General features: G+C 71.8%; 105 protein-coding genes. 47 read left to right on the top strand and 58 right to left on the bottom strand.

From position 1 onward, the window contains the following. Nucleotides 1-73: 73 nt before the first annotated feature. Together ACIBQ1_RS25190 and ACIBQ1_RS25185 are read left to right on the top strand one after the other, a co-directional pair. Nucleotides 74-865 (top strand): Scr1 family TA system antitoxin-like transcriptional regulator, encoded by a 792-nt coding sequence (locus ACIBQ1_RS25190; RefSeq protein WP_397281161.1) that lies wholly within the window; start codon nt 74-76, stop codon nt 863-865. Continuing rightward, nucleotides 852-1,076, top strand: a complete 225-nt coding sequence (locus ACIBQ1_RS25185; RefSeq protein WP_397281159.1) for a DUF397 domain-containing protein — start codon at nt 852-854, stop codon at nt 1,074-1,076. Before ACIBQ1_RS25190 ends, ACIBQ1_RS25185 begins: the two co-directional genes overlap by 14 nt. Nucleotides 1,077-1,126: 50 nt before the next feature. Here ACIBQ1_RS25185 and ACIBQ1_RS25180 read toward each other — a convergent pair whose 3' ends face one another. Beyond that, entirely contained in the window at nt 1,127-1,798 is a 672-nt protein-coding gene (locus ACIBQ1_RS25180; RefSeq protein ID WP_397281157.1) for a TetR/AcrR family transcriptional regulator, read from the bottom strand. A 103-nt stretch (nt 1,799-1,901) separates the two neighbouring features. Between ACIBQ1_RS25180 and ACIBQ1_RS25175 the strand changes: the two genes are divergently transcribed. Next, nucleotides 1,902-3,002, top strand: a complete 1,101-nt coding sequence (locus ACIBQ1_RS25175; protein ID WP_397281155.1) for a serine hydrolase domain-containing protein — start codon at nt 1,902-1,904, stop codon at nt 3,000-3,002. Nucleotides 3,003-3,040: 38 nt separating this feature from the next. Here the strand turns inward: ACIBQ1_RS25175 and ACIBQ1_RS25170 are convergent, their stop codons facing one another. Continuing rightward, on the bottom strand, nt 3,041-3,226 hold the full coding sequence (locus ACIBQ1_RS25170) for a hypothetical protein (protein WP_394497995.1): 186 nt from the start codon (nt 3,224-3,226) through the stop codon (nt 3,041-3,043). Nucleotides 3,227-3,388: 162 nt separating this feature from the next. Here ACIBQ1_RS25170 and ACIBQ1_RS25165 point away from each other — a divergent pair, with 162 nt between their 5' ends. Then, nucleotides 3,389-4,333, top strand: coding sequence for an NAD(P)H-dependent flavin oxidoreductase (locus ACIBQ1_RS25165; protein WP_397281152.1), 945 nt, complete (start codon nt 3,389-3,391; stop codon nt 4,331-4,333). A gap of 125 nt (nt 4,334-4,458) precedes the next feature. Next, entirely contained in the window at nt 4,459-5,277 is an 819-nt protein-coding gene (locus ACIBQ1_RS25160) for an SAM-dependent methyltransferase (RefSeq protein ID WP_397281150.1), read from the top strand. Here the strand turns inward: ACIBQ1_RS25160 and ACIBQ1_RS25155 are convergent. The 3 genes from ACIBQ1_RS25155 to ACIBQ1_RS25145 all read right to left on the bottom strand — a co-directional run bounded on the left by ACIBQ1_RS25155 (nt 5,267) and on the right by ACIBQ1_RS25145 (nt 10,339). After that, nucleotides 5,267-5,839 carry a hypothetical protein gene (locus ACIBQ1_RS25155; protein WP_397281148.1) on the bottom strand — a complete coding sequence of 191 codons (573 nt, stop codon included), beginning with the start codon at nt 5,837-5,839 and terminating at the stop codon, nt 5,267-5,269. The two genes, ACIBQ1_RS25160 and ACIBQ1_RS25155, sit on opposite strands and share 11 nt — an antisense overlap. Before the next feature lie 33 nt (nt 5,840-5,872). Next, the gene (locus ACIBQ1_RS25150; protein WP_397281146.1) at nt 5,873-7,015 is read right to left on the bottom strand and encodes an FAD-dependent monooxygenase; all 1,143 of its coding nucleotides are present in this window, start codon (nt 7,013-7,015) and stop codon (nt 5,873-5,875) included. Nucleotides 7,016-7,129: 114 nt separating this feature from the next. After that, a complete protein-coding gene (locus ACIBQ1_RS25145; protein ID WP_397281144.1) occupies nt 7,130-10,339 on the bottom strand; it encodes a BTAD domain-containing putative transcriptional regulator in 3,210 nt (1,069 codons plus the stop codon). A 230-nt stretch (nt 10,340-10,569) separates the two neighbouring features. Between ACIBQ1_RS25145 and ACIBQ1_RS25140 the strand changes: the two genes are divergently transcribed. Next, nucleotides 10,570-13,116: a M4 family metallopeptidase gene (locus ACIBQ1_RS25140; RefSeq protein ID WP_397281142.1), complete on the top strand. Its 2,547-nt coding sequence runs from the start codon at nt 10,570-10,572 to the stop codon at nt 13,114-13,116. Here the strand turns inward: ACIBQ1_RS25140 and ACIBQ1_RS25135 are convergent. The 3 genes from ACIBQ1_RS25135 to ACIBQ1_RS25125 form a co-directional block, all read right to left on the bottom strand. Then, nucleotides 13,113-15,989, bottom strand: a complete 2,877-nt coding sequence (locus ACIBQ1_RS25135; RefSeq protein ID WP_397281140.1) for an ATP-binding protein — start codon at nt 15,987-15,989, stop codon at nt 13,113-13,115. The two genes, ACIBQ1_RS25140 and ACIBQ1_RS25135, sit on opposite strands and share 4 nt — an antisense overlap. Before the next feature lie 337 nt (nt 15,990-16,326). Next, nucleotides 16,327-17,517, bottom strand: coding sequence for a tetratricopeptide repeat protein (locus tag ACIBQ1_RS25130; RefSeq protein ID WP_397281138.1), 1,191 nt, complete (start codon nt 17,515-17,517; stop codon nt 16,327-16,329). Continuing rightward, nucleotides 17,514-18,899: an AAA family ATPase gene (locus ACIBQ1_RS25125; RefSeq protein ID WP_397281136.1), complete on the bottom strand. Its 1,386-nt coding sequence runs from the start codon at nt 18,897-18,899 to the stop codon at nt 17,514-17,516. Before ACIBQ1_RS25125 ends, ACIBQ1_RS25130 begins: the two co-directional genes overlap by 4 nt. A gap of 146 nt (nt 18,900-19,045) precedes the next feature. On the opposite strand from ACIBQ1_RS25125, the gene ACIBQ1_RS25120 reads away from it, so the two are divergent. Continuing rightward, nucleotides 19,046-19,747 carry a hypothetical protein gene (locus tag ACIBQ1_RS25120; RefSeq protein ID WP_397281134.1) on the top strand — a complete coding sequence of 234 codons (702 nt, stop codon included), beginning with the start codon at nt 19,046-19,048 and terminating at the stop codon, nt 19,745-19,747. A gap of 53 nt (nt 19,748-19,800) precedes the next feature. On the opposite strand, the gene ACIBQ1_RS25115 is transcribed toward ACIBQ1_RS25120, so the two are convergent. The 7 genes from ACIBQ1_RS25115 to ACIBQ1_RS25085 all read right to left on the bottom strand — a co-directional run bounded on the left by ACIBQ1_RS25115 (nt 19,801) and on the right by ACIBQ1_RS25085 (nt 27,118). Next, nucleotides 19,801-21,336, bottom strand: a complete 1,536-nt coding sequence (locus tag ACIBQ1_RS25115) for an OmpA family protein (protein ID WP_397281132.1) — start codon at nt 21,334-21,336, stop codon at nt 19,801-19,803. A 38-nt stretch (nt 21,337-21,374) separates the two neighbouring features. Next, nucleotides 21,375-22,127 carry a sulfite exporter TauE/SafE family protein gene (locus tag ACIBQ1_RS25110; protein WP_397281130.1) on the bottom strand — a complete coding sequence of 251 codons (753 nt, stop codon included), beginning with the start codon at nt 22,125-22,127 and terminating at the stop codon, nt 21,375-21,377. A 45-nt stretch (nt 22,128-22,172) separates the two neighbouring features. Beyond that, entirely contained in the window at nt 22,173-23,222 is a 1,050-nt protein-coding gene (locus tag ACIBQ1_RS25105; protein ID WP_397281128.1) for a protein kinase family protein, read from the bottom strand. Between the two features lie 12 nt (nt 23,223-23,234). Next, entirely contained in the window at nt 23,235-24,218 is a 984-nt protein-coding gene (locus ACIBQ1_RS25100; RefSeq protein WP_397281126.1) for an NAD(P)-dependent alcohol dehydrogenase, read from the bottom strand. 100 nt (nt 24,219-24,318) lie between these two features. Then, complete coding sequence (locus tag ACIBQ1_RS25095; RefSeq protein ID WP_397281505.1) at nt 24,319-24,963, bottom strand: response regulator; 645 nt, start codon at nt 24,961-24,963, stop codon at nt 24,319-24,321. 93 nt (nt 24,964-25,056) lie between these two features. Beyond that, a complete protein-coding gene (locus ACIBQ1_RS25090) occupies nt 25,057-26,181 on the bottom strand; it encodes a sensor histidine kinase (protein ID WP_397281124.1) in 1,125 nt (374 codons plus the stop codon). Nucleotides 26,182-26,194: 13 nt separating this feature from the next. Further along, the gene (locus tag ACIBQ1_RS25085; protein WP_397281123.1) at nt 26,195-27,118 is read right to left on the bottom strand and encodes an AEC family transporter; all 924 of its coding nucleotides are present in this window, start codon (nt 27,116-27,118) and stop codon (nt 26,195-26,197) included. A gap of 78 nt (nt 27,119-27,196) precedes the next feature. On the opposite strand from ACIBQ1_RS25085, the gene ACIBQ1_RS25080 reads away from it, so the two are divergent. Further along, entirely contained in the window at nt 27,197-28,150 is a 954-nt protein-coding gene (locus tag ACIBQ1_RS25080) for an NAD-dependent epimerase/dehydratase family protein (RefSeq protein ID WP_397281121.1), read from the top strand. Here ACIBQ1_RS25080 and ACIBQ1_RS25075 read toward each other — a convergent pair. The 5 genes from ACIBQ1_RS25075 to ACIBQ1_RS25055 are packed head-to-tail and all read right to left on the bottom strand — an operon-like array spanning nt 28,140 to nt 32,852. After that, a complete protein-coding gene (locus ACIBQ1_RS25075) occupies nt 28,140-29,405 on the bottom strand; it encodes an ABC transporter substrate-binding protein (protein WP_397281119.1) in 1,266 nt (421 codons plus the stop codon). The two genes, ACIBQ1_RS25080 and ACIBQ1_RS25075, sit on opposite strands and share 11 nt — an antisense overlap. A gap of 5 nt (nt 29,406-29,410) precedes the next feature. Continuing rightward, nucleotides 29,411-30,502, bottom strand: a complete 1,092-nt coding sequence (locus ACIBQ1_RS25070) for a branched-chain amino acid ABC transporter permease (RefSeq protein ID WP_397281117.1) — start codon at nt 30,500-30,502, stop codon at nt 29,411-29,413. After that, nucleotides 30,499-31,380, bottom strand: a complete 882-nt coding sequence (locus ACIBQ1_RS25065) for a branched-chain amino acid ABC transporter permease (protein ID WP_397281115.1) — start codon at nt 31,378-31,380, stop codon at nt 30,499-30,501. Before ACIBQ1_RS25065 ends, ACIBQ1_RS25070 begins: the two co-directional genes overlap by 4 nt. Before the next feature lie 3 nt (nt 31,381-31,383). Further along, nucleotides 31,384-32,097 (bottom strand): ABC transporter ATP-binding protein, encoded by a 714-nt coding sequence (locus tag ACIBQ1_RS25060; protein WP_397281113.1) that lies wholly within the window; start codon nt 32,095-32,097, stop codon nt 31,384-31,386. Further along, nucleotides 32,094-32,852, bottom strand: coding sequence for an ABC transporter ATP-binding protein (locus ACIBQ1_RS25055; RefSeq protein WP_397281111.1), 759 nt, complete (start codon nt 32,850-32,852; stop codon nt 32,094-32,096). The genes ACIBQ1_RS25060 and ACIBQ1_RS25055 overlap by 4 nt, the downstream gene beginning before the upstream one ends. Nucleotides 32,853-33,031: 179 nt before the next feature. On the opposite strand from ACIBQ1_RS25055, the gene ACIBQ1_RS25050 reads away from it, so the two are divergent. Then, nucleotides 33,032-34,417 (top strand): PucR family transcriptional regulator, encoded by a 1,386-nt coding sequence (locus tag ACIBQ1_RS25050; RefSeq protein WP_397281109.1) that lies wholly within the window; start codon nt 33,032-33,034, stop codon nt 34,415-34,417. Beyond that, nucleotides 34,404-35,873 carry a long-chain fatty acid--CoA ligase gene (locus ACIBQ1_RS25045; RefSeq protein ID WP_397281108.1) on the top strand — a complete coding sequence of 490 codons (1,470 nt, stop codon included), beginning with the start codon at nt 34,404-34,406 and terminating at the stop codon, nt 35,871-35,873. The genes ACIBQ1_RS25050 and ACIBQ1_RS25045 overlap by 14 nt, the downstream gene beginning before the upstream one ends. Here the strand turns inward: ACIBQ1_RS25045 and ACIBQ1_RS25040 are convergent. The 11 genes from ACIBQ1_RS25040 to ACIBQ1_RS24990 form a co-directional block, all read right to left on the bottom strand. Further along, nucleotides 35,860-38,178, bottom strand: a complete 2,319-nt coding sequence (locus ACIBQ1_RS25040) for a M28 family peptidase (RefSeq protein WP_397281107.1) — start codon at nt 38,176-38,178, stop codon at nt 35,860-35,862. The genes ACIBQ1_RS25045 and ACIBQ1_RS25040 overlap by 14 nt on opposite strands. An 82-nt stretch (nt 38,179-38,260) precedes the next feature. Next, nucleotides 38,261-41,437, bottom strand: coding sequence for an ATP-binding protein (locus tag ACIBQ1_RS25035; protein ID WP_397281105.1), 3,177 nt, complete (start codon nt 41,435-41,437; stop codon nt 38,261-38,263). A gap of 39 nt (nt 41,438-41,476) precedes the next feature. Further along, nucleotides 41,477-42,670 carry a cytochrome P450 gene (locus ACIBQ1_RS25030; RefSeq protein WP_397281103.1) on the bottom strand — a complete coding sequence of 398 codons (1,194 nt, stop codon included), beginning with the start codon at nt 42,668-42,670 and terminating at the stop codon, nt 41,477-41,479. 102 nt (nt 42,671-42,772) lie between these two features. Further along, the gene (locus ACIBQ1_RS25025; protein ID WP_397281101.1) at nt 42,773-43,054 is read right to left on the bottom strand and encodes a hypothetical protein; all 282 of its coding nucleotides are present in this window, start codon (nt 43,052-43,054) and stop codon (nt 42,773-42,775) included. Continuing rightward, the gene (locus tag ACIBQ1_RS25020) at nt 43,051-43,410 is read right to left on the bottom strand and encodes a hypothetical protein (RefSeq protein ID WP_397281099.1); all 360 of its coding nucleotides are present in this window, start codon (nt 43,408-43,410) and stop codon (nt 43,051-43,053) included. The genes ACIBQ1_RS25025 and ACIBQ1_RS25020 overlap by 4 nt, the downstream gene beginning before the upstream one ends. Before the next feature lie 154 nt (nt 43,411-43,564). Further along, nucleotides 43,565-44,404: an ABC transporter permease gene (locus ACIBQ1_RS25015; protein WP_397281098.1), complete on the bottom strand. Its 840-nt coding sequence runs from the start codon at nt 44,402-44,404 to the stop codon at nt 43,565-43,567. Beyond that, nucleotides 44,401-45,369 carry an ATP-binding cassette domain-containing protein gene (locus ACIBQ1_RS25010; protein ID WP_397281095.1) on the bottom strand — a complete coding sequence of 323 codons (969 nt, stop codon included), beginning with the start codon at nt 45,367-45,369 and terminating at the stop codon, nt 44,401-44,403. Before ACIBQ1_RS25010 ends, ACIBQ1_RS25015 begins: the two co-directional genes overlap by 4 nt. A gap of 10 nt (nt 45,370-45,379) precedes the next feature. Continuing rightward, a complete protein-coding gene (locus tag ACIBQ1_RS25005; protein ID WP_397281094.1) occupies nt 45,380-45,946 on the bottom strand; it encodes an NADPH-dependent FMN reductase in 567 nt (188 codons plus the stop codon). A 48-nt stretch (nt 45,947-45,994) separates the two neighbouring features. Next, on the bottom strand, nt 45,995-47,422 hold the full coding sequence (locus ACIBQ1_RS25000) for a sensor histidine kinase (RefSeq protein WP_397281092.1): 1,428 nt from the start codon (nt 47,420-47,422) through the stop codon (nt 45,995-45,997). Further along, entirely contained in the window at nt 47,419-48,159 is a 741-nt protein-coding gene (locus ACIBQ1_RS24995; RefSeq protein ID WP_355365790.1) for a response regulator transcription factor, read from the bottom strand. The genes ACIBQ1_RS25000 and ACIBQ1_RS24995 overlap by 4 nt, the downstream gene beginning before the upstream one ends. A gap of 177 nt (nt 48,160-48,336) precedes the next feature. Beyond that, complete coding sequence (locus tag ACIBQ1_RS24990; protein ID WP_397281090.1) at nt 48,337-49,512, bottom strand: trypsin-like serine peptidase; 1,176 nt, start codon at nt 49,510-49,512, stop codon at nt 48,337-48,339. Nucleotides 49,513-49,946: 434 nt separating this feature from the next. On the opposite strand from ACIBQ1_RS24990, the gene ACIBQ1_RS24985 reads away from it, so the two are divergent. After that, the gene (locus ACIBQ1_RS24985) at nt 49,947-50,423 is read left to right on the top strand and encodes a hypothetical protein (RefSeq protein WP_397281088.1); all 477 of its coding nucleotides are present in this window, start codon (nt 49,947-49,949) and stop codon (nt 50,421-50,423) included. Nucleotides 50,424-50,894: 471 nt separating this feature from the next. Here the strand turns inward: ACIBQ1_RS24985 and ACIBQ1_RS24980 are convergent, their stop codons facing one another. The 4 genes from ACIBQ1_RS24980 to ACIBQ1_RS24965 all read right to left on the bottom strand — a co-directional run bounded on the left by ACIBQ1_RS24980 (nt 50,895) and on the right by ACIBQ1_RS24965 (nt 52,931). Beyond that, nucleotides 50,895-51,194 carry a helix-turn-helix domain-containing protein gene (locus tag ACIBQ1_RS24980; RefSeq protein WP_103956704.1) on the bottom strand — a complete coding sequence of 100 codons (300 nt, stop codon included), beginning with the start codon at nt 51,192-51,194 and terminating at the stop codon, nt 50,895-50,897. Continuing rightward, nucleotides 51,194-51,541, bottom strand: a complete 348-nt coding sequence (locus tag ACIBQ1_RS24975) for a type II toxin-antitoxin system RelE/ParE family toxin (protein ID WP_397281086.1) — start codon at nt 51,539-51,541, stop codon at nt 51,194-51,196. Before ACIBQ1_RS24975 ends, ACIBQ1_RS24980 begins: the two co-directional genes overlap by 1 nt. 156 nt (nt 51,542-51,697) lie before the next feature. Beyond that, nucleotides 51,698-52,165, bottom strand: a complete 468-nt coding sequence (locus tag ACIBQ1_RS24970; RefSeq protein WP_397281085.1) for an NUDIX domain-containing protein — start codon at nt 52,163-52,165, stop codon at nt 51,698-51,700. Nucleotides 52,166-52,175: 10 nt separating this feature from the next. Next, entirely contained in the window at nt 52,176-52,931 is a 756-nt protein-coding gene (locus ACIBQ1_RS24965; protein WP_397281083.1) for an XRE family transcriptional regulator, read from the bottom strand. Nucleotides 52,932-53,589: 658 nt separating this feature from the next. On the opposite strand from ACIBQ1_RS24965, the gene ACIBQ1_RS24960 reads away from it, so the two are divergent. After that, on the top strand, nt 53,590-53,895 hold the full coding sequence (locus tag ACIBQ1_RS24960) for a hypothetical protein (protein ID WP_397281081.1): 306 nt from the start codon (nt 53,590-53,592) through the stop codon (nt 53,893-53,895). Here the strand turns inward: ACIBQ1_RS24960 and ACIBQ1_RS24955 are convergent. Continuing rightward, nucleotides 53,858-54,880, bottom strand: a complete 1,023-nt coding sequence (locus tag ACIBQ1_RS24955) for a LacI family DNA-binding transcriptional regulator (RefSeq protein WP_397281079.1) — start codon at nt 54,878-54,880, stop codon at nt 53,858-53,860. The two genes, ACIBQ1_RS24960 and ACIBQ1_RS24955, sit on opposite strands and share 38 nt — an antisense overlap. Before the next feature lie 178 nt (nt 54,881-55,058). Between ACIBQ1_RS24955 and ACIBQ1_RS24950 the strand changes: the two genes are divergently transcribed. Both ACIBQ1_RS24950 and ACIBQ1_RS24945 read left to right on the top strand, forming a co-directional pair. Further along, entirely contained in the window at nt 55,059-56,480 is a 1,422-nt protein-coding gene (locus ACIBQ1_RS24950) for a glycoside hydrolase 43 family protein (RefSeq protein WP_397281077.1), read from the top strand. 102 nt (nt 56,481-56,582) lie between these two features. Further along, nucleotides 56,583-57,971: a hypothetical protein gene (locus ACIBQ1_RS24945; protein ID WP_397281075.1), complete on the top strand. Its 1,389-nt coding sequence runs from the start codon at nt 56,583-56,585 to the stop codon at nt 57,969-57,971. A 46-nt stretch (nt 57,972-58,017) separates the two neighbouring features. On the opposite strand, the gene ACIBQ1_RS24940 is transcribed toward ACIBQ1_RS24945, so the two are convergent. Both ACIBQ1_RS24940 and ACIBQ1_RS24935 read right to left on the bottom strand, forming a co-directional pair. After that, nucleotides 58,018-59,343 (bottom strand): hypothetical protein, encoded by a 1,326-nt coding sequence (locus ACIBQ1_RS24940; protein WP_397281073.1) that lies wholly within the window; start codon nt 59,341-59,343, stop codon nt 58,018-58,020. Between the two features lie 117 nt (nt 59,344-59,460). After that, nucleotides 59,461-60,489, bottom strand: coding sequence for a CapA family protein (locus ACIBQ1_RS24935; RefSeq protein ID WP_397281070.1), 1,029 nt, complete (start codon nt 60,487-60,489; stop codon nt 59,461-59,463). A 175-nt stretch (nt 60,490-60,664) separates the two neighbouring features. Between ACIBQ1_RS24935 and ACIBQ1_RS24930 the strand changes: the two genes are divergently transcribed. Genes ACIBQ1_RS24930 through ACIBQ1_RS24915 form a run of 4 tightly spaced genes read left to right on the top strand, consistent with a single transcriptional unit; the run spans nt 60,665 to nt 62,322 of the window. Beyond that, a complete protein-coding gene (locus tag ACIBQ1_RS24930; protein ID WP_397281069.1) occupies nt 60,665-61,090 on the top strand; it encodes an Hsp20/alpha crystallin family protein in 426 nt (141 codons plus the stop codon). Between the two features lie 15 nt (nt 61,091-61,105). Continuing rightward, nucleotides 61,106-61,690: a hypothetical protein gene (locus ACIBQ1_RS24925; protein ID WP_397281067.1), complete on the top strand. Its 585-nt coding sequence runs from the start codon at nt 61,106-61,108 to the stop codon at nt 61,688-61,690. Nucleotides 61,691-61,696: 6 nt separating this feature from the next. Next, the gene (locus ACIBQ1_RS24920; protein WP_397281065.1) at nt 61,697-62,059 is read left to right on the top strand and encodes a hypothetical protein; all 363 of its coding nucleotides are present in this window, start codon (nt 61,697-61,699) and stop codon (nt 62,057-62,059) included. A 14-nt stretch (nt 62,060-62,073) separates the two neighbouring features. After that, nucleotides 62,074-62,322: a hypothetical protein gene (locus ACIBQ1_RS24915; RefSeq protein ID WP_397281063.1), complete on the top strand. Its 249-nt coding sequence runs from the start codon at nt 62,074-62,076 to the stop codon at nt 62,320-62,322. A gap of 3 nt (nt 62,323-62,325) precedes the next feature. On the opposite strand, the gene ACIBQ1_RS24910 is transcribed toward ACIBQ1_RS24915, so the two are convergent. Both ACIBQ1_RS24910 and ACIBQ1_RS24905 read right to left on the bottom strand, forming a co-directional pair. Further along, nucleotides 62,326-62,976 (bottom strand): response regulator, encoded by a 651-nt coding sequence (locus tag ACIBQ1_RS24910; RefSeq protein WP_397281061.1) that lies wholly within the window; start codon nt 62,974-62,976, stop codon nt 62,326-62,328. Next, nucleotides 62,964-64,226, bottom strand: a complete 1,263-nt coding sequence (locus ACIBQ1_RS24905; protein WP_397281059.1) for a sensor histidine kinase — start codon at nt 64,224-64,226, stop codon at nt 62,964-62,966. The genes ACIBQ1_RS24910 and ACIBQ1_RS24905 overlap by 13 nt, the downstream gene beginning before the upstream one ends. 154 nt (nt 64,227-64,380) lie before the next feature. On the opposite strand from ACIBQ1_RS24905, the gene ACIBQ1_RS24900 reads away from it, so the two are divergent. The 5 genes from ACIBQ1_RS24900 (at nt 64,381) to ACIBQ1_RS24880 (ending at nt 67,898) form a co-directional block, all read left to right on the top strand. Next, the gene (locus ACIBQ1_RS24900) at nt 64,381-64,560 is read left to right on the top strand and encodes a hypothetical protein (RefSeq protein WP_397281057.1); all 180 of its coding nucleotides are present in this window, start codon (nt 64,381-64,383) and stop codon (nt 64,558-64,560) included. A gap of 95 nt (nt 64,561-64,655) precedes the next feature. Next, nucleotides 64,656-65,240, top strand: coding sequence for a hypothetical protein (locus tag ACIBQ1_RS24895; RefSeq protein WP_397281055.1), 585 nt, complete (start codon nt 64,656-64,658; stop codon nt 65,238-65,240). Nucleotides 65,241-65,263: 23 nt separating this feature from the next. Continuing rightward, nucleotides 65,264-66,436, top strand: a complete 1,173-nt coding sequence (locus tag ACIBQ1_RS24890) for a sensor histidine kinase (RefSeq protein WP_397281053.1) — start codon at nt 65,264-65,266, stop codon at nt 66,434-66,436. Continuing rightward, a complete protein-coding gene (locus tag ACIBQ1_RS24885) occupies nt 66,433-67,101 on the top strand; it encodes a response regulator (RefSeq protein ID WP_397281051.1) in 669 nt (222 codons plus the stop codon). The genes ACIBQ1_RS24890 and ACIBQ1_RS24885 overlap by 4 nt, the downstream gene beginning before the upstream one ends. 59 nt (nt 67,102-67,160) lie before the next feature. Continuing rightward, nucleotides 67,161-67,898, top strand: coding sequence for a GNAT family N-acetyltransferase (locus tag ACIBQ1_RS24880; RefSeq protein ID WP_397281049.1), 738 nt, complete (start codon nt 67,161-67,163; stop codon nt 67,896-67,898). A gap of 208 nt (nt 67,899-68,106) precedes the next feature. Here ACIBQ1_RS24880 and ACIBQ1_RS24875 read toward each other — a convergent pair whose 3' ends face one another. Both ACIBQ1_RS24875 and ACIBQ1_RS24870 read right to left on the bottom strand, forming a co-directional pair. After that, nucleotides 68,107-69,333, bottom strand: a complete 1,227-nt coding sequence (locus ACIBQ1_RS24875; RefSeq protein WP_397281047.1) for a S1C family serine protease — start codon at nt 69,331-69,333, stop codon at nt 68,107-68,109. A 150-nt stretch (nt 69,334-69,483) separates the two neighbouring features. Beyond that, a complete protein-coding gene (locus ACIBQ1_RS24870; RefSeq protein ID WP_397281045.1) occupies nt 69,484-70,155 on the bottom strand; it encodes a TetR/AcrR family transcriptional regulator in 672 nt (223 codons plus the stop codon). Nucleotides 70,156-70,251: 96 nt separating this feature from the next. Between ACIBQ1_RS24870 and ACIBQ1_RS24865 the strand changes: the two genes are divergently transcribed. From ACIBQ1_RS24865 to ACIBQ1_RS24845, 5 genes are all read left to right on the top strand, one after another. Then, complete coding sequence (locus tag ACIBQ1_RS24865) at nt 70,252-70,776, top strand: hypothetical protein (protein ID WP_397281043.1); 525 nt, start codon at nt 70,252-70,254, stop codon at nt 70,774-70,776. A 237-nt stretch (nt 70,777-71,013) separates the two neighbouring features. Continuing rightward, nucleotides 71,014-71,670, top strand: a complete 657-nt coding sequence (locus ACIBQ1_RS24860; RefSeq protein ID WP_397281041.1) for an L-2-amino-thiazoline-4-carboxylic acid hydrolase — start codon at nt 71,014-71,016, stop codon at nt 71,668-71,670. Nucleotides 71,671-71,749: 79 nt separating this feature from the next. Further along, nucleotides 71,750-73,216, top strand: a complete 1,467-nt coding sequence (locus tag ACIBQ1_RS24855) for an MFS transporter (RefSeq protein WP_397281039.1) — start codon at nt 71,750-71,752, stop codon at nt 73,214-73,216. A gap of 26 nt (nt 73,217-73,242) precedes the next feature. Further along, a complete protein-coding gene (locus ACIBQ1_RS24850; RefSeq protein WP_397281037.1) occupies nt 73,243-74,664 on the top strand; it encodes a serine hydrolase domain-containing protein in 1,422 nt (473 codons plus the stop codon). Nucleotides 74,665-74,736: 72 nt separating this feature from the next. After that, nucleotides 74,737-75,363, top strand: coding sequence for a dihydrofolate reductase family protein (locus ACIBQ1_RS24845; RefSeq protein WP_397281035.1), 627 nt, complete (start codon nt 74,737-74,739; stop codon nt 75,361-75,363). Nucleotides 75,364-75,422: 59 nt separating this feature from the next. Here the strand turns inward: ACIBQ1_RS24845 and ACIBQ1_RS24840 are convergent, their stop codons facing one another. From ACIBQ1_RS24840 to ACIBQ1_RS24830, 3 genes are all read right to left on the bottom strand, one after another. Further along, nucleotides 75,423-76,229: an N-acetylmuramoyl-L-alanine amidase gene (locus tag ACIBQ1_RS24840; RefSeq protein ID WP_397281033.1), complete on the bottom strand. Its 807-nt coding sequence runs from the start codon at nt 76,227-76,229 to the stop codon at nt 75,423-75,425. Between the two features lie 443 nt (nt 76,230-76,672). Then, nucleotides 76,673-77,113, bottom strand: coding sequence for a hypothetical protein (locus ACIBQ1_RS24835; protein ID WP_397281031.1), 441 nt, complete (start codon nt 77,111-77,113; stop codon nt 76,673-76,675). Between the two features lie 99 nt (nt 77,114-77,212). Continuing rightward, entirely contained in the window at nt 77,213-78,619 is a 1,407-nt protein-coding gene (locus tag ACIBQ1_RS24830; RefSeq protein ID WP_397281029.1) for a PLP-dependent aminotransferase family protein, read from the bottom strand. 120 nt (nt 78,620-78,739) lie between these two features. Between ACIBQ1_RS24830 and ACIBQ1_RS24825 the strand changes: the two genes are divergently transcribed. The 6 genes from ACIBQ1_RS24825 (at nt 78,740) to ACIBQ1_RS24800 (ending at nt 84,245) form a co-directional block, all read left to right on the top strand. Continuing rightward, nucleotides 78,740-79,618 carry an NAD-dependent epimerase/dehydratase family protein gene (locus ACIBQ1_RS24825; protein ID WP_397281027.1) on the top strand — a complete coding sequence of 293 codons (879 nt, stop codon included), beginning with the start codon at nt 78,740-78,742 and terminating at the stop codon, nt 79,616-79,618. A gap of 232 nt (nt 79,619-79,850) precedes the next feature. Beyond that, on the top strand, nt 79,851-81,509 hold the full coding sequence (locus ACIBQ1_RS24820) for a sensor histidine kinase (protein WP_397281025.1): 1,659 nt from the start codon (nt 79,851-79,853) through the stop codon (nt 81,507-81,509). A gap of 97 nt (nt 81,510-81,606) precedes the next feature. Beyond that, nucleotides 81,607-82,041, top strand: coding sequence for a roadblock/LC7 domain-containing protein (locus ACIBQ1_RS24815; protein ID WP_397281024.1), 435 nt, complete (start codon nt 81,607-81,609; stop codon nt 82,039-82,041). Then, entirely contained in the window at nt 82,038-82,394 is a 357-nt protein-coding gene (locus ACIBQ1_RS24810) for a DUF742 domain-containing protein (protein ID WP_397281023.1), read from the top strand. Before ACIBQ1_RS24815 ends, ACIBQ1_RS24810 begins: the two co-directional genes overlap by 4 nt. Beyond that, a complete protein-coding gene (locus ACIBQ1_RS24805; RefSeq protein ID WP_397281021.1) occupies nt 82,375-82,983 on the top strand; it encodes a GTP-binding protein in 609 nt (202 codons plus the stop codon). The genes ACIBQ1_RS24810 and ACIBQ1_RS24805 overlap by 20 nt, the downstream gene beginning before the upstream one ends. Then, a complete protein-coding gene (locus ACIBQ1_RS24800) occupies nt 82,980-84,245 on the top strand; it encodes a cytochrome P450 (RefSeq protein ID WP_397281019.1) in 1,266 nt (421 codons plus the stop codon). Before ACIBQ1_RS24805 ends, ACIBQ1_RS24800 begins: the two co-directional genes overlap by 4 nt. On the opposite strand, the gene ACIBQ1_RS24795 is transcribed toward ACIBQ1_RS24800, so the two are convergent. Continuing rightward, a complete protein-coding gene (locus ACIBQ1_RS24795) occupies nt 84,246-85,595 on the bottom strand; it encodes an MFS transporter (protein ID WP_397281017.1) in 1,350 nt (449 codons plus the stop codon). It abuts the gene before it with no gap. Between the two features lie 178 nt (nt 85,596-85,773). Between ACIBQ1_RS24795 and ACIBQ1_RS24790 the strand changes: the two genes are divergently transcribed. The 5 genes from ACIBQ1_RS24790 (at nt 85,774) to ACIBQ1_RS24770 (ending at nt 91,335) form a co-directional block, all read left to right on the top strand. Further along, the gene (locus tag ACIBQ1_RS24790) at nt 85,774-86,451 is read left to right on the top strand and encodes a GntR family transcriptional regulator (RefSeq protein WP_397281015.1); all 678 of its coding nucleotides are present in this window, start codon (nt 85,774-85,776) and stop codon (nt 86,449-86,451) included. A 178-nt stretch (nt 86,452-86,629) separates the two neighbouring features. Beyond that, nucleotides 86,630-87,508: a dihydrodipicolinate synthase family protein gene (locus tag ACIBQ1_RS24785; protein ID WP_397281012.1), complete on the top strand. Its 879-nt coding sequence runs from the start codon at nt 86,630-86,632 to the stop codon at nt 87,506-87,508. A gap of 19 nt (nt 87,509-87,527) precedes the next feature. Continuing rightward, nucleotides 87,528-88,682: an exo-alpha-sialidase gene (locus ACIBQ1_RS24780; RefSeq protein ID WP_397281010.1), complete on the top strand. Its 1,155-nt coding sequence runs from the start codon at nt 87,528-87,530 to the stop codon at nt 88,680-88,682. Between the two features lie 14 nt (nt 88,683-88,696). Further along, nucleotides 88,697-90,319, top strand: coding sequence for a hypothetical protein (locus tag ACIBQ1_RS24775; RefSeq protein ID WP_397281008.1), 1,623 nt, complete (start codon nt 88,697-88,699; stop codon nt 90,317-90,319). Between the two features lie 110 nt (nt 90,320-90,429). Further along, a complete protein-coding gene (locus ACIBQ1_RS24770; protein ID WP_397281007.1) occupies nt 90,430-91,335 on the top strand; it encodes a helix-turn-helix domain-containing protein in 906 nt (301 codons plus the stop codon). 3 nt (nt 91,336-91,338) lie between these two features. Here ACIBQ1_RS24770 and ACIBQ1_RS24765 read toward each other — a convergent pair whose 3' ends face one another. Next, on the bottom strand, nt 91,339-92,157 hold the full coding sequence (locus tag ACIBQ1_RS24765; RefSeq protein WP_397281005.1) for an SAM-dependent methyltransferase: 819 nt from the start codon (nt 92,155-92,157) through the stop codon (nt 91,339-91,341). A 141-nt stretch (nt 92,158-92,298) separates the two neighbouring features. On the opposite strand from ACIBQ1_RS24765, the gene ACIBQ1_RS24760 reads away from it, so the two are divergent. Then, on the top strand, nt 92,299-93,090 hold the full coding sequence (locus tag ACIBQ1_RS24760; protein ID WP_397281002.1) for a lytic polysaccharide monooxygenase: 792 nt from the start codon (nt 92,299-92,301) through the stop codon (nt 93,088-93,090). On the opposite strand, the gene ACIBQ1_RS24755 is transcribed toward ACIBQ1_RS24760, so the two are convergent. The 7 genes from ACIBQ1_RS24755 to ACIBQ1_RS24725 form a co-directional block, all read right to left on the bottom strand. Continuing rightward, on the bottom strand, nt 93,091-93,777 hold the full coding sequence (locus ACIBQ1_RS24755) for a TetR/AcrR family transcriptional regulator (protein ID WP_397281001.1): 687 nt from the start codon (nt 93,775-93,777) through the stop codon (nt 93,091-93,093). 116 nt (nt 93,778-93,893) lie between these two features. Next, nucleotides 93,894-95,117 carry a cytochrome P450 gene (locus ACIBQ1_RS24750; RefSeq protein WP_397280999.1) on the bottom strand — a complete coding sequence of 408 codons (1,224 nt, stop codon included), beginning with the start codon at nt 95,115-95,117 and terminating at the stop codon, nt 93,894-93,896. Nucleotides 95,118-95,239: 122 nt separating this feature from the next. Further along, nucleotides 95,240-96,313 (bottom strand): trypsin-like serine peptidase, encoded by a 1,074-nt coding sequence (locus ACIBQ1_RS24745; protein WP_397280997.1) that lies wholly within the window; start codon nt 96,311-96,313, stop codon nt 95,240-95,242. A gap of 348 nt (nt 96,314-96,661) precedes the next feature. After that, a complete protein-coding gene (locus ACIBQ1_RS24740; protein ID WP_397280995.1) occupies nt 96,662-97,432 on the bottom strand; it encodes a hypothetical protein in 771 nt (256 codons plus the stop codon). Between the two features lie 94 nt (nt 97,433-97,526). Continuing rightward, nucleotides 97,527-98,660 carry a hypothetical protein gene (locus ACIBQ1_RS24735; protein ID WP_397280994.1) on the bottom strand — a complete coding sequence of 378 codons (1,134 nt, stop codon included), beginning with the start codon at nt 98,658-98,660 and terminating at the stop codon, nt 97,527-97,529. A gap of 307 nt (nt 98,661-98,967) precedes the next feature. Next, nucleotides 98,968-99,351, bottom strand: coding sequence for a hypothetical protein (locus ACIBQ1_RS24730; RefSeq protein ID WP_397280993.1), 384 nt, complete (start codon nt 99,349-99,351; stop codon nt 98,968-98,970). Nucleotides 99,352-99,372: 21 nt separating this feature from the next. Next, nucleotides 99,373-99,762: a hypothetical protein gene (locus tag ACIBQ1_RS24725; RefSeq protein WP_397280991.1), complete on the bottom strand. Its 390-nt coding sequence runs from the start codon at nt 99,760-99,762 to the stop codon at nt 99,373-99,375. Nucleotides 99,763-100,348: 586 nt separating this feature from the next. Between ACIBQ1_RS24725 and ACIBQ1_RS24720 the strand changes: the two genes are divergently transcribed. Then, a complete protein-coding gene (locus ACIBQ1_RS24720; protein ID WP_397280989.1) occupies nt 100,349-100,987 on the top strand; it encodes an RNA polymerase sigma factor in 639 nt (212 codons plus the stop codon). Between the two features lie 78 nt (nt 100,988-101,065). Further along, nucleotides 101,066-101,305, top strand: a complete 240-nt coding sequence (locus ACIBQ1_RS24715; RefSeq protein WP_397280987.1) for an anti-sigma factor family protein — start codon at nt 101,066-101,068, stop codon at nt 101,303-101,305. 84 nt (nt 101,306-101,389) lie between these two features. On the opposite strand, the gene ACIBQ1_RS24710 is transcribed toward ACIBQ1_RS24715, so the two are convergent. Continuing rightward, a complete protein-coding gene (locus ACIBQ1_RS24710) occupies nt 101,390-101,593 on the bottom strand; it encodes a zf-HC2 domain-containing protein (protein ID WP_397280985.1) in 204 nt (67 codons plus the stop codon). A 141-nt stretch (nt 101,594-101,734) separates the two neighbouring features. On the opposite strand from ACIBQ1_RS24710, the gene egtA reads away from it, so the two are divergent. From egtA to egtE, 5 genes are read left to right on the top strand one after another with little or no spacing between them, the layout of a single operon-like run. Further along, nucleotides 101,735-103,009: an ergothioneine biosynthesis glutamate--cysteine ligase EgtA gene (gene egtA / locus ACIBQ1_RS24705; RefSeq protein WP_397280983.1), complete on the top strand. Its 1,275-nt coding sequence runs from the start codon at nt 101,735-101,737 to the stop codon at nt 103,007-103,009. Beyond that, nucleotides 103,006-104,298, top strand: coding sequence for an ergothioneine biosynthesis protein EgtB (gene egtB, locus ACIBQ1_RS24700; protein ID WP_397280981.1), 1,293 nt, complete (start codon nt 103,006-103,008; stop codon nt 104,296-104,298). Before egtA ends, egtB begins: the two co-directional genes overlap by 4 nt. 1 nt (nt 104,299) lies before the next feature. Beyond that, the gene (egtC, locus tag ACIBQ1_RS24695; RefSeq protein ID WP_397280979.1) at nt 104,300-105,019 is read left to right on the top strand and encodes an ergothioneine biosynthesis protein EgtC; all 720 of its coding nucleotides are present in this window, start codon (nt 104,300-104,302) and stop codon (nt 105,017-105,019) included. Between the two features lie 20 nt (nt 105,020-105,039). Next, nucleotides 105,040-106,020 carry an L-histidine N(alpha)-methyltransferase gene (egtD, locus tag ACIBQ1_RS24690; RefSeq protein ID WP_397280977.1) on the top strand — a complete coding sequence of 327 codons (981 nt, stop codon included), beginning with the start codon at nt 105,040-105,042 and terminating at the stop codon, nt 106,018-106,020. After that, the gene (egtE, locus tag ACIBQ1_RS24685) at nt 106,017-107,363 is read left to right on the top strand and encodes an ergothioneine biosynthesis PLP-dependent enzyme EgtE (protein WP_397280975.1); all 1,347 of its coding nucleotides are present in this window, start codon (nt 106,017-106,019) and stop codon (nt 107,361-107,363) included. Before egtD ends, egtE begins: the two co-directional genes overlap by 4 nt. A gap of 141 nt (nt 107,364-107,504) precedes the next feature. On the opposite strand, the gene ACIBQ1_RS24680 is transcribed toward egtE, so the two are convergent. The 3 genes from ACIBQ1_RS24680 to ACIBQ1_RS24670 all read right to left on the bottom strand — a co-directional run bounded on the left by ACIBQ1_RS24680 (nt 107,505) and on the right by ACIBQ1_RS24670 (nt 110,307). Further along, nucleotides 107,505-107,921, bottom strand: a complete 417-nt coding sequence (locus ACIBQ1_RS24680) for an ATP-binding protein (RefSeq protein ID WP_397280973.1) — start codon at nt 107,919-107,921, stop codon at nt 107,505-107,507. A gap of 98 nt (nt 107,922-108,019) precedes the next feature. Continuing rightward, nucleotides 108,020-108,853 carry an SAM-dependent methyltransferase gene (locus ACIBQ1_RS24675; RefSeq protein ID WP_397280971.1) on the bottom strand — a complete coding sequence of 278 codons (834 nt, stop codon included), beginning with the start codon at nt 108,851-108,853 and terminating at the stop codon, nt 108,020-108,022. Nucleotides 108,854-109,038: 185 nt separating this feature from the next. Further along, on the bottom strand, nt 109,039-110,307 hold the full coding sequence (locus tag ACIBQ1_RS24670; RefSeq protein WP_397280970.1) for a cryptochrome/photolyase family protein: 1,269 nt from the start codon (nt 110,305-110,307) through the stop codon (nt 109,039-109,041). Nucleotides 110,308-110,515 lie beyond the last annotated feature (208 nt).

Genomic DNA, 110,515 nt, shown 5'->3' with positions numbered 1-110,515 from the left:
TAATCGGTACGTCACGGTCCGTGGTCGGACAGACGCGCTGGCGCTTGTCCGGGGTCCTGCAAAGGGGCGTGGCATGGCAGAGGTGTACGGCGAGACACTGAAGAAGGCCCGGAACGCGGCGGGCCTGTCGCAAACGGCGCTCGGCGAGCTGCTCTGTTGCAGCGAGAGCCTGGTCGGGCTGATCGAGCGGGGTAAGCGGAGGCCGAGCAAGAAGTTCACCCTGGCGGCCGAGGCGGTCCTGGGGCTGAACGGGGAACTCTTCGGGCTCCTGCCCAACACAACCGTCATGTCCACTCCGAAGTGGTTCAGCGAGTGGCCGAAGGTGGAGGAAAGGGCACACACCATCCGAACCTGGCAACCGCTCGTGGTCCCAGGGCTCCTCCAGACGGCTCGCTACGCGCGGGCCATGCTTTCTGTCGCACCAAGGGCCACCGAGCAGTGGGTCGAAGAAGCCGTCGAGACGCGGCTTCGGCGACAGTCGGTGTTCGAGCGCGAGGATCCACCCATGTACTGGGCCCTGCTCGACGAATGCGTGCTCCTTCGGCCGGTTGGCGGAAAGGACGTGATGCGCGAGCAGTTGGAGCATTTGCTGAAAATGGCCGAGCGGCCCAACATCTCGTTCCAGATCGTGCCCCTGGAAGTGGGCGCCACGGCAGGTGTGCTCGGAGGCTTCGCCCTCGCCCAGGGGTGCGACATGCAGGACCACGTCTACCTCGAAGACGCCGTGCAGGGTGCCGTATCCGCTCGCGAGGAGATGGTAAGGGGCGTTAACGTCATATACGACGCAATCCACAAATGGGCACATCCCATGCACGTGAGCCAGCGACTAGTACGTGAGGTGGCAGCGAAGTATGAAGATCAGTGACGAGTTGCGCGCCGAGTTGGAGGCCGCGCAGTGGACAAAGTCCACGCTCTCCGGCCCGAACGGAGGGGACTGCCTCTATGCCGCCAAGCTCAGCGGCGACCGATACGCGATCCGGGATTCCGAGCAGCCCGACGTCCCTCCAGTGATCGTACGCGGAGGTGTCTTCCGCGCCTTCGTGGGCGGCGCGAAACTCGGAGAATTCGACTTCTGACCAACCCGCGCAAAGAGACCTCTGCGGTCGCAGAGGTCTCTTTTGGTTGGTTACGCCTGCGCGGCTGACCGGCGGGCTCGGGAAGTACCTGAGCTGGCAGCCCCGTACGCACGCAGGAACGCCGCGACGGCGGCCTCGGAGAGCCGTTCGAGGTCGGCCTCCGTGTAGTGGTCGCCGCCGCCCCAGAACATGACCTTGTTCACCGGGATCCACAGCAGCAGGCCCACGAAGTGCTGGGCGGCCAGCTCGGGGTCGTCCAGGCGGAGCAGGCCGCGGTCGGCGAGACGCCCGAAGGCGGCGGCCAGGGTCTCCAGCGAGCGCTCGAAGCCCTGCTGGTACCAGGTGCGGCCGAGGTCGGGGAAGCGGTCGGCCTCGGCTATCACCAGCCGGCGCAGGCGGAGCACGTCGGGCCGCATGAGCGCGCCGAGGAACTGCCGGGCCAGCTCGCCGAGGTCCTTCTCCAGGTCCTCGCTGTCGTCGAGCGCCGCGGTGATGAGCCTGGCCAGCCCCTCGACCTGGGTCGTCGTGTCGAGGATGATGCTCGTGAACAGCTGCTCCTTGTCGGTGAAGTGCTTGTAGACGGTCTGCTTCGAGACCGCCGCCAGCGCCGCCACCTCGTCCATGCTCGCGCCCACGTAGCCGTTGCGCAGGAACACCGGCCGGGCCGCCTCCATGATCTGCCTGCGCTTGCGTGCCGTGCGGCCGTCCTCTTCCGGTGCCATGACCATCCCTTCGCCTTCCGACGGAATCAGAGTACTAGACAGTTCCGTACTTAGGCGAGTACGGTACCGTCTAGTTCTTACGACGAAAAGGGATAAACTGATCATGGGTGATCTTCAGCAGCGGGTGCAGGAAGCCGCCGACAGGCTCGTCGAGTCGGGCGAGGAGCGCGGGCTCCAGGTGGCCGTCTACCGGGACGGCGTTCAGATCGTGGATGTGGTGGCAGGCGTGGCCGACCCGGCGACCGGGCGGGCCGTCACGTCCGACACGCCCTTCTACAACTACTCGATCGGCAAGGGCGCCACCGCGACCGTCGCTCATGTGCTGGCCGAGCGGGGCCTGTTCGGTTATGACACGCCGGTGGCGGAGCTGTGGCCGGAGTTCGGGCGGCATGGCAAGCAGGGGGTGACCGTGCGCCACGTGCTGTCGCACACGGCGGGCGTGCCGGGGGTGCCGCTCGACACCACGCCGGAGGACGTCTGCGACTGGGACAAGATGGTCGCCGCGCTGGAGGACGCCGAGCTGTGGTGGGAGCCGGGCACGAAGGTGGGCTACCACGCGTACACGTTCGGGTTCCTGGTCGGCGAGATCGTCCGGCGGGTCACCGGCAAGCCCATCTCGCAGGTGCTGCTGGAGGACGTGGCGGGCCCGCTGGGCGTGGCCGGCGAGCTCTACTTCGGGATGCCGGCGACGGAGCACCACCGGCTGGCCAGGCTGGAGGACGCGCCGGCGGACCCGTCGGCGTGGGGCGAGCTGCCGGCGGACCTGCCGATGTTCAAGGCGGGGCCGATGACGCTGATGCCGACCGCCGAGCTGGGCAACCGCGGCGACTACCTGTCCTCCGACATCCCCGCGGGCGGCAAGACCTCGGCCCGGGCCATCGCGCGGATGTACGCCGCGCTGCTCGGCGAGGTGGACGGGACGCGGCTGATCTCGCCCGACCGGCTGCGCGAGGTGACGGCGGTGGCCTCCAGCGGGGTCGACGAGGTGTTCGGCATGCCGACGACCTGGGGGCTCGGGTACGGCATCGGGGGTCCGGGCTCGACCGCCGAGGCGAGCCCGACGGTGTTCGGGGTGCCGGGGGCTGGCGGCAGCGCGGCCTGGGCCGACACGGCGACCGGCACCGCGTTCGCGCTCACCAAGAACCGCCTGACCAACGACTTTGCGGCCGTGAGCCTGATCGGCAGCATCGTGACCGACGCCTAGCGCGCCTGGTGCGCCTCGCCCGGCGTGCTCGGCCCCGGTCAGCCGTCGCGGCAGAGGGGCTTGCCTCCGACCACGCAGGCGATGTCGTCGAGCTGGCAGCTGAGCAGGGTGCCGTCCATGCCGAGCACGAGCACGAGGTCGCGCCTGGACGGATGAGCCAGCATGATCCTGCCGACGACGCCATTATCCAAGATCACGGTCGGGCGGCCTGCCGCGTTGTCCATGCCCTCGTGACTCCTCTCCGCTGCGGAACGAAAGCCGTTCCCCACCAGGATGCACAGGTGTGTGCCGTGAGCGCATCGGTCATCCGGTTGTATTTCCGGAACGAAGGTCGCAATGGCCGTGTAAGACTGGTCCCAACAGGGGTTTTCCAGGGGGAGATGACCTTGCGCACATGGCTTACTGAACGGTTCGGCCTGGGGGTGCCCGTGGTGGGCGCGCCGATGGCGGGGGTGGGCGGGGGCCGGCTGGCCGCCGCCGTCTCCGAGGCGGGCGCGCTCGGCATGATCGGGGTCGCCGCCGCGGCCACGGGGGAGTGGATCGCCAAGGAGGCCGCCGTCGCGGGCGGCGGTCCGTACGGGGTCGGGCTCATGGCCTGGGCGCTGCCCGGCAATCCGGCCCAGTTCGACGCCGTGCTGGAGCTCCGGCCCACGATCGTCTCCGTGAGCTTCGGGCCGTACGAGCGGTATGTGGAGCAGCTCCGGCGGGCGGGCATCACGGTCGTCACCCAGGCGGGCACCACCGACGAGGCCCGCGCCGCCGAGCAGGCCGGGGTGGACGCGGTCGTGGCGCGCGGATCTGAGGCCGGCGGTCACGGGCGCGACGCGGTCGGCACGCTGCCGCTGCTGGAGAGTGTGCTCGACGCGGTGAGCGTCCCGGTGCTCGCGGCGGGCGGCATCTCGACCGCGCGCGGGCTCGCCGCCGTGCTGGCCGCCGGCGCCGCCGGGGCCTGGGTGGGCACGGCCTTCATGGGGTGCGCGGAGACGTCCCTCTCGGAGGCGGCCAAGGAGCGGTTGCTGGCGGCCGGGGAGACGGGCACCGCGTACGGGCGGGTCTTCGACATCGCCCAGCGGCTGGACTGGCCGGCCGAGTTCGGCGGGCGGGCCCTGCGCAACGCGTTCTTCGACGAGTGGGCCGGGCGGGAGGACGAGCTGGCCGCCGACGACGACGCCCCTGCCCGGCAGGCGGCGGCGCGTTCCGAAGGGGACTTCGACACGGCCTGCATCTACGCGGGGCAGGCCGTGGGGATGGTGCGCGAGCGGCGCGCGGCGGCCGACGTGGTCGCCGGCTTCGCCGCCGCCGAGGGGCTCCTGGCCCGCTTCGGCAGGTAGGCGAGAACCTGTTCTGTTCGGTTTGCCGATCTTGTTGAAGGGGGCTGGTCAATCTTCCGTGTGACGTGCGGGAGCGCCGAGTAGTATGGCGTTCGAGTCGTACGCGCGGAAGGAGACGGCCCCCGGTGTCCGAGCTAGAACGCGTTCCGCCCGGAGTGGACCCGACGGTTCCCAGCTCGGCGCGGATATACGACTATCTGCTCGGAGGCAAGGACCACGTCGCGATCGACCGGGCGGTGGCGGACAAGCTCCTCGCGGTCGCCCCGGACACCCGTCTGGTGGCCAGGGCAAACCGCAGGTTCCAGATCGAGGCCGTCCGCCATCTGGCGGAGCGGGGCCTGCGGCAGTTCCTCGACCTGGGCACCGGCATCCCGACCTCGCCCAGCATCCACGAGACCGCCCGCTCGGTGAGCCCGGCCTGCCGCGTGGTCTATGTGGACTACGACCCGGTGGTGCGGCTGCACGCCCAGGTGCTGCTCGCCGACTCGCCGGGCGTCGCCAGCATCCAGGCCGATCTGCGCCGCCCCTACGACGTGCTCGCCGACCCCAGCGTCACCGGCCTGATCGACTTCGACCAGCCGGTGTGCGTGCTGATGGTCGGGGTGCTGCACTACGTGATGGACGAGGAGGACCCGTCCGGCATCGTGGCCGCCTTCAGGAAGCGCATGGTGCCGGGCAGTTACCTGGTGGCCTCCCACGCGATGATGGAGAGCGCCCCCGAGGCCATCGCGCAGCTCATGATGGCGACGGCCGGCACCCCCGCGCAGGCGCAGTTCAGGACGCGGGATGAGGTGCTGCGGTTGTTCGACGGGTTCGAGCTGATCGGGCCGGGCCTGGTGCCCGTTCAGGACTGGCGCATCGGCGACGACGAGCCCGACATTCCCCTTCTGGACGGCACCCCGCAGCTGCGCATCGAGGGCGGGGTCGGCCTGTTCAGAGCTTGATGCCCTGGATGATCTTCGACAGTTCGGGGACGAGGGGCGTGCTGGCCATCACGGTGACGACGACGCCCTTGCGCTCGACCCAGCCCGCGTAGCGACCGGCGCCCAGCGCGCCGTCGCCCTCCTGGGTGAGCACCTGACGGCCGCCGATCTTCACGGTCTCGGTGTCGCCGGAGAACGTCCCCATGTTGAACGGCCCGTTCTTGAGCTGCGCCAACTTGCTCGCCTTCGGCCAGCACACGACCCTGACCCACAGCGACCGCTGCTTGTCGTCCGCGTTGGCGCGGTCGTCCCCCCACTGGTAGCCGTACTCGGTGATGCCGTTGTGCTTGTTGACGACGACGCCGCCGTACGTGAAGCCCTTGGGGATGTGGTTGACGCGGACCCCCTTGATGGCGGTGGCGCCCCGGGCCGGCTTGTCGACCTTGCTGTCGTTCGACCGCTTCACCTCCGCCTTGGTCGGGACGGGGCAGGCGGGGCCCTGCGCGGCCTGGGCGGGAAGCGCGATCAGGGCCGCGGCGACGGGCAGCACGGACAGGGCGGCAAACCGGTGAATGTTCTTCATGTCGGGGTTGGATGACGCTGGTGTGAAAAAGGTTCAGTACTCCTTCAGCGTGATGTTGGTCGCGAACTTGTCGGTCATCTTCATCATCAAACCGAGCAGCAAGCTGGACTTGAACAGCCGGTTCCGCATCCGGATCCCTCTCGGGGTGCGGGGGGCGAGGAAGGGGCCCGAGTTGCCGTTCTTGGCGATCTTGGCATATCCGCGCATCTGCTCCTCGTACTGCGCGAAGGCCACACGGTGATCGCCGCCGGCCCGCTTGAGCTCGCCCGCGAGCACGTACGCGCCGACCACGGCCAGGCCGGTGCCGAAGCCGGCCAGCGTGTTGCCGTACGCGGCGTCGCCGAGCAGCACCACGCGGCCCTGGCTGTAGCGGTCGATGAGGACCTGGCTGATCGAGTCGAGATAGACGTCCTCGGAGCGGCGCATCGCCTCCATGAGCGCCGGGCCCTGCCAGCCCATGCCCGCATAGGCGCGGGCCAGGAGCTCCTTCTGCTGCCGCATGTCGTACCGGTCGTAGTCGAGGCGGTCGGAGGCGAAGACGAAGAACGCGGGCGCCTTCGGCCCGCCGACGGCGGCCATCCTGCCGGGCTCGTTGTACATCTTCGCGACCGGGCCGAAGTCGCCCTCGACGTCGACCAGGGCGTAGTGGTAGCCGAGGTGTTTCACGTGGTCGGCCTCGGGGCCGAAGGCGAGGCGGCGGACGTTGGAGTGGATGCCGTCCGCCCCCACTACCAGGTCGAACGTGCGCGGGGCGGAGCGTTCGAAGGTGACGTGGACGCCGCTGGGGGTCTCGGTGAGCGAGGTGATCGAGTCGCCGAAGACGTACTCGCAGCTCGCGGCGGTCTTCTCGTAGAAGACCCGGGACAGGTCGCCGCGCCTGATCTCGATCTCGCCGCCGGTGAACTCGCCGGGTATGACCGTCAGCTTGTGGCCGTCCGCGTCGACGATCACCTGGTCGGTGCCGCCGGTCTGGAGCGCCTGGATGTCCTTGAGCACCCCCATGCGGGTCAGGACGGTGCGGTGGGTCTCGCCCTTGAAGTCGACGGCCTGGCCGCCGAGGCGGAGCGAGGGGGCCTTCTCGACGACGGTGACGTTGAAGCCGTAGCGGGCGAGCTGGAGGGCGAGGGCGGGGCCGCCGATGCTGGCGCCGGAGATGAGGACGTTGGTGTTCTTCATGTCCGTCAGCTTCGTGAGCGCCGCTGACAGCCGGGCGACCACCGGCTGACAGCCAGGGCGGGCCCCGTCAGCGGCTGCGGCCCGGGGCGGGCTCGGCGGCCGGGGCGCGCCTCGTCAGCGGCTGGGGTGCGCGGTCGCGGTGAGCGTGGCGAGCGCGTCGTCCCGGCTCATCGACGCCCCCTTGGCGAACGCCGCAGCGAACCCCTCGGGCCCGAGCACTTCCGTGGCGGCGGCGGCGACCCTGGCGACGTCCCGATCCCCGGCGACGGCCATGCCCCGCAGCGCCACCCCCACACCGAGCAGCACCGCCGCCAGCTCCGCCGGACTCCGGCCCACCGCCCGTTCCGCCGGACTCCCGCCTGCCTCCGCCGGCTTCGCCGGACTCCCGACTTCTGCCGTCGCGCTGCCCGGACGCCGGCTCGTCGTGGTGTCCGGGCCGTTCAGGAGGCACTGGCCCGCCAGCCCTTCCGCGGCGTCGGCGAGGTCGATGGCCAGCGGTGACTTCAGCGTCATGGCCAGGGCCTCCGCGTGCCTGCGCGCGGCCCCGGCGGCGTCGCCGGTCGCCTCGGCCAGGCGGCCGAGCGCCGTCAGCACGTGCGACCTGGCCCCGTGAGCCGGGAAGAGCCCGGTCTCGGAGGCGGCGAGCGCCGCGTCCAGGCAGCGGGACGCCTCCGCCAGGTCACCCTCAAGGCGGGCCATCTCGCCAAGACGCAGGCTCACCCGCGCCGTCAGCTCCGGCCGCCCCAGCCGGCGCGCCAGCTCCCCGGCCCGCTCGCAGTCGGCACGGGCGGCCTGGGCGTCCCCGGCCCGCCAGCGCGCCTCGGCGCGCCGGTGCAGCACGTCCGCCAGTTCCTCCATCGCCCCGAGCTCTTCGAGCAGGTGGACCGCCTCCTGCCACAGCCCCATGGCGCGTCCCCACTCGCCGCGCCAGCTCGCGATCAACCCGAGCCAGTCGAGCCCCTGCGTCTTCCCCCAGCGCTCGCCCAGGGCGCCGAACTCCGCGAGCATCGACTCCAGCTCCCGCTCCGCGCCTCCGACGCCTCCGCTCAGCAGCCTCAGCAGCGCGCTGCTGAGGCGTTCGAGCGCCTTGCTCCACGGATCGGACCCGATCACGCGTACGGCCGGCGTCTCCCCGGGGGCGGGCGGCCCCGCGAGCATCCCCCACAGGGCAGGGCCGAACCGGGACCGCATCGGCCGGTCGAGCGAGCCGATGACCGTCCGGGCCCGCTCCCAGTGCGGGGACCCGGCGTCGGGTACGGCGTGCAGCACCACCAGCGCGTACTCCTCCCCGAGCTCGGGGCCGATCGCGTCGAGGAGCCGCACGGCGTGCCGGGTCGCCTGGCCCCGCCGCCCGCTGAGCCACCAGTACATGGCCAGCGCCTCCACCAGCAGCGCCGCCGCCGGCGGGTCGTGCTCGACGCTCCACCGCAGCGCCGCCCGCAGGTTCGCGTCGTCGGCCGAGAGCAGGGCCAGCCACTGGAGCTGTTCGGCGCTGTAGAGGTGGCCGTCGGCGCGGTACGCGAACTCCAGGAACCAGGCGGCATGGGCCGCCCTCAGCCGTTCCTCCTCGCCCGCCTCCGCCAGCCGCTCCGCGCAGAACAGGCGGATGGTGTCGAGCATGTGGTAGCGCTCGCCGTCGGTCTCGACCAGCGACTTGTCCACGAGGTCGGCGAGCAGGTCGGCGCTGTCCGCGCCGCAGACGCGCTCCACCGCCTCCAGGCTCGCGCCGCCGGCGAACACGGAGAACTGCCTGGCCAGCGCCTGCTCCTCGGCGTCGAGCAGGCTCCAGCTCCACTCCACGACCGCGCGCAGCGTCTGGTGCCGCGTAGGGGCGGTCCGGTCGCCGCGCGACAGCAGCCGGAACCTGTCGTGCTCGGCCAGCCGGGTGGCGATCTCTTCCACGCCGAACGTACGTATCCGGGCCGCCGCCAGCTCGATGGCCAGTGGCAGGCCGTCCAGCGCCGCGCAGATCCGCAGCACGGCGTCCAGGTTGCCGGGCCCGACCGCGAACTCCTGCCGCACGGCCGCCGCCCGTTCGGCGAACAGCGTGACGGCCGGGTCGGTGGGCAGGGGCGCCAGCGGGACCAGGTGCTCGCCGGTGATGCCCAGCGGCTCCCGGCTCGTGGCCATGATCATCAAGCCGGGGGAGGCGGCGAGGAGGCGGCGGGCCAGCGTGGCGACCTCGGAGAGCACGTGCTCGCAGTTGTCCAGGACGAGGAGGAGGTCCTGCTCGGCCAGCGCCGCCACCAGGCGTTCGGTGGGGTCGGGGAGCCCGCGCAGCGCCGGCTCGCGCAGCCCGAGCACCGCCAGCACCGCCCCCGCCACCTGCCCGGCCCCGTCCACCAGCGACAGGTCCACGAAGCACGCCTCCCCGGCACGACGCGCCCCGGCGCGGCGGAGCTCCCCGGCGGTGGCGCTTCCCGGGTGGAGGAGGCGGGTGGCGGCTTCGACGGCCAGGCGGGTCTTGCCGATGCCGCCGGGGCCGACGAGCGTGACCAGGCGGGCGCCACGCAGGGCGGCCAGCCGCGCGAGCTCCTCCTCCCGCCCGACGAGCCGGTTCAGCTGCGCCGGCGGCGCGACCCGCCGGACCTGGTGCCGCTCGGCGCGCAGGATCGCCAGGTGCAGGGCCGCCAGCTCGGGTGAAGGGTCGGTGCCGAGCTCGTCGGCGAGCAGGCGGCGCGTCTCGTCGAAGACCGTCAGGGCCTCGGACGGCCGCCCCGCCGCCTCCAGCGCGCGCATCAGCAGCCCGCGCGGCCGCTCGCGCAGCGGATGGGCGGCCACCAGGTCCTGCAGCGCGGCCACCGGGCTGCCCTCGGGCAGGCCCAGCTCGGCCTCCATCAGGTCCTCGACGGCGGACAGGCGGAGCTCCTCCAGCCGGAGCGCCTGCGGCCCCGCGAAGGGCGCGTCTGCCACGTCCGCGAGCGCCGGCCCTCGCCACAGCTCCAGAGCCTCCCTGAACGAGGAGGCGGCCGCAGGGAGCCGACCGGCCGCCAGCAGCCTGCGTCCCTCGCGGAACAGCCGCTCGAACAGGTGCGCGTCCACGTCGTCCGGCGAGACCGCCAGCCGGTAGCCCGCCCCGTGGAACTCGATCAGGCCGGCCGGCAGGCTCCTCCTGAGCCGGGAGACCTGCGCCTGGATGGCGTTGGCGGCCTCCGCGGGCGGCCGGTCGCCGTACTGGCCGTCGACGAGCCGATCGACGCTCACCGTCCGCCCGGCGTCGAGCAGCAGCAGCGCGAGCAGGGCACGCGGGCGCGGACCCCCGATCACCAGGGGCTCGCCGCTGGGGGAACGCACCAGGAGCGGGCCCAGGATGCCGAATCGCACGCCCCGATCCTAGGGAATTATCGGTATACCTACCGATGCCTATACGTATTTCCCAGTCGGGAGTGACCGTTTAGCGTCGCGACATCAAGGCGCAACAGCACTGCTAGCTTCCCACCCCCCAATCTCCCTGCAATCCCGCCGCCGAGGCGATCCCCGTGCGGCGAGCGGGCCGTCGTGCGCTCACGAAGCGCGCCGATCCCGTGGGAGAACGTCGAAAGGAGCAGCACAGCGTGAAACGCAAAGCCTTACTCGCGACGGTCGTCGGCGTGGCCACGGCCACGACTCTGGCGTTACAGACGCCGCCCGCGAACGCCGCCCCTCCGGGAGCCGCACCGCAGCAGCAGCAGACGGCGCGCGCGGGTGACCCCGCCTCGCTCGCCGCGCAGGTCGCCGACAAGGCGATCTCCAGCCAGCTCGACGAGCTGACCCGTGGCCCCGACGAGGCCTACAGCCGCGTGGCGGTCACCCCGGGCGCGGCCGACATGTACTACGTGTCGTACGAGCGCACATACAAGGGCCTGCCGGTGGTCGGCGGCGACGCCGTCGTGGTCACCGACGCGGCGGGCAACGTCAGGGACACGGCCGCGGCGTCGGGACCGAGCCCGAGCGACGTGCCGACCAGGGCGACGGTCAGCGCCGAGCGGGCCACCGAGGTGGCCAGGACCAAGCTCTCGCGCGTGGACGACACCGCGGCGCCCCGCCTGGTCGTGCTGACCTGGGGCGAGAAGCCGAGGCTGACCTGGGACGCCATGGTCAGCGGCATCGCCGAGGGCAAGCCGAGCATCCAGCACGTGTTCGTGGACGCGCGCACCGGCGAGATCGCCGACTCGTACGACCTCGTACGCGCCGGCACCGGCAACGGCTACTACTACGGCCAGGTCACCATCCAGACGAGCGGCTCCGGCAGCTCGTACTCGATGACCGACGGGACCAGGCCCGGCATCCAGTGCGGCGGCCAGAACGGCAGCGCGTACACCGGCACCGACGACGCGTGGGGCAACGCCTCCGGCACCAACCTGGAGACCGCCTGCGTGGACGCGCTCTACGGCGTGCAGCGCGAGTGGGACATGCTGCGTGACTGGCTGGGCCGCAACGGCATCAACGGCAGCGGCCGCGGCTTCCCCGTGCGGGTCGGGCTCGCCGACGTGAACGCCTACTGGAACGGCAGCTACACCAACTTCGGCCACAACCAGGCCAACACTCGGCAGGCGACCCCGATCGACGTCGTGGCGCACGAGTTCGGGCACGCGATCTTCCAGACCACCCCGGGTGGCGCCGGCTCCGGCAACGAGAACGGCGGGCTCAACGAGGCCACCGGCGACATCTTCGGCGCCCTGACCGAGGCGTACGCCGCCAACCCCAACGACCCGGCCGACTACCTGGTGGGCGAGGAGGTCGACCTGGTCGGCGACGGGCCGATCCGGAACATGTACAACCCGAGCGCGCTCGGCGACCCGAACTGCTACTCCTCCTCGATCCCGGGCACCGAGGTGCACGCGGCGGCAGGCCCGCTGAACCACTGGTTCTACCTGCTGGCCGAGGGCAACAACCCGGGTGGCGGCAAGCCGTCCAGCCCGATCTGCTCCGGCGGCCCCTCGTCGGTCACCGGCGTCGGCGTCCAGGACGCGGGCAAGATCTTCATGGGCGCGCTGGCCCGCAAGACCTCGTCCTGGCGGTACACCAACGTCCGCGCCGCCTCGGTCGCGGCCGCGATCGAGCTGTTCGGGGCCAACAGCGCCCAGTGCAACACCACCAAGGCGGCGTGGAGCGCGATCAGCGTGGCGGCGGCGTCGGGCGAGCCCGCGTGCGGCACGTCGACCAGCGACTTCTCGATCTCGCTCAGCCCGACCTCCGGCAGCGCGGCGCCCGGCGGCCAGGCGACGGCCACGGTCGGCACGCAGACCACCTCCGGCAGCGCCCAGACCGTGAGCCTGAGCGCGTCCGGGCTGCCCAGCGGCACCACGGCGAGCTTCAGCCCCTCGTCGGTGACCTCGGGCGGCTCCTCGACGCTGACGCTCTCGGTCGGCTCGTCGACGGCGGCGGGCACGTACGGCATCACGGTCACGGGAACCGGCACGACGACCCACACCGCGACGTACTCGCTCACCGTCAGCTCGACCCCGCCGACGCGTGACTTCTCGATCTCGCTCAGCCCGACGTCGGGCACGGTGCAGGCGGGCTCGGCGGCCACGTCCACGGTCGGCACGGCCACCACGGCGGGCACGGCGCAGACGGTGAACCTGTCGGCGAGCGGCCTCCCGACCGGCGCCACGGCGAGCTTCAGCCCGGCGTCGGTGACCTCGGGCAGCTCGTCCACGCTGACGATCTCGACCGCGCCCACCACCCCGGCCGGCAGCTACACGGTCACGGTGACGGGCACCGGCGTGACGGCCACGCACACGGCGACGTACGCGCTGACCGTCCAGAGCACCTCGGGCGGCCGGACGTTCACCAACGGCACCAACTACTCGATCACCGACTTCAACAACACCCAGAGCTCGATCACCTCCACGGCGACGGGCACCGCGACCTCACCGGTCCGGATCTCGATCACGATCAGCCACACGTGCGCCGAGGACCTCGACATCTGGGTACGCGGGCCGAGCGGCACCTGGTACGCGGTCGACAGGTACGGCGGCACGACCTGCACGCAGTACGGCACCAGGACGTTCTCCGTCCCGGTGAGCCAGCAGGCGGCGGGCACCTGGGTGCTCGACATCGAGGACGTCTACGCCGGTGACACCGGCTTCCTGGACTCCTGGAGCATCACCGTCTAGCTCTCCACGAGCCCCGGCCGGTCGTCCGGCCGGGGCTCCCGCACGTCCGCCCGCGTCCGGACGCCGAGCTTCTGCAGCACCCTGGCCACGTGGGTGTCCACCGTGCGGCGCGACAGGAACAGCACTTCCGCGATCTCCCTGTTCGTCCGGCCGAGCGCGACCAGCCTGGCCACCTCGCTCTCCCTCGGTGACAGCACCCCGCTGCGGCCCCGCCGGCCCCTGCGCCGCGCCCCGGTCGGGTCGATCTCGCGCAGCAGGTGGCGGCAGCGGGCCGCGTCGTGGGTGGCGCCGAGCGCCGCGTACCGCTCGCCCGCGCCGGCGACGAGGTCGGCGGCCCGTTCCCGGTCGCCGAGCCTGAACCGCGCGCCTCCCTCGGACTCGGCCGCCCGCGCCGCGTCGTACGGCCGCGGCATCGCCTCGTAGGCGCCGTGAGCCCTGGCGAAGTGGTGGGCCGCCTCCTCCGCGTCCAGGGCCAGCGCCCCTCGGGCGGCGTCCAGCCCGGCCTCCGCGGACGGCGCGTTCCTGCCCTCGATCCCCGCCCCGAACTCGGCCACCAGGTCGGCCGCCGCGCCGCGCTTGCCCGCCTTGAGCAGCGCGAGGACTGCGGCCGGCACGAGCTGGTCGCCCCACACCCACACGCCCTTGCGCCGGAGCCTGCCCACCGCCAGATCGGCCTCGCGCAGCGCCGACTCCGGCGAGTCGCGGGTCAGGTGCAGCTCCACCAGCCCCCCGGAGGCCGCCGCGGCGACGGGCAGGAAGCCCGAGTCCAGGTCACGTACGCCGGCCGCCTCCAGGTGCTCGCCGGCCTCGTCCCACTCGCCCCTGGCCAGGGCCAGCATGCCGAGGGTCAGCCGCGCGTCCACCGCCAGCAGCGGCGCCTCGAAGGTCATCTCCACGGCGGCGACGGCCCGCTCGCGCAGGCCCTGCCAGCGGCCGGTCAGCAGGTCGAGCCGGATCGACGACATCTCCACCAGGAACTCCGGGTAGAGCGCGCCGGTCTCCTCGGCGATGCGCCTGCTCTGGTCCGCGAACCGTTCGGCCGCCGCGTAGTGCCCGAGCGCCACCGCGGCGTCGTACAGGTTGGAGTAGCCGCGCGCCACCTGCCGCCGCACGGCCGGGGCCGGGTCGTTCACCGGCAGCGCGTCCACCAGCTCGAACGCGTCCGGCGCGCCGACCATCATGGCGAGGCTGACCTTGTTGGCCAGCACGGCGGCGGTCAGCTCGGGGTCGTGGTCGTCGAGGAGCTTCTCCGCCTGGACCATCCACTCCCGGTGCAGGGACAGCGGCTCGTCGCCCCACGCGGGCATCGCCAGCAGCGCCAGCCCGCGGGCGGCCAGGTTGGGGCTGTCGTGCAGGTCGGGGAGCGCGGCCAGGATCTCCTGGCGTCCGGCGGCGACCGCGCCCGCCTGGTTGGACAGGAGCACGCCCAGGTTGAGCCGGGCCTGGCCGCGTACGTGCGGGGACAGGAAGTCGTCCGACAGCAGGCGGCGCAGGATGCGGACGACGCGGCGGTGGGACAGGCCGATGGCGGCGACCCTGCTGAGCCTGAGCGCCAGCGGGCCCCGGGCGTCGCGGGGAAGCTTGGGGTCGGCGAGCAGCCCTTCGAGCACCTCGACGGCGAGCGGGATGTCGCCGAGCGCGGCGGCGTGGTCGGCGGCGGCGCCGCCGTGGCGCTGCCAGGCCGCGTAGTCGCCGGCGCGGCGGGCGTGGTGGGCGAGCTGGACGAGGGGCGGCAGGTCGAGCCCGGACAGCGCGACCATGGCCCGCTGGTGGATCTGCCGGCGCTCGGGGCCGGGGATCGTGTCGTAGACGGCCTGCTGGGCGAGGGCGTGGCGGAAGCCGTACTGGCCGTCCTTGTGTTCGAGCAGCACGCCGGCCTCCAGCGCCTGGCCCAGTCCGGGCTCGGACAGGGCGGAGGCGGAGACGGCGGCGATCAGGGGCTCGTCGGCGGGCAGGCCCAGGACGGCGGCGGCGCGCACGACGCGCAGCGCGGCCGGCGACAGGCCGCCGAGCCGCTCGGCCATCGCCTCGCGCAGCAGCAGCGGCACGGCCATGCGGTCGAGCTCGTCCGGCTCGGGCAGGCGGCCCTCGTCGTCGAGTAGCGAGCGCACCACCTCCTCGATCACGAACGGCACCCCCGCGGTGCGTTCGTGCAGCTTGGCGGCGAACTCGGCGGTCGGCGCCGGCCCGCCCAGCAGCGCGCCCGTGAGGCTGCGCACGCCCTCGACGTCGAGCGGGGTCAGCGCGATCACCTCGCCGCGCACCCCGGGAGTCCGCCGGTACGCGTGCCCGAACGGCAGCCCGGGCACCGGCAGCTCCTCCCTCCGGAACGTCACCACCAGCGCCAGCCCGTCGGGCGGCTGGTCGGTGAGGAAGCGCAGCAGGTCACGCGTGCCGTCGTCGGCCCAGTGCAGGTCCTCGACCACGAGGACCACGGGACCGGCCGCGGCCAGCAGCGCGTGGACCGCCCGGAACAGCCGGTGCCGCTCGGCCCGCGGATCGTCGAACGCCGGAGGCGACGGGGCGGGCGGGAGGTGGCCGGCCAGCTCGGGCAGGTGGCCGCGCAGGACGCCGGTGAGCGGGCTGAGCCGGTCCTGGGGCGGCAGGGCCGGGGCGACGCTGCGGAGCGCGTCGAGCACCGGGCCGTACGGGAGCGGCTCGCGGATCTGGTGGCAGTGGCCGAGCAGCACGGTCCGCTCGCCGTCGCGGGCGGCCTCCCGGAGCGGGTCGATGGCCGCCCTGACGAGCCTGGTCTTGCCGATGCCCGCCTCGCCCTGCACCTGGATGACGGAGGGCGGCTCCGTGAGGGCGCCGTTGAGCAGCCGCAACTGTGTGTCGCGCCCGACCAGTGCGGGAGAAGCCGCGGTTGCCATCGGGTCTCCGTAACAGTGGAGGTTTACTCCCTTTGTCGGAATCCGTTATCCACTACGTGCGAGCCGGGGTCAACCCTCCTTCGCGCCGTAGGGGGTGCTGACCTTTGGGATGGCATGGGTGTGAGGAAGGGCGGGATAGGAAGGCGAGCGCTCGCCCCGCGGTGCTCGGTCGTGGATCGCAGGGCAGGCGCTCGTTCGAGGGCCGCGGGCGGGAGCGCGTCCGCCCGCGACGATGGGAAGGGTCAGGAGCAGGCGGCGTTGGCGGGCCGGCTCGCCGGGCCGTCGGCGGTGAAGCCGACGGCCACCGACGCGCCGGGGGCGAGGTTCACTGGGGAGGCTACCGCTGGGGAGCGGGGAACAACCGGCGTACGCCCGCGGCCGGCCAGATCGTGCCGAGCCCGGCGTACACGGCCAGCAGTGCGCCGCCCGGCGAGCCGAGGATCACGGAAGCGACGATCGCGACCGCGAGCAGCCCCGCCCAGCCGTACAGCACGCGGCGCCCGCGGGCCGAGCCCGTGTGCGTGGCCTCCTGTACCGGAGTGACCAGCGCCATGACCGCGGCACCCGCCGTGCTGAGCGCGTCGTGGCCGAGCGCGATGCCCAGCGCGAGCACGCCCACCCCGGCGGCCAGCAGCGCGCAGCTCGCGATGGCCACGCGGGCCTCGACGCCCTCGAACAGCAGCTTGGTCGCCTTCGCGCGGGCCAGCCGCAGCACGGTCACCGCCTCGGCCACCCACGCCGCCCAGTGCAGCACCGCGATGAGGACGAACACGGCGATGAGCGGCGGCACCGCGGGCAGCAGGAAGACCATCCGCCAGCCGCCCAGGAACCGGCCGCGCAGGTTCGACAGGATCCGGTAGAGCGGGTTGCGCTGCTTGAGCGCCGTGACGAGCAGGTCCCTGGCCGGGTCGAAGCCGGGGTCGAGGCGGAGCACCTCGCGGAAGGCCGCGGCGGCAGTCTTCGCGTCGCCGGAGACCAGCGCCGCGTGCCCGTACGCCAGGTGCGCGGTGGAGCTCTCCGGATCGAGCCGTACGGCGTCCGCGGCGGCGGCCCTGGCCGGCTCCACCTCCCTGAGCTCGACGTGCGCCAGGGCGAGGAGGCTCACCAGGTCCGAGTCCTGCGGATCGATGGCCAGCCCGCGGTGGGCCGCCCCGACGGCCTCGCGGTGCTGGCCCAGCCGCAGGTGGGCGCGGGTCAGCAGCTCCCAGGTCGACGCCGACTCGGGGTTGTGCGACAGCGACGTCCTGGCGGCGGTGACGGCCAGGTCCGGCCGCTGGATGCGGAGGTAGACCTGCCCGGCGATGTAGTGCGGGTACGACTGGTCGGGCGCCAGCCGTACCCCCTCCTCCGCCTCGGACACGCCCTCGGCGGTCCTGCCCTGCTGGACGAGGGCCAGGCCGAGCAGCGAGTGCGCGGTGAAGTGGTCGGGCTGTTCGGCGAGCACGCCGCGCAGCTCCCGTTCCGCGTCGGCGGGGCGGCGCATCTGCAGCAGCGTGGCCGCCCGCTGGATCGAGTCGTGCGTGTTCACCACTTGCCCTTGATCCAGGGCATGAGCTCGTCCCACGCGCCGGACTCGTTGGCGTGCAGCACGTAGTTGCGCGCGGTGGCCAGCCACTCGCGCACCGCCGTGGGCCTGGTGCCCTGGGCGACGGTCAGCAGGTCGTTCGTGGTCATCGGGATGGGCCGGCCGGCGCTGATCGACTGATGGAGCTTGGCCTCGACCGCGCGGTCCACCACGCCCTTCAGGTCCGCGCCGACGAAGTGGTCGGTGATCCGCGCCACCGCGTCGAAGTCCATCTCGGCCAGCGGCTTGTCGCGGCAGAGGAGGCGCAGGATGGCCGCGCGCGCCGACGCGTCGGGCGGCGGCACGAAGACGAGCTGGTCGAACCGCCCGGGGCGGCGGAAGGCCACGTCGATGTACCAGGGCGCGTTCGTGGCGGCCAGCACCAGGACGCCCTCGTTGGCGTCCTGGTCGACGCCGTCGAGCTCGGCCAGGAACTGGTTGACCAACTGCCGGGTGTGGGCCTGGCGCATGTCGGAGCGGCGCGCGGCCAGCGCGTCCACCTCGTCGAAGAACAGCACGCACGGGCGGTTGCGGCGGGCCAGGTCGAACGTGGCGCGCAGGTTGCGCTCGCTCGACCCGATGTACATGTCGAGGATGTCGGACAGGCCGACGTTGACGAACGCCGCGCCGAGCTCGCCCGCCGCGGCCCTGGCCAGGTGGGTCTTGCCCGCTCCCGGCGGGCCGTACATGAGGACGCCGCCGCCGGCGCGCTTGCCGAACGCGGCGAACAGCTCGGGCTGCTGGAGCGGCAGCAGCAGCTTCACCCGCAGCGCCTCCTTGACCGCGTCCATCCCGGCCACGTCGGCGAAGGTGACCTTCGACCTCTCCACCTCCGCACTGGCGGGCGAGTCCACCGGCGGCGCGTGGTGCGCGGGCGGCGCGGGCACGGACGAGGCAGGCACGGACGGGGCAGGCATGGATGAGGCGGGCACGGACGGGGCGGGCGGGGTGCTCAGGCGGGCCGCCAGCTCGGGGTCGGCCACGGACTGGTCGCGGGAGACCGCCTCGTGGTAGCGGTAGGCCGCCCGGCCGAAGTCGCCCTCGCCGAGCAGCGCCCTGGCCGCGAGCACGCCCATCCGCGGCGGGTAGCCGGGCGAGGCCAGGAACGGCTCCAGCGCCGAGAGCGCCGCGCCGTGGGCGCTCTGCCGGACGAACGCCTCCGCCAGCCCGGTCGAGATGTCCGGGTCCTTGGGCGCGAGCAGGAGCGCGGAGCGGAACTCGGCCTCGGCGTCGGCCAGGTAGCCCTTGGCCAGGAGCTGCTCGGCGAGATGCCGACGGAGCGGGAGGTTGTCCGGAGACAGGCGCGCCGCTTCGCGCAGTGCCTGGAGGCCGGCATCGTCGAGCACGGGCCTGGTCCCTTCTGTCGCAGGATTCGGTCGTACTAAAACTACGCAGACTACCCCTCTCGGGAGCCGGGGTAGTCCTGGCTCTACCTCCGGTTCTCGCGGCAGCGCCCGTGTGCGCGGGCGCGCCCGCCGCTTGGATCGGTGGCATGACGATCACGCACACGACTCCCGGGCGCTGGGTCGAGGGCGCCGGGCTGGTGCTCGGCCCGTCGCTGCTGCTCGCCGGGGTGCTCATCCGGGCCGGCGCGGGCGACTTCTTCCCCGACCAGCTCGCCGCCTACGCCGCCCGGCCGGAGCGGATGGTCCTGTCCTACAGCCTGTACGCGGCCGGGATCGTGCTCCTGTGGCCCGCCGTGACCTCGCTGGCCCGCCTGATCGGCAGGTCGCACCCCGGCTGGGCGCAATGGGGCGCGACGCTGGTGATCCTCGGCCTGTTCGGACGGGTCTTCCACGCCGGGGTGAGCCACCTGGCCTTCCACCTGGTGGACACCCTCGGCCTGGCATCGGCCCAAAAGGCGGTCAGCGCGACCTACGGCGCCTTCCACGTGTTCAAGGCGGTCAACGTCTGCATCATGGCCGGCTGGGTCGTGCTCGCCGTCGGCGCCTACCGCGCCAGGGCGCTGGGCGTGATCCGGTGCGTCTGCCTGGCGCTGGCGGCCGGGCTGCCGCTGGGGGTGCTCAAGGGCAGCAGCGACCCGATCTCGCTGGTCGCGCTGGCCGGGCTGGCGGTCGCGTTCGTGCCGCTCGGCGTCGCCGTGCTGCGCGACGGCCCCGCTCCCCGGTGGTGGGCCGCCGCCCTGGTCGTGGCGATGGTCCCGGTCGCCTTCTTCTTGGGGCTGTCCGGTTGAGCGCGGCTACCGGAATCGTCGGCAGTGCTCCGGCCTTCAGGCCGGGGAGCGCGTCAATGCACAGGAACCTGGAGGTCGCGGAAGCTCCCGATCTTGACACTCATCGTCGTGGCGCCGTCCGGCAGCTCGAACAGCCCCCAGAACTCCTTCTCCGCCCCCGGCCCGAACTTCGTGGTGCTGAGCCGCACTCCGGACACGTCCGTGCAGGCGCAGTACGCGTCCACGCCGCCGCCCTCCGCCGGCACCTGGAGGCGGCCGGGCAGGTACCGCCTCCTGGCGGCAGCGTCAGTCAGCCGCACGTTGAAGGCCGCACGATATTTGAACGACATCCAGTCCTGCGCCCGGTGCAACTCGTTGAACCAGGCCTCGGAGGACCCGTCGTTCTTGATCCGGTAGGACAGCAGCCCGAGGCCGCCGGTGAGCCGGCGCAGCCCCGTCACCTTCATGGAGATCGGCTGGCCGTCCGCCTTCCCCGTGCCTGTCAGCCCGGTCGCGCCCGGGGCGTCGGTCGCGGCCGGAGTGGCCGGCTGCTCGGCCGCGGCGGCCTGCGGCCTGGCGAACGTCACCGTGACCCGCCGGTTGCGCCGCCTGCCCTCGTCGGTGTCGTTGCCGTAGAGCGGGCGGCGGGAGCCGAACCCCTTGGCCTGGAAGCCGACGCCCTGCCTGGTGACGAGCGCGGACAGCGCCTTGCGCACGGCCTCGGCGCGACGCGTCGAGAGCGGGTCGTTGATGGCGTCGTTGCCGGAGGAGTCCGCGTGCCCCTCCACCCGTACGGACGAGCCGGACGAAGCGTCGACCAGCTTGGCGGTGCGCGCGAGCACGGCCCTGGCCTTGGCGGTGAGCGTCGCCTTGTTCAGCGCGAAGAGCACGTCCGCGGAGAGGCTGATCTGCAGATCCTTGCCGTCGTCGGCCGTCTCCTCCGATCCGTCCAGCGACTCCGACGGGGTCACGAGCGGGCGGACGACGGTGGTGACGGGCTCGGCGTCCGGATCGGGGATCGTCATGCCGGGCGGCGTGACCGGCGACTCGTCGCTGATCGGCACGTCGGGCATCGGGGGGCCCACCGGGGTGACGACCGTGGCGGCGGCGGGGTTGCCGGAGGGGGCGGGCATGACGGCGTACACGTTGATCGACTCGCCGGGATCGATGAAGTATCCGAGGCCGTCGCGGTCCTGGTCGCTGCACAGGCAGGGGAAGTCGGCCGGTTTGTACGGCAGGATCCAGGCCCGGGCCGGCGCGTCGAGCACGCCGATGCCCGACGCCCAGCGGATCTGCCCCAGCGGGCGCGTGTTGTCGCCCATCTCGCCCGTCCACGGCAGGTCCTTGTCCGCTCCCGTGTTGGTGAGCCTGAGCTGAGCCACCAGATGCTTGGCCTTGACCCGGTTCAGCCCGACGACCTCGACCTTGAGGTCGGGGGTCATGGTACTGCGCGTCTCCGCCAGCGCCGGGCGGGTGTCCTCGGGCGTCCCGCTCGGGCTCGCGGCGGCGGCGGTCGAAGGGGGAGTGCTGGGTGCGGGGGCCGGTGCCTGCTGCGCGCAGGCCGAAACCATGAGCAAAGCGACGAACGGGGGGATAATCCGATAACTCACCGGATGATCCTGTCGTACTTTCCGTCCGAATATCGACATTACGGTTGAGCGAGAAGCTTGACGATCGCGACGACGCCGATACAGACGATCGCGCCGCGCAGGATCGTCGCGGGCAGCTTGCGCCCCACGCGTGCGCCGAGGAAGCCGCCCATCGTGGAGCCCAGCGCCACCAGCAGCACGGCCTGCCAGTCGACGTCCGCGACGAGGGCGTACAGGACGGCGGCGGTGAAGTTGACCAGCAGGACGAGCACGTTCTTGGCCGCGTTGATGCGCTGCAGCTTCTCGTCCAGCATGATGCCCATCAGCCCGATGACCAGGATGCCCTGGCCCGCGCCGAAGTAGCCGCCGTAGGCGCCGGCGGCGAGCGTGCCCAGCCACAGCCACGGCCCGCCGTGCTCGCGCCCGGGACGGGCGGCCAGCAGGCTGCTGAGCTTGGGCTGGATGAGGACCAGCGCGCAGGACATCGCGATCAGCACGCTCACGATCACGTTGAAGCTGCTCTCGGGCAGGGTGAGCAGCAGCAGCCCGCCGGCCAGCGACCCGACGACGGAGGCCGGGGCCAGCCTGAGCAGTCGCTCCCGCTGCCCCTTCAGCTCGGGCCGGTAGCCCATGACGCCGGTGATGCCGCCCGGGACCAGGCCGATGTTGTTGGAGACGTTCGCCGTGATGGGTGGCAGGCCGACGGCCAGCAGCGTGGGGAACGTGATCAGCGACCCGTTGCCGACGACGGCGTTGATGCCCCCGCCCGCGACCCCGGCCGCGAGCACCGCGACCATCTCCAAAGGTGTCATGCATGGAGACTTTAGGCCATATCTTATTTTCTAAGACAAATCATTCTACGATGTGAGATTTTCGACAAGAGGCTTGATCTTCTCCAGCGGGTACGGGGTCTGCCGGCTCTCCCGCTGGAGGACGCGGTAGAAGTCCCCCATCACGGAGGCGAGCGGGCTGTGGCGGGCGAGGATCGCGGCGGCGGCCTCCGGTACGCCGGTCGGCGGCTCGCCCTCGGCCCACGAGCGCACCAGCTCGTCCCGTTCGTCCCCGCCGCGGTCGTAGAAGGCCGCGGCCAGCCAGTGCACCAGATGCGTACGCGTGCAGGCCCGGTCGTACGTGCGGTGCCGGTCGAAGAAGTCGCTCTCCTCCGGTGACAGGTCGAAGCGGGAAGAGAGCGCGAGCCCGAAGTCGGCGAAGTACAGGCGCCGCCCGTCGGTCAGGACGTTCAGGGCGTGCGCGTCGAAATGCAGCAGGTCGTGGGCGTTCATGAAGGACACGCCCGCCTCCAGCTCCCGCGCCACCAGCTCGCACGCCAGGTTCGCGGAGTCGTCGCCGGCCCGCACCTGCGCGTCCAGCCACTCGTGCAGGTTGTACGGGAAGTGTTCGAGGAACAGCACGAGACTGGCCGACGACTGCTGGAGCCCGTCGAGGCGGTCGCGCACCTCCTGGCCGCCGCCCCAGTAGGCGACGGTCCGCTCCACGTCCGACAGCAGCTCGGGCATGGGCGGCGCGGTGTCGGGCAGCACCCGCCAGTGGTACATGAGGGGGAAGCCGGGATACTGCCCGGCCAGCACCCAGTTCGTGGTCATGACGTGCGCCGCCAGCTCGCGCCACGGCCCGAGGCCGGGGCTGCCGATGCCGTAGTTGAAGTAGGCGGGGAGCCCGAAGAGGTTGGCGGTGGACCGGAGGTTCTCCGGCAGGAGCTCCCTGTCGGAGAGGGGGACCCGCTTCACGAACACCCGAGTCCCGTCCACCTCCAGCAGCGCGGATCTCCCGCCGATGCCCAGGCCGAGCGGCTCGGCCCGGGCGACCAGCCTGCCCATCTCCAGGTCGCTGCGCAGGGCCAGGGAGGTGGAGACGGTGCTGTAGGCCGTCAGGCGCGACGTGTCCATTCGGTCATGATTTCAGATGGAGATCACGACCTTCCCCGATGCGTGACCCTCCTCCTGGTAGCTGACGGCCGCCGGAAGATCGGCGAACGGGTAGGTCCGGTCGATCACCGGGTGGATCTCGCCGCTCTCGATCAGCTCGGCCAGCGTGATGAGGTTCCGCTTGGTCTCCGGGTAGGGCACCACCTCTGTCACCACGACCCGCTGGGACACGAACAGCCCCGCCGCGAGCGTGGCGAAGACGTGGCTCGCGGGCTGGAACCAGCGGCCGGGCGGGCCGCCGACGAGAACGTGGGTCGCCTTGCGGGTCAGCACCCGGCGGCAGGCGGAGCCGGAGCGGCTGCCCGCGATGTCCAGCAGCAGGTCGTAGCGCCGCCCGCTCCGGGTGAAGTCCTCTTTGGTGTAGTCGATGACCTCGTCCGCGCCCAGCGACCGGACCAGGCCCACGTTCCTGGAGCCGCACACGCCGGTGACGTGCGCGCCGAACGCCTTGGCGAGCTGGATCGCGAACGTGCCCACGCCTCCCGAGGCCCCGTTGACGAGGACGCGGTCTCCCGGCTGGACGCGGCCGTCGTCGCGCAGGGCCAGCAGGGCGGTGCCGGCCGCCATCGGCACCGCCGCCGCCTCCTCGAACGAGATGTTCTTCGGCTTGGGCGCCAGCTCGCTCTCCGGCACGCACACGTACTCGGCGAAGCCGCCCTGCTTGGGCATCGCGTACACCTCGTCGCCGGGGCTGAACCCGGTCACGTTCCTGCCGACCGCCTCCACCTGCCCGGCCACGTCGGCTCCCAGGACGCGGAACCGCGGCCGGCGCAGCCCGGGGCCGCCGCCGCCCATCACGCGCGCGACGTACGGCTCGCCGCGCAGGAAGTGCCAGTCGTAGGGCTGGACGGAGGTGGCGCGCACCCGGACCAGCACCTCGCCGTCGCCGGGAACGGGCTGGTCGAGGTCCGTCAGGACGAGGGGTGAGCCGTACGAGGGTAGGACGAACGCCTTCATCGCTTTCTCCTTGTGAGGGGACTCGCGACCAGTGTCGCCAGGCCCGCCACGCCCGCTCTACAGCCGAAAGTACGACGTCTTCCCTGGCCGATCGGCCCGATCAGAGCTTCACGCGCTTGGTCTCATACGCCCACATGGCGATCTCGACGCGGTTGCGGACGCCGAGCTTGAGCATGAGGCTCGCGATGTGGCTCTTGACCGTGCTGAGGGAGATGTGCAGCTCGTCGGCGATCTCGTTGTTGGTCCGCCCGCGGGCCACGGTGGCCAGGATCTCCTCCTCCCGGGTGGTCAGCGTCTCGCGGGGCTGCGCCGGCGGCGTGGCGCGCCCGGAGAAGGCGAAGGTCTGCAGCAGCCGGGCCGTGATGTTCGGGGCGATGAGCGCGTCGCCGTCGGCCGCGGCGCGGACGGCCTGGGCGAGCAGGTCCGGGCCGGCGTCCTTGAGCAGGAAGCCGCGGGCGCCCGCCCTGAGGGCGGCGTAGACGTACTCGTCGAGGTCGAAGGTGGTGATGACGACGACCGCGAGCGGATCGGCGACGCCCGGCCCGGCCAGGCGGCGGGTGGCCTCGATGCCGTCGAGGCGGGGCATGCGGATGTCGAACAGGCACACGTCGGGGCGCAGCCGCTGCGCGAGCTCGACGGCCCGCCGCCCGTCGCCGGCCTCGCCGATGACCTCGATGCCGGGCTGCGCGTCAAGGATCATCCTGAGCCCGGTGCGGGCGATCTCCTGGTCGTCCGCGACGATCACCTGGATGTCCCGGTCCTGGCCGCTCACGTCGCCGCCCCGGCGCGGGGAAGCACGGTGGTCATGTCGCCGCCTCCGTACGGGGGAGTGCCGCGGTCATGTCCCCGCTCCCGTGCGCGGGAGCACGGCGGTCACGGTCCAACCGCGGTCGGGGTCGGGGCCGGCCTCGCAGGTGCCGCCGAGCAGGTCGGCGCGCTCGATCATCCCCAGGAGCCCATAGCCGGGCATCGAGTGCGCGGAGCCGGTCTCGCCGTCGTCGCTGACGCGCAGGCGCACCGACGTGTCGTCGGCGGCCACGCGGATCTGGATGCGGGTGGCGTGCCGGGCGTGCCGCCGGGCGTTGGTGACCGACTCCTGCGCGATGCGGTAGATCGCGGCGCCGACCGCCGGGGGCAGGTCGTCGAGGTCGCCCGACATGTCCACCTCCACGGACGGGCCCACGCGGGCGCGCCCGGCGAGCTGTTCGAGATCGGTGATCCGCCGCCCGGGCGCCAGCTCCGCCGGCTCGTGGCGGCGCAGGACGCGGACCATGGCGCGCATCTCGGCAAGAGTACGCGACGCCTCGGCCTCGATCACGCGGAGCGCCTCGATGGCGGCCTCCGGCCGCGAGGGCGCCGTCGCCAGGCCCGCCTGCGCCCGGATCGCCATGGCGGAGACGTGGTGGGCGACGATGTCGTGCAGGTCGCGGGCCAGGTGCTCGCGTTCGAGCAGCTTGACCTGGTCGAGCTCGCGCATCCGCGCCCTGGCCCGGAACCGGAACGCCGCCCCCAGCGCGATGGCCGAGAACATGACGCCGAACGCGGCGATAGCGTCGGCCGGGGCGAGGTCGTAGAAGGACGCCGAGACGCCGACGGACACGAGCATGATCGCGAAGCCGATGACGATCTCGCGCCCCGACCCCCACCGGTACAGCGCGTACACGATGATCAGTAGGAACGCCATCGTGTACGTCTCGGCGCGGTGACCGCCCGTCACCAGCGGGGCCAGGGCCGTCGTGACGAACGGGATCGCGAGCATCAGCAGCGGCCTGGTGCGCCGCCACAGCAGCGTGAACACCAGCCCGACCGTGACGGTCACGGAGACGGCCCGCCACGGCAGGTCGGGGCGGACGACCCCTTCGAGCAGCGCGAGCGGCACGAGCACCCCTACGAGCGCCCAGTCCCGCCACACGCGTAAGGGAGGGTCGGCGGGACGGGGCTCGTTCCACAAGGAGCCAAGCACCCCTCCATCGTAATCACCCGAGGACCGCGCCGATGGCGGTCATGATCGGGATCGACAGGCCCGTGGTCAGCAGCACCGCGCTGCGGGCCAGGCGCCGGCCGGTGTCGTAGTTCACGGCGTACACGTAGATGTTCTGCGCCGTCGGCAGGGCGGCGAAGAGGGTGGCGGCCAGGAGGGCGCTGCCGTCGAGGCCGAGGGCCAGGCGCGCGGTCAGGTAGGCGACGGCCGGTTGGACGAAGGCCTTGAGCGTGACCGCGAGGAAGATGTCCTTGCCGACGCCGTTCGCCTCAGGGGCCGTGGGGGCGCGCTGGGAGCCGTACAGGCTGAGGCCGTAGGCGACGAGGGCGACGGGCACGGCCGCGCCGCCGAGCAGCTCGACCGGGCGCATGATCATGACAGGCAGGGAGATCTCGCTGACCGCCAGCACCAGCCCGAGGAGGGAGGCGACCGTGAGGGGGTTGCGGAACGGGAGGAGCAGGGCCGCGCGCACCGAGCGGCCTCCCTTGTCGAGGATGAGGAAGGAGACCGGGGTGAGGACGATCAGCTGGAAGAGCAGGATCGGGGCGACCAGCGCGCCGTCGCCCAGCACGTAGATCGCGATGGGCACGCCCAGGTTGCCGGCGTTCACGTACGACGAGGCCAGCGCGCCGATCGTGGCCTCGCGGCGGTCGCGGCGCCAGGCCAGCCGCGCCACCAGCACGTAGACGAGCTGGACGAACGCCACCGCCGCCACCTCGGTCAGCAGCACCGGCGAGAAGAGGATGTGCAGGTCCGCCCGGGACACGGTGGCGAACATCAGCGCCGGGGTGGCCACGAAGAAGGCCAGGCGCGAGAGCACCAGCTCGTCGCTGGCCCGCAGCAGGCCCCCCATCCCGATCAGATAGCCGACCACGGCAACGGACACCAGGGCGGCGAACGCCGCGACAACCCCCGACACTGACCAACCTCCGAAATGGGACGTTCAGCAGCGTATCGGGATGGTTGACCGGCGAAGCGGCGGGTCTACGCTGAGCGCATGCGAGTAGCGGTGATTGGCGCCAGTGGTCATATCGGCACGTACCTCATCCCCCGGCTGGTCGACGGCGGGCACGACGTCGTGGCCGTGAGCCGGGGCAAGCGGGAGCCCTACAGCCCGCACGGGGCCTGGCAGCGGGTCACCCAGGTCACCGCCGACCGCGACGCGGAGGACGCCGACGGCACGTTCGGGCGGCGGATCGTGGAGCTGGAGGCCGACGTCGTCATCGACCTCATCTGCTTCACGGAGACCAGCGCCCGCGACCTGGCGGCGGCCCTGACCGGTCGGGTCCGGCAGTTCCTGCACTGCGGGACGATCTGGACGCACGGGCCCAGCAGCCGGGTGCCGACGACCGAGGACATGCCCAAGCGCCCCCTCGGCGAGTACGGCAAGCAGAAGGCCGCCATCGAGGCCCACCTCCTCGACCGCGCGCGCCGCGACGGCTTCCCCGCCACGATCATCCACCCCGGTCACATCACCGGCCCCGGCTGGGTGCCGGTCAACCCGGCGGGCAACGTCAACCCCGCCGTGTTCCAGACGCTGGCCGACGGCGAGGAGCTGGCGCTGCCGAACTTCGGCATGGAGACCGTCCAGCACGTGCACGCCGACGACGTGGCGCGGCTGTTCGTGGACGCCATGGCCGGCCCGTCGGCCGCCATCGGCGAGAGCTTCCACTCCGTGGCCACCACCGCCTTGACGCTGCGCGGTTACGCCGAGGCGGTGGCGGGCTGGTTCGGGCAGGACGCGCGGCTGACGTTCCTGCCGTGGGAGCGGTGGCGGGAGACGGTGTCGGAGCAGGACGCGCAGGTCACGCTCGACCACATCTCCTACAGCCCTCACTGCAGCATGGAGAAGGCCGAGCGGCTCCTGGGGCACCGGCCCCGTTACGCGCCGCTCGAGGCCATCTCCGAGGCGGTCGACTGGCTGGTCCGGGCGGGCACCGTCACCCGGTGAGGGGGCCGAACGCCTTCCTCGTGTCGATGACGTCGCCGAACAGCTCCCAGCGCTCGCCCTTGAAGGTCATCAGCTGCATCGACTCGATCGGGAAGCCGTCTCCCTGACCGGTCTCCAGCGTCACGCCCGGCAGCAGCATGTCGATCTTCACGTTCTGGAGGTTGCGCACGGAGTCACGCAGCCCCTCGCGGGTCGGGCACTTGGCCGCCTCCATGGCCTTGTGGAAGCTGTTCGCCACGGCCCAGCCGAAGGTGAAGAAGGGCACGTTCGGGTCGGTGCCGGGCGCGTACTGCTGCATCTTCTGCTTGTAGAGCACCATCTCCGGGTCGCTCTGCCACGTCGGGTCGTTGGGGTCCTTGTAGTACGAGGCCGACACGATGCCCTGCACGTTCTCGAAGCCGACGGGCTTGAGCACGGTGATCGAGGCGGAGACGTTGTTGATGATGTGCAGCGGGTTCCAGGACGTGTTCCTGGTGTCGGCGGCCAGCGCCTGCGAGCCGAACTTGGGCGTCGTGATGTTGAGAAGGACGTCGGCCTTCGACTCGGCGAGGTTGCGCATCTGGGGGTCGATGCTGGGGTCGGTCACCTCGTAGCTCTGCTCGGCCGCGATCGTGATCCCGCTGCCCTCGACGGCCCGCTTGAACCCGCCGTACAGGTCCTTGCCGAAGTCGTCGTTCTGGTAGAGGACGGCGACCTTGGCCTGGGGTTTCTCCTGCTTGAGGTACTGGGCGTAGACGCGGGCCTCGGAGACGTAGTTCGGCTGCCAGCCGATCGTCCACGGGTGCGCGGTGTCGGTGCCCCACTTGGACGCGCCTGTGGCGACGAAGACCTGCGGCACCTTGCGCTGGTTCGTGTAGTCCCAGGTGGCGGTGGTCGAGGGCGTGCCGAGCGTCTGGAACAGCGCGAACACCTGCTCCTGCTCCACCAGCCTGCGCGCCTCCTCGACGGCCTTCGGCGGTTGGTAGCCGTCGTCGCGCACGACGAACTCGACCTTGCGCCCGCCGATTCCGCCCTTCTCGGCGTTGACGTAGTCGAAGTACGCCTTGATGCCCTTGGGGATGTCCCCGTAGGCGGAGGCGGGGCCGGACAACGGGTAGATCCCGCCCAGCTTGATGGTCTTGTCGGTGATGCCGGTCGTCTGCTGTCCCTGGCACTGGCCCGACGCCGTCGTGCCGCCCGAGCCGCCGCTGTCCCGCCCCCCGCAGGCGGCGACCAGGAGAAGCAGCGCAGCAGCCCCGATCGCAGATACACGCATCCCTTTTACTCCTTCCGGGGAACCTTCTTGATCAAGCGTCCGGCCAGCCCGGCGAGCCCCGTCGGGGCCACGTACATCACCGCGATGATCAGCAGGCCGAAGATGACGCCGGGCGCGGCGTCGTTGACGTCCTGCGCGATGCTCGGCACGAACATCACGAACAGCCCGCCGAGCACGGGCCCGGACAGGGAGCCGAGCCCGCCCACGACCAGGCCGGCCAGCAGGGTGATCGACAGGTTGACGGTGAACGAGTCCGGTGACACGAACCCGATCACCCACGTGTAGAGGCAGCCCGCCGCCCCGGCGAACATCGCGCTCCACGCGAACGCGAACGTCTTGTAGAACGACAGCCGCACGCCCATGACCTCGGCCGCCGTCTCGTCGTCCCGCATGGCGTGCAGCGCCCGGCCCACCCGGGACCGCAGCAGGCTGCCCGCCACCAGGAACGCGGCGACGGCGACGGCCAGCGTGAGGAAGTACAGCCACTGGTCCTCGGCCAGCCCGCTCCAGGCGGGCGGCGCGGGCTTGGCCAGGGTCAGGCCCATGGACCCGCCGGTCACCGGCTCGAAGCGCTTGAGCAGCGGGACCAGGAAGATCGCGACGGCGAGCGTGACCAGTGCCAGGTACAGGCCGCGCAGGCGCATGGCCGGCAGGCCGAACGCCAGGCCCAGGACGAACGCCGCCCCCGCCGCGACGGGCAGGGTCAGCGGGTAAGGGAGCGCCCAGCGGTCGAGGAGGATCGCGGTCGCGTACGCGCCGACGGCGAAGAACGCGCCGTGGCCGAGCGAGATCTGGCCGGCGTGGCCGACGAGGAGGTTGAGCCCGAGCAGTGCCACGGCGTAGACCAGCACCATCGTGAGCTGGAAGACGTGGAAGGGGGCGAGCTGGAAGGGCGCGTAACAGGCGGCCGCCAGGAGCGCCGCACCGATGACCCACCGCCGGCGGACCGCGGGCGAGATCCTGGCGGGCGTCCCTTCGGAAGCGGGGGTGGGCGTCGCTGCGGGCGCGTCGGCGGAGGTGGTGGCGGGCGCGTCGGGAGCGTCGGGCAGGGCGCCGGGCGCCGGGTGGGCGGAGTTCGTCTCCGCGGGGCCGGTCATGACCGCTCCACCACCGCTCGCCCGAACAGGCCGCGGGGTCGCAGCAGCAGCACGCCGAGGATGATCACCAACGGCACCCCCACCTTGAGATCGGACCCGATGAACCCGACGTAGGCCCCGGCCAGCGTCTCCGCCACGCCGACGATCAGCCCGCCGACGACCGCGCCCACCGGGCTGTCGAACCCGCCGAGCGTCGCCGCCGCGAACGCGTAGATGAGGACGCCGCCCATCATGTTCGGCTCCAGGAACAGCAGCGGCGCCACCAGCACCCCCGACACCGCGCCCACGGTGGCGGCCAGTCCCCAGCCGAGCGCGAGCGTCCAGCCCACCCGGATCCCGACCAGCCGCGCCGACTCGGGGTTGGTGGCCACCGCCCGCATCCCCAGCCCGATCCCGGTGTGCTGGAAGAGCACGTACAGGAGCCCCATGACCAGCGCCACCACGCCGAGCACCCCGAGCGTCGAGAAGCTCACGTCGATCCCGCCCGCCTCCAGCGCGCCGCCGGGGAACGGGTTCGGGAAGTCCTTGATCAGGAACGACCAGATCCACCCGGCGGCGGCGTTGACGAAGATGAACAGCCCCACGGTGACGATGACCAGCGTCAGCTCGGGAGCGCCCTCGACCGGCCGGATGATCACCCGTTCGATGAGCATCCCGCCCGCGAACGACACCGCCAGCGTGAGCGCCAGCGCCGCCCAGAACGGCACCCCGGCGGCCATGAACTGCCAGGCGATGTACGTGGAGAACATGGCCAGCTCGCCCTGGGCGAAGTTCACGATCCCGGTGAACTGGTAGATCAGCACCAGGGCCAGCGCCATGCTCGCGTAGATGGCGCCCGCGCCGAGCCCCTCGACGACCTGCTGCGCGAATCCGGCCATCGGCTACACCCGGTACCCGAGGTAGGACTGCGCGACCTGCTCATCGGCCCTGATCTGCTCGGCCGTGCCCGACAGGACGATCCGCCCGGTCTCCAGCACGTGCGCCTGCTGGGCGATGCCGAGGGCGAGATGGGCGTTCTGCTCGACGACGACCACGGTGGTCCGCTCCTCTGCGTTGACAGCCTGGACGATGCGGAACAGCTCCCGGGTGACCAGCGGGGCCAGGCCGAGTGACGGCTCGTCGAGCAGGAGCAGCCTGGGGCGCAGCATGAGGGCCCGGCCGATGGCCAGCATCTGCTGCTCGCCGCCGCTGAGGCTGCCCGCGGCCTGCTTGAGCCGGGTCTTCAGCACCGGGAAGTACGTGTGGACGCGTTCGAGGTCCTCCTTCACGGCGGCGCGGTCGCGCCGGACGAACGCGCCGAGCCGGAGGTTCTCCTCGACGGTCAGCGGCATGAACGTGCCCCGCCCCTCGGGCACGTGGGCCACGCCCAGCCGGGCCAGCGCGTCGGGCGAGCGGCCCACCAGGTCCACGCCGTCCAGCGAGACCCGGCCGCGGGTCCTGATCATGCCGGACAGGGCCCGCAGCAGGGTCGTCTTGCCCGCGCCGTTCGGCCCGAGGATCGCGCAGATCTCGCCCTCGTGGACGGACAGGCGCACGCCGTGCAGCACGCGGGCGTCTCCGTACCCGGCCACCAGGTCCTCGACGATCAGGCTCATACGGCGGTCCCCAGGTAGGCCTCGATGACGCCGGGGTCGCGCCGCACCTCGGCCGGCGGCCCTTCGGCGATCTTGCGGCCGAAGTCCAGGCACACGATCCGCTCGCAGATCCCCATCACGAACCCCATGTGGTGCTCGACCACGATCACGGTCAGGTCGTACTCGGAGCGGATCGCGTCCAGCGTGCCCGCGAACTCCTCGACCTCGGCCGCGTTCAGCCCGTTCACCGGCTCGTCGAGCAGCAGCAGCCGGGGCCGCCCCATGAGCGCGCGGGCCAGCTCGACCCGCTTGAGCGTCCCGAACGGCAGCCCGCTCGCCGGGTGATCGGCCACGCCGGTCAGGCCGAGGCGCTCGATCACGGCGTCGGCGTCCGCGCGCAGGGCGCGCTCCTCGCGGCGCACGCCGGGCAGCCGCAGCCCCGCCGTGAGGAAGCCGGCGCGGCCCCTGTGGTGCGCGCCGACCAGCACGTTGTCGCGTACCGACAGCCGGGTGAACAGGCCCAGGTTCTGGAAGGTGCGCGCGATGCCCAGCTCCGCGATCGCGTACGGCGCCACGGCCGTCAGGTCCTTCCCCTCGTACACGATCGTGCCCGAGCCGGCGTCGTACCGCCGGGTCAGGCAGTTGAACAGGGTGGTCTTGCCGGCGCCGTTCGGCCCGATGAGCCCCACCATCTCGCCGCGCGCCACCTCGAAGCCCACGCCGTCCAGCGCCGTGATGCCGCCGAAGCGAACGGTAAGATCGTGTACCTCCAGCATCCGGCCTCCTGGAGAACAATGTTCTGAATGTGGGCTCAGCGTAGGATCCGCCGGTCAAGGGCCGCATTGGGCACGGTGACCCAAGATGTTTCGGGCAAGTTGTCCGCTGAGCACAGGGTGGGTCTCGGACCGGTTACGACCCGTTGACCTCCCGGCGACGGGCATGGATCATCCCGGGCATGTCCACAGGTTCGAGCACCGTGGAAGCCGTCCGCGCGGAACGTTCGCGCATCCTCGCCGAGCTGCTCGCCGACGTCGACGAGCTGGCCGCCGCCGCGCTCGCGGCGATCACCCGGGAGATCGCCGTCTACGCGGCGCAGGGGCCGAACTTCCTCGCCGACGTGCGGGACCACGTGGTCAGGCACTACCGCGCCAAGCTGGGCGTGCTGCTGGAGGAGCGCACGGTCACGCACGAGGACATCTCGTTCACCCGCCGGCCGGCCATGCGCCGGGCCAGGGCGGGGGTGGCGCTGGCCGACTACATCAACGCCTTCAGGGTCGGGCAGCGGATCTTCTGGGAGGCGGTGGTCGAGCGGGCGGGCCGCTCGTTCGCCGGCCGCGAGGCGGCCCTGTCGCTGGTGGCCGAGCTCATGCGGTACGCCGACTTCGCCAGCACGCACACGGCGAACGCGTACATGGAGTTCCAGCAGTACGCCGCCGCCGAGGCCGTGCGCGAGAGCCGGGACCTGCTGGAGACGCTGCTGGCGGGCTGCGTGCCGACGCGGGGCAGGGAGCTGGCCGCGGCGCAGGCCCACGGGCTGGGCTCCGACGCGCGCACGCCGCTGCTCGTGGTGATCGCGGTACTGGCCGGGCCGCCCGCGGCGTTCGACGGGGGCGCCGACGCCCGGCACGCGGCCTGCGCCGCCATCGCCAGGACCGTCGGGAACGGCGTCCGTACGCTGTCGGTCGTGCGCCAGTCGGAGATCGTGGCGGTCCCCGTGCTCGGCCCCGGCGCCGGGGCGGAGGAGCTGTGCGACCGGATGCAGGCGGTGCTGGAGACCCTGGCCGCCGAGGGGATCAGGCTGGCCATGGGCATCAGCACGGTGTCGGCCGGGGTCGCGCAGATCCCGCAGGCGTACCAGGAAGCCAGGGCCGTGCTGGACTTCGTGCCCGAGGAGGGCGGGGTGGCCGCGCTGCCGCGCATCACGCCGTTCCAGTACCTGGCGCTGAAGGCCGACGACACCGCCCGCAACCTGGTGGACCCGCGCATCACCGCGCTGCTGGCGGAGGACCGGGCGCGCGGCGGCGTGCTGACGGCCACGATCAGGGCGTTCGCCGCGGCCGACCTCAACCTGCGGGCCGCCGCCGAGCGGCTGCAGATCCACCCGAACACCGCCCAGTACCGGCTGCGCAGGATCCAGGAGCGCACCGGGCGCAGCCTGCGCTCGATCAAGGATCTCGTCGAGCTGCTGGTCGCCATCGCGCTGCAGGACTCCCAGCCGGCTCTCGGGCCGACTCTTGGGCCGGCTCCCGGGCCGACCAATGCCGGGCGGGAAAGACTGGCCACCGCGACCGATGAGAGGCACGGGAGAGGCGACGTACGGTCTTGCCATGAACCTCGCTGACCGGCTCCACATCGCCGCCGAGCGACTCGGCGGCCGGGCGGTTCTCACGCTGGACGAGGCGGAGCTCACCTACGGCGGGCTGGACGAGCTGAGCGCCCGGCTCGCGGGGCTGCTGCGCTGCCGCGGGATCGGCGCCGGCGACCGGGTCGCGATCATGCTGCCGAACGTGCCCGAGTTCGGCGTCGTCTACTACGGGGTGCTGCGGATCGGGGCCGTCGTGGTCCCGCTCGACCCGCTGCTGAAGAAGCGGGAGATCGCCGCGTACCTGGGCGACTGCGGGGCCCGGCTGCTGATCGCCTGGCACGCGTTCGCGGAGGTCGCCGAGGCGGGCACGGCGGGCACGACGGCGGACTGCTTCTTCGTGGTGCCCGAGGAGTTCCGCCGGCTGCTGCGGCGGGTGGCGGCCGAACGCGAGATCGCCGCCATGGAGGGCGACGACACGGCCGTCATCCACTACACGTCGGGCACGACCGGCCGCCCCAAGGGGGTCGAGCTGACGCACGCGAACCTGGGCGGCAACGCCGCCACCGTGGCCCGCATGCACGCGCTCGGCGTGGACGACGTGGTGCTGGGGGCGCTGCCGCTCTACCACACGTTCGGGCAGACGTGCTCGCTCAACGCGACCGTGCACGCGGGGGCGCGGCTGACGCTGCTGCGCCGGTTCGAGGCGGGGCGGGCGCTGGAGGTGATCAGGCGCGACGGGGTCACGGTCTTCCAGGGCGTGCCGGCCATGTACATCGCGCTGCTCGACCATCCCGGCGCCTCCGACCTGTCGATGCTGCGGGTCCGCACGTCCGGCGGGGCGGCGCTGCCGCTGGACGTGCTGCGGGCGTACGAGGCCAGGTTCGGGTGCGAGATCATCGAGGGGTACGGGCTCAGCGAGACGTCCCCCGTGGCCGCCACGAACCGGGGCGGCCCCCACCGCAGGCCCGGCTCCATCGGCCGGCCGATCAGGGACGTCGAGATGAGGATCGTCACCGAGGACGGCCGGGAGACGCCGCGCGGCGAGATCGGCGAGATCGTCGTGCGCGGCCCCAACGTGATGAAGGGCTACTGGAACGACCCCGCCGCCACCGCCGAGGCCGTCCGCGACGGCTGGTTCCACACCGGCGACCTCGGCCGGGTGGACGCGGACGGCTACTTCTACCTGGTGGACCGCCGCCGCGACGTGATCATCCGCGGCGGCTACACCGTCTACCCGCGCGAGGTCGAGGAGGTCCTGTACGAGCACCCGGCGGTGCGGCAGGCGGCCGTCTTCGGCGTGCCGCACCCGGGGCTCGGCGAGGAGGTCGAGGCCGTGGTGGCTCTGCGCGCGCCGGTGACCTGCGAGGAGTTACGCGACTTCGTGCGGGAGCGGGTGGCGGCCTACAAATATCCGCGGCGCGTCTCGTTCGTGGACGAGCTGCCGATGAGCCCCACGGGCAAGATCCTCAAGCGGGCCCTCATCTCGCGCTGATCTCGTACGTACGGGTCACCGCCACGAGGTCGCCGTCCTCCCGGGTCGCCGCCACCACGCCCTTGGGCCTCGGGACGAATCCGGGCACGCGCTGGAGGCCGTCGGTCTCGGCGACGGCGGTCAGCCGGAACCGGTCCGCCCCCGGGACCCGCAGCGAGATCTCCGCTCCGGTGGCGGGCAGGCCGCGGAAGCGGATCTCGCCCGGCCACGTGTTGGCCCGGACGCCGGTGACGTCGACGCTCACCGGGGTCATGCCGTCGGCGGCGGCCGTCGCCGCGGTGATCGGGCGCTCGACCCGCAGCGTGATCGAGCGCGCCGCTCGGCCGGCGGTCACGCGGAGCCTGACCGTGTCTCCGTCGCGGCCGAGCACGGTCACGCGGGGCTCGGCGGCGCCGGTCGCCGCAGGCGCCCGTCCCGTCCAGAGCGAGGTGCCGCGGGCGTAGCCGGGAGGCAGCGGCGTGGTGTCGTGGCCGGACACGTACCTCCTGGTCCAGGCGGGCGGCTCCACGTCGGCGCTGACCCAGCTCGCGGTCCTGGCGTCGGCGTCCATCACGTACGCGAGGTGCGTGCGCATGGGGTTGGCCGGGTCGAAGGCGTCCCGGGCCAGGCCGATCGGGACCAGCAGCACCGCGAGCCCGGCGGTGGCCAGCGGGACGAGGGACTGCCTGCGCTCCGGCAGGCACAGCTCCACGATCGGCAGCACCGTCAGCCCGAAGAGCGCCAGCATCAGCGCGGGCACCCCGCCGAGCGCCAGCCCCATCCCGTCGAACGCGGTCCTGGCCAGGGCGGGCAGCAGCGCCGCCGCCACGACCGCCCCCACCGTCACCGCCGCCACCTGGAAGGCCGCGCCTCCGCCGACGGCGCCGCGCAGCAGGATCGCGGCCGTCCCGCCGAGCGCGCAGAACAGCGCGGGCAGCGTCAGCACGTACGACATGCCCGGCGCGACCTGGGCGCACAGCAGGCCGAGCGCGGCCGGCCAGACCAGCGCGCCGACGGCCAGGGCCGCGGGGCCGAGCCGGCGGCGCAGCGGCAGGTACCAGCAGAGCAGCGCGAGCGCGGCGAGGATCACGACGGCCGCCTGGAACGCCTGCGGGCGGTGCAGCAGCCCGCCCATCCCGTCGTACGCGGGCCGCCAGGCCACCATGACCTCCCACAGCCCCTGTGCCAGGGCGGCCGCGAGCAGCAGCGGCACGACTCCGGACGCGGCAGCGACGGCGAGCCGGGGCAGGCTGACCAGCCGCCTCCTGCGCGCCAGCGCCGCCAGCCCGGCGACCGCCGCCGCGGCGAGCCCGGCCAGGGGCCAGACGAGCGCGTTCGGGTACGTGACCATGGTCCCGAAGATCCGGAAATAGGTGACGTCGTGGTCCGCGGGCAGCGCTCCGAGGTCGGCGCCGCCGAGCGCGCGGGTCAGCGCCAGCATGTTCGTGCCGTGGTGCTGCAGGCTGCCCCGGTCGAGGTGGGCGAGGGAGTCGTCGGCGGTGTGGTAGCGGGACGAACCCTCGATGTAGGCGAAGTTCATGCCGGTGAAGCCGCTCTCGGCCATCGGGGTGAAGTCGGTGTTGTTCGGGAGCAGCCGGTACAGCTCGCCCAGCGTGGAGTCGCCGCGCGGGTGCGGCACGGCGTTCGCGAACGTCTCGACCAGCCCGGCGTTGTTCCTGGACGTCTGGAACATCAGCGAAGGGCCACTCACACCCCTGGCCTCCCAGTTGAGCAGCACCCCGCCCGCGCGGCCCAGCGGGTGCTCCCTGACGAACGCCTCGGCCCCCAGCACGCCGTCCTCTTCGCCGTCCGACATCAGCAGCACGAGGTCGTTGCGGAGCGGGGTGCCTTTGAGCGCCCGTACCGTCTCCAGCATGGCCGCGACCGCGGCGGCGTCGTCGGAGGCCCCCGGGCCCATGGCCGCGGAGTCGTAGTGCGCGGCGATCACCAGCGTCCCGGTCGGGTCGCTGCCCTTCGCCGTGGCCACGATGTTGTCCACCTGCCCGAACGCGGCCAGCCCCGCCGACGGGTTCACGCCGATGGCCCGCTGCACCCGCGCGTCGAGCCCCGCCGCGCGCAGTTGCCCGGTCAGGTAGTCCCTGGCCCGCTCGCCGGCCCGGCTGCCGATCGGGCGCGGCTCGGTGGCGAACCTCTCAAGATGGCGCAGCGCCCGTTCCGCGCTGAACTCCCCGTCCGGCGCCGAGGCGGGCAGGGGCTGCATCGTGCTGTCCGCCATGGCGGTCAGCATGATCACGCCCGCCAGGGCGAGCAGGGCGCACAGCCCCGCCGGCCCCCGGCGGGGCACGTCGAACAACTTTCCCGTCATGACCGGGAACGCTAGGGACGCCGGCCGGGGCGGCGGAATGATGCGCGTGCCCGGATCGACCTGCGGTTTTCCCCAGGTCGTCTCAGAGCCGCCAGGGGACGGCGTCGTCCGGCCGGTAGCGGCAGGTGGCGCCGGTCGAGACGGCGGCGCGCAGGTGGGCGGCCAGCTCGGGGTGGGCCTGGTCGAGCTTGCGCAGCACGTCGCGGATCCTGGCGGTGACGGTCTTGCGGGCGCGTTCGGCCTCGTCGCCCAGCCGCCGAGTGCGCCCGCCGAGCCCCGCGGCGGCCCGCAGCTCCTCCAGCAGCGCCACCCGCTCCAGGTCGTACGCGGCCGCCCGCCGATCGTCCCCCAGCCCGGCGGCCCGGTCGATCTCCTCGTCCAGCAGGGCCAGGCGGTGCCGGTAGCGGCTCTTGGCCTCCTCGTCGAGCACGTCGTCGCCGCCCATCCGGCGGGCCGCGACCACGGCCTCGCCGCCTTCCGGGGCGAGCAGGAGCACGGCGGGCACGTCGTCGCCGGGGCGGCTCAGCAGCGTGTGCAGGTCGCGCAGGCCCTTGGCGTCGGGCATGTGGGCCACCCGGCCCGCGAACGCGAGAGACCACACCTCCCCGTCGCGCCTGAACTCCGGGTCGCCGGCGGTGACGCCGGGCGGACCCACCGGGTCGGGGAGCACGTGGCGCATGCCCAGCTCCGCGGCCTCCTCGCGCACCCCGGCCAGCAGCGCCTGCGCCGCGTCGGCGTCGCCGGGTCCGGCGCGGGCCAGCAGCGCCTCGGCCAGGCGGGCACGGGCGATCACCGACCACGGCCGCGCCCCCATCCGGTCGGCCGAGCGGCAGGCGGACGTGAAGCCCTCGACGGCCTCCTCCCAGCGCTCCTCCGCGGCGTCGACCAGAGCCAGCCAGAGGTCGTAAGGCCCGCTGACGTCCCAGCCGAACAGCGACACCACCCACCGGCCCCGATGCGGCTCCAGCGCGGCCCGCGCCGCCGCGCACAGCTCCGGGTCGCGCGTGGCCGCCGCGATCTCCGCCTGGAACCGCAGCCAGAGCGGCGCCGTCATGCGACTGCCCGGCTGCCCGTCGGCGTGGTGCCGGAGCGCGGTGTCGAGGTCGTCGGCCTGGAGGGCGGTCAGCGCGGCCAGGAGCGAGAGGCACGGGTGGCCGCCGCCCCTGAGCTCGCGCAGCACCTTGCCGGCCTCCTCGACCCTGCCCTGCAGCGACATCAGCGCCCACCGGTGATGCAGGACCATGAACGCGTAATGATCGTCCGCCGGGTCCAGCCGGAGCCCGGACAGGGCCGCCTCCGCCTCGGCGAAGCGGCCGGTGAGGGCGGCCACGATGCTCACGTCGACGGAGGTGGACAGGTCGAGCTGCGGGCGGCCGCTGCGCCGGCCCTTCGCGACGTAGTCGTGGAAGGCGTCGTGGTAGCGGGGGTCGCCCCGCTCGATCATGGCCACCCAGCGCAGCGCGGCGGCGAAGTGCGCCAAGCCCCAGTCGCCCGTGCGCCTGGACACCTCCAGCATCTCGCCGGTCAGCGCCAGGCGCTCGTCGGCCGTGCCCGGCCCCCAGATGATGTCGTGGTGCGCCCACAGGCTGAAGGCCAGCGCGTCGTCGTCGCCGCCCTGCCTGGCCAGCGTGGCGAGGTGGAAGACCAGGTCGAGCGCCAGCCGCTCGTCGGGCGGCGACCCGCCGACCAGCCGGGCGTGGGCCTGCCGCAACTGGCCGAGGGCCCCTTCCAGGCCGTAGGCGGTGTGGAGGACCAGCGCGACGCGGGCGGGCAGCTCGGGGTCGTCGAGGTCGCGGGCGATGGCGGCGGCCTCGTCGAACACCTGGCGCGCCGCGTCCAGCCCGCCCTGGTGGCGCAGCTCCCTGCCCAGGTCGAGCGCGATCATGGCCCGCTTGCGCCGGTCGACGGCCGAGCTCAGCTCGTACGCCCGCCGCAGGTGGCCGAGGTGCTCCTCGCCCGCCAGCCGGCCACTGGCGTCGCGGGCCGCGGCCAGCAGCAGGTCGATCACCCGATCGGGGCCGAGGCGGTCGCGGGCGAGATGGGCGTGCCCGGCCAGGTCGCTCGGGAGCACCTTGTCCGCCAGGCCGGGCGAGCGGTCGAGGGCGCGGACGAGCGCGGCGTGCCGCTCGGGCGGGTCGTCCAGTGAGTCGTAGAGAGTCTCGCGCACCAGGTCGTGGGCGAACGCGAACACCCCGCCGCCCTTGGCCACCACCAGCTTGGCGACCACGGCCAGCTCCAGCAGCCGATCGACGTGCGCGACGGGCGCCGCCGCGGTCGCGGCCAGCACCTGCCGGTGGAACTCGCGCCCGAGCACGGCCGCGGTGGGCAGCAGCTCCGCCACCGGGCGCGGCAGCAGCGACAGGCGGCGCAGCAGCGCGTCGCGCACCCCGGGCGCGATGGCGTCGGCCGAGCCGCCGCTGCGCCACAGCCTGGCGGTCTGCTCGACGAAGAACGGGTTTCCGCCCGTGCGCCGGTGGACCTCCGCGACCAGCTCGGACGGCGGGTCGTGGCCGACCGTGCGGGTCATGAGCGCGCCGACGCCCGCCTCGTCGAGCCCGGTCAGCGTGATCGTGGTGGCCCGTGCGACGAGCGGCGAGAGGAGGTCGCGCAACGGGTGGTCGACCGGCTCGACCTCGGTGTCGCGGTAGGTGGCGATCAGCAGCAGCCGCTCGAACCAGGTCTGCTGCGCCGCGAACTCCAGCAGCCGGAGCGAGGCCGGGTCGGCCACGTGGAGGTCGTCGATGACGACCACGACCGGGCGCCGCTGCGACAACGACACCAGGGCCGACGTGACGGCATCAAAGAGCCGGAACGCATCGGCCGCCGGTTCCTGCCCCTGCCCTGGATCCTGCCCCTGCCCCTGCCCCGAGTCCGGCCCTGGAGCCTGCCCCGGGTTGTGCGCCTGTCCCTGGCTCTGGCCTTCGCCGAGGAGGGCGGCCAGGCTCGCGCCCGCCGCCTTCTCCGCCGCGGCCCACTCCTGGGGCTCCGCGGCGCGCCGCAGGGCCCGGACGACCTGGACCCATGGCCAGTAACCGGGGGCGCTGCCGGAATCCCAGCACGCGCCGCCCACCACCAGCGCGCCCTGCCGCCTGGCCTCGCCCGCCGCGCTCGTGACGAGCATGGTCTTGCCGATGCCCGCCTCGCCGGTGACCAGCACCAGGCCGCCGTGGCTGCCGATCACCCTGGCGATCTCGGCACGCAGCAGCGCGGCCGGGTGCTCCCTGCCGATCAGCTCGTGCGCCGCGACGTCGATAGGCATGACGCTCGCACGCTATCCGCCGCGGCCGACAATTTCTCCCTACCAGGCCACCTCCAGGGAGCTCATGCCGTACACGATGTGGGAGGAGCGGAAGTCCGCGGCGCCCGCCTCGCGCAGGCCCGGGAAGCGCTGGAGCAGCGCCGGGAAGGCGATCCGCAGCTCCATGCGCGCCAGCGGGGCGCCCAGGCAATGGTGGATGCCGTGGCCGAAGGCGACGTGGCCGGGAGCGCCGCGCGAGAGGTCGAACGCGTGCGCGTCGGGCAGGAGGGCGGGGTCGCGGTTCGCGGCGGGCAGGGCGCAGAGGACCAGCTCGCCGGGCTGGATGGTACGGCCGCTCAGCTGGACCTCCGTCGTCGCGACCTTGGTCGTGCCCGAGTTGACGATGCTCAGCCAGCGCAGCAGCTCCTCCACCGTGGCGTCGATGCGCTCGGGCTCCTTCTTGAGGAGTTCGAGCTGCTCGGGGTGGCGCAGGAGGGCCAGGGTGCCCAGGGCCAGCATGTTGGAGGTGGTCTCGTGGCCGGCGAACAGCAGCAGGCTGCCGATGCCGACGAGCTCGTCCGTGCTCAGGTCGTCGCCGTGCTCGCGTACCAGCATGCCGAGCAGCTCCTCGCCCGGGTCCTGCTGGATGCGGCGGACCAGGCCCTCCATGTACGCGCGCGACTCGAACTGCAGCCCCAGCCGCTCGTCGCCGGGCACCGACAGGTCGAGCATCCTGTTGGTGCGGTGCTGGAAGCCGTCGCGCTCCTCGTACGGGACGCCGAGCAGCTCGCAGATGACCAGCGACGGGATCGGGAGCGAGAACGCCGGCACCAGGTCGACCGGCGGACCCGCGGCCTCCATGGCGTCCAGGTGGTCGTCCACGATGCGCCTGATCCGCGGCTCCAGCCGCTGCATCCTCCGGTTCGTGAACTCGGGGGTCAGCATCCTGCGCAGCCGCGTGTGCTCGGGCGGGTCCGCGCCCAGGAGGTTGCCCGCCTGGATCTTGGCTAACTGCTCGGGGGTCATCTCGGGCGCTCCGGGCAGGCGCGCCACGGTCTGCTGGGCGATCTTGAACCGCTCGGCGTCGCCCAGGACCTCGCGGACGTCCGCGTATCTGGTGACGAGCCAGACGTCCAGGCCGAACGGGGTCGTGATGCGCCTGATCCCCTCCTTGTTCCTGACCGCCGCCAGCTCCGGAGCCGGGTCGAACCCCACCCGCCGCATGTGCAGCGGCATCGTCGAGGACTCGGTCATGCAAACCCCTTGATGATCGTCGGTTGAGGCGTAAACCGTAACAACCCACCGGAGCGGTCTCCAGTGCTCTGGGCTACACCCCGCCGCGGTCGCGGGAGGTCGTCAGCAGCCGCCCTTGAGGATGGCCCCGCGTTCGACGATGCACTGGCGCCCGTTGCCGATGTTGCCGCCGTTGCCGGTGTTGTTGCTGTTCGAGGAGAAATTGGCATTCTGGAAGTTGCCGCTGTTCACCGTGTGCCCCTTGCTCCGGAAGTTGCCGCTGTTCCAGGAGTTGCCGCTGTCCTCGGGAAATCCGTGCGCGAGAGCGGGAAGGGCGGGCGCCAGCGACAACATCAGCGCGAGTTGTGCCGCCACCGCCACGGCTCTCCGCCTGGAGGTCGTCATCGCCGGTCACCGGGAACGGACTGGGAGCCGTTGGCGATGTTGCCGCCGCTGCCGGTGTTGATGCTGTTCACGGCGCCGTTCGCATTCGAGAAGTTACCGCTGTTGATGGGATTTCCCTCACTGTGGTAGTTCCCGCTGTTGGTGGAGTTCCCGCTGTTCTCCGGGCCGTTCACGCACGTGGTCGGAGAATTGGGGGACGGCGAGTTGTAGGCGATCAGGCGATTTCCACAGAAAACGCCGGGAAGCGTTCTGAGCACCGTATCGAGATCCGCGCCGACCAGCTTGGTGAGCAGGGAGTTCTCGCCAGTCGGGGAAGGGGATGGTGCGGCCGACGCGCCGGTCGGGGCCAGCAGCACACCGCACCCGACCGCGACGGCCGCAACAATGCGTATGAATGCCCTCAATGCGCTTCCCGTCATTTCTCGCGACATGATCCACTGAAAGGTAGCACCGGGTGCCGCCCCGTCACGGAAAGCCCTCGAAAGGGTCGCGATAACTCGGCGCAAAAAACTACTTCCGGTTGTACAGGCGCATCGTGAGCGTCCCGAACACGACGATGAACGCCAGCGACCACCCCAGCACCCACGTGAGCTGCCCGCCGTCGGGCGCGCCCGCCATCAGCGAGCGCACGGACGCCACCAGATGCGAGACGGGATTGGCGTTCACGAAGACCTGCAGCCACCCCGGCATCGTCGAGGGATCCACATAGACGTTGCTCAGGAAGGTCAACGGGAACAGCACCAGCATGCTGACCCCCATCACCGACTTCTCGCTCCGCAGCAGCAGCCCGAACATCGTCCACACCCACGAGAACGCGAACGAGAACCCCAGCAGCACCAGGATCCCGGCCACCGCGCCCCCGAGCCCGCCCTGCGGGCGGAACCCGAGCACCAGCCCGACCATGAGGATGATCGTGGAGGCCAGCGTGTACCGCAGCATGTCGCCGAGCAGGTAGCCGATCATGGTCGAGGGCCGCCAGATGGGCAGGGTGCGGAACCGGTCGAAGACGCCCTTCTCGATGTCCTTGTTGACCTCGACACCCGTGTACATGGTGATCATCACGACGCTCGTCACCATGATCCCCGGCAGCAGGAACTGCAGGTACTCGGTCGGCGATCCGGCCAGCGCGCCGCCGAACAGGTAGGTGAACATCAGCGTCATCATCAGCGGGAACGCCGTCACGTCGAACAGCTGCTCGGGCACGTGTTTGATCTTCAGCATGGCCCGCCACCCGAACGTCACCGACGCCGACCAGGGGCTGGGCCGCGGCGGCCGGGCCGTGGGCGCGAGGACGGCGCCGAGCGACTCGGCCGCGGGCGCGTACGCGGTCTCGGTGGTGGTGGTGCTCATGCTGCGGCCTCCTCGGCGGCGGGACGGTCGGTCAGGGCCAGGAAGACCTCGTCCAGGCTGGGCTGGCCGAGGGAGAAGTCGTCGACGACGATGCCGGCCTCGGCCAGCCGCCCGAGGGCGCGGGCGGCCTGGGCCGCCTCCCCGCCGTCGCCGGTGACGCGGGCCGTGAGCGCCACCGGGTCCGCCTCCAGATAGACGGGCGCGTCCAGCGTCTCGGCGAGCAGGCGCTCGGCGTCGGCGCGGGTGGCCGGGTCGCGCAGCCGTACGTGGATCGAGCCGGACCCGACGGACGCCTTCAGCTCGCCGGGAGTGCCCTCGGCGATCAGCCGGCCGTGGTCGATGACCGCGATGCGGCTCGCCAGCCGGTCGGCCTCCTCCAGGTACTGGGTGGTCAGCAGCACCGTCGTGCCGTGGGCGACGACGACGCGCACGATGTCCCAGACCTGGTTGCGGCTGCGCGGGTCCAGCCCGGTCGTGGGCTCGTCGAGGAAGAGCAGGTCAGGCGTGTTGAGGATGCTGGCCGCGATGTCGATGCGCCGCCGCATGCCACCCGAGTACGTCTTGACCTGCCGCCCGGCGGCCTCGGTCAGCCCGAACGCCTCCAGCAGTTCGGCCGCCCGCTCCTTCGCGGCCGGCTTGCGGTGGCCGAGGAGGCGGCCGAGCAGGATCAGGTTCTCGGCGCCGGTCATCTCCTCGTCCACGGAGGCGTACTGGCCGGTCAGGCTGACCCGGGCGCGTACGGCGTCCGCCTCGCGCACCACGTCGTGCCCGAACACGGTCGCCTCGCCGCCGTCGGGCCGCAGCAGCGTGGCGAGCATGCGTACGGCGGTCGTCTTTCCCGCGCCGTTGGGGCCGAGCACCCCGTACACGGCGCCGGCCGGGACGGCGAGGTCGAGGCCGTCCACGGCGCGCGTGTCGCCGAAGACCTTGACCAGGCCGGAGGTTCGTATCGCCAGATCTGGCATGGCGGTCCTTTCAGGAGACGTAGGGATGGGCGCGCCTGGCCTCGCGCAGCGCCCGGCCCCACCAGGTGAGCTGGTCGAGCACGGTCGAGACGGCGCGCTCGCGGTCGTCGGTGTCGCGGGGCCGCCCGTGCTCGTCGACGGCCTCCCCGAGCAGGTCGAACCCGACCCAGTCCCGCACGGTCACGGCGTGCAGGGCGCAGAAGACCGTACGGAGCTGCTCGACGGCGTACTGACCGGTGGAGCCCGAGCCGTAGGCCACGAACCCGACCGGCTTGGCCTGCCACTCGTCGTAGGCGTAGTCGATCGCCTGCTTGAGCGAGGCGGGGAAGCTGCGGTTGTACTCGGGCGTGACCACGACGAACGCCTCCGCCCCGCCGACGGCCCCGGCGAACCTGCACATGTCGGGCGTCGCCTCCTCCGGGTAGCAGCGGGGGAAGGCGTAGCCGGCCAGGTCGAGCGTCTCGACCGCGAGGTCGTGGCGGCGCCGGGCCCGCTCGGCGAACCACGTGCCGACCGAGTCGCAGACCCGGCCGACCCGGGTGCTGCCGATGATCACCGCGACCCGCAGCGGATCCATGGTGTGCCCCCTTCCTGCGCCGTCACCTCTCAGGCGCTAGAAGGGCCGCTAGATCGGATCTGGCACCGGCGGCAGGCTGAGCGTGAACACCGTGTTCCCCGGTGCGCTGCGTACCTCGACCCGCCCGTCGTGGGCCGCCGCGACCGCCGACACGATGGCCAGGCCCAGCCCGCTGCCGCCGGCCAGCCGCGAGCGCGACCCGTCGCCCCGCGCGAACCTGCCGAACACGTGGGGCAGCACGTGCCCGGGAATGCCCGGCCCGTCGTCCGCGACCTCGACGCGCACCCGCTCGCCGAGCCGGACCGTCGCGGTGACCGTGGTGCCGGGCGGGGTGTGGGTACGGGCGTTCGCGAGGAGGTTGGTCACCACCTGGTGCAGGCGGTCGGCGTCCCCCAGGACCAGGGCGGGCTGGTCGGGCAGGCTGATCAGCCAGCGGTGGCGGGGCGCGGCCGCGTAGGCGTCGCTGACCGCGTTGACCACGAGCGGCGACAGGTCCAGCTCCACCCGTTCCAGCGGCCGGCCGGCGTCCAGCCTGGCCAGCAGCAGCAGGTCCTCCACCAGCGTGGTCATCCGGCCGGCCTCCGAGCGGATGCGGCCGAGCGCGTGATCCGTCTGCGGCCCGTGCCACTCGCCGCTCCGCCTGGTCAGCTCCGCGTAGCCGACGATGGAGGCCAGCGGCGTGCGCAACTCGTGGCTGGCGTCGGCGATGAACCGCCGCAGTCTCGTCTCGCTCTCCTGCCGCACCGCGAGGGCGGTCTCGACGTGCCCGAGCATGCGGTTGAGCGCGCCGCCCACCTGGCCGACCTCGGTGCCGGGGTCGGTGTCCACCTCGGGCACGCGGGCCAGGCGCACGACGTCCCCGGTGGCCAGCGGCAGCTCCGACACCCTGGCGGCGGTGGCCGCGAGCCGTCCGAGCGGGCGCACGGCACGGCGTACGAGCACGGTGCCGGCGGCGGCCGTCAGCGCGACGCCCGCCAGCGTGACGGCGGCCTCCACCACGACGAGCCTGGTCAGCATGGAGTCCACGGCGGTCATGGGCAGCCCGGTGACCAGCACGTCGCCGTCGGGCGTGCGGGCGGCGGCCATCCGGTAGTCGCCCAGCGGCCCCAGGTCGACCGTCACGGGGGCGCGGGAGACGGCGGCGAGCGACGGCGGCGCGGGCACCTCGCGCACGGCGGCGATGCCGGTCAGCACGGCGGCCCGCCGCACCACGCCCTGGCGGATCCGCGCGCCGAACGTGCCCTCGGCCTGCCCCGGCGACAGCAGGAACGACACCTCTCTGGCCTCCGGCGGCGCGTCGTCCCGCTGCGCCGCCGCGCTGGTCGAGCGGCGGGCGGCCGAGGTGACCTGGCCGTCGAGCCGGTCGGTGAGGAAGTCGTGGAACAGCAGGGTCGTCGCGGTGGCGATGACGGCCGAGACGGTGACCAGCAGCGCGATCGAGGAGACCACCAGCTTGGTCTCCAGCGACATCGTCATCCGGTGGGTCTGAGCGTGTAGCCCACCCCGCGCACAGTGTGGATCATCGGCTCCCGCTGCGCGTCGATCTTGCGACGGAGGTAGGAGATGTACAGCTCGACGACGTTGCTCTGGCCGCCGAAGTCGTATGCCCACACCCGGTCGAGGATCTGCGACTTGCTGAGCACCCGGCCCGGATTGTGCATGAGGAAGCGCAGCAGCTCGAACTCCGTGGGCGTGAGCCTGATCTCCTTGCCGCCCCGCCGTACCTGGTGGGTCTCCTGGTCCAGCGTGAGGTCCCCGACCACGAGCCCGGCGTCGGCCCGCGCCTGCGCCGCGCCCGAGCGGCGCAGCAGGCCGCGCAGCCGGATGACGACCTCCTCCAGGCTGAACGGCTTCGTGACGTAGTCGTCGGCGCCCGCGCGCAGGCCCACGAGCCGGTCCTGGAGCGAGTCCAGGGCCGTCAGGAACAGGATCGGCACGCCCGGCAGCACCGCGCGCAGCCTGGGCAGGAGCTGGATCCCGTCCATGTCGGGCAGCATGACGTCCAGGACGATCGCGTCGGGCCGGAACCCGCGCGCCGCGCGGATGGCCTCGCTGCCGTTGTGCGCGCTGCGGACGTCCCAGGACTCCTGGCGCATGACCATGGAAAGGAGCTCGGTCAGCGGGGGCTCGTCATCCACGACGAGGATGTTGATCGAGCTGCCGTCCGCTCGGCGCACGGGCTCGGACAGGGAGTTCGGGCTGGTCGTGTGCATATCCGTGACGATGACCTCCCTCTATGAAGGTTTGATGATTCCTGCTTGTGAATCGCCTGTGAGCTGCTCCGGGGCGATGCGCGGAAGGGCCCGGCGGCGTGCCGGACCCTTCCTATCCCTTTAAAGCGCGATCAGAGCCGCGATCAGAGCCACGCGTGGCCACCACCCCCTATTCGGTCAGAAGAGCTTCCCGGACCAGACGTTGGCCGCGGAGGCGTAGACGCTGTAGGTCTCGGCGTCGAAGTACGGCGAGCTGATGTAGTCGACCCGGTCGTTCTCGTCCTGGTCGTAGAACGCGCTGGTCACGCCGTTGAGGTAGCCGAGCCGCTTGGCGCTGCTGTACTTCAGCAGCCACGGGCCGCCGTCGGCGCCGGCGGTCATGGAGCACTTCAGCCCGACGTGCTCCTCGATCTTCTTGGCGGCCGAGCCCACGGTCTTGGCCGTGGTCGTGCCGTAGCACCACTTGGGCGTGACGCCGGTGAACGGCTTGTTCCCGTCGGGCTGCGGGGCCTGCGGGTAGCCGAACACGTAGTGCGCCTTCTTCAGCGGCTGGTTCCAGGAGATGCCCTGGCCGCCGACGTTGTCGCCCAGCCGGCCCGCGTCCGTGGCGTCGATCACGTGGTACGTGTTCGACGACCGGTCGTAGTAGCCGTGGTCGGCCTTGGTGGTGTCGGTGCCCGGCTTGGCCCGGTCGGCGTCGTACTCGGACCTGGTGACGGTCGAGTCCTTGACGGTCACGCCGTTGTAGACCGAGACGAACGCGTAGTCGCGGTCGTAGTCCTCGTACACGCTGTAGTCGTAGTGCACGAACGCCTGCTTGCCGACGTAGACGCCCCACGGGGCCTTGCCCTGGTAGTAGCCGGGCACGAAGACCCAGTTGTCCAGGAGCTGCTCGTCGTTGGAGGTGTCGTACACGCAGTGGCCGGCCGTGGCGACCACGTTGGCGTACTTGCCCTGGATGGACGAGGCCGAGCACCAGCGCTTCTTGCCCGCCGAGTCGACGAAGAAGACCTTGCCGATGGTCTTCGGCAGGTTGACGTTCTTCGACTTGGTGGTGGTCGTGGTGGTGCCGGTCGGGGCGACCGAGCCCGCCTTGGTGTCGGTGGACGGGGTGCCCGTGGAGGTGAGCTTGTCGACGTCGGTGGTGTCCTCCTCGACGTAGGTGGCGGCCTTCAGCGCGGCGCCGTTGTTCTCCAGCCAGTAGGCGGCGATGCCCTTGGCGGTGGTGATGCTGACGCTCTCGGTCGGCTTCACCTGCGGGGCGGCCTGGGCGGCGCCCGCCAGCGAGGCGCCGAGCAGCGCCGTGGCGGCCAGCCCGCCGCCGACGGGGACGAGGGTGTGCCTGATCTTCAAGGGGATACTCCTTGCTCGTCGCGGGAACGCCATGAGCGTTCGGTGCGTCTGTGAGGCAGGAACGTATCCCTCTCGGCCCAACCTCCATGTCCCCATATGTCCGGATTTAGCTGGCGCACAGCTCGCCGTGATCACCTCGTGATCTGGCGAAGATCGCTTCGCCGCGCCGATTCTCCAAGGCGGCCGCCGATCCTGAGAGTGAAACCGGAGAGAATCTGAAAATCACATAAGAGAAATTATGTGTTGCAGATCACTGACCCCAGGTCGAGGCCGCTACCTGCGCTTATCCAATACATAAGGTGGGCACAGGCGTTTCTCAGGTTGGCTCGGCAGGGTGATTGGCGAGGGATGACCTTCGGGGCCGAATTCAGAGGTTCGGCCAGGTCCTTCCCGGATTGGATTCGTCTCCCGTGCGCTTCTCCAAGCCTTTCGCCGTGACCGTCGCCAGCGCCGCCCTGCTCGCGCTGCCCTTGTCGGGAGCCGCCTTCGCCGACGGCGCCAGGCCGCAGCCGGCGGCGACCGCCAAGGCCCCGCAGCCGGCGCACTCCAACCCGGCCGCGCCCACCGTGCCGCAGGACCAGCTCGCCAAGGGCTACGACGCCCGCAAGGTCGCGCTGAAGGTCTCCGTCGACCCTGAGCGGGTGCGTGCCGGCGACTCGTACGACGTGTCGATCGCCGCCAAGGGCCTGCGCTCCGGCACGGCCACCGTGACCAGCCCCGAGGGCAAGAGCTACCGCGTCGCGCTCTCCGGCGGCAAGGCCACCAAGACCCTGACCGTCCCGGCCACGGCCAAGCCCGGCAGCAAGACCGTGACCGTCAAGGTCGGCAACAAGACCGCCACGGCCACCTTCGACGTGGTGGCCCCCCGCCCGCAGCGCGACGAGCGCCACCGCGGCCACGACGGCAAGTAGTAGGTGCGCCAGGGCCACCCACCCGTTGCCCGTCCGGGTGGTGGGCCCGCTGACACCCGCCCCGAACAAGGGGCTTCGCCGGGGGCGCTTCGCGCAGGGCTCAGACGCCCTTATTCAGGCGCCTCCGGCGCACCCCCCGCGCCTCCGGCGCCGTCAGTCCCCGCCCGTTGACCGGTTGGATGGTGGGCCGTCTGCTGCCCACCCCGGACCGGCTCGCCTTCGGGAATTCGTGGGCCCGGGAGCATGGAGCGACCCATTGCCAGAGAAGAACGGCGCCGAGCTCGGCAAGCGGTTGCCGGGACTGTCGCGCTCATGAATAAGCATCACGCATAGGGTGCGACACCCATCATTACGGCCTCAGCTTTGACCCGAGCGGCGTAAGAATTCACGAGATGGCGATCGGGCCTGCCGGGTGGTGGACCCGTCTGATGCTGCTGGTGGTCGCACTTCATCTCGCGGGATAAATCAGGCTCAGGCTGCGGGAGCGCGTGGACTGATTCGCACCTCCAGTTCGGCGTCCAGAGCCCTGGCCAGTCGCTCGAGGACCGGCAGCGTCGGCACGGTGCCTCCTCCTTCGAAACGGGCTACTGCTGACTGCGTCATGTCGGCCGCACGAGCCAGTTCACTCTGGCTCCACCCACGAGATTCCCGCATCTGCCGTACTGCCCGACCGAGTTCGAAGGCGAGACGAGCCGCATCGTATGCCTCGGCCGCCCCGGGCTCGGACAGTCGTCGGTCACGGAGATCAGCCCAATCGGTCCGCTCGGTCATCACCACTCCTCGTCCACCGAGTGCGCCTCGCCCTTGCAACGAGACAACGCCCGCCGCGCCCGGTCCACTTCTCGATCTTCCCTCATTCGCGTTTTGTGGAAAACGGTCAGAAGGATGATCCGCCGATCCGAAGCGATCCAGTAGCTGATCCGCATTGTCAGATCATCAAGGTAGAACCGCAGCTCGCGCAGCTTGCCATCGAGCTGTCGCGTGTACGGCTCTCCCAGCAACGGGCCTTCCGTCGCCAGCAGATCGATGTAGAAAGCCGCTCGGGCGAACGACTCTGCTGGGAGCTTCTCCAGCCACTCCCGAACTTCCGGTTCCAGCTCTACGCTACCCCAGACCATAGCAACGATGCTATGTCCAGCAGGACTCCCCGATCACGCGATCGCAGAATCTGACCACTCAAAGTGATTTCGCAACTATCCACGGCTACTCCTGCGAACAGAAGAGGCAGAGGCTAGAGCGTTCTACGGCACATGGCGGCTACGGGTGGCCTGGGTTCAATCAACGTGGGGATGCCTCTGCTCAAGGTAGTCGTTGAGCTGCCGCCACTGCGTGGGGTGAATGTCCAGCAAGTGCAGTTCACCCGGCTCAACCCACCGCACATCGCTCGCCTCGTCGTTGGCCTCCGGCTGACCGCCGACCGGGCGGGTGATCAGCATGACCTCGTACTCCTGGCGGATCTCGCCGTCCGTGTAGGCGACGATGTGGCCGGGGTCGGAGTAGATCCCAAGGAGGCCCACCGGCTCGACCAAGACACCGGTCTCCTCCTCGGTTTCCCGCACGGCGCACTGCGAGGGCGTCTCACCGATTTCCATCTTGCCCATCGGCAACGCCCACTGGCCCGTGTCGCGACGGCACTGCATGAGGATGCGCCCCACGTCGTCCACGGTGACCGTCCCACAGGCCGGTACGAGACTGTTCGCCTTGGGTGCGTTCGGGTGGTTCCAGTACTCGACTCGTCCCATGAGGTGCCTCTCAGATCTCCGCGCCGGACCACGGAACGGCTCCGGCCCAAACGCGCTCGAACGACGACATGTAGTGCTCGGCCATCGTCCCGCCATCGAGACGGCGGAAGTGGAAGGTCGGGTTGGCCGAGGCCGGTTCTCCGTATACGTGTGGATTGACCAGGACGTCATCGTCATAGCGGAACAGTGAGGCGTACAGCGTGGTGGAGTGCAGGCGGACCTCGCAGTCATCCAACTCGGGCAGCGCCCGGTAGTAGGTCAGGGAAGAGCGGATCTTGGCGGCTAACGTCCCGCCCAATCCTTCTTCGCGATCGCGGGTCTCGGCAGACTGGGCCGTGGGATCTCCGAAGCACAGCCTGATCGCGACACCGCGTTGCGTAGCCTCAGCCAGTGATCGAGCGATCTTCGGCTGCGTCTGGGCGTAGAACGTCCCTGAGAAGACCAAGACGTCCACCCGCTCCTGAGCGTCGGTCAGGAACCGTAGCCACAGCTCACGAGGCACGCTGGCTCGGTCGGGAAAGACCTCCACGAGTTCCGACCTGTCCGCCCGGCCTCGGCGCGCTTGACTGCTCTCCAGCACGTCAGGCCACAGGTATGTCTCGTCAGCGGTCAGCAGCTTCGCCGCTGCCCACCTGTGCCGCCGGTGCGGGACCCGACCTGTGTTGATCCAGCGCTCGACCGTCTTGGGCTCGACGCCACACGTCTCGGCCAGGTCTTCCAGGGCCCCACCATGGCGGAGCATCGCTGTGTGTAGGCGCTCGTTCACGCATTCCAGTGGACGTTAACGTCCGGGACGTTGCAAGGCCGTCTTGGGACGTTTCTCGGTGACTCAACACGTCCCGACACCGGGCTGCGGCGAAGTTCAAAGGTCCCGCCCACCTGGCTTCACTTGGCCGTACTGGCACCGAAGTCACCGGAGGTAGGTGGATGTATCCACAGCAAGCGCTGCCCGGCCCACAGGTCGTCACGTCGCTGGACGCGGCCCAGCAGTTGCAGCGGAAGTTAATCCACCTGAACATCTCCAGCGACGTGCACGACGGTTACGGCATCGCACTCGTCTCCGTCTGGGTCGGACTCCTCGTCTGGTGCCGCCATGACGCCTTCTGGTGGCATACGGGCTGGGAGCCGGGCCGAAAACGCGCAGTCTATGCCTGGCACCCGCTCCCGGAGCCAGGCAGATCCGCACGGCGTATCGCTATGCGTTACGCGGAGCTGCGCAGGGCGCATCCGCACTCGCCGTTGGTCGCAGGGGTGCAACCATGGACGTGACCCTGAAGCATAAGAACCTTCAAGCCGAGTGCAGGCTCCAGAATTCGCATTCACCTGCGATAGACCAGTGATTCGATGACGACCCGGCCCACAACGCAGGGCCTCCGGTCCCGAAGCTCTGGTAGCGGCGCGGCAGCCTGACCTTCGCTTTTCAGGTGAAGCAATCATCCTGCTCACCTACTGGCCTCGGGGTTCTCCAGCAGGAGCGGGATCTTCTTGAGTACCTTGGGCGCCGCGTCTGGGCCGATGTGTCGAAGGTCGTCGACCGCCTGACCGCTTCCACCTTCATCAAGGTCCCGGGGCTGCTGATCCCGCACTCGCGCGACCTGGTCAACTGGACGATCAACAGGTACGCCGTGACGAGCGGCCATGACGACGTGCCGCCGGTGGGTGCTCTCGCTGCGCCCCCGCGGCGGTACGTGATCAGGACGGCCGGGCCGGGGCGGTGCTCGAACGCGTGACCAGCGCCGTGGGCAGCTCGATCCGGGCCGGGGCGCCGTCGGTGAGGAGCGCGGTCAGCGCCGCCGCACCAAGCTCGGGCCAGGGCTGGCGGACCGTGGTGAGGGCCGGCGTGACGTGGGCGGCGGCCCAGGAGTCGTCGAAGCCGATCACGCTCACGTCGTCTGGCACGCGGAGCCCGTGCTCGCCCAGCGCCTGGTACACCCCGACGGCCATGGAGTCCGAGCAGGCGAAGACGGCGGTCGGCGGCTGGGGGAGGGAGGCCAGCAGGCGGCGGGTGGCGCGCAGGGCGTCGGCCTGCTGGAAGTAGCCGCAGACCTCCCACCTGGGGTCCACCCGGAGCCCGGCGGCGGCCATGCCCTGGCGGTAGCCGGCCAGCCGTTCGGCCGCGCACGGGACCCCGGGGCGGCCGGCGACGACGGCGATGCGCGAGTGGCCGAGGGCGATCAGGTGCTCGGTGGCCGCCCGCGCGCCGTCCAGGTTGGCCGAGACGACGGCGGGCAGGCCGGCCGGCGGCTTGCGGCGCGGGTCGACGATCACCGCCGGGATCTCGCGGTCGGCCAGCCAGGCCCGCTGCGCGGCCGTCGGCGACGTGCGCACGAGCAGGACGCCGGCGCTGTCGCGGGCGCCGATCCGGTCGAGCCACGCGGGCGGGGGCTGGCCGTGCTTGGTGCGGTCGCACACCGCCGAGACGACCAGGTCCACGCCTGCCCGCCAGGCCGCGTCCTCCACCCCGCCCAGGATCGCCAGCGCGTACGGCGAGTCGAGGGCCTGCAGCATGACGTCCACCATGCTCCCGCGCGCGGGCCTGACCCGCTGCCTGGGGTAGCCGCGCCGCTCCAGCACCTCGGCGACCAGCCGGCGGGTGTGGGCGGAGACGTCGGAGCGGCCGTTGAGCGCCTTGGAAACGGTTGCAACGGACACGCCCGCCTCGCGGGCGATCACGGCCAGTTTGGGCAACTGCTGGGGCTGGTCCTCGACCGTCATGCCCCCACTCTCCCCGCCACGTCCAGGAACCGCCAGGCCAGCGCCTCGAAAATTTCGAGATTCGGCCGGGCGGGCCTGCTCCCGGCCTTCTCGGGTGCGCGGGCCATTTGACGGCACGTACGTGTGGGTGCGACGTTTCCTGCAACCGCTTGCAGCAGTTGCCGCCAAGGAGTGAGGGATGACGACCTACCGCAACCCCGTGCTGAACGCCGACTGGTCCGACCCCGACGTGATCCGCGTCGGCGCGGACTTCTACCTGACCGCCTCCACCTTCACCAAGGTCCCGGGGCTGCCGATCCTGCACTCGCGCGACCTGGTCAACTGGACGATCATCGGGCATGCCGTGACGAGCGGCTATGACGACGTGCGGCCGGGTTGCGGCGTGTGGGCGCCCTCGCTGCGCCACCACGACGGGCGGTTCTGGATCTTCTACGGCGACCCCGACGTGGGCATCCACGTGGTGAGCGCGGAGGACCCGCGGGGCCCGTGGACCGCGCCGCACGTCGTCAAGCCGGGCGCCGGGCTCATCGACCCGTGCCCGCTGTGGGACGACGACGGCCAGGCGTACCTGGTGCACGGCTGGGCCAAGAGCCGCGCCGGCGTCAACAACCGGCTCACCCTGCACCGCATGTCGCCGGACGCCCGCGAGGTGCTGGACGAGGGCACGCTGATCATCGACGCCGACCTGCTGCCCGGCTACCGGACGCTGGAGGGGCCCAAGCTCTACAAGCGAGAGGGGACGTACTGGGTCTTCGCCCCGGCGGGCGGCGTGGAGCAGGGCTGGCAGTCGGTGTTCCGGGCGAGCTCGATCTTCGGCCCGTACGAGGACCGGATCGTGCTGGAGCAGGGCGGGACCGGCGTGAACGGGCCGCACCAGGGCGGTTGGGTGGACACCCCGTCGGGCGAGCACTGGTTCATGCACTTCCAGGACCGCGGCCCCTACGGCAGGGTCGTGCACCTGCAGCCCATGGCCTGGGCGGAGGACGGCTGGCCGGTCATGGGCGCGGACGGCGAGCCGGTGCCCGGCGGCCCCGTGCCTGTTCCCGGCGGCGCGCCGGCCGCGCCCGCCACCTCGGACGACTTCGCCGGGCCCGAGCTCGGCCTGCAGTGGAGCTGGCAGGCCGACCCCGACCCCTCCTGGTGGGAGCTGCGGGACGGCACACTCAGCCTGGCCTGCGTGCCGGGTCCTGAGGAGCTCACGGAGCGCCCGTCCGTGCTCGGGCAGCGGCTGCCCGGCGACCCGTGCACGGTCACCACGGGCCTCACCCTCGACGGCGCGGGCCGGGCGGGGCTGGTCGTGCTCGGGTTCACCTACGCCTACGTCGGGCTGGAGCGCGCGGCGGGCGGGACCGTGCTGGTGTGCGGGGACATGGAGCCCGTGCCCGTGAAGGACGGCGCCCGCGTCACCGTCGGCGCGCGGATCGGGGACGGGGCGCTCGTCACGTTCCTGGCCGACACCGGCGACGGGCTGCGCGAGGTCGGGGCCCCCTTCCAGGCCACGCAGGGCCGGTGGGTGGGGGCGGTGCTGGGCCTGTTCGCGGCGGGGGACGGCACGGGCCGGGCGGCCTTCGACACGTTCGCCGTGGACATCGAGAGGTAGCGGCCACCACCCACCTGGAGAGTAATCGGATGACTACGTCTGGTTACCATAGTTGGTGCGTATGCGCATCAAATGGTGCGGATCACTCCAGGGGGGCTGGAAATGACTGACGACACCCGGACCGACAGAGCGGGGCTCGACACGGCGGCGGTGGACGGTGAGGACGCGCTGCTGCACAGCCAGGACGATCCGGTGGCCGCCGCCGCCGTGGACGCGGCCGTCGAGAGCGAGCTGCTGGACGATTCCTCCGTACGGGAGGCCGTGGAGGTCGAGTGGTCGGCGGCCAAGCGGGAGAGCGGGCGCCAGGTCGCCGGGCTGTCGCCGCAGGCCCAGGACCGCGCGCACCGGCTCCAGGGCGAGCTCGGCGCCATGGGCGCGGAGGTCTGGCCGGTCTCCAGGTGGTGGGGTTTCGAGATCCACCTCAACGAGAGCGCCGCGCTGCTGGCCGCCGAGATCCCGCAGCTCGTCGGCGAGACCGCGGCTCTGGTACTGGGCTCCTGGCTCGCGCCGCTCATCGAGCGGCAGGTGCGCGCCAAGGCCGACTGGATCACCTCGGTCGCCCGGCCGTACGGCGTGAAGCTGGTCTCGCCGTGGGTCGCGCCCGCCATGCTGGTGCCCGCCCGCGAGGGCCGGCGCGAGGGCGGTGGGCTGTACTGGACGGTGCACGAGCCCGGCGAGGGGTGGACCCCGGACCAGGCGTTCGTCGAGCACTTCGACGTGTCGGCCCCGGCCCTCGCGGAGTTCCAGGACGGGCTGGTCCTCGTCCATCGCGGCAAGGTCGACGACCCCAGCCTGTGGTGGACGGTCTACGACGCGCAGGAGGGCTGGAGCGCGGACCGGAGACTGCCCGCGCACGTCAGCGACTCGGCTCCGGCGCTGGCGGCGTACGACGGGCAGCTCCACTGCGTGCACCGCGGCGACGGCGACGACAACCTGTGGTGGACGCGGTGGGACGGCTCCACCTGGAGCCCCGACGCCAGGCTGCCCGAGCACCCCAGCGTGTCGGCTCCCGCGCTGGCCACGTTCGACGGGCAGCTCTACTGCGTGCACGCGGGGACCGACTCCGCCCTGTGGTGGACGCGGTGGGACGGCTCCTCGTGGAGCCCCTGCCGGCAGCTGCCCGACCACGCCTGCCGGTCCAACCCGGCGCTGGCCGTCTGGCGGGGCCACCTCTACTGCGTGCACACCGGCAAGGACTCCAGCCTGTGGTGGACGCGCTGGGACGGCTCCGCCTGGACGCCCGACCAGAAGCTGACCATGCACTCGGCCGCCGAGGGCCCGGCGCTGACCGTCTACAAGGACCGCCTCTACTGCGTCCACCGCGGCGCCTCCGACCAGCGCCTGTGGTGGACCGTCTTCGACGGCTCCTCGTGGAGCGCCGATGAGAGGCTGCCCGGCCACCACAGTGCCGAGGCCCCGGCCGCCATCGCCTACCGCGACCGGAACGCCACCCGCGACCAGCTCCTGGTCGTGCACCGGGGCGTCCGCTAGACGCGAAGAGGCGCCGGCTCGCGTACGAGCCGGCGCCTTTTCGCCGCTACCAGCCGGCGAGCTGCTCCAGGAACCAGTCGATCAGCACCTCGGAGACGTTGCCGTGCTCGGTGTTGGCTATGTCGCAGCAGAACGTGTCCAGGAACGTCCCGTCCTTCGGCAGCTCGGACAGGTCCCTGTAGAGGTCGGTCTGCCAGTGGTACGGGTCCCTGGCCAGGGCGATGGCGCTGACCGCGGGCACGAAGCAGCTGTGGCGGAACCGCTCGGGGACGGGCAGCCCGATCGCGTCGGCCACCCTGCCCCACGAGTCGAGCGTGCCGCCCGGCGCCCCGTCGAACGCGGCCACGTGCGACGTCGCGCTCGTCCACGTCGGAGCCCCGAACCTGATCGTGCCGATGTTCTCCAGCTCGCCCATGTCCGGCTGGATCCTGGCCGTGAGCTGCAGCGGGTCGTGGTGCAGGTCGAACACCGGCGTGCCCGGCGGCAGGTCGCGCCCCGTGCCGTCGCCGACTCCGTTGGCCAGCCCCAGCTTGTAAGGCCGGATCGGGAACCAGCCGACCCGGCGCAGGTCGTCCAGGAAGTCCGTGCGCAGCGGGCTGGCGGTGGTCACCGGCCCCGAGTAGTCCTCGTTCTCGACCCAGGCCCACAGGAGCTGCTGCGCGGCCGGGCTGCGGATCAGCTCGGCCTGCCCGGGGCCGTCCGAGCGCGGCTCCAGCGATTCGTGCAGGTAGGCGAGCTGCTGGAGCACCAGCGGGATCCAGGCGCCGAGGTGCGGCGTGTCGTAGGAGAAGTACTTGTCGGTCTGGTGGTCGACGCCCTCGCTCTCCATGCGCGCCAGCGCGTACCTGGTGATCATGCCGCCCATGCTGACGCCGCCGACGACCAGCGGCAGGTCGCCCCGCCGCTCCTGGATGGCGCGCTGGACGCAGGCGACCGCCACGGCGGCGTTGGCCTGGATGTAGGTCTGCCGCTGGTCGAAGCCCAGGAGGATGACGTCGATGCCCATCGTCCTGAGCTGGTCCAGGAACCCGGGGCTGCGCTCGCTGTTGAAGTGGGCCCACAGCGCGGCGAGGTCGCTGGGGCCGTAGCCGAAGCCGTCGGCGAAGATCAGCGGCCGGGTCAGCGCGGTGTGCCCGTCGGCCAGGTGGACCGCGGCCCGTCCGGTGGCCGTGCGCCCCAGGTGCGGCCTGTCGCCCACCAGGTCCCAGACGTGGTCGGGTCTGGGCGCCTCATTCACGCGGGGATGCGGGGTCGCGAACCAGATCCCCTGCTCGCCGAGCGCGTCCGCGATCCGCTCGGACTGCTCCTCTGTCAGGCTGCTCCTGACCGACTGGGCGATGCTCTCGACGTCGATTCTCGGTTCCTGCGCCATGTCGATCCCTCTCGCTGGGTGCCGGACCCCGATGGGGTCACCGACCACCACGATATGGTCACTGTCAGTAATTGACCGTATACCGGAAGTGGATGGCGCGTCCTCCGAAATGCGCGCTCACTCCGCCTGTGACCGGAGATCCACGGTGAGCGCGCCGGCTTCGTACCGGACCTCGGTGCCGAGGTCGGCGCAGGCGGCGGTGAACCGGGCCCGGATCCAGCGGGACTCCATGTCGTTCGCGATCCTGGTACGGCAGTAGTCCAGCGCGATGGGCACGGCGCGCAGCCACACCGGGCCCCGCTCGTCCAGGGTGACGAGGAAGATCAGCCCGAGGTCGTTACGGAGCTCGGGGTCCACGATGTAGTCGTCGATGAGGTCGCCCAGGTCGTACAGGACCGGTCCGGCCACCCCGTGGAAGACGTGCGCGGAATGTCCGGCCACCAGGGACGCGCCGGCCCTGACCAGCGCCCTGGCCGCGCGGCGGACGTGCGTGACGGGCTTGGCGGTCATGTTCGGGCCCCAGTGGACGCAGACGAGGACGGCGTCGGCGTCCAGGCTCCCGATCATGCTCGTGAGCCGGTCCGGCATCCCGGCCCCGAGGTCGGCGTAGGCGACGCCGGGCCTGCGCTCGGTGGCCGCGAACTCGGCCGGATGGTCGGTCACGCCCAGCACCGCGAGACGAAGATCTCCCACCTTCAGCTCGGCGGGCTCCCAGGCCCTGTCCAGGTCGGCACCCGCGCCCACAGTGCGGATCCCGGCTGCCGCCAGGTGGTCGAGGGTGTCGAGGAGGGCCTCGTGGCCGTAGTCGAGGGCGTGGTTGTTGGCCAGCGTGACCGCGTGCACGCCCAGCTCCGCCAGCATCGCCGCGGCCTCGGGCGGTGCGCGGAAGTGGAACGCCTTGCGCAGCGGGTCCCAGCGCCGGCCGCGGTCCGAGACGCAGCATTCGAGGTTGAACAGGACCAGGTCGGCCCGGGAGAGCACCGAGCGCACGCCGGCGTCGAAGAAGTCGGCCGGGTCCGCGGTCAGCCTCATCCGCTCGGCCACGCCGCGGCCGAGCATGGTGTCGCCCGCGAGCGCCAGCGTGACCGTCGGGAGGGCGGATTCCCCGGCGCCCGCGCCCGGCGTGGTCCCGGTTTCCTCGGTCATGTCCACCCAGCTTCCCCGTCCGATGATTTCGACACACCCTCTGACCTGCGACGAAACCGTTCACGACGGGCGAATGCGGGTACGGGATGAATTTGGAGGAGGGGGACGACGGTGTCCCTCGCGTCACGGAGGTGAGAAAGCAGTGGCTTTGCCGATTAGGCGCAATCGCGGAGCGATGCAGACGGGTGTCCCATGGCAGAGGCGGTCGTGGGATCCCTTCACCGAGTTCCAGCAGCTGTGGGATCAGATGGGGCGGCTCTTCGAGCAGGGCGCGGAGACCGACGTGGCCGCCTGGCGGCCCGTGGCGGAGACCGAGGAGACCCCGGACGCCTACTTCGTGCGGGCGGAGCTTCCCGGCCTGAAGCGGGAGGACATCAGCGTCGAGGTCAACGACAGCGAGCTGTGCGTGTCCGGGGAGATCAAAGAGGAGGAGAAGGGCAACATGCTGCGGCGGCGCACCGGGCGGTTCGTCTACCGGACGATCCTGCCGGCCGACGCCGACACCGAGCACATCGGCGGCGAGTTGTCGGACGGCATCCTGACCGTACGCGTTCCCAAGACCGAGAAGGGCCGCGCCCGCCGCATCGAGATCAAGGGCTGACACCGGGGGAGGCGCATGGCCGGCACGCAGGCGTTCTGGATCGGCGCCGCGCGAGGGCGCGAGGCCGCTGAGCCGGGTGGCGCGCAGGAGCGCTACGGCGAGGAGCTGCGCAGATGGCGGCATGCCTTCGAAGCCGTGGACGGCGAGCCGGCCGCGGGCGGCGTCACCCTGGACCCGCTGCACTTCGCGCTGGGCGCGTGGGAGGTGGCCACGCGCCCGGTGGCGGAGCACGCTTACGTGCGCCGCCACCCGCGGGTGCTGGACGCGACCTGCCACCGCCCGGAGGAGGCGCCGGGCCTGCTGGCGGTGGTGGAGCTGGCCGCCCCGCCCCCGGTCCCGCTCCCGGCGGGCTGGTCGGGCTGGCAGCGCCAGGAGCCCACGTACGTGCCGCCGCCGTACGAGCGGCCGACCGCGCTGAGCACGCTGGAACTGCGCGTGCCCCTGCCGGTCGACCGCCTGCCCACGCCCACCCACGCGCGGGCCGCGGGCCTGCCGAACCTCGACGACGCCCAGGCGTCCCTCGAAGCCCTGCTGGCCGAGCTGAACGCCGTGGTCAACCCGTTCCTGCACGGGCTGGAGAAAGCCGATCCGGCGAGGTGATTCAGGATGAACAGGCGCGACGAGGATCCCGAGGACGAGTTCTTCGCTCCCGTGCTGCGCGAGCCGCCGCCTCCCGAGGAGATCACCTCCTCCGGCGTGGTGAGCGACACCGGAGTGCCCGACGTGCACGGAGGCGGTCACGGAGAGTGGCCGCAGTCGCCGCCGCCGTCGAGCTGGCTCGGCGTGCGCCTGCTGGCGGGCGCGCTCGGGCTGCTGGCAGGGGTGGTCCTGGCCGTGCTGGCGCTGCTGGCCGGGCAGCCGCTGCTCGCCGTCCCGCCCGCCGTCGTGGCACTGGGGGCCGCCGTGTATCTGGTGACGTTCAGCGTCCGGCGCTCACACGCCGACGGCGGCCCTCCGACGTTCGGATGAGGAGAGGAGCCGAGATGTCTCTCATCGATCGTGAATGCGTCCGCCGGCTGCTGCAGTCGGAGCAACCCGACGCCACGCTGGTGTTCGTCCAAGGCGACTGCGTGGTCCTGCCGGCCGATGAGGTGGACGACGCGCACAAGCGGCTGGTCATCGTGCGCCGCGACGAGATCGCGAGCCAGGTGCCGGAGGGCCCCCTGACCGAGGAGGCCCTGGAGGAGCTGGCGACCAGGCTGGACAACATCGCCCGTGACCTGGGCGCCTAGTCCCTATTTCCCGTTCTCCAGGTAGTGCAGGACGGCCGCCACGCGGCGGTCGGTCCGGTCGGTCGGCGCCAGGTCGAGCTTGGAGAAGATGCTGCGGATGTGCTTGTGCACGGCGCCGTCGGTGACGAAGAGCCGCTCGGCGATGGCGCCGTTGCCCAGGCCCTCGGCCATCAGGGCCAGCACGTCGCGCTCGCGCGGGCTGAGCCGGTCGAGCCGGCTGTCGGGCCTGGTGCGGGCCAGCAGTTGCGCGACGACCTCCGGGTCGATGGCCGTGCCCCCTTCCGCGACGCGGTGCAGCGCGCCCATGAACTCCTCGACCCGCCCGACCCGCTCCTTGAGCATGTAGCCGAGCCGGGCGCTGCCGTGGGTGAGCAGGTCGGTGGCGAAGGCCTGCTCCACGTACGCCGACAGCACGAGCACGGCCAGCTCCGGCCGGCGCCGCCTGGCCTCGACGGCCGCGACGATCCCCTCGTCGGTGTGGGTCGGCGGCATCCGCACGTCCACGATGGCGACGTCCGGATCGTGGGCGTCGATCGCGGTCAGGAAGCCGTCCGGGTCGGGGGCGGTGGCCACGACGTCCAGCCCCTCCGCCCGCAGCAGCAGCGCGAGGCCCTCGCGCAGGAGCGGGTCGTCCTCGGCGATCACAATCCGCATGGGAGGCTCACATTCATGGTGGTAGGTCCGCCTTCTGGGCTGGTCAGCGCGAAGGTTCCGTCGAGGGCCTCGGCACGGCGGCGGATCCCGGCCAGCCCCGACCCGCGCCGCTCGTCCGCGCCGCCGCGGCCGTCGTCGGTGATCTGGAGGTCCAGCCGGTCGTCGTGCCGCCGGATCGTGACGATGGCGTGCCGCGCCTGGCTGTACTTGGCGACGTTGGTGAGCGCCTCGGCCACCACGAAGTAGGCCGTGGCCTCGACGGACGCGGCGCACCTGCCGGGCATGTCGACGTCGATCCGGCAGGGGACGGGGCAGCCGGCGGCCAGGCCGGTCAGCGCGTCGGATAGGCTGCGGTCCGTCAGCACCGGGGGCAGGATGCTGCGCGAGACCGCGCGGAGCTCGGCCAGCGCCTGCTCGGCGGCGTCCTGCGCGCGTTCGAGCATGGCGTCGGCGGTGGCCGGGTCGCGGGCCAGCGCGCGGCGGGCCGCGCCGAGCATGACGTTGACGGCGACGAGCCGGTTCTGCGTGCCGTCGTGCAGCGACCGCTCGATCCGCCGCAGCTCGGCGGCGTGCGCGTCGAGGGCTTCCGCACGGGTCGCGGTGAGCTGCGCGACCCGCAGCGCCAGGTCGGTGCTGGGGTCGGCGGCCAGCAGCCGCCGTCCCGGCCACGCTTGCAGCCGGGCCAGGCCGGGGACGAGGGCCAGGGTGAGGGCGATCCAGCCGAGGCCCAGCAGGCTCACCGCGAGAGCGCCCGGGAAATCGCGCACGTCCCAGAGCCCCATGGCCTGGCCGACCGCCTCGCCCGGCGGCAGGAGCCGCCACCACAGCGGGAAGGTCAGGTCGCGCACCGCGCTGAGCGGCAGCGTCATGCCGATCATGCCGAGCAACATGCCGAAGGCCATGTGCGCCAGCACCCAGCGAAGTTCGCGCAGGCTCGCCGGGTTCGTGATCGCGGCGCGGAACCCGGACGGGACCGGGTCGGGACTGAGGACGACGTCAGGACCCCAGCGGGAGAGCCGGCCCCGCTCCCGGTCGGCGGTGATGCGCAGGACGCGCAGAGCGGTGGGCACCAGGAACAGGCCCAGGCCGACGAGACAGGCCAGAGCGGTGAGGGCCAGGACGAACACGGTCAGGATCGCCAGGATCGCGGTGCCGACGCCGCCGACGAGGTGTTCGAGGGCGTCGAGGGTGACACGGGCCCGCGCCGCGAGGTCCCACCGGCGTACGAGCCTCACGTCGGGAGTCGGCATCCCCCGACCATAGGGCATCTCATGTGGCACAGGAGGCATACCCGGGCGAACAGTACAGCCTGCTGTACCTGGGCTGTCTCACTGGCGGGATCGCCCGTCGCGGCGGCGATCCGTAGCGTCTTGGGGTGTCACTCGATCTTGTGAGGAGCACATCATGACCCCCATCCGGATCCCCCGCCCCGTGCTGTGGCTGCTGCTGGCGATCTTCGCGGTCTGCAACATGGTCACCTCCACCTCCGACCTCAACATGTTCGTCGGCATCGGGTTCGGCCTGGCCACGATGGCCTGCGCGGCCGCGCTGGTCCAGCAGCACTACGCGCAGCGGCGCAACTGAGCCGGCGACGGACCCGTCCTCGCTCTTGAGAGGGAGCCGCGGAATCGCCCTCACCGGCGATGCCCGAGAACCCCCTCGAAGCCGAGGATTTCCCCATGAACTCCCGTACAGCCTTCATCGCCGCGCCCCTGCTCGTGCTCGCCTACGGCGTGATCCGGATCCTCGACGGCCTCGACGGCAGCCGAGGACCCGGCATCGCGTGGACCACCGGCCATCTCGCCTTCATGGCGGCACTCGTCCTGTTCGTCCCCATCTTCTGGCGGATGCGGCGGATGGCCGGCGGGAACGCCCTGGCCACCACGAGCGCGGTGGCCGGGACCGTCGGCGTCGTGGCGCTGCTCGGCCAGTTCGGCATCGACATCGTGGTCGGGTTCATGTCCGCCGACCACGACGCGATGGGCGTGCTGTTCGACCAGGTCAAGAGCGTCCCCGGCGTCTCGCTTGTGATCTACGACGTCGTCCCCCTTCTCTTCTTCGCGGGCCAGCTCGCCCTTGTCGTGCAGCTCGCGGTGTTGCGCCGGGTCAAGGCCTGGGCGCCCGTCCTGGTCCTGGCCGACCTCGTCCTGCCGTTCATCGAGAAGGACCTCATCCCGCTCGGCGCCCTGTGCCTGCTGGTCTCGTTCGTGCCGCTCGCGCGCCAGGTCCCTGCCGCGTCCAGGCCCGCCGCCGCGCTCGTATGACGTACGAGGCAAGATGGGAAGCCGTGTCCGAGATACGGTTTGTCGCCGGAGTGCGCCGGTGGTCGAGCTCGCTGCCGCCGATCTGGCTGGACGCGGCGCTCGCGCTGCTGGTGCTGGTCGCGCAGCTGTGGCCGTTGCTCTCCCGTGAGAGCCCGTACGGCGTGCCCTGGCACTGGTGGGGGTACGTGGTCGTGGTCGTCGCCTCGGTGCCGCTGATCTGGCGGCGTCGCGCGCCGGTGACCGTCCTGCTGGTCACCCTCATCGCGACCGGCCTCTACGACGTCGTCGACGAGGTGGCCGCGCAGCCCGTCTGGTACGGCTCGCTCATCGCGCTCTACACCGTGTCCGCCTGCTCCGCCAGGTGGCCCCGCCTGATCATGCTGGTCCTCACGATGGTCGGCGGGTTGCTCATCGTCGGCTCGTCCGAGACCGCGATGCGCGGCATCGTGCTCTTCGCCGCCGCCTACGCCATCGGCCGGGCCGCCGCCGCCTCCCGCGCCCACGCCGCTGCCCTGGAGGAACGCGCCGTCCAGCTGGCCCGCGAGCGCCAGGCCGAGGCCGAGCGGGCCGCCGAACGCGAGCGGGCCAGGATCGCCCGCGACATGCACGACATCCTGGCCCACGCGGTCAGCCTCATGGTCGTCCAGGCCGAGGCCGGACCGGTGGTGGTCAGGAGCGACCCGGCAAGGGCGGAGGCCGTCTTCGACGCGATCGCCGCCGCGGGACGCGACGCCATGGTCCAGCTCCGCCGCATGCTGAGCGTGCTCAAGGAGGAAGAGGGCCCGCGGGCGCCGCAGCCCACGCTCGCCGCGCTCGCCGCCCTGGCCGACCAGGTCAGGGCCACGGGTCTCGACGTGACATACTCTGCCTCCGGCGAGCCGGGGCCGCTGACTCCCGACACGGAGGTCGCCGCCTACCGGATCACCCAGGAAGCCCTCACCAACATCGTCAAGCACGCGGGCGCGACCCGTGCCGACATCAGACTCACCTGGCAGGACGACACCCTCATGATCGACATCGCCGACGACGGCCGCGGCTCCGGCACCTCGCTCCCCTCGGGCGGCAACGGTTTGATCGGCATCCGCGAGCGGGCCGCGGCCTGCGGCGGCCGCGCCGACTTCGGCCGGCGCGCCGACGGTCCGGGCTTCCGGGTCCTCGTACGGCTCCCGCTGGCCGGCCGGGCGGTGGCGGCATGAGCGTGCGCGTGGTGGTCGCCGACGACCAGGAGCTGGTACGCGCGGGGTTCAGCATGATCCTCGACGCCCAGCCGGACATCGACGTCGTCGCCGAGGCGGGAGACGGCGAACAGGCCGTCGCGGCCGTCCGCGCGCACCGTCCCGACGTGCTCCTGCTCGACATCCGCATGCCGGTCATGGACGGCATCGAGGCCGCCAGGATCGTGTGCGCGGAGAGCGGTTGCCGCGTCCTGATGCTGACCACGTTCGACCTGGACGACTACATCTACGACGCGCTGCGCGCCGGGGCGAGCGGGTTCCTGCTCAAGGACGTTCGCCGCGACGACCTGATCCACGCCGTACGGGTGGTGGCGGCGGGCGAGTCCCTGCTCGCGCCGTCGGTCACCACGAAGCTGATCGCCGAGTTCACCACCAGGACGCCCGCCCGGCCCCTCGCGCCGCCGTCGGAGCGGCTGGCCGCCCTGACGGCACGCGAGCAGGAGACGCTGCGCATGATCGCCCGCGGCCTGTCCAACGCGGAGATCGCCCAGGCCATGGTGGTCAGCGAGCACACCGTGAAGACACACGTCAGCAACGTGCTGACCAAGCTGGGGCTGCGCGACCGGGTGCAGGCGGTGATCGCCGCCTACGAGAGCGGCCTGACCGTCCCGGGCGCCTGTGATTAGGTCGCGCCGCCCGTCGCGATAACGTGTGCGCCGAAGATTCCTCAACGAGGAGGACGGATTTGCTGGGCGCTCACGTGCACGCCTATATCAGGTCGATGGCAGGGGACCGGGCGGTCAGGTCCGGGCCGTTCGTGATCAAGTTCGACGACAACGACGACGCGCTCCCGTTCAACTACGCCGTTCCCGACGACGGCGCCGCGCCCACGGCGGACGAGGTCGCCGCGCTGGTCGAGGCGTTCCGCGCGCGGGCCAGGACGCCCCGCTTCGAGTACGTGCCGCAGGTGTCGCCGAAGGTCGAGGACGCCCTGCTCGCGGCCGGGTTCACCCAGGAGGGGCGCTACCCGCTGCTGGTGTGCCCGCCGGACGGGCTGGTCGACCGGCCCGTGGACGTACGGGTCGCGCTCGTGACCGAGGAGCCCGACCTCTGGCAGGCCGCGCGGGTGATGAACGAGGCGTTCGACGCGCCGGAGCCCACCGAGCACGACATCGCCCGGTTCCGGCGGGTCCTCGACGGCGGCGGCCTGATCGCCGCCGCCTTCGACGGCGAGGAGGCCGTCGGCGCCGGGCAGCTCGGCCGCCCGCACCAGGGGGTCGCCGAGGTCGCGGGCATCGCGGTGCTGCCCTCGCACCGGCGGCGCGGCATCGCGGGCGCGGTCACGGCGCTGCTGACCCGCGAGGGCGCGGCCGCCGGGGTCACGACCCCGTTCCTCACTCCGGCCGACGACGGCGCCGCGCGGGTCTACGCCCGCGTCGGTTACCGCAAGGTCGGCGAGGCCCTCTACATCTCCCTCCGCTGAGGCCCAGGCGGGCCGGGCTGGTCGGGGAGCTGCGTGTCAGCGGGCGCAAGCCGTACACGTTCCTGACCGCGGGGGAGCGGGCGGCGGACGCCTTCGACGAGGGGACCCTGGCCCGGCTGCGCGAGATCAAGCGCGCCCGCGACCCGCAGGGCGTCTTCCGCGCGAACTTCCCGGTCGGTGCCTGACCGGGAAGTTCGCGCGGGGCGGGCTACTTCTTCTCCTCCATGTTCACGGTCACGGTGTCGGTCTTGCCGTCCCGCTGGTACGTGACCGGCACCTGCTGGCCCACCTTGAACCCGCGGACCTGTCCCACCACCGTGTCGCCGCCGGAGACCGCGGTGTCACCGATCTTGGTGATCAGGTCCCCCTGCTTCAGCCCAGCCTTCTCGGCCGGGCTGCCGGCGCTCACCTGGCGGACCAGCGCGCCGGGCACGTCGCCGGTGGCGTCGGTGACGCTCACCCCGAGGAAGGCGTGGGTCACCTTGCCCTTGCTGATGAGCTGCTCGGAGACCTGCTTGGCGGTGTTCACGGGGATCGCGAAGCCGAGGTTGACGCCGTCGGCGGCGACCGCGCTGTTGATGCCGACCAGCTCGCCTGCCGCGTTCACCAGAGCGCCGCCCGAGTTGCCGGGGTTGATCGCCGCGTCCGTCTGGATCATGCCGCCGAGCGTGGTCGGCTCGCTCTCCTGAGCCTGCCCCTGCCCGCCCCAGCCCGGCGGGAGCTGCTGGTCGCCCTGGCCGCCGTTCCCGGCGGTCACGGTACGGTCGAGCGCGCTGATGATGCCCGACGTCACCGTCCCGTCCAGGCCGAGCGGGCTGCCGATGGCCAGCACGTCGTCCCCCACCTTGAGCTGGTCGCTGTCGCCCAGCGTGACCTTGGCCAGCCCCGACACGCCCTCGGCCCGGATGACGGCCAGGTCGGTGGCCGGGTCGGTGCCGACCACGGTGGCCTTGGCGGTCTTGCCGTCGCTGAACTTCACCGTCAGCTGCCTGCCCTGCCCGCTCACCACGTGGTTGTTGGTGAGGATCAGCCCGTCCTCCGACAGCACCACGCCGGAGCCCTCGGCGGACTGCCCCTGGATCATCACGACCGACGGCTGCACCTTCTCCGCCACCTGGGCGACCGTGAGCTGGCCCGAGGCCGCGCGGAAGACCGGGCTCGCCACGGTCTTCGTGACGGTCGGGGTCGGCTGCGCGCCGGCGGCGACGTAGGCGCCGACGGCGCCGCCCCCGAGCGCGGCCACGGTCAGCGCGGTGAACGCCGCCAGCGCGAGCCCGGCGATCGTCTTGCGCGTGAGCACGAACCCGGACCGCCGCGGCGGCGGAGGCGGCGGCAGCACCGGCCCCGGCCGAGTGAAGCCCCCGGCGGTGGGCGGCGTGACACCGAACTGGCTCCAGCCGCCGGTGGTGTCCTCGCGAGGCGTGTTCGCGTCCATGTCATCTCCTAGAGTCCCGATGACACAAGCGTGGCGAACGGCGGGTAAGTCCTGCTTAAGCCCAAGATCCCCGCGTCCGGCCGGCGCTGACGCGGGCCTTATCGCCGCAGGCGGCGACGGCCCGGCCCTGGCCGGGACAGGCGGAAAAATCTAGGCGGACATCGCCGCGATGCCCGATGTCAGCATGGCGATCACGGACTCGAACAGCTCGTCGGGCGGCTCCACCGCGGCCTCGCCGGCCAGCCGCCGCAGGTGCGGCAGCTCCGCCGACGCCGGCAGCCCCGTCCAGCTCGCCGGGTCGGCGCCGGCGGGCGGGTGGTCGTGCCAGGAGTCCCACACCTCGGCGAACCCGGCGACCTGGAGCACGGTGATCGTCCAGGCCCGGTACGCGTCCTGCGGCGACAACCCGATGTCCAGGAAGAAGCCCACGAGCGCGTCGTCGGCACGCAGATGGCCGGGGGCCACCAGGAAGGTGAGGTCCTCGGCGTGGGCCAGGGCCAGCATGCCCCGGTGCGAGCGGTACCAGCCCCGCAGCTCCCTGCAGTAGCGGCCCAGGCTCTCCTGCCAGCGCGCCGGGTCCAGGCGCGGCTGCGGCCGGTCGGCCTGGCAGACGGACATGACCTCGCGCAGCAGGTCGTCGCGGTCGGCGACGTAGTTGTACAGGGCGCGCGGCGAGACCTCCAGCTCGGCGGCGACGTTGCGCATGGTCAGCTCGGCCGGACCGGACGCGCCGAGGATCCGCAGGGCGGCGCGGGCGATGCGCTCCCTGGTCAGGGTGGGCCTGCCCTTCCGTGATTCGGGACGCCTGCGCCGTTCTTGCACGGGAACATGCTAGCCAGAAGTTTGAACTTCACACAGCGTTGACTTTAAGCCGTGAGACCTCCCAAACTTAGGCGAGGCTAACCAAGGAGGAGCGGCATGGAATGGTCCCTCGTTGTCGGTTACGCGTTCGCCTACGGGCTGGCGATGAGCGTGCTCTTCACCGTCGGAGTGTTCGCCGGGGCGGCGTTGAGCAGGGATTTCCTGCTCAACGACTATCCGGAGGCCATCCAGGAGCGCTACGGCAGGCCCAAGAGCGAACGGGGCCGGCGGGTGGCGCTGTGGTTCGGGGTGATCTTCTGGGGAGGTTGCGGCCTGCCGCTGACGGCGGTCGCGATCCTGCACCTGCGCTCGTCGCTGGGCTCGGACCTGGGGTTCGTGGCGGCGGCGGTGGCCGGGGCGGTCATGTTCGCCACGCTGACGCTGTTCGACCTGGTGGTGATCGACTGGATCGTGCTCGTGGGGCTGCGGCCCGGGCTCCTGGTGCTGCCGGGCACCGAGGGCATGCCCGAGTACCGCGACCTGGGCTTCCACGCGGTCGCGGCACTCAAGGGCAGTCCGTTGATCGTGGTGGTCGGGCTGGTGGTCGGAGGCGTGGTCGCCCTGATCGAGGCGCTCGGCTGAGCGATCAGCCCCAGACCTTCCCGGCGGCGTCCGCGACGAGCTCCAGCTTGATCTCCGCCGCCCGCCGGGAGTCGTCCAGGGTCTACACTGGCCGGGACAACATCAACTCAAGCTTGTCAGCGCCTGGTAGGTCGGTGGAGCGCGCTGGCGTGCTCGCTCGGTCGCGAGCACGGCCAGTCACGCCTCCGGGCGAGATCGCGGCCGTGTACGGACCGAGCCCGTACCGAAAGGACCGCGATGTCCACCGACCAGTTCGGGCTCGCCGGGGGCGACTACGTTCCCGACCCCGATGGCGACACCACCCTCATCCTCGACGGCTTCTACGGCCACCTCGCCCGCGAGCACGACGATCTCGTGGCCGCCATGCGGGCCCGTCACGAGGAGCTCGAAGCGGCGAACCGGCACCGGATCGTCGACGAGCCCGCCCGCCACAACCTGCGCATGACCCTGGCCCTCGTGGCCGCGTACGAGTTGCTCCTGCCCCGGCTGGGACGGGCGGCGACGATCGAGGCCGTGCGGGTGGCGTTCGTCGAGCCGCTCGGCGAGGCCACGCGGCACGGCACCCGGGCCATGCTGGACACCGCTCCCGACCCCTTCCTGGCCATGGTGGCCGTGTCCAGGTCGCGCGAGGAGCACGCGTTCGGCAAGGGGTTCGTCTTCGAGCGGCCGGTCGACGACGACCAGCGCTACCACGTCGATGTCCGCCGGTGCTTCTACCACGACGTGCTGGTCGCCAACGGGGCCCCCGAGCTGACCCCGGTCATGTGCGCGTTCGACGCCAACTGGATCGAGGCCATCGAGCCCGACAGGCATGGCTTCGGATTCGAGCGCCGCACCACGATCGGCCTGGGCGGCACCCACTGCCCGTTCCATTTCACCCGTAACCAGGACTGACCTGGCAGGACGGGCTCGCGTTCGGTCGCGGGCCCGTCCTGGCTTGCGTACATCAATCCCTTGTGCGTACAGTGTTCGCATGACGAGGACAACGTACACAGGTACTGCGCGTGATTCGCGCCGCTGGCTGATCCTGGTGGTGCTGTGTCTCAGCACGCTCGTGCTGGTGATCGACAACATGGTGCTCTCGGTGGCGATCCCGCCGCTGACCGCCGGCCTGGGCGCGAGCGCGCAGGACATCCAGTGGATCCTGGACTCCTACATCCTGGTCTTCGCCGGACTGCTGCTGACGGCGGGCAGCCTGTCCGACCGGTACGGCAGGCGCAGGGTCATGGTCATCGGGCTGACCCTGTTCGGCGTGGCCTCTCTGGCGGCCGCCAACGCCGCCGACCCGGTGACGCTGATCGCCGCCCGTACGGTGATGGGCATCGGCGGCGCGCTCATCATGCCGAGCACCCTGTCGATCCTGATCACCGTGTTCGACGAGCAGGAGCGGCGCAAGGCGATGGCCGCCTGGAGCGCGGTCGCCATGGTCGGCCTGGTCGGCGGGCCGGTGCTGGGCGGCGCGCTGATCGCCTGGTTCTGGTGGGGCGCCGTCTTCCTGATCAACGTGCCGATCGCGGCGCTGGCCATCGTCGCCTCGCTGGTGCTCATGCCCGAGTCCAAGGGCCCGCGGACCAAGCCCGACCCGATCGGCGCCGTGCTGTCGGTGGCCGGCATGTCGGCCCTGGTCTGGACGATCATCGAGCTGCCGCACGGCCTGTCCGTGCCGGCGCTGGCCGTGGCGGTCGTCGCGCTGGCCGGGTTCGTGGTCTGGGAGCTGCGTACGCCGCACCCCATGGTCCCGCTGCGCCTGTTCCGCAACCGCACCTTCAGCGGCGGCAGCTTCTCGCTCACCCTGGTCCAGATCGGCAACGGCGGCCTGCTGCTGGTCCTCACCCAGTACCTGCAGTACGTCCTCGGCTACACGCCCACCGAGTCGGGCCTGGCCTTCATCCCGATGGCCGTCGCCTCGCTGGCCTGCAACACCCTGGGCGCGACCCTCGGCACGCGGATCGGCAACCGTCAGCTGATCGTCACCGGGTTCGCCGTGAGCGCCGCCGGATTCGGCCTGCTGAGCACCCTGGACCAGTCGAGCGGCCTGGCCACCGCCTCCGTGGCGCTGCTCCTCATGGGCGCCGGCGGCGGCCTGGCCATGCCCGCCGCGGTCTCCGCCCTCATGGGCACGATCCCGGCCGAGCACGCCGGCGTCGGCTCGGCGCTGAACGACACCATCCAGCAGGCCGGCGCCGCCCTCGGCATCGCCGTCCTGGGCAGCGTCCTCGCCAGTGCCTACACCGCCGCGATGCCCGCGACCGCGCCGGCGGCGGCCCGCCTGTCGATCGGGAGCGCGCTCGGCCTCGGTGACGCCGCGATCGGGCTGGCCGCGCGCGAGGCCTTCACCACGGCCATGTCGTCCGCCTTCCTCATAAGCGCCGCCGGCGTGGTGGCGGCCGCCGTGCTGGCCCTGCTGGTGATGCCCAAGAAGACCGCCCTGAGCAACTGACCTCGAAGCTCCGAAGGAAAGAGATCATGAACCTGAACCGGACCGCCACGGGTGACTGGGGCACGCTGGACTCGACCGGCCGCGCCTTCTACCCCGAGCACTGGCAGCGACGGCTCGACGAGCTGTGCGCCGCCCACCACGTGCCCGGCGCGACCCTCGCCGTGCTGGCCGGCGGTGACGTCCACGAGCTGGCCACCGGCGTGCTGAACCGCGCCACCGGCGTGCCGATGACCCCCGACTCGGTGTTCCTGTCCGGCTCGATCGCCAAGGTCTACACCGCGACGCTGGTCATGCGGCTCGTCGGCGAAGGCAGGCTGGACCTGGACGCCCGGGTGGTGGACGTGCTGCCGGAGTTCGCCACTCCCGACGAGGAGGCCACCAAGGTGATCACCGTCCGGCAGCTGCTCAGCCACACCGGCGGGGTCACCAACGACTTCACCTACGACTCGGGCCGGGGCGACGACTGCCTGGCCAAGTACGTCGAAGCCGCCCGGGGCGTGGCCCTGGACTGCCGGCCCGGCACGGCCGTCTCCTACGGCAGCCTCGGTTACGTCGTGCTCGGCCGCCTCGTCGAGGCGTTGACCGGCAAGACCTGGGACGAGGCGCTGCGGGACATGGTGTTCACGCCGCTCGGGCTCGAACGCTCCATGACGCTGCCGGAGGAGGCGCTGCGGTTCCGCGTGGCCATGAGCCACCTGGGCGGGCCGGGCCAGGACCCCGACCCGGCGCCCGTCTGGGACATGATGCCGCGCTCCGCCGGACCGTACGGGAGGATCATCACCTCGTCCGGCGACCTCGTCCGCTTCGCCCGGATGCACCTGGCCGGCGGCCTGGCCCCCGACGGCACGCGCGTCGTGCCCGCCGAGGCGGTGGCGGCCATGCAGCGGCGCGAGGTGGACGTCCCGGACAAGTGGACCGTCAGCGCGGACGGCTGGGGCCTGGGCTGGACTCTCTACGACTGGGATGGGGTCTTCGGCTACGGCCACGACGGCGCCGCCATCGGCCAGTACGCCTACCTGCGCGTCGTTCCGCAGGCCGGCGTGGCCGTCGCGCTCATGACCAACGGGGGCGGGGCCCGGCCGGTGTACGCCGCCCTGTTCCGCGAGCTGCTGTCAGAGCTGGCCGGGGTGCGCATGCCGGACGCGTTCGGCCCGCCGGCGCAGCCGCCCGTGGTGGACATGACGCCGTTCGTGGGCACGTACAAGCGAGAGGGCGTCGTCATCACGATCAGCCCGAGCCGGATCCGGTACGAGTTCGTCGACGGCATGAAGCACCTGTCCCCGCCGCTGGAGGCCGACCTGACCCCGGTCTCGGAGACGGTGTTCGCCGCCTCGGGCATCGGCGCGTCGTTCAGCGAGGGCTACATGCCCGTCGTCTTCTCGACCCTGCCCGGCGGGACCCTGGTGTGCTACGTCGGGATGCGCGCCACGCCGAAGGTGTCCGGCTGACTTCGGTGTCGATTCCGGCGGGTCCCGTTCCTCGTATCGGTGCAGGATCGTGAACGAGAGAAGGGAACGGCGATGCGGAAGCTCATGGTGACCACGTTCGTCACGCTGGACGGCGTCATGCAGGGGCCGGGCGGCCCCGACGAGGACCGCGACGGCGGCTTCGAACACGGCGGCTGGACCGTGCCCCACTTCGACGAGCACCTCATGCGGGTGATGGCCGCGATCGTCGACCGGGGCGCCGCACTGCTGCTCGGGCGCAGGACGTACGACGTCTTCGCCGCCTCCTGGCCCCTCGCCCAGGCCGACGACCCGATCGGGGCGAAGCTGAACAGCATGCCCAAGTACGTCGCGTCGCGCACGCTGGACAGCGTGACCTGGCAGCACTCGACCCTGCTCACCGGCGACGCCGCCAAGGCGGTCGCCGAGCTCAAGCGGGGGGAGGGTGGCGAGATCCAGGTCCACGGGAGCGGCGACCTCGTCCAGACGCTGATCGAGCACGATCTCGTCGACGAGTTCCACCTGCTGGTCTTCCCGGTGCTCCTGGGCTCCGGCAAGCGTCTCTTCGCCCGGGGAACCATCCCGGCCGGGCTCCGGCTCACGGGCAGCACGACGTCGGGCAGGGGGGTCATCGTGGCGACCTACGAACGCGCGGGCGCCGTCGGTTACGGCGCCATGGGCCCGGAAACCGGCAACTGGTAACCCCCCACGCCCACCCGAGCCTCCCACCCACGCCGGGTGGGAGCCGTGGGGCGGGGGTGTCAGACCCGTAGCAGTGACGGCCAGGTCTTCGGGCCGACGACGCCGTCCGCGCCGATGCCCTCCGACTGCTGGAAGCCGCGGACGAGCTCGACGAGTCCCGGGTCGCAGCGGGTGGACTTGAGCCAGTCCTCCAGCCCGACCTGCTGGTAGGCGGACACGGGAACCCGGCCCCGGGCGAACAGGCAGCCTCTGACGGTCTTGACGTCAAAGTTGTCGTCGCCCGGCCGGATCATAGGCAGTTGCTTCACGATCTCCTCCGTCCAGGATGGGGCAGGCGCGGGGGCGCCGCCGATGAGGGCGGCGACGGCCGCCCGGAACTCGTTCATGTCGATGGAGTGGGGGTCCGGCTTGGAGGTGTTGACCTCCCGGTGCGCCTTCACGCGCGAGGCGGGCAGGCCGAACTCGCGGCACAGCTCCGCGCACAGCCGGATGTACGCGTCCTTCTGGACGTCGGGCCAGGGCTGGGTGCCGTTGTTCTCCGCCTCGATGCCGAGCGAGGCGGAGTTGGTGTGCATCGCGGACGTCGAGGGGGCGTTGTGCCAGCAGCGTCCGGCGGCGATGACGTAGATGTGGCCGGATCGGCCGAGCCCGAAGTGGGACAGCGGCCCGTCGAGGCCGGGGCGGCCGTCGCGGACCACCGCGAGCGACGGGTAGTCGCCGCCGCCGGCGGGACCGGCGGTGTGGTGGCAGACGACGCCCTGCACCCCGGGCTGCGGCCCGTGGCCGCGAGTCTGCCACCCGGCCACCTCGGTCACTGGGCGTCCTGTGCGGCGGGCGACGTCGGCCAGCTGTGTCAGGTACGGCATGGGGACCTCCCTCAAGCTTTTCGATGAGTCTCGCAACCGCCGATTAACAAAAAGTAGCCATGTGATTGCGTTGTGTGATCAATGCAGGTTAAGAGGTAATTGCCTCACTGATCGGCACTCTCGGCCGGGCGGGGGAGGCGAGACGGCACCGTCGCGCGGGCGATGGAGCGGGAGGCGTCTTCGCTGGTCAGACGTCCTGTGGGGATCCATCGCCGGGTGTTGCCGGCGGTGACGCGGTGAATGACTACGGCTTTCGTGGTGATGCGAGGGCGGATGCTGACGGATCATTAGCATGCCCTACTTGCCCGCGATCGGGGGAATCGAACGCGCCGGAGCTCAGCCCGACGCGGCTCGCCAGGGCGAAGGCACGGCGTCCGCGTAGGCGACCTCGCGGGCCCCCGCCCCACAGCCGCTCGGTGCGCGCCCGGTCGCAGACGACGCGCTCAGATCACCTTCGACAGCGTCTCGGCGCCCATGGCGACCAGCGCCACGGCCACCGAGACGACACCCACGACGAGGAACGGAACGGCCCTGGAGTCCGTGCTGCGCCACATCGCATATTCCTGCACGAATCTGGAGCAGACCGTGGCGCAGCCGATGACGGCCGTCACGATCACGCCGGCGGTGCTCGTCCCCCCGATCATGTCGGCGACCAGGAAGAAGTAGATCAGCTCGAAGGCGACCAGCGTCATCGCCGTGACCGGTCCCCACTCCCGCCACACCGAGCTGCGCTGTGCGGCGTCCGCCCTGGCCTGGCGCGCCATTCGCCGCCGCTGCCGCTCGGTCAGGCGTGGGCGCCTGTCCGGAGGCACCGACACGAACCTGCCCGCCTGCCGACGGGCCCGCCCTCTCAGCCGTCGCTCACTGGTTCTGCTCGTGCCCATGTCCGCCTCTCCCCCCGGGGGCCCGTGCTGATGGGGAAACGAATGTGGCGATCGAGGGGTTCCGCCGCCGGCACGGGTCAGGATCGCCGCCTGGCCGGGTCAGAGCCGCCGCAGGCCGCGGATCAGCGCGTCGAGCGCGGCGGGGTACGCGTGGGCGGGTGGCGTGGCGTACCCGACGACCACCGACGGCGGGTGCAGGTCGCGGTCGCCGCGCACGTACTCGCCCAGCGGGTGCACGTCGACCGAGGCCGCCCGCGCCGCCTCCACGACGGCCCGCTCCGACGGCGCGGACGGCAGTTCGAGCACGGCGTGCAGGCCGGCGTCGATGCCGCGGACCCGGACGTCCGGCAGGCCCGACCGCACAGCGGAGACCAGCGTGTCCCGGCGCCGCCGGTAGCCGCGGCGCACCGTGCGCAGGTGGCGGTCGTAGTCGCCCAGCTCGATCATGCGCGCGAGGGCCAGCTGGTCGAGGTGGCGGCTCTCGTGCGCCCGGCGCTTGGCCTCGGCGAGCGGCTCCACCAGCAGGGGCGGGCAGGCGATCCAGCCCAGCCGGACGGCGGGGCCGATGGTCTTGCTGGTCGAGCCCGCGTACACGATCCTGGACGGGCGGCGGGACTGGAGCGCGGCGATCGGGTGCCGGTCATAGCGAAACTCGCCGTCATAGTCGTCCTCGACGATCCAGCCGAGGCTGTCGTCCGCCCATTCCAGCAGCTCGGAGCGGCGCTCCGGCGCCATGCTCATACCCAGCGGGAACTGGTGCGCCGGCGTGCAGACGGCCACCTCGGCGCCCGAGGCGCGCAGCGCGTCCACGCGCAGGCCCGCCGCGTCGACGGGGACGGCGGCGACGCGCAGCCGCCCGGCCAGGAGGCGGACGTGGTCGCCCATCGCCGGGTCCTCCATGCCCGCCGTACGCACGCCCAGCTCGGTGAAGACCTCCGCCAGCAGGCCGAGCGCCTGCGTGTACCCGGAGCAGACGACCAGGTTCGCGGGGTCGACCCGGACGCCGCGGGTCCGGCCCAGGTACGACGCCAGCGCCGTGCGCAGCTCGATGCGCCCCCGAGGGTCGCCGAAGCCGAACACCTCGGTCGGCGCCTCCCGGAGGACGTGCCGCATCGCACGGGCCCACGCCTCGCGCGGGAACGCGTACGCGTCCGGCCGCCCGGGCCGCAGGTCGTAATGTGGCGCGCGCCCCGGCATGGCGGCCTCCGCCAGGCCTTCCGACGCTCCTGAACGAGCCGGGGTCTCCGCGGTGCCCGCCGCCACGCGGGTGCCCGAGCCCTGCCGCGCCGTCAGCCAGCCCTCGGCCACCAGCTGCTCGTACGCCTGTGTCACCGTCCCCCGCGACAGCCCGAGCTGGGCGGCGAGATCGCGGCTCGACGGCAGGCGCGTGCCGGCCACGAGCCGCCCGCCGCGGATCGCGGCCCGCAGCGACTCCTCCAGCGCCCTGCCACGGGAGCCCCAGCCGGGCAGCTCCAGCAGGAGCTCGGGCCCGAGCGCGTCCGTCATGCGAATGGTCCAATTTTCCGGCCGATGACTGGACCATAATACTGAGACAGTTGTCTCCTAGCCTGGCCGTGCGAGCGTCGATCCGCCCGACCCCACCGCCTAACGCAAGGAAACTCCCTCATGCATGTCTTCGTCGCCGGTGCCACGGGCGCCATCGGCCATTACCTCGTCCCCAGGCTGATCGAGGCCGGTCACCGCGTCACGGGCACCTCTCGTACCGACTCCGGCCTCGACCGGCTGCGCGCCCGGGGCGCCGCCGCCGTGCGGCTGGACGTCTTCGACGCCGAGGCGGTCGCCCGAGCGGTGGCCGAGGCCGCACCCGACGCGATCGTCCACCAGCTGACCGCGCTGAACGGCGGCACCCCCGCCGACAACGGCCGCATCCGCAGGGTCGGCACTCGCCACCTGGTCGACGCCGCCAAGCGGGCCGGCGTCCGCCGCATGATCGCCCAGTCCATCGCCTGGGCGTACGAGGCGGGCGACGCCCCGGCCACCGAGGACACGCCGCTGGACGTGACCGCGCCCGCGCCGCGCTCGGCCGTGATCGGCGGCGTCCAGGCGCTGGAAGAGGCGGTCGCGGAGCTGGAGGAGCACGTCGTGCTCCGCTACGGCCTCTTCTACGGACCCGGCACGTGGTACCGGCCCGGCGGCCTCGTGGCGGACGTGCTGCGCAACGGCGGCCCCACCGACGACCCGGCCTCGGTCTTCGTCAGCGGGCTGGCCGCCGACGCCTCGGTCAGCTCGTTCGTGCACGTCGAGGACGCGGCAGAGGCCACCGTCGCCGCGCTCGGCTGGCCGAGCGGCACCGTCAACATCGTGGACGACGAGCCCGCCCCCGCCCGCGAGTGGCTGCCCGCGCTGGCCGCCGCCGTCGGGGCCCCCGCCCCCGCTCCCACCGGCGGGCGCGCCGGCTGGCAGCGTGGCGCCGACAACGGCCTCGCCCGCTCGCTCGGGTGGGCGCCCCGGCACGCCACCTGGCGCACCGGGTTCGCGGGTTAGCCGCGGAGTGATGTACCTGGGGGCGGCCGAGGGGGTATGGCCGACCGTCCCGGACCGCGCTCCCACGTGGCCTCATGTCCACAGAAAGGTTGACTCGTGGTCGATTGCTGCTGAAGTGATTGGTAAAGGAGTGCTTGTCTGTTCTTGAGATACCCGTGGTGCTACGGTGTGTGCCGTTCCCGATCGTATGCGTGAAACGCCACATCGCCCCCGCTCTGAGGACTCCTAGAACATGCAAGCAGACGTACCTCAACGGACGACACAGCGAAGGCTCTCTCCGAAGGAGCTGGCGGTCACGGCCTCCCTGGGCACGTTGATCGTCATGGCCGGCCTGTGGTTGTGGGCGATCTTGGCCGCGCCGGCAGGCGCCACGGGGCTGATGGCGGCCGTCGGCGGAGGCTCGGTCCTGCTGCTGGCCGGCGCCGTCGGCGCGGCCGTGCACTACGCCGCCACCGCCCGCCACTTGCGCGAGCAGGCCAGGTGGGCGGAAGAGCGCTACATGTGGCTGCGCCGCGAGAACGCGCGGGTGGCCGAGGAGGCGCTGCCCGCGCTCGGACGCCAGGTACGCGAGGGCGTGCCGCTCGCCGACGCGCTCGCCAGCGTGTCGCGGATCGTGGAGACCTCGGTGCAGCCGCTCGTCCAGGCGATCGGCAACGAGCTGGACGCGCTCCAGCGCGACCGCGCCGCCGCTCAGAAGGCACGCGCGGTGGCGGAGACCAACGCCCGCACGGCCCGCCGGGCGATCGACGAGGAGATCTCGCGGCTGTCCGGCGACACGTTGCCGGAGCTCGTACGGCGTATCCGGACGGACCGGATGTCGGTCCGCGCGGCGCTGGCCGAAGTGGGCCAGCCGGCGTACGGCCCACTGCGTGACCTGCTCGGGGGGACGGCGGAGCAGCTCGGCGAGAGCGAGCGCGGGGGCGCCGCGGTGATGGCCGCCTGCGCCGGCGCCGCGGCCCGGGTGCAGGCCCAGGCGACCAGCCTGCTCGCCCAACTGCGCGGCATGGAGGAGCAGTACGGCGAGCAGGAGGAGATCCTCAGCGACCTGCTCGACCTCGACCACCGGGTCTCCCAGCTGAGCCGCCTGGCCGACAACATCGCCCTGCTGAGCGGCGGCCGGTCCGGGCGGCGGTGGACGCGACCGATCATCATGGAGAGCATCCTGCGCGGCGCCATGGGGCGCATCGGCGCCTACCGCCGCATCAGGCTCCACTCCACCAGCGCCGTCGCCGTGGCCGGGTACGCCGCGGAAGGCGTGATGCACGCGCTGGCCGAGCTGATGGACAACGCCGCCACGTTCTCGGCGCACGGCACGGAGGTGCACGTGTACGCGGACGAGGAGGACGCCGGCGTGGTGATCACGATCGACGACAGCGGCCTCGGCATGCGGCCACGCGAGCGGCACCACGCGACCAAGCTCGTGTCCGAGCCGCTCGACCTGCGCACGCTCTCCGGCACCAGGCTGGGCCTCGCGGTGGTGGGGCGCCTGGTCGACAAGTACGGCCTCACGGTGAGCTTCCGGCCGTCCGCCCGCGGCGGCACCGGGGTCGTGGTGCTGATCCCGCGCGTACTGATCACGCAGCCCAGGACGGCGGCCGTCGAGCCGCCGGCCGTGCCCGCGCAGGCCGGGCCGCCCACGCAGTCCGTGCCCACGGAGTCCGTGCCCACGGAGGAGCATCCGACCGGCGAGGAGCTGCTGCCCAGGCGGCAGCGGGGGCAGACGCTGGCTGAGGCGACGAGGGCCCGGCCGGCGCCGGCGGCCCGGTCGGGGGCACGTGAGGGGCGTGATTCGGCGGCCAGGTTCGCCGCGTTCCGCCAGGCGGGCGACCGCAAGCGGACGTCTCCTCCAGCCACTTCTCCGGCCACTTCTCCAGCCGCGGACGATGCGTGAGCACGCGCCGTCGGTCACCGGAACTTATCGGATCACAGTAAGGAGGCAGGGGCGGCCCCCTCTGGCGCCCGCGCCGGACGCCCGCCCCGTCGTTTCGATGAGCACAATCGACGCTGCAGGCACCACCGATCGCGAGCTCGACTGGCTGCTTGAGAACCTCAAGGAGAAGACCCCGGGAGTCAGGTACGTCCTCGTCCTGACCAGGGACGGACTCAAGATGTGCGTCACCGCCGGCCTGGAGCGGGACCGCGCCGACCAGCTCGCCGCCCTGGCCGCCGGCATCCAGAGCCTGTCGCTGAGCGCCTCCGCCGAGTTCGGCGACGGCATCGGCGCGGGGCAGGCGATGGTGGAGTTCGCCGGCGGGCTGCTGCTCATCGTGCCGGCCGGCGAGGGCGCCCACCTCGCCGTGGTGGCCGACGAGGACGGCGACGTGGGCCTGATCGCGCACAACATGAACGAGATGGTCGAGCAGATCGGCGTCTTCCTCTCCGCGGCGCCGCGGCGAGGACAGCCAGGTGGCGATCACCCATGACGCCGCGCCCGATCGACCGGGAGAGCCCGGACCGGCTCTACACGGTCACCGGCGGCCGCACCCGCGCCGACGAGAACGCGTTCGACTCGGTCTCCCTGATCGTCAGCGAATGCGAGCCGGCCCCCGGCATGCAGTCGGAGCACGTCAGGATCCTCCAGCTGACCCGGCAGCCGACCGCGGTGGTGGAGATCTCCGCCGAGCTGCGGCTGCCGGTGAGCGTGGTGAAGATCCTGCTGCGCGATCTGCTGGACACCGGCCGCATCACCGTCCGCCACCCGTCGGCCGCCGTCCAGTCCGGACGGCTGGATCCCGAAACCCTGAGGCAGGTGCTCAGTGCCCTCCACGACCTCTGATGACCTACGAACACCGCTCCGCGAAACCGCTCTGGACGCACTGAAGATCGTGATCGTCGGCGGCTTCGGCGTGGGCAAGACGACCATGGTCGGCTCGGTGAGCGAGATCCGCCCGCTGAGCACCGAGGAGGTCATGACCCAGGCCAGCGTGGGCATCGACGACGCCAGCCGGGTACGGGAGAAGACCACCACCACGGTGGCCTTCGACTTCGGCCGGATCACGGTGACCCCGGACAAGGTTCTGTACCTGTTCGGGGCGCCGGGGCAGGAGCGCTTCTGGTTCGTGTGGGATCAGCTCTTCGCCGGCAGCCTGGGCGCGGTCGTCCTGGTGGACACCCGGCGGGTGGAGGACTCGTGGTACTCCATCGACCGGCTGGAGCACCACCGGATGCCGTTCGTCGTGGCAGTCAACCGCTTCGCCGACGGGCCCTCGCTGGACGCTGTACGCGACGCGCTCGCGCTGTCGCCCGAGGTGCCGCTCATCGAGTGCGACGCACGGAAGCGGTCCTCGTCCAAGCATGTGCTCATCACGCTCGTAGAGCACATCACCCGTATGAACCTCCTTTCGGCCCCGGAGAGCAAGTCGTGACCAACCCACTCCTGGAGGACTATCCCGGCCACGCCGACGCCGTGCGGATGTACGGGCCCGAGGTCTTCGCCGACCCGGCCGCGGTGTATGAGGAGATGCGCCGCAAGCACGGCCCGATCGTGCCGATCCTGCTCGACGACGACGTACCCGCCTGGCTCGTGGCCGGCTACCGCGAGCTGCACCACGTGACCAGCCAGCCGCAGCTCTTCGGCCGCGACCCCAGGCGCTGGAACCTCAAGGACCGGATCCGCGACGACTGGCCGTCGCGGGCATATCTGGAGTGGACGCCGTCCCTGATGTTCACCGAGGGCGCCGAGCGCAAGCGGCGCGGCGGCGCCATCGGCGACGCGCTGGACACCATCGATCGCACCGAGTTGACCGCGATCTGCGAGCAGGTCGCCGACCTCCTGATCGACGAGTTCGCCGGGAACGGCAGGGCCGACCTGATCGCCCAGTACGCCTACCGGATCCCGGCCCAGGTCATCGCCCGGCTGTACGGCCTGGCGGAGTCGGAGCTGCCGGCGCTGATCGAGGACCTGGGCCTCATGCTGGACGGGGGCCAGGAGTCCTTCGCCGCGTTCCTCCGGGTCGAGGACCGTATGGGCAGGCTGCTGGCCGCCAAGCGCGACAGGCCGGGGCACGACCTCACCTCGTACCTGCTGGCGCACCCGGCCGGGCTGCCCGATCTGGAGATCATCCAGGACCTGCTGCTGCTGGTGGCGGCCTCCCACACCGGCACCGCGAACTGGATCGGCAACACGCTGCGGCTCATGCTGATCGACGACGACTTCTCGATGACGCTTCAGGGCGGCCGCAGCAGCGTCGGCGAGGCGCTGATCAGGGTGCTGTGGAAGGACCCGCCCGTGCAGAACATGCCTTCGCGCTTCGCCGTACGGGACTGCGACCTGGGCGGGAAGCGCGTGCGCAGGGGCGACCTGCTGCTGCTCGGGTTCGCGGCGGCCAACGCCGATCCGCAGGTGCAGCCGGCCGCGCATGCCCACTCGGGTGCCAACCGGGCGCACATGTCGTTCAGCCACGGCGAGTACGGCTGCCCGTTCCCCGCGCCGGAGCTCGGCGAGATCATCGTCAAGACGGCCATCGAGGTGCTGCTGGACCGGCTGCCCGACGTCCATCTCCAGGGGGCGCCGGAGGAGCTGCGCTGGCGGGCGTCGGTGTGGATGCGCGGCCTCGAGGCCCTGCCCGTCATGTTCAGCCCGGCCGGCCCCATCGGTCAGGGGCCGGCCGAGGACTGGGGGATCTGATCAGCGGACGGTCTCGCCCGTGGCGCTGAGGTCGCGGCGGAAGGACTCCGGCGCCTTCCACACCGCGAACATCGTGATCAGGGCGCCGAGCATGACGTACCCGGCGACCAGCGGCCAGCGGGAGCCGTCCGCGCCGGCCAGGGCCGTGGCGACGAACGGGGTCAGGCCGCCCGCGAAGATGGAGGCGATCTCACGGCCGGCCGCGGCGCCGGTGTAGCGGCGCTCGGTGGGGAACAGCTCGGCGAAGAACGCGGGCTGGATGGCGTTGATGGCGTTGTGCCCGAGGTTCAGCACCAGCACGTAACCGAGCACGATCAGCACCATCGAGCCGCTGTGCAGCATCGCGAAGAACGGGAAGGCCATCACGAACACCACGACCGCGCCGAAGAGGTAGACCGGACGCCGCCCGATCCTGTCGGAGATCGCGGCGAACACGCCGTGGCTGACGAAGGAGAGCACGGCGGCGATGAGGATCGCGTTGTTCAGCTGGCTCTTCTCCAGGCCGAGCGCGCTGCTGCCGTAGGACAGGGCGAACACCGTGAGCAGGAAGTACGGCAGCGCCTCGGCGAAGCGCAGGCCGACGATCAGCAGCAGGTTGCGCCAGTCGTCCACGAAGATCGTACGGATCGGGCCGTGCTTGGGGCGCGCGGCCTCGACCGCGCCCGGCCCGCCCTCCTTGTCCGCGGCCACGGCTTCGGTGAAGACGGGGGTCTCGTGCAGGCTGCGCCGCATCCAGAACGTCACGATGAGGACCACGGCCGACAGCAGGAACGGGATCCGCCATCCCCAGCTCAGCAGCTGCTCGTCGGAGAGCGTGTAGACGTAGGCGAAGACCCCGGTGATGAGGATCTGCGCCGAGAAGCCCCCGGTGTTGGGCCAGGCGCTGAAGAAGCCGCGGCGGTTGGGCGGCGCCGACTCCAATACGATGATCATGGAGCCGCCCCACTCACCGCCGACCGCGAACCCCTGCAGCAGCCGCAGCGCCACCAGCAGGATCGGCGCCCAGATCCCGATCGTCCCGTAGCCCGGCAGCAGTCCGATGAGGATGGTGCTGAGGCCCATCACGACGAGCGTGACCATCAGGGTGGACTTGCGGCCGTGCCGGTCGCCCCGGCTGCCGAAGAAGAGCCCGCCCAGGGGCCTGGCCAGGAAGCCGACGGCGAACGTGCCGAAGGCGGACAGCGTGGCCACGAAGCCGCTGGCGTCGGGGAAGAAGACTTTGGGGAAGACGACGGCGGCTGCTGTCCCGTAGACGAGGAAGTCGTAGTACTCCAGCGTGTTGCCGAGGAAGCTGGATGCCGTGACCTTCCACGTGTAGCGAAGGTCTGACTTCGGAAGGGTCGCGACCATGGCGCCTCCCTTTCTGCCGGCGGCTTCGATGTTTCCGCAGTGGTTCAGTTGTCGCACACTATTACTTGGGAGACGGTTAACCGTCAACGGTCACCGGTTAACGTTGACCGTATGGAGTTGTGCGGGATAGTCTCCGTTCGGCGAAGAACCTTCGGGCGGGAAGACGAGAGGAGAGCTGGTGACGATCACCAATCCGCTGCGTAATCCACCGCTCGGGGATCAGCTGCTCATCCAGCTGCGCTCGCTCATCGTGCGTGGCGAGCTGATCGTGGGGACGCACCTGGTCGAAGGCAGGATCGCGGAGCAGTTCGGGGTGAGCCGCGGGCCGGTCCGTGACGCGCTTCGCCAGTTGGAGATCGAAGGGCTGGTCGAGACGCGCAAGAGGGGGGTCTTCGTGCGCGGGCTGTCCGACAAGGATCTCCAAGAGCTTTACTCGTTGCGCGGCGCCCTGGAGAGCCTGGCCATCAAGGAGGCCATCGCCCGCCTCGACGCCGCCGACTGGGTTCCGATCGACGAGGCCGTCGAGCAGATGCAGGCCGCCGCGGACGACCGCGACGCCGCCAAGTTCGCCGCCGCCGACCTCGACTTCCACAGCGGCTTCTACGTGATCGGCGACAACCGCTGGCTGACCGCCACGTGGGCCCTGCACCGGCCGCTGTTCGCGGCGGTGCTGGAGATCACCAACACCGCCCGTGACCTGGTCCCGGTCGCGCAGGACCACGCCGACCTGCGGGACATCGTCCGCTCGGGCGACGTCGACGCCGCGCTCTCCGCGCTCACGTTGCACCTCGACGGCTCCTGCGACCGGATCCGCGCGACGCTGATCGAGCGGGAGCGCGCACAGCCCGGCCTCTAGCACTCTCGCCTCACCGCCCGCCTTCCGCGCCGGACCGACCCTCCCCGGGTCCGGGGCCGTCTTCCGCCTGCCGTCAGCTCCTCTCCCCGCACCGACTCCTTCGCCTGCCACCACTCACGAGCCGAGGCCCGCAGCGCCTCGTCAACGACCGGAACCATCGACGAACCGAGGCCTTGCCATGCCAGAGAACACCCGACGCCGCGCCGAGATCCTCGCCGCCGTCCCGACCTTCTTCGACGAGGCGGGCGAGCTCGACCACGCCACGACCAAGGCGCACTTCACGGATCTCGCGAACCGCGTCGACGGTGTCTTCGTGTGCGGCACCACCGGCGAGTTCCCGGCGCTCGACCGCGCCGAGCGCCGTGCGGTGACCGAGACCGCGCTGGCCGTGTTCGGTCCCGACCGGGTCGTGGTGCACGTCGGCGCCGCGGCCACCCGGGAATCGGTGGCGCTGGCCCGCGACGCCGTCGCGATGGGGGCGCGCAGGCTGGCCGCGCTCACCCCGTACTACCTGCCCGCCGACAACGGCGCCGTGCTCCGGCACTTCGCGGCCGTGACCGGGGCGGCGGGCCCGGCCGCCGTCTACGGCTACCTGTTCAGCGAGCGCTCCGGCGTGGTCGTCGAGCCCGCGGACTTCGCCGCGATGGCCGCCGAGACCGGGCTGGCCGGGGCCAAGCTGAGCGGCCTGGCCGCCGACAGGTTCGCCGAGTACCGCGCGGCGCTGCCCGCGTCGGCCGGGCTGTGGTCGGGCTCGGACACCCGGCTCGCCGAGGTCGTACGCGGCGGCGGCAACGGGGTCGTCTCGGGTCTGTCCTCGGCGTTCCCCGGCCCGTTCGCGCGGCTCGCCGACGCCGTGGCCGGTGGGGACGCCGATGCGGAACGTTCCGCCCAGGCTCAGGTGGACGAGGTGCTGGCCGCGCTCGGCGGCACCGTGGAGGGCATCAAGCTGGCGCTGAGCCGGCTGGGCCGCGGCACCGGCGCCCTCCGCATGCCGGCTCCCGAGATCGGCCCTGACCAGCGGCAGCGCATCGCGCGGCTGGCCGGGACCGCCCGATGACCGTGGCTCTGGTGACCAAGTGAGCGAGTCCGGCGTCGAGCGGGTCCACCGGGAGTTCGTGACCGTCGACGACCCTCGCTGGACGCAGTGCCACGCCTCCACGCTCGCGGTGGTGGACGGCACTCCGGTCGTCGCGTGGTTCGCGGGCACCAGGGAGGGCACCCCCGACAACCGCATCCGCATCGCCCGCGGCACGGACACCGGCCGGGGCGTCGGTGCGGCGCGCGCCTCGGAGGCAGGCCGGGCGGATGCCGGCTGGGGCGGTGCGGTGCGCACTCTGGAGACGGGCCGGGAGGTCGCCCACTGGAATCCCGTGCTGGCCAGCGGCCCGGACGGCGCCCTGTGGCTGTTCTGCAAGGCGGGCGCGCGCATCTCCGAGTGGGTCACGCTGGTCACCCGCTCGCACGACGGCGGCGCCACATGGGAGCCGGTACGCGAGCTCGTCCCCGACGACCGCTCCGGCGGCCGCGGCCCCGTCAAGAACCCGCCCCTGCTCGTCCCGGGGGCCGGCCCCTGGCTGGCGCCCGGCTCGACGGAACGGTGGGGCGAGCCGCCCCGCTGGGACCCGTTCGTGGACGTCTCCGACGACGGCGGGCAGAGCTGGACGCGTGCCCCGATCCCCGTCGACCACGGCGCGCTGACCGGCGCCGGGCACATCCAGCCCGCCCTGTGGTGGGGGGCGAACGGCCCAGTCGCGCTGATGCGCAGCACCGAGGGGCGGGCGTACCGCTCGGTCTCCCCGGACGGCGGGCGCACCTGGACGCCCGCCGAGCCCACGAGCCTGCCGAACAACAACAGCGGCCTCACGGTGGTCGCGCTGCCGTCCGGGCAGGTGGCCTGCGTGCACAACCCGGCCGCCGAGTCGTGGGGCAGCCGCTGCCCGCTCGTCGTCTCGTTGTCGGACGACGACGGGCTGACCTGGCACGCGGGGCCGACCCTGGACGACGGCGTGGTCTGCGTCGACCCGGCCGTGCCCCGGCTGTTGCCGTCCGGCGCCGCCGCCCCGGGGTTCGCGCCCGGTGACGACGGCGTCATGACCAGCGGCGTCGCCGAGTACAGCTACCCCTTCGCCGTCCTCACCCCCGACGACCTCCTCGTCACCTACACCTGGCAGCGCAGGGGGATCGTCCTCGCCCGGCTGCCCCTCGCAGATCTGGAGCCGAAGAAGCCATGACCAGCCCGTACCGTATGCCCGTTCCCCGCGCGGAGCAGGCCGCCATGCCACGCACCGCGTACCTGATCGCCAGCGGAGACCTGCGCCTGTCGGCGAACGTCGCCGGCTGGCCCGCCCAGGAGGGCCTGGAGAAGGCGGTCTCGGCGGCGTTCGCCGATCTCGGCTGGACGGTGGTCCGCGCGCACGAGGTGGATGCCGAAAAGGGGCACGGCTTCATCGACAGCCAGCGGATGGGTCTGGAGGTCTTCAAGACCATCCCCGCCGACGCGCCGCTGATCGTCGCGGAGGCCGTGTGGCAGTACAGCCACCACGTGCTGGCCGGGCTCCGCACCCACCGGGGCCCGATCCTCACCGTCGCCAACTTCGACGGCACCTGGCCGGGCCTGGTCGGCCTGCTCGGGCTCAACGCCGGGCTGACCAAGATGGGCCGCCCGTACTCGACGATCTGGTCGGTCGACTTCACCGACCGCTACTTCCTGGACGGCCTGGCGAGCTGGGTGCGGACCGGAAACATCGTCCACGACTCCTCGCACGTCCGCCCGCTGCCTTCGCCGCCGCCCGGCCCGGAGTCCGAGCTCGGCGTCGCGCTGGCCGAGGAGCTGCTGCGCGACAAGGCCATCATCGGCGTGTTCGACGAGGGCTGCATGGGCATGTACAACGCGATCATCGACGACGAGCTGCTCAACCCGCTCGGGATCTACAAGGAGCGGCTGTCGCAGAGCGCTCTCTACGCCGAGATGCTCAAGGTGCCGGACGCCGAGGCGGCGGCCGTGCGCGAGTGGCTGGACGTCGCCGGGATGAGCTTCGCCACCGGCGCCGACGAGGCCACGGAGCTCACCGACCGGCAGTTGCACGAGCAGTTCAAGATGTACGTCGCCGCGCTGCGGATCGCCGACGACTTCGGTCTCGACGCCGTCGGGATCCAGTACCAGCAGGGCCTGAAGGACCTGACCCCGGCCTCCGACCTGGCGGAGGGCCTGCTCAACAACGTCGTACGCCCGCCGGTGACCAGCCGCGACGGCGCCCGGGTGCTCTTCGACGGCGCCCCGCTGCCGCACTTCAACGAGGCGGACGAGGGCGTGGCCGTGGACGCGCTGGTGACCAACCGGGTGTGGACCGCCATGGGCCTCGACCCCGCGACCACGCTGCACGACGTGCGCTGGGGCGAGCAGTACGGCGACGACTTCGTCTGGGTCTACGAGATCTCCGGCTCCGTGCCGCCGTCCCACCTGACGGGCGGGTACGCGGGCGCGGTGAGCTGGCGGCAGAACCCGATGTACTTCCCCGCCGGCGGCGGCACGATCAAGGGCGTGAGCAAGCCGGGCGAGATCGTCTGGTCCCGCCTCTACATCGCCGACGCCCGGCTCCAGCTCGACATCGGCCGCGCCTCCGTCGTGGAGCTGCCGGAGGAGGAGACCGAGCGGCGGTGGGCGGCCACCAACCCCGAGTGGCCGATCGCGCACGTCGTGCACCACGGGGTCGACCGCGACCAGTTCATGGCCCGCCACAAGGCCAACCACGTCCAGGTCGCCTACGCTCCCGACGCCGCCACGGCCGACAAGGCGCTGGCGGCGAAGGCGGCGTTCTTCCACCGCCTCGGCGTGGAAGTGCACGTGTGCGGGGACGTCACCGTGTAGGCGCACCCCGGTCCGTGTGGCGCCACAAGGAAATATCCGCTCTGTGGCGACTCCCGTGGCACTATGGACGGCGGGACCGGACTGTGGCGAGCTGCCGATTGAGGATATGGATGCCGACTGCTCACGGTATGGGTGACCTGGCGGAAACGCTCGGCAGTGATGCCGTCCAGTCCGGGCCGACCGCGCTGCGTATTCTTCTGGGTGCGCAACTGCGACGGCTGCGCGAATCCGCCGGGATTTCCCGTGAGGACGCCGGCTACCACATCCGCAGCTCACACTCCAAGATCAGCCGCATGGAGGGCGGGCGCACGAGCTTCAAGCTCCGTGACGTCTCCGACCTGCTCATCATGTACGGCGTCACCGGCGAGGCCGAGCGCGAGGCCCTGCTCGCGCTGGCCAGGCAGGCCAACGAGCCCAGCTGGTGGCACGACTACCGCGACGTGCTCCCCGACTGGTTCGAGGCGTACCTGGGGCTGGAGCAGGACGCCTCGGTGATCCGCACGCACGAGGTCCAGTTCGTGCCCGGCCTGCTGCAGACCGAGGACTACGCCCGCGCGATCTTCGCGATGGGCCACGGGAGCGACTCGGACGAGCAGATCGAGCGCCGGGTCGAGGTGCGGATGCGCCGGCAGCGCGTCCTGGAGCCGCCCGCGCCGCGCAAGCTCTGGGTGGTGCTGGACGAAGCGGTGCTGCGGCACCGGGTCGGCAGCCGCGAGATCATGCGCGGCCAGCTCGAACACCTCGCCCGGATGGCCGCGCGGCCCAACATCACCGTGCAGGTGCTGCCGTTCAGCTGCGGCTGGGCCATGGGTGGCGTCGGGCCCGTCACCATCCTGCGCTTCGCCCAGTCCGAGCTGCACGACGTCGTCTACCTCGAACAGCTGACCGGCGCCCAATACCTCACCAAGGAGACGGACGTCCTGCCGTACCAGCGGATGATGGACGAGCTCGGCGTGCACGCCTCGCCCGCGTCCGCCACCCCGGCGATGCTGCGCCGGCTCATCGGCGAGCTCTGACCGTCACGGCTTGCGCGCGACCCCGCAGAACGCGTCGACCTCCGGGGGCAGCCCGAACGCCTCCGACTCCACCTGCCAGCGGGAGACGGACACGATGCCCGGCTCCATCAGCTCCAGCCCGTCGAAGAAGCGCGCGATCTCCTCGGGGGTCCGCAGCCGGTAGTCGTAGACCTCGCCCTTGTCCCGCAGCCGCTCGGCCTCCGCGGCGGCGTCGGGCTTGACGATGTTCGTGCCGTCCTCGAACACCAGGTAGCTGCCCGAGGGCAACGCGCCCAGCAGGTCCCCTACCAGCGCGTACGCCTGGTCGTCGGCGAAGACCGTGCCCATCACGCCCAGCAGCATGAGCGCGGTCGGCCGGCTGAAGTCCAGCGTCTTGGCGGCGAACTCCAGAATGGTGGCGGGATCGCGGACGTCGGCCTCGATGTAGTCGCAGGCGCCGCGCGGGTCGCTGGTGAGCAGGGCCCGCGCGTGCACCAGGACGAGAGGGTCGTTGTCCACGTAGACCACCCGGCTGGTGGGGTCCACCCGCTGCGCCACCTCGTGAGTGTGATCAACGGTCGGCAAACCCGTACCAATATCCAAAAACTGCCTGATACCTACTGTTCCAGCGAGATATCGGACAGCTCGCCCCAAGAAGACCCGAGAATGCCGGGCGATGTCCTCCATGCCCGGGTAGATGTCCCGGAGCCTCTCGGCCAGTTGCCGGTCGACCGGGTAATTGTCCTTTCCGCCCAGCCAGAAGTTCCAGACCCTGGCCTGATGCGGCTTGCTGGTGTCGATCCTGGAGAGGAGTGCGGGATCCAGGGGTGAATCATCTGTCACGAGAGCTTCACCTCATATGTCGCATCTGCGATTTTTTCTGACTTTCTACCAGCTCATCCTCATGTGTGTCATCGATGGGATGAACCGGTGGGGCCGGGTGGCCGTACCTCGCTGTAAGACGATGCGAGGAGGTCGGCCGACGTGCGGCACCGGATCACGAGCGTAGGCGTCGGGCTGCTGCTGTCGATGGGCCTGATCACCGCCCCGGCGGAGGCGCACGGAGCGCCGGAGAGCCCGCTCAGCCGGGCGGCGGCCTGCGGCTCCGACAGCCCGCTGAAGACGCGACCCGCCGCCTGCCGCGCCGCCGTGGCGGCCGGGGGCAAGGCCATGACCGAGGAATGGGACAACCTGCGGGTGGCGTACGTGGCGGGCAGGGACCGCGAGATGATCCCGGACGGCAAGCTGTGCAGCGCCGGCATCCCCACGTTCAAGGGGCTCGACCTCGCGCGTGCCGACTGGCCCGCGACCACGCTCAAGCCGGGGACGCGCTTCACCTTCCGCTACCGCGGCACCATCCCGCACAGTGGCACGTTCCGGATGTACGTCACGAAGAAGGGCTATGACCCGGCCAAGCCGCTGAAATGGTCCTCCTTGGAGGCCAAGCCCTTCCTCAAGGCCACCGATCCGAAGCTGACGGACGGCTCGTACGCGATCAAGGGCCGCCTGCCCTCCGGCCGGACCGGTCGCCACCTGATCTACACGATCTGGCAGAACTCCGACACGCCTGACACCTATTACTCCTGCTCGGACGTGATCTTCCGCAACACCGCGCCCGGTGCCGCCGCCGCGGCCGCCGGTCAGCCCAGGCCCGCGGCGGCGTACCAGCTCACCGGGTACACCGGCATGCCCTGGCTGGTCACCGCCGGCGCGCTGTTCGCGATCGGCGCCGGGGCGATGGTCATCCTCCTGGCCCGGCCACGCCGTCACCGCTGATCACCCCGCCGCGTCGGTCTCCTGGTCGAGCAGGGCGGAGCCGAGTCCGCAGACGGCCGTGACCAGGGTCTCGCCCAGCTCGCGCCACGACCGCTCGGCGGCGGCCGGGTCGGCCCGCCCGGTGGCCAGGTCGCCTTCGAGCTCGGCGCACATGTGCACGACGAGCAGGCGGGTCATGGACGAGTAGCGCTCGAACAGCTCGGGGTCGCGCTCCTGCCCGCTCCGGGGCCGCAGCTGCTCCAGGCGCTGGAACGAGGGCGTGCTCACGTTCGCCTCGGTCGTGAAGTTGCGCAGGGACGGCTCCACGACGGCCTGGGCGAGGAAGCGTCCGTACCAGGAGGGGGTGCCCAGCTCGATGTAGTGCTCGATGCTCGGGGCGATGACGCAGGCGATCCGGTCGCGTCGCGACACCTCGCCCGAGGACTCCAGCTCGGCCACCATCGGGGCGCGGAGCCGGTCGATCTCGGCCGCGTGGCGTGCGAGTATCGCCTGGATCAGCTCGTCGCGGGTGCTGAAGTGATATTGGACGGCGGACTTGTTGCGCTGGCCCGCCGCCTCGCGGATCATCCTGATCGAGACGTTCGCGAACCCGTGCTCCGCGTACAGCCGTTCGGCGGTGTGCATGAGCTTGTCCCGGGCGCGCAGCGAGCGGGGTGACGGCGTGGCGACCGCCGTGCTGACTTTCATGGTGGATCCTTGATCTCGTCTTGCTGTGCCGTCCCCCGATCGATTATCGCCCTCGCCACGAGCACGGGATGACGCCGGCGGCCCGCCTGACGGGCCCCGGCGCCGTGCTCAGGGGGTCACCAGGTGACCCATACGTCCTGGAGCCCTCCCGACATCCCTCCGGTGCGAAGGCGCAGTTCGTTCGGGGAGTCGCGGAGCTGCAGGCCGGGCAGCCTGCGCGTCAGGGTGTCCAGCACGACCTGGAGCTCAAGCCTGGCCAGCGGCTGGCCGAGGCAGTAGTGCGGGCCCGCGCCGAAGGTGAGGTGCTGGTTGCTGTTCTGCCGCCGCGCGTCGAACCGGTCGGGGTCCGAGAACTTGGCCGGGTCGCGGTTGGCGGAGGGGATGTTGGGGATCAGCGTGCTGCCCGCGGGCACCGTGACGTCGCTGAGCTCGACGTCCTCGGTGATGAACCTGGGCACCCCGCCGACGACCGACAGCGTGCTGTCCAGGCGCAGCACCTCCTCGACGGTGCCCGGGATCAGGTCGGGATCGTCGATCACGGCCTCGAAGCGCTCCCGGTCGGCGAGCAGCATCGCCACCATGATCGCGATCATGTTCGAGGTCGTCTCGTGGCCGGCCAGCAGCAGGCCGCGCACGGTGGAGATGAGCTCGGCCTGGCTCAGCCGGCCGTCCTCGGCGTCGGTGACCTGGGTCAGCTCGCTGAGCAGGTCGTCGCCGGGGTGCTCCCGGTTGTGGTCGACCAGGTCGGACACGTACGCGGTGAACTCCGCGTGCGCCTGGTCGACCTCCTCCTGCGTGTTGCGCGTCAGCGTGAGCATGGTGCGGGACCAGTGCGCGAACTTGTCCTGGTCCTCGCTCGGCGCGCCGACCAGCGCGCAGATGACCCGCACCGGGAGCGGCAGGCTCAGCGCGGCCGACAGGTTGCCGGGGGAGCCCTTGGCCAGCATCGCGTCCAGCAGGTCGTCGGTCATCGCCTGGACCCTGGGCCGCCACACCTCCATCTTCCGCGCCGTGAACCAGCGGCTGAGCAGGCGTCGCCACCGCATGTGGCCCTGCCCCTCCCTGATGTTCATGGTGCCTTCGGTGCGCCGGTTGAACAGGCCGCCGTCCTCGGTGGTGGACAGCCGGGCGGCGCCCTCCCTGGCGAGGTTGCGGCTGAAGCGCGGGTCCGCCAGGACGGCACGTGCATCGTCGTACCTGGTCACCAGGGTGGCCACGTCTCCGCTCGGCAGGCGTACGTGCGACACCGGGCACTTGTCCCGCAGCTCCGCCAGCTGTGGCGGCGGCTCCAGGGCGGTGGGGCGGTCGAACGGGAAATCGGGAATCGCGTCAGCGGTCATGAGTCCTCCAGCTCGGAAGCCTGACCCTCCGAATATAAGTCGGCCGCCTTATTAAGGCAATCGCCTTGAAATGGGCGTTCCGCTCCTCCCGCCGTTGACGACGTCGCCCGCACCGGGCGGCCTCAGAGTGTGTTGGCGCGCTGCGCGGCCTGGTAGACGGCCATGGCCTCATTGCCGAAGAAGGGACCGAACATGAACTGGGGGGCGAAGTCGTACTTGAAGCTGTTGACCGAGTTCAGCCAGCCCAGCCCGGTGGACTCGTTGAACCCCTGGAACCACGGGCCGCCGCTCGACCCGCCGGTCATGTTGCAGCGCAGGCCCTGGTCCCTGGTCTGGACAGTGTCGTTGAACGTGCGCCCGCTGCAGTAGATCAACCGGGAGCCGTCGAAGGGCTGCGCCGCCGGATAGCCGAAGGAGAACATCTGCCGTCCCCTGGGCTGGTTGAACGCCACCCCCTGCCCGCCGACCACGTCCGTCAGCGTCCGCCCCTGCAGCGGCGCGACCACGGCGGCGGCGACGTCGAAGTTGATGTCTTCGTTGGCGTTCCACTGCTGCGTGGTCAGCAATCTGGTGGCGACCCAGGTGCCGAACGGGCGCCGCCCCTGGTCGAACGCGGGCACGAACACCCAGTTGCGGTGCGCGGCCCCGTTCTGCTTCACACAGTGCCCGGCGGTCATCACGACGCTCTCATTGGCGCTGGTCACGGCCGAGCCGGAGCAGGAGGCGTTGCCGCCCTCGGCGGTGGTGAAGAAGACGCGCCCGGTGGTGCGGACCACGCTGCCGCCGTCCACCCAGCGCAGACCGGGGCTGTTGGGCACCACGGCCTGCAGTCGCGCGCCGGCCGCCTGGGTGCCGGGGACCGACCAGGCCGCGCCCCGGGTGGTGGCGCCGCCGCCGGTGGACCAGGAAGAGCGCTGGACCGTGCCGTTCCGGCTGGCCCACGGGTCACCGACGGTCGGCCCGCCCGACTGGCTCCGGCGTGGCGGGGGAGTCCCCAGCGGCTGCGCCGCCAGCATGCGCTGCGGTGTCCAGTACTGCAGGACGCTCCTGTACTCCGACCAGGAGTCCGCCCCGGACCACCCGACGGGCCTGGGGTCGAGTCCGCTGGGGGCGCTCGCCTGGGCGGCGCCCGCCGGGACCAGTGCGCCCGCCAGAGCGAGCGCGACCGCGGAGAGCAGGACGACTCTGCGATGCATACGTACCTCCTGAAACCGGAATCTGCCGCTTGGAGGTACGTATGGCGCTAACTATCTTCCTCAAGGCATGCACATATTGATATAGGACGAATCGACGGCGATACCGAGAGGGCCGGGCGGGGCACCCATCCGTTTGCGGTGATGAGCTGCGCCGATCACACAGAGACGTCACACTGTTGCCCGCGGCCATCGCCCTTCGGCGGTCCAGGTCATAGACGCTTGGAGGACCAAGCGATGGCCGCACCCACGCCTCGAGCTGTCGCGCCGGCGCGAGCCCGCTTGGGTGACGGCCTCCTCGGCGACCTTGCCGCCGGCGCCGAGGAGGTTCACCCGGAACCAGCGGCCAAACTAGCGGCCCGTCTCCGTGGACCACAGCGGGCGCTTGCCGTCGTAGATCACGACGTTGCCGTCGTCCTGCATCTCGAGTCGCGCGCCCGGGTTCTTGCCGGTCTTGGAGTCCCACAGCGGCGTCGTGCCCTTGTAGACGACCAGGTTGCCGTCCTTCTGCATCTGCGCGGACGCGCCCGGGTTCCCGCCCGTCTTCGAGCTCCACAGGGGCTTGCCGGCCTTGTAGAGCACGAGGTTGCCGTCCTCCTGCATGACGAACTGGTAGTCGCCGTTGCGGGAGCGCACGTACTGGTTGGCCTTGAGCGCGTAGCCCGGCTTGAGCACGCTGATCGTGGCGTGTCGGGTCCACAGCGGGGTCTTGCCGGCGTAGATGACCAGGTTGCCGTCGTCCTGCACGGCCAGGCGGGCGCCGGGGGTGTCGGTGTTCGAGGCCCACAGCGGGGTCTTGCCGCGGTAGACGACCAGGTTGCCGTCCTCCTGCATGGCGGCGAACGCGCCGGGGCTGTCGCCGGTCTGGCTGCTCCACAGCGGCGTGGTGCCCCGGTACATGACCAGGTTGCCGTCCTCCTGCTGCTGCAGGACGTAGTCGCCGTCGGACGACCGCACGGAGTCACCCGCCTTGAGCAGCTGGCCCGGGTTCAACCACGTCGTACGCTCGACGCCGGCCGTGGCGCTGTGGGCCGTCGCCGCCGACGCGGCGGGCGCCACCGAGCCCACGACCACCGCGCTCGCCAGAGCCAGCGCCCCCACGTATGCCGATATCTTTCGCATGTTGCTCCCCAGTGAGGTGATCAAGGAGAGCGACACTAACGAGCGGCGGCCACGGGGCCGGCTCATTACGAAAAGCCTGAAACTGTCGGCCGGGCTACAGCAGGTCGTCGCGGCGGACGGCCGCCTCCTGCCTGACCTCCGCGAGGAACGCCTCGACCGGCCTGCGCCGCAGCGGGCCGGTTCGCTCGTCGCCGAGGGTGCCCAGCGGGTGGACGCGCTGCACGTCCAGCAGCCAGCAGCCGTGGATCCCCGCCAGCAGGTTGTCCAGCAGGTCGAGGGCCGGGCGGGTGGGGTCGAGCGAGGTGATCGGCAGGTAGACGGCGTCGAAGTCGAGCCCGAGCTCGGGATGGTCGGCGTGGGCCCGCTCGGCGAACTCCTCGGCCGCGGTGATGCGGTGCCTGGCCTCCGTGACGCCGCTCAGGTGGCCCTCGGCGACGTGCAGCGCGTGGCGGATCATGGGCATGACGGCCTGCCGCGGGGACGTGCCCGTGCCGATCGCCGTCACGATCTCGATGAGGCTCTCCAGGATGAGGGGCTTGACGCCGTCGACCCTGGCCACGACCTGCGCGGGGTGCAGGCGGCCGCGGCGGGCGGTGGTGGAGGCCGCCGCGTAGAGCCAGTGCGCGGCGGCGATGGCGGCCGCGGCCGGGTCCACCTGGGTGAACAGCTCCTCGGGACCGAAGGGATGCCGGTGCAGCAGGCTGTCGGCCTGGGAGACCTGGAGCGGGGAGGCGTCCTCGCGGCTGAGGACGACGGCCTGCTGCGCGCGGTCGGACAGGTCGCCGAGCTCGGCCTGTTCGATGGCGGCCAGCTCGTCGGTGACCTCGGTGATGATGCGGACCGTGAGCTGCGAGGTGTCGAAGGCGCGCAGGGAACGGCCGACGCGCTGGGCGCTGTCCTCGACCCTGGTGGTCGCCGTGGGGAACGGGCCGCCGGCGGCAGGACCCGGGCTGGTCAGCGCCGGGACGATGGAGGCGAAGGCGTCGCGCTCGCACTGCCGGAACCAGCCCAGGCTGTTCGGCCCGTGCCGCTCCGCGGTGCTGGCCGGATGGGTGTAGCAGCGCCAGCAGGCCTGTGACAGGTCGGTCAGGGAGGTGGCCAGCCGCAGGCCGTCCCAGGCGGAGCGGGCCGGGGGCAGCTCGGCCACCGTGGTGGCCGTGTCGCCGATGCCGGTGCTCCATTGAGCGATGAGCATGTTGCGGCTGTGGTCTATGGCGTACCGGGTCACGCGACCTCCTCGGTTGAAGGGGGCGGGGCGAGCGTGATGGCATGCCCAGGATGCTGTATTCACCGACGATCCGGAGGGGATTCGCGCCGACTGCAGGTCGCTGATCAGCGCTTTTGCCGGTAAATGTGGCGTAACTCCTCCGCTGGAAACCGAAGGCCGCCGTCGGGTTGTCGACCAGGATGCGGGTGCCGCGGATCGGCGATCGACGCGGCTTCCCGGGACCGGACGGGGCCGCGGCGGAGGGAACCTGACGGTGGTGGCGGCAAGGCCGCGCGCGTCTTGCTCGCAGCGCGCGGCCTTGGCGGCGTCAGGAGACGGTCAGGTAGAACGCCGCGTCGGCCCGCACCCGGTAGGAGACCTGGCTGTAGACGGCGATGGTGTCCAGGCGGTGCTGACCGCACACCTCCGGCTCGAGCTCGACGGACAGCGAGCGCGGAGCCGCGTACTGGCCGATGAGCGTGGCGTGGATCGCCGCCGTCCCGGTCAGGTCGACGCTCTCGTCGACGGCCACGCAGTAGACGCCCTTGGACGGGTGCCAGACGTCGGTGACGTGGCTGCTCTGGACCAGGGAACCGTCCGTGTCCACCTCGGCCGACGCCTGGGCGTACGGAGTGTCCGCGTAGGCGGCGGCAGGTGTCAGGACGGCGGCTGCGGCGAGCACCCCTGCGGCTATACGCCTGATGTTCTTCATTGGTTGTCCCTTCGGTCCAGATCAGGAGATGGAGAGGTCGAAACCGGAGTCGGCGAGCCGGGCCGTGTGGGGGTTGTAGACGTTGACCGTGATGGTGTTGTCCCGGTGGCAGGTCGCCGAGGGCTTCCTGAAGGCGATGTGCGGGAGCCGCAGCGCGTGGCGCGGAGTGATCTGGATGACCGCCTCGCTCACGTCGACGTCGTGGGTGACCTGCACGCAGTACTTGCCGGTGGCGGCCCGCCAGGTCGCGACGATGTTCTTGCCCAGGTTCAGCCGGCCGTCCGCGTCGACGACCGCCCCGGCCCGCGCGTACGGCGCCTTGAGTTCGTCGGCGTACGCGGCGGAGCCGGCGGCCAGGACGAGACCGGTGGCGGTCAGAGCGAGCCCGCCCGCCAGGATACGACGGAGCATGAAGTTCCCCTCGGTTACAGACAGATGTATGCCACGACAGAAAGTAATTACGTGCGGGCTGCTATGCCGCGAGCCACCCCGGAACGCGACACTCAAGCTTTTTTGATCGACCGCAAGTGAACCCGTGGCCCGCTGTAGGAGTCATGCCTGCTCCGACGGCCGCGCGTAGGAGACGACGACGCGCCCTGACCGCCGGGGCGATCAGGGCGCGTGCGTGGCCGCGTCAGGTCGGTGTCAGTCCGTCCAGGCTCCCTGGACGGTGAGGGTCGGCAGGCGATGTGCGTTGACGGTGATATCAGACATGCTGTGACTATCGCCGTGAGAGCGGGCCCGCACCATGATGTGGCGCCGAGGTTGTCCGGAACCTTGGGAGTCTGGTCCTAAGGAGGCGGGGTCGCGGGGCCCGGAGGGCTCCTTTGGGAGGCATCTGACCTATTTATCCGAAAAATACGCATATTGTGGGCGCTCGCTGAGACGGAAGAACGTCAGTGGGAAGGATTAGCGTGGGGCGGTACGTCCCGGGCTAGGGCCGGCGATCGGTCCCGACGCCATGGATGTGGCAGCGTTCGAGCGGAGGGAAGCGATCGTGGGGTCTTTCGCGGGCGGTGAGCTGCCCCCGGACGACGTCGTCGTCACGGCCCTGCGCGCCGGGGACGAGGCGATGTTCGCGGCGCTGCTCGACACCTGGTCCGGGGGCATGTTGCGGGTGGCCAGGTCCTACGTGTCCACCGACCACTCCGCGGAGGAGGTCGTCCAGGACACCTGGCTGGCGGTGGTCGGCGGGATCGACGCCTTCGAGAGCCGCTCGTCGGTCAAGACGTGGATCTACCGCATCCTGATCAACACCGCGAAGAAGCGCGGCGCCCGCGAGAGCCGCACGCTGCCGTGGAGCGCCTTCGAGCACGACGGCGTCTCGGTGGCGGACCAGGGCTTCGACGCGGTGCTGCCGGGCGGCTGGAAGGAGCTTCCCGCGACCTGGCCGACGCCGGAGAGCGAGGCGCTGGCCTCGGAGGTGCGCGGGCTGATCGCCGAGGGGCTGGCCAGGCTGCCGCCCCGGCAGCGGATCGTGATCACCCTGCGGGACGTGGAAGGGTGCACGTCCGACGAGGTGTGCGACATCCTGGAGATCTCCGAGGCCAACCAGCGGGTGCTGCTGCATCGCGCCCGCACCGCCGTGCGCGGCTGGCTCGCCGACTATTTCGAGTCCGTGAAGCAGCCGGAGTAGCGCGTGGGCTTCTCCTGGGCGGCGAAGCGGCGACAATAAGTGAAACGGTTCATATCCAGAGGCAAGGCGGTCGACGTCGTGAAGCGGTTCACCTGCGACGAACTGGCGGAACTCATCACCGCCTACCTTGATGACGCCCTCGACCGGCCGGCCCGCGACGGCGTTCGGGCGCACCTGGCCTGCTGCGAGGGGTGCGAGCGCTACGTCGAGCAGTTCCGCGCGACCATCGGCGCGCTCGGCGACCCGCCTCCGGAGAAGCTGCCCGCCGACGTGCGTGACCGGCTCATCTCCGCCTTCCGCGAGCGACGCCGGTTATGAGCCGCCGCGGGGGCCGCGTACGGAAGCCTCGTCGCGGGGGCCGCCGGTGGAAGCTCCGCCACGGGGCCGTGCGCTCCAGCCGGGTCACGCGCGGAAGCTCGCCAGCAGCGCGGCGAGCACCGGCGCCGGCATGACGTCGTCCCGCAGGCAGCGTAGTGCCGCGATCGTCGCGAGGACCTGCGCCAGCCACCCCGAACACGCCGGGCAGGCGCCCAGATGGTCCGCGACCAGCCGCCGTCGCCCCGCCGGGAGCGCCTCCTCCAGATAGTCCGTGAGCAGCTCGAGCACGTCATCGCACCCGAGGCCGTCCGCTGCCCGCTCCATATGACCTAGTCCCGGTCGCGCCCTATCCGTTACGCGAAAATCCGTCTGTAACGTTCGCGCGGCTCGCGGGTCTGTAGACCTGTGCGCCACGCGAAGGGGACGACGATGATCGGGCTGACGTCCGAGAGCACGCCGCTGCGGGACGCCTCCGAGGTGGCGGATTTCGCGCGCCGCTGCTTCCAGCCGGCCGCGGAACGCCCGGACGCCGAGGAGCGGGTGGGCGTAGAACTGGAATTCCTGGTCTTCGACCGTGGGGCGGCGGCCGCGCACGTCCCGATGGCCGAGGTCGAGCGGGTCATTCCGGCGCTGCCGGGCGGCAGCAGGGTGACGTTCGAGCCGGGCGGGCAGTTGGAGCTGTCCGGCCCCGCGGCCTCGCTGCGGGACGCGCTCGACCGCCTGGCCGCCGACGTGTCCGCCGTGCGCGCCGCCCTGCGCCCGGCCGGGCTGGTGCTGGCCGGGGTGGGCCTCGACCCGGTGCGCCCGGCCCGCCGCCAGCTCCGCCTGCCCCGGTACGACGCCATGGCCGAGTTCCTCGGCGAGCCGTACGGGGCGCTGATGATGTGCTCGACCGCGTCCGTCCAGGTCAACCTGGACCTGGGGGAGCGGCCGCAGGCCCGCTGGGAGCGGGCGCACGCGCTCGGCCCCGTGCTGATGGCGGCCTTCGCCAACTCGCCGCTCAGCCGCGGCCGGCCGTGCGGCTGGATGTCGGGCCGTCAGGCCGTCTGGGAGCGCCTCGACCGCACCCGGACCTCGCCCGTGCCCGCCTCGGGCGACCCCGCCGCCGACCCCGCCGTCCACTGGGCCGAATACCTGCTGGACGCCCGGCTCATGCTGGTGCGCGAGGACGACGAGCGCTGTCGCCCGGTGCGCGACGGCTCGACGTTCCGCGACTGGCTGAACGGCGCGGGCGAGCGCCGCCCCACCGCCGACGACCTGGCCTATCACGCCACGACGGTCTTCCCACCGGTGCGGCCCAGGGGCTGGCTGGAGATCCGTTATCTCGACGCCCAGGACCCGGCGGCCTGGCCGGTGTGCGTGGCCGTGACCCACGCCCTCGTCACCGACGACCGGGCCGCCGACGCCGCGCTCGCCGCCGTGGAGCCGTACCTGGAGCCTGGGCGGAGGCCCTACCGGGAGTCGTGGCGGGAGGCGGCTCGGTGCGGGCTGGCCGAGCCGCGCCTGGGCCGGGCCGCCGAGACGTGTTTCCGCGCCGCCCTGGAGGCGCTGCCCCGTCTCGGCGCGGACCCCGGCCTGATCGGCGAGGTGGCCGCGTTCGCCGACAGGCACGTGACACCGGGCCGCTCACCGGCGGCCGACCTGATGGATCCGGTGCCGGGGCGGCGCGTCCCGGCCTGGCTGAACGGAGAAGGACGGCAATGAACGACATCAAGGAACGTATCGCGGCCGAGCTTCTCGCAGTGCGCGACCGGTCGCTCGCCTATACCGAGGCGGACGACGACCTGCTGGTGCGTCAGCACTCCCCGCTGATGTCGCCACTGGTGTGGGACCTCGCGCACGTGGGCAACTACGAGGAGCTGTGGGTGCTGCGCGAGGCCGCCGGCATCGACCCGCTCCGTCCCGAGATCGACGACATCTACGACGCCTTCCAACATCCGCGCAAGGACCGCCCCACCCTGCCCCTCCTGGGCCCGGCCGAGGCCCGCCGCTACATCGAGGGCGTACGCGGGCGCGTGCTCGACGTCCTCGACGCGATCGACCTGGAGAGCGCCGCGCCGCTGCACCGCGACGGCTTCGTGTTCGGCCTGGTGATCCAGCACGAGCACCAGCACGACGAGACCATGCTCGCCACCCTGCAACTGTCCGGGCAGCCCGGCCTGGTGCGCGACGGCGACCTGCCGCAGGGCCGGAACGGCGGCCCCGAGGAGGTCTACGTGCCCGCGGGCGCCTTCATGATGGGCACCGCCACCCTGCCCTGGGCCTATGACAACGAACGCCCCGCCCACCAGGTGGACCTGCCCGCGTACTGGATCGACCGGCTGCCCGTCGGCAACCGCGCGTACGCGGCGTTCATCGAGGAGGGCGGCTACGACGACCCGCGCTGGTGGTCCGCAGAGGGCTGGCAGTGGCGGCAGCGCAGCGGGGTGTTCGCCCCCCTGTTCTGGGTCAGGGACGGCGACGCCTGGTGGCGCAGGCGCTTCGGCCGGACCGAGCCCGTCCCGATGGACGAGCCCGTCCAGCACGTGAGCTGGTACGAGGCCGACGCCTACGCCCGCTGGGCCGGCAAGCGGCTGCCCACCGAGGCCGAGTGGGAGAAGGCCTGCGGCTGGGACCCGGAGGCCCGCCGCGCCCGGCGCTACCCGTGGGGCGAGGAGAGTCCGGACCAGACCAGGGCGAACCTCGGCCACCGCGCCGCCCACCCGGCTCCGCTGGGCGCCTACCCGGCCGGGGCCAGCGCCTACGGGGTCGAGCAGATGGTCGGAGACGTGTGGGAGTGGACCGGCTCCTGGTTCCAGCCCTATCCGGGCTTCCGCAGCTTCCCGTACAAGGAGTACAGCGAGGTGTTCTTCGGCCAGGAATACCGCGTGCTGCGCGGCGGCTCGTGGGCGGCCGACCCGGCGGCGGTCCGCACCACGTTCAGGAACTGGGACTACCCGATCCGGCGGCAGATCTTCACCGGGTTCCGCTGCGCGCGCTCGGAGCTGGTCTGAGGTGTGCAGGCACGCGGCCTGGCTGGGCGAGCCCCGCCCGCTCACCTGGCTCATCCACGAACCCGAGCACGGCCTGTTCAAGCAGTCGTACGCGCCCCGGCACCAGCGCCAGGGCATGATCAACGCCGACGGGTACGGCATGGGCTGGTACGACTCCACGCGCCCCGAGCCCGTGCGCTACCGCCGTACCGTGCCCATCTGGTCCGACGCCAACCTGCCCGCGCTCGCCCAGATCGCCCGCTCGACCTGCCTGCTCGCGGCCGTGCGCTCGGCCACCGCGGGCATGCCGATCGAGGAGAGCGCCACCGCGCCGTTCACCGACAAGGGGTGGCTGCTCAGCCACAACGGGCGCGTCGGCAAGGACGCGCTGCGCGAGCTCGCCGACGACCTGGCCGGTCGCGCGGAGAGCGCGTGCGACGCCGCCTGGATCGCGACCGCCGTGTTCCTGCGCGGGCGCGCCGGGCTGGGGCTGGGCGAGGCCCTGGCCGAAGTCGTCGTCCACGCCGGGAAGAAGGACCCCGGCGCCCGCCTGAACCTGCTCGCCTGCGACGGCGCGTCGATCGCCGCGACCGTCTGGGGCGACACGCTCTTCTACCACCAGCACCACGACGGCGTGCGCGTGGCCAGCGAGCCGCTCGACGACCTGCCGGGCTGGCAGGCCGTCCCCGAGCGCAGCCTGCTGACCGTCATCCCTGACCGCGTTGCCGTGCAGCCGTTGTGATCTTCACCATAGGAGGCCTCATGGCCGTCAGTCAGTCGACCGTGCACGTGATCAACCATCTCGACCACGACTACCTGCGGCAGGCGCTCGAACGTGACGTCAGGATCGGTCTGACGTCGTCGCCCAAGTGGTTGCCGCCCAAGTGGTTCTACGACACGGCGGGCAGCGAGCTGTTCTCCCGGATCACCCGGCTGCCCGAGTACTACCCGACCCGGCGCGAGCTGGCCATCCTGCGGGCCCGCGCTGCGGACCTGGCCGCCGCCTCCCGCGCGGACACGCTGGTCGAGCTGGGGTCGGGCACCAGCGAGAAGACCGAGCTGCTGCTGGAGGCGCTCGCCGCGGCGGGCACCCTGCGCGCGTACACGCCGGTGGACGTCGACGCCGTCACCCTGGAGGCGGCGGCGCGGCGGGTGGCCGGGCGTTTCCCCGGGCTCGACGTGCGGGCGGTGTGCGCCGACTTCGAGCGCCACCTGGGGCTGCTGCCGCGTGCCGGGCGGCGGATGGTGGCCTTCCTCGGCGGCACGATAGGCAACCTCGAACCCGTCGCCCGCCGGGCGTTCCTGAAGGAGCTGCGGGCCACGCTGCGGCGCGGGGACACGTTCCTGCTCGGGGCCGATCTGGTGAAGGACACCGAGCGGCTGGTGGCCGCCTACGACGACGCGACCGGAGTGACGGCCGCCTTCAACCGGAACGTGCTCCACGTGATCAACCGGCAGCTGCGGGCCGACTTCGACCCGGAGGCGTTCGAGCACGTGGCGCTCTACGACGAGCGGCACGACTGGATCGAGATGCGGCTGCGGGCCGTCCGGGACATGCGGGTGCAGGTGGCGGAGCTCGGGCTCGTGGTCGACTTCGCCGAGGGGGAGGAGATGCGTACCGAGATCAGCGCCAAGTTCCGGCCGGATGGGCTGCGCGGCGAGCTGGCCGCGGCCGGCTTCCTGGTCCGCCGCGGCTACACCGATCCGGACGGCGACTTCACGCTGATCCTGGCGGAGGCGTGACCCCCGGAACGGGACACGTGACACCACCCGCCGAGCCGGGCGCGCCCGCCGCCGGGGCAGGTGCGTCCGCCGCTGGGCCCGACCCCTCTGCTGCCGGGCCCGACCTGTCCGCCGCCGGGGCTGGTGCGTCCGTCGGCGGGGCCGGGCGGGTGGCGCGGGTCGGGGAGGCGTGGCGGGCCGCCCGGAGCGTCGTGCCGCCCGGCCATCTCGACGCGGCCGGGTGCAACGTGCCCGGCGACAGGGTGCTCGACGCGGTCGTGGCGCACCTGCGGCTGGAACGGGAGCGTGGCGGCTACGCGGCCGTCCCCGACCTCACCCCGGCCAGGTCGGCCCTGGCCGCGCTGGTCGGGGCCGGTCCGGGGGACGTGGCGTTCCTGGAGAGCGGCACGGCGGCGATGGCGGCCCTCCTGGGCGGGTGGCGGCTCCCGCCGGGCACCCGCGTCGGCCACGCGCGCACCGAGTACGGCAGCACGCTGATGCTGCTGCACCGCCTGGCCGCGCAGCGGGGCTGGCAGCCGGTCGAGCTGCCGGTCGACGGCGACGCCCGCCTCGACCTCGAAGGGCTGCGGGCCAGGCTGGCGTCGGGGCTCGATCTGGTGATCGTCTCCCACGTGGCCTCCCACCGCGGCGTCGTGCAGCCCGCGGCGGAGATCGGGGCCTTGTGCCGCGCGGCGGGGGTGCCGCTGGTGCTCGACGTCTGCCAGTCACTCGGCCACGTCGAGGTACGCGGGGCGGGCGCGACCGCGTACGTGGGGACCTCCCGCAAGTGGCTCGCCGGCCCGCGCGGCGTCGGCTTCCTGATCGTCCCCGAACTCGCGCCGGCCATGGACGCCGCGATCCCCACCCTCGGCGGCCACCTGTGGACCCCGGCTCCCGCGAGCGCCGACGGCCCGGTGCCGGTGTCCGAAATGATGCGGTACGAAAGCCCGGACGGCCCGGTGCCGGTGTCCGGAATGGCGCGGTACGAGAGCGCGGAGGCGGCGGTCGCGGCGCGGGCCGGGCTCGGGGCTGCCGTGCTGGAACATCACGCGCTCGGACCCTCCGCCGTCCACGCGCACCTGGCCGACCTCGGTCGTACGGCGCGCGGCGTGCTCGACGGGGCCGGCGGGTGGCGCGTGGTCGAGCCGCTCGACGAGCCGTCCGCCCTCGTCACGCTCCGGCCACCGCCGGGGGACTCCGCGCAGGCCGCCGCCGCCCGGGCCGCCGAGGCGTCCCTGCTGGTCAACGTCGTACCGGCCGCCCGTGCTCCGCTGGACCTGCGCGAACCCGTGCTCCGCGTCTCCCCGCCGCCCGGCACGCCGCCGGAGACCCTGCACGCCCTGGCCCGAGTCCTCGCCCGTTGACGCCGCGGTCCGGGTCCGGAAGCCCGCCGACGCCTCGGCCCGGTCCGGACGCCCGCCGACGCCTCGGCCCGGTCCGGACGCCCGCCGACGCTTCGACCCGGTCCGGACGCCCGCTGATGCCTCGGCCCGGTCCGGGATTCGTCAGGCGGCGCGCAGGACCGAGAACCAGACGACCTTGCCGCCGTCCGCCGGGGCCACTCCCCAGTCGTCGGCGATGGCCGAGACGATCTGCAGCCCCCGTCCCGAGAGCGCGTCGGCGTCGGGCGAGCACGGGTGGGGCTCACCGTCGCCCGGATCGAAGACCTCCCCGTACAACCGGTCCGTACGGTTCTCCAGGCGGAGCGCGTAGGCCGACCCGCCGTACCGGACGGCGTTGGTCACCAGCTCGCTGACGATGAGCACGCAGTCGTCGATCAGCCTTTCGAGGCCCCAGCCGGTCAGCTCCGTCCGTACCAGGGAGCGCGCCGCGCCGACGCCGGCCGGCACCGACGGCAGCAGGTACGCGACCGCGCGAGTCGGAGCGGCGGACAAGGAGCCGGGGCGGGGGGACATACGCATCACGTCTCTCGAATTGGGAGCGCTCCCAACTCCACGATAATCGCTCACCTTCACTTATGTGAATGCGATTTCGTTACGATTCCGGGCTCGGAGGCGCGTCAGGGGATGCGGGCGACGGCACCGTAGTTGCCCGACGTGCTCGGCTGGTCGGCGCAGGCGAGGTCGCGCCCGCGGGGACGCCACTCCGGCACCCACACCAGCCCGGGCGCCACCAGGTCGAGGCCGTCGAGCAGGGCGGCGACCTCCTCTCGGGAGCGGATCGCGAGGCGGGGCAGCGTCATGGCGACCATGTCGCGGATGGCGGGCAGCAGCTCCGGCGGGATCGCGTCGAACGTGGTGTGCAGCAGCCCGAGGAAGCTGCCCTTGGGCGCGGTGTGCTGGAGCCGTTTGATGACGTAGTGGGCGTACTCGTCGTCGTCGAGGCTGTGCGACGAGAGCAGGAGCACCGCCAGGGGCCGTTCCCAGTCGATGAACGTCTGGACCACGTGGTCCTGGAGCATCTCGTCGATCTCCCGGACGTCGCCGTCCACCACGCGGACCAGGTCGGTGAAGGGCTCGATGGTGGCCTGCGCGGTGGCCACCACCATCGGGTTGTTCTCCACGTACACGACCCGAACGGCGGAGCCGGGCGAGGCGCGGCGGGCGATGTCGTGTAACCGGTTCCCGGCCGAGAGGCCACTGGGGACGCCGCTGCCCACGATCATGAATTGGTCCACGCCTTCGGCCGCCAGGTGTGCCACCACGCGCGACAGGAATTGTAGAACAGCGCGGGCCGCGGTCGTGAGGGCAGGTGTCACTTGATCAAAATGGCGCACCACGTCTTTGTCCGCGAGGAAGTTGTCCTTCCCACCTGCGGCAGCGTCGAATATCCGAGTGATTCTGGCTTGCGTAGTGTCAAGCCTGGCCAGGTTTCGGACAGCACGTCGGTGCATGAGCGTTGCCCCTTTCCCCTCGCCGCTGACCTTTTTGCGGTAAGCGATCTTTGGACTTCACTCGATGACTCTGACCATATGTTCCAACAATTCCAGTCAATGACAATACGATAGACCGGTTATTTCGGGAAATGTTTGTTACCAGAATCTTCGTGACACGGCCGCTGCGATAGATCGTTCGCGAGTCATCCCTGGTCATCGGCGCTGTCGAGCCGCGCGGGGTACCCCGAGGGCGGCGAGGGCAGCCGCCAGGGCTCGTGGACGTACGGGGTGGACAGGCCGGCGAGTTCGGGTACGTGGCGCCGGACGTAGTCGCCCGCCGGGTCGTAGCGCTTCGCCTGGCGCAAGGGATTGAAGGTGCGATTGGGGCGGGTGTCGTTCCCCGTGCCGGCGACCCACTGCCAATTGCCCGAATTGTCGGCCACGTCGCCGTCGAGCAGATGATCAAAGAAATGCCGTACGCCGTCCCGCCAGTCGAGCCCGAGATGCCTGACGAGATAGGCGGCCGTGATCAACCGGGCCCGGTTGTGCATCCAGCCTTCGGCGAGCAGTTGACGCATTCCCGCGTCCACGATGGGCAGCCCGGTCATCCCGGCCTGCCACGCCTCCAGCGCGTCCCGGTCGTGCCGCCAGCGCCGTTCGGGGTGGCGGTAGTTCTCGCGGTTGATCCGCGGGAACGCGTACGTCACCTGGTGGTGGAAGTCCCGCCAGCAGAGCTGGCGGACGAAGGCCTCGCTGCGCCCGGCGCGGCAGGCCAGCTCCAGCGGCGACAGGCAGCCGAAGCGCAGGTACGGGCTGAGCCGCGAGGTGCGGTCGCCCGCCAGGTCGTCGTGCCCGTCGGCGTAGCCGTCCAGCCCCTGCCGCAGCCAGCGGTCGGCGCGCTCGCGGGCCGCCGGCTCGCCGCCCGGCATCGCCCCGCGCCGCCGTTGACCGGGCAGCCGCCCGGCGGCCAGGCCGGAGGGCGTCCGCACCGTGCGCGGCGGCGGCAGCACGGGGCGCCGGGGGTGGCGACTCCATGCCCGCCAGTAGGGCGTGAAGACCCGGTAGTGGTCGCCGCCGCCCGAGGGCCGCAGCGCGTCCGGGGGCACGACGGTGACGCCGGGGAAGCGCAGGTACTCGATCCGCTCCTGGGCGAAGCGCTCCTCCCGCCGCCTGGCGAGCGCGCTGACGTCGGCTCCGGCGCAGATCGTCGTCGCGTCCACTTCGGCGGCCAGCTTCATCGTCTCGTGGACGACGTCGCCCTGCCGTACGAACAGGTCGCCCTCGCGGGCGCGGAGCGCGGCCCGCAGATCGGCCAGGCACTCCAGGAGGAAGCCGTGCCGGTTCCCCTCCGGGACGGCCGGATCCAGCACGAACAGCGGCACCACCCGCTCGGCCCGCTCGCAGGCGGCGACGAGGGCGGGATGGTCGTGGACGCGCAGGTCCCGGTTGAACAGCACGATCGCCGTGGCCATGGGGACAGTGTGAGCCAGGCGCCGTTGGTGGAGCCCGTGGAAGCGCCGGGGGAGGCCGACCGGGAGCTCCAGGTGGGTGGCAGGCCGGCCGGAGCCGAAGCCTTAGGGTGCTAGGCATGTTGCGTCCTGGAAGCTGGTCCAGGCCTGCGGGTGAAAGTCCCGTCCGGGTAAGCATCGGAGCGCCCGGTAGCAGGCCCCGGCCCGTCAT

Origin of the sequence: Nonomuraea sp. NPDC050153 (assembly GCF_044460125.1) — a bacterium.
In the GTDB taxonomy this organism is placed as follows: domain Bacteria; phylum Actinomycetota; class Actinomycetes; order Streptosporangiales; family Streptosporangiaceae; genus Nonomuraea.
This window is presented reverse-complemented; position numbering and strand designations above follow the sequence as displayed.

Bases quoted from the DNA above. Each gene is read 5' to 3' on its own strand.
- ACIBQ1_RS24740 (WP_397280995.1), bottom strand. From the start codon at position 97,432: ATGCGAAAGATATCGGCATACGTGGGGGCGCTGGCTCTGGCGAGCGCG.
- ACIBQ1_RS24855 (WP_397281039.1), top strand. From the start codon at position 71,750: ATGACGAGGACAACGTACACAGGTACTGCGCGTGATTCGCGCCGCTGG.
- ACIBQ1_RS24940 (WP_397281073.1), bottom strand. From the start codon at position 59,343: ATGGCGCAGGAACCGAGAATCGACGTCGAGAGCATCGCCCAGTCGGTC.
- ACIBQ1_RS24860 (WP_397281041.1), top strand. From the start codon at position 71,014: ATGTCCACCGACCAGTTCGGGCTCGCCGGGGGCGACTACGTTCCCGAC.
- ACIBQ1_RS25175 (WP_397281155.1), top strand. From the start codon at position 1,902: ATGGGTGATCTTCAGCAGCGGGTGCAGGAAGCCGCCGACAGGCTCGTC.
- ACIBQ1_RS24815 (WP_397281024.1), top strand. From the start codon at position 81,607: ATGAGCACAATCGACGCTGCAGGCACCACCGATCGCGAGCTCGACTGG.
- egtD (WP_397280977.1), top strand. From the start codon at position 105,040: ATGGCCGTCAGTCAGTCGACCGTGCACGTGATCAACCATCTCGACCAC.
- ACIBQ1_RS25035 (WP_397281105.1), bottom strand. From the start codon at position 41,437: ATGCCTATCGACGTCGCGGCGCACGAGCTGATCGGCAGGGAGCACCCG.
- ACIBQ1_RS24850 (WP_397281037.1), top strand. From the start codon at position 73,243: ATGAACCTGAACCGGACCGCCACGGGTGACTGGGGCACGCTGGACTCG.
- ACIBQ1_RS24895 (WP_397281055.1), top strand. From the start codon at position 64,656: ATGAACTCCCGTACAGCCTTCATCGCCGCGCCCCTGCTCGTGCTCGCC.
- ACIBQ1_RS25180 (WP_397281157.1), bottom strand. From the start codon at position 1,798: ATGGCACCGGAAGAGGACGGCCGCACGGCACGCAAGCGCAGGCAGATC.
- ACIBQ1_RS24975 (WP_397281086.1), bottom strand. From the start codon at position 51,541: ATGGTCTGGGGTAGCGTAGAGCTGGAACCGGAAGTTCGGGAGTGGCTG.
- ACIBQ1_RS25045 (WP_397281108.1), top strand. From the start codon at position 34,404: ATGAACCTCGCTGACCGGCTCCACATCGCCGCCGAGCGACTCGGCGGC.
- ACIBQ1_RS24675 (WP_397280971.1), bottom strand. From the start codon at position 108,853: ATGCACCGACGTGCTGTCCGAAACCTGGCCAGGCTTGACACTACGCAA.
- ACIBQ1_RS25025 (WP_397281101.1), bottom strand. From the start codon at position 43,054: ATGACGACCTCCAGGCGGAGAGCCGTGGCGGTGGCGGCACAACTCGCG.
- ACIBQ1_RS24900 (WP_397281057.1), top strand. From the start codon at position 64,381: ATGACCCCCATCCGGATCCCCCGCCCCGTGCTGTGGCTGCTGCTGGCG.
- ACIBQ1_RS25110 (WP_397281130.1), bottom strand. From the start codon at position 22,127: ATGACACCTTTGGAGATGGTCGCGGTGCTCGCGGCCGGGGTCGCGGGC.
- ACIBQ1_RS24905 (WP_397281059.1), bottom strand. From the start codon at position 64,226: ATGCCGACTCCCGACGTGAGGCTCGTACGCCGGTGGGACCTCGCGGCG.
- ACIBQ1_RS25105 (WP_397281128.1), bottom strand. From the start codon at position 23,222: ATGGACACGTCGCGCCTGACGGCCTACAGCACCGTCTCCACCTCCCTG.
- ACIBQ1_RS24970 (WP_397281085.1), bottom strand. From the start codon at position 52,165: ATGGGACGAGTCGAGTACTGGAACCACCCGAACGCACCCAAGGCGAAC.
- ACIBQ1_RS24955 (WP_397281079.1), bottom strand. From the start codon at position 54,880: ATGACGGTCGAGGACCAGCCCCAGCAGTTGCCCAAACTGGCCGTGATC.
- ACIBQ1_RS24935 (WP_397281070.1), bottom strand. From the start codon at position 60,489: ATGACCGAGGAAACCGGGACCACGCCGGGCGCGGGCGCCGGGGAATCC.
- ACIBQ1_RS24730 (WP_397280993.1), bottom strand. From the start codon at position 99,351: ATGAAGAACATCAGGCGTATAGCCGCAGGGGTGCTCGCCGCAGCCGCC.
- ACIBQ1_RS24885 (WP_397281051.1), top strand. From the start codon at position 66,433: ATGAGCGTGCGCGTGGTGGTCGCCGACGACCAGGAGCTGGTACGCGCG.
- ACIBQ1_RS25000 (WP_397281092.1), bottom strand. From the start codon at position 47,422: ATGACGATGTCGCTGGAGACCAAGCTGGTGGTCTCCTCGATCGCGCTG.
- ACIBQ1_RS25015 (WP_397281098.1), bottom strand. From the start codon at position 44,404: ATGAGCACCACCACCACCGAGACCGCGTACGCGCCCGCGGCCGAGTCG.
- ACIBQ1_RS24775 (WP_397281008.1), top strand. From the start codon at position 88,697: ATGCCCGTTCCCCGCGCGGAGCAGGCCGCCATGCCACGCACCGCGTAC.
- ACIBQ1_RS24915 (WP_397281063.1), top strand. From the start codon at position 62,074: ATGTCTCTCATCGATCGTGAATGCGTCCGCCGGCTGCTGCAGTCGGAG.
- ACIBQ1_RS24770 (WP_397281007.1), top strand. From the start codon at position 90,430: ATGCCGACTGCTCACGGTATGGGTGACCTGGCGGAAACGCTCGGCAGT.
- ACIBQ1_RS25055 (WP_397281111.1), bottom strand. From the start codon at position 32,852: ATGCTGGAGGTACACGATCTTACCGTTCGCTTCGGCGGCATCACGGCG.
- ACIBQ1_RS25100 (WP_397281126.1), bottom strand. From the start codon at position 24,218: ATGAAGGCGTTCGTCCTACCCTCGTACGGCTCACCCCTCGTCCTGACG.
- ACIBQ1_RS24910 (WP_397281061.1), bottom strand. From the start codon at position 62,976: ATGCGGATTGTGATCGCCGAGGACGACCCGCTCCTGCGCGAGGGCCTC.
- ACIBQ1_RS25050 (WP_397281109.1), top strand. From the start codon at position 33,032: ATGTCCACAGGTTCGAGCACCGTGGAAGCCGTCCGCGCGGAACGTTCG.
- ACIBQ1_RS25040 (WP_397281107.1), bottom strand. From the start codon at position 38,178: ATGACGGGAAAGTTGTTCGACGTGCCCCGCCGGGGGCCGGCGGGGCTG.
- ACIBQ1_RS24865 (WP_397281043.1), top strand. From the start codon at position 70,252: ATGGAATGGTCCCTCGTTGTCGGTTACGCGTTCGCCTACGGGCTGGCG.
- ACIBQ1_RS25155 (WP_397281148.1), bottom strand. From the start codon at position 5,839: ATGAAGAACATTCACCGGTTTGCCGCCCTGTCCGTGCTGCCCGTCGCC.
- ACIBQ1_RS25120 (WP_397281134.1), top strand. From the start codon at position 19,046: ATGACGATCACGCACACGACTCCCGGGCGCTGGGTCGAGGGCGCCGGG.
- ACIBQ1_RS24755 (WP_397281001.1), bottom strand. From the start codon at position 93,777: ATGAAAGTCAGCACGGCGGTCGCCACGCCGTCACCCCGCTCGCTGCGC.
- ACIBQ1_RS24950 (WP_397281077.1), top strand. From the start codon at position 55,059: ATGACGACCTACCGCAACCCCGTGCTGAACGCCGACTGGTCCGACCCC.
- ACIBQ1_RS24920 (WP_397281065.1), top strand. From the start codon at position 61,697: ATGAACAGGCGCGACGAGGATCCCGAGGACGAGTTCTTCGCTCCCGTG.
- ACIBQ1_RS25010 (WP_397281095.1), bottom strand. From the start codon at position 45,369: ATGCCAGATCTGGCGATACGAACCTCCGGCCTGGTCAAGGTCTTCGGC.
- ACIBQ1_RS24945 (WP_397281075.1), top strand. From the start codon at position 56,583: ATGACTGACGACACCCGGACCGACAGAGCGGGGCTCGACACGGCGGCG.
- ACIBQ1_RS24680 (WP_397280973.1), bottom strand. From the start codon at position 107,921: ATGCGTATGTCCCCCCGCCCCGGCTCCTTGTCCGCCGCTCCGACTCGC.
- egtB (WP_397280981.1), top strand. From the start codon at position 103,006: ATGAACGACATCAAGGAACGTATCGCGGCCGAGCTTCTCGCAGTGCGC.
- ACIBQ1_RS24670 (WP_397280970.1), bottom strand. From the start codon at position 110,307: ATGGCCACGGCGATCGTGCTGTTCAACCGGGACCTGCGCGTCCACGAC.
- ACIBQ1_RS24725 (WP_397280991.1), bottom strand. From the start codon at position 99,762: ATGCTCCGTCGTATCCTGGCGGGCGGGCTCGCTCTGACCGCCACCGGT.
- ACIBQ1_RS24875 (WP_397281047.1), bottom strand. From the start codon at position 69,333: ATGGACGCGAACACGCCTCGCGAGGACACCACCGGCGGCTGGAGCCAG.
- egtA (WP_397280983.1), top strand. From the start codon at position 101,735: ATGATCGGGCTGACGTCCGAGAGCACGCCGCTGCGGGACGCCTCCGAG.
- ACIBQ1_RS24845 (WP_397281035.1), top strand. From the start codon at position 74,737: ATGCGGAAGCTCATGGTGACCACGTTCGTCACGCTGGACGGCGTCATG.
- ACIBQ1_RS25075 (WP_397281119.1), bottom strand. From the start codon at position 29,405: ATGCGTGTATCTGCGATCGGGGCTGCTGCGCTGCTTCTCCTGGTCGCC.
- ACIBQ1_RS24835 (WP_397281031.1), bottom strand. From the start codon at position 77,113: ATGGGCACGAGCAGAACCAGTGAGCGACGGCTGAGAGGGCGGGCCCGT.
- ACIBQ1_RS25170 (WP_394497995.1), bottom strand. From the start codon at position 3,226: ATGGACAACGCGGCAGGCCGCCCGACCGTGATCTTGGATAATGGCGTC.
- ACIBQ1_RS25065 (WP_397281115.1), bottom strand. From the start codon at position 31,380: ATGGCCGGATTCGCGCAGCAGGTCGTCGAGGGGCTCGGCGCGGGCGCC.
- ACIBQ1_RS24820 (WP_397281025.1), top strand. From the start codon at position 79,851: ATGCAAGCAGACGTACCTCAACGGACGACACAGCGAAGGCTCTCTCCG.
- ACIBQ1_RS24925 (WP_397281067.1), top strand. From the start codon at position 61,106: ATGGCCGGCACGCAGGCGTTCTGGATCGGCGCCGCGCGAGGGCGCGAG.
- ACIBQ1_RS25150 (WP_397281146.1), bottom strand. From the start codon at position 7,015: ATGAAGAACACCAACGTCCTCATCTCCGGCGCCAGCATCGGCGGCCCC.
- ACIBQ1_RS25060 (WP_397281113.1), bottom strand. From the start codon at position 32,097: ATGAGCCTGATCGTCGAGGACCTGGTGGCCGGGTACGGAGACGCCCGC.
- ACIBQ1_RS25005 (WP_397281094.1), bottom strand. From the start codon at position 45,946: ATGGATCCGCTGCGGGTCGCGGTGATCATCGGCAGCACCCGGGTCGGC.
- ACIBQ1_RS25190 (WP_397281161.1), top strand. From the start codon at position 74: ATGGCAGAGGTGTACGGCGAGACACTGAAGAAGGCCCGGAACGCGGCG.
- ACIBQ1_RS24785 (WP_397281012.1), top strand. From the start codon at position 86,630: ATGCCAGAGAACACCCGACGCCGCGCCGAGATCCTCGCCGCCGTCCCG.
- ACIBQ1_RS24795 (WP_397281017.1), bottom strand. From the start codon at position 85,595: ATGGTCGCGACCCTTCCGAAGTCAGACCTTCGCTACACGTGGAAGGTC.
- ACIBQ1_RS24830 (WP_397281029.1), bottom strand. From the start codon at position 78,619: ATGACGGACGCGCTCGGGCCCGAGCTCCTGCTGGAGCTGCCCGGCTGG.
- ACIBQ1_RS24840 (WP_397281033.1), bottom strand. From the start codon at position 76,229: ATGCCGTACCTGACACAGCTGGCCGACGTCGCCCGCCGCACAGGACGC.
- ACIBQ1_RS24750 (WP_397280999.1), bottom strand. From the start codon at position 95,117: ATGACCGCTGACGCGATTCCCGATTTCCCGTTCGACCGCCCCACCGCC.
- ACIBQ1_RS24745 (WP_397280997.1), bottom strand. From the start codon at position 96,313: ATGCATCGCAGAGTCGTCCTGCTCTCCGCGGTCGCGCTCGCTCTGGCG.
- ACIBQ1_RS24995 (WP_355365790.1), bottom strand. From the start codon at position 48,159: ATGCACACGACCAGCCCGAACTCCCTGTCCGAGCCCGTGCGCCGAGCG.
- ACIBQ1_RS24810 (WP_397281023.1), top strand. From the start codon at position 82,038: ATGACGCCGCGCCCGATCGACCGGGAGAGCCCGGACCGGCTCTACACG.
- ACIBQ1_RS24980 (WP_103956704.1), bottom strand. From the start codon at position 51,194: ATGACCGAGCGGACCGATTGGGCTGATCTCCGTGACCGACGACTGTCC.
- ACIBQ1_RS24930 (WP_397281069.1), top strand. From the start codon at position 60,665: ATGCAGACGGGTGTCCCATGGCAGAGGCGGTCGTGGGATCCCTTCACC.
- ACIBQ1_RS24825 (WP_397281027.1), top strand. From the start codon at position 78,740: ATGCATGTCTTCGTCGCCGGTGCCACGGGCGCCATCGGCCATTACCTC.
- ACIBQ1_RS25070 (WP_397281117.1), bottom strand. From the start codon at position 30,502: ATGACCGGCCCCGCGGAGACGAACTCCGCCCACCCGGCGCCCGGCGCC.
- ACIBQ1_RS25185 (WP_397281159.1), top strand. From the start codon at position 852: ATGAAGATCAGTGACGAGTTGCGCGCCGAGTTGGAGGCCGCGCAGTGG.
- ACIBQ1_RS25135 (WP_397281140.1), bottom strand. From the start codon at position 15,989: ATGGCAACCGCGGCTTCTCCCGCACTGGTCGGGCGCGACACACAGTTG.
- ACIBQ1_RS25030 (WP_397281103.1), bottom strand. From the start codon at position 42,670: ATGACCGAGTCCTCGACGATGCCGCTGCACATGCGGCGGGTGGGGTTC.
- ACIBQ1_RS25080 (WP_397281121.1), top strand. From the start codon at position 27,197: ATGCGAGTAGCGGTGATTGGCGCCAGTGGTCATATCGGCACGTACCTC.